This is a genomic window from Streptomyces sp. NPDC048507, from assembly GCF_043199995.1.
Classification (GTDB): Bacteria; Actinomycetota; Actinomycetes; order Streptomycetales; family Streptomycetaceae; genus Streptomyces.
The window spans coordinates 688,245-801,086 of sequence record NZ_JBICWZ010000001.1; the positions used below are offsets into that span (position 1 = coordinate 688,245).

Here is a 112,842-nt window from a genome sequence, read left to right on the forward strand (position 1 = left end):
CAACCACGCCCTGGTGAAGAACTACGCCATCCTCGGCCTGCACTGGGGCCTGTACGCCGCCAAGGACCCCGCCGCGATCCTCGCCTGCCACACCGAACTCACCCGTCTCGCCACCGAGGGCCTCATCACCCCGCTGGTCAGCGAACGCGTCCCGCTCGCCGGGGCCGCCGACGCCGTACAGCGCCTCGCCGACGGAGCGACCACCGGCCGGCTGGTCGTCGTACCCTCCCTGCCCGCCGCACCCGCCCCGGACGGAGCCGCCCGATGACGGCCACCGCCGAGGACCTCGCCGCCCGCGTCCGGGACCTGCTCGCCGCCCACCCGCCCGCCACCACCGACCCGGCGGACTTCCTGCGCGCCCGCTTCGACGCCGGACTCGCCTGGGTCCACTACCCCGACGGCCTCGGCGGCCTCGGCGCGCCGCGCTCCCTCCAGGTCGTCGTCGACGCCGCCCTGGAGGCCGCCGGCGCCCCGGACAACGACCCCCGCCGCATCGGCATCGGCCTCGGCATGGCGGCGCCCACGATCCTCGCCTACGGCACCGACGAGCAGAAACGCCGCTTCCTGCGTCCCCTGTGGGTGGGGGAGGAGGTCTGGTGCCAGCTCTTCAGCGAACCCGGCGCCGGCTCCGACCTCGCCGCCCTCGCCACCCGCGCCGTCCTCGACGAGGGCGCCGGCGAATGGGTCGTCGACGGGCAGAAGGTGTGGACCTCCAGCGCCCACACCGCCCGCTGGGGCATCCTGATCGCCCGCACCGACCCCGCCCTGCCCAAGCACCAGGGCATCACCTACTTCCTGTGCGACATGCACGCCCCCGGCGTCGAGGTCCGCCCCCTGCGCCAGATCACCGGCGAGGCCGAGTTCAACGAGGTCTTCCTCACCGGCGTGCGGATCCCCGACGCCCACCGCCTGGGAGCCGTCGGCCAGGGCTGGGCCGTCGCCCGCACCACCCTGATGAACGAACGCGTCTCCATCGGCGGCATGCGCGTCCCCCGCGAGGGCGGCATGATCGCCCCCGTCGCCGCGGCCTGGCGCGAACGGCCCGCCCTGCGCACCCACGCCCTGCACCAGCGGCTCCTCGGCCTGTGGGTCGAGGCCGAGGTCGCCCGCCTCACCGCGGAGCGGCTGCGCCAGCAGCTCGTCGCCGGCCAGCCCGGCCCCGAGGGCAGCGGCATGAAGCTCACCTTCGCCCGCCTCAACCAGGAGATCAGCGGACTGGAGGTGGAACTCCTCGGCGAGGAGGGCCTCCTGTACGAGGACTGGACCATGCGCCGCCCCGAGACCGTCGACTTCACCGGACGCGACGCCGGATACCGCTACCTGCGCGCCAAGGGCAACAGCATCGAGGGCGGCACCAGCGAGATCCTCCTCAACATCGTCGCCGAACGCGTCCTCGGCCTGCCCGCCGAACCGCGCGACGACAAGGACATCGCCTGGAAGGACCTCGCCCGATGACCGGCACGCGCGCCCCCCTCGACCTGCTCTACTCCGAGACCGAGGAGGAACTCCGCTCCGCCGTACGGTCCCTGCTCGCCGACCGCTGCACCCCCGAGCGGGTCCTCGCCCGGGCCGAGACCGGCCGGCCCCACGACCCGGACCTGTGGCGCACGCTCGCCGCCGGGATCGGCGCCGCGGGCCTCCTCGTCCCCGAGAAGCTCGGCGGGGCGGGCGCCGGCCACCGGGAGGCCGCCGTGGTCCTGGAGGAGCTCGGCCGGGCCGTCGCCCCCGTCCCGTACCTGACCAGCTCCGTCCTCGCCACGGAGATCCTCCTCGGCTGCGACACCGCCGAGGCCGCCGCGCTGCTGCGGGACCTGGCGGCCGGGCGGAGCGTCTGCGTCCCCGCCCTCCCACTCACCCAGGCCCCCGGGGCGCCGCTGCCGGGAGCGCCGCACGACACCGGCGGCGGGACCCTGACCGGCGCCGTCACCTCCGTCGCCGACGCGGTGGCCGCCGACGTCCTGCTGGTCCTGGCCGACACCGGACTGCACGCGGTCCGGGCCGCCGACGTCACCCTGACCGCGGCCGTGCCGCTCGACCTCACCCGACCGCTCGCCACCGTCACCCTGGACGCGGCCCCCGCCTCCCGCCTCGCGGACCCGGCGACCGCGCGGGCGGCCGTCGCCGGGGCGCTGCTCTCCGGCGCCGGACTGCTGGCCTCGGAGCAGCTCGGGATCGCCGAGTGGTGCCTCACCACGACCGTCGCGCACGTCCGCGACCGCCACCAGTTCAACCGGCCCGTCGGCTCCTTCCAGGCCCTCAAACACCGCCTCGCCCGGCTCTGGCTCGACGTGGCCTCCGCCCGCGCGGCGGCCCGGGCCGCCGCCGACGCCCTCGCCACCGCCTCTCCCGACGCCCCGCTCACGGTCGCCGTGGCCCAGGCCCACTGCTCCCGGGTCGCGGTCCTCGCCGCCGAGGAGTGCGTCCAGCTGCACGGCGGCATCGGCATGACCTGGGAACACCCCGCCCACCTCTACCTCAAGCGGGCCAAGGCCGACTCCCTCGCCCTGGGCACCACCGGCCACCACCAGGGCCTGGTGGCGGACTTCGCGGAGCTCCCCGCCCCCGCGGCGTAGCGGCTCCCGGGCCCGGGCCGTGCCCTCCCCGCCCCGGCCGTCCGGCCGAGGCGGGGAGGGCCGTCCGGCCGATGCCCGGGGGCGGTGGCGTGCGGCAGCCTGGGCGGGCCGTCCGTACGCCGTCCGCCCCTGAAGGAGGCGCCATGCTGCACGCCCTCTACCTCCTCGGCATCGCCGCCTTCGCCGCCTCCGGGGTGCTCGCCGCGCACCGCGCCGCCATGGACGCCTTCGGCGGGTTCGTCCTCGCCTTCGCGGCGAGCATCTCCGGCGGCACCCTGCGCGACCTCATCCTCGGCCGCCAGCCCCTCTACTGGACGCGGGACTGGCTGCTGCTCGTCCTCATCGCCACCGTCGCCGCCGCCACCATGCTCTACCTGCGCCGCCGCCGGCTCCCGCACCGCACGCTCATGGTCGTCGACGCCGTCGGGCTCGCCGTGGTCACCGTCATCGGCGCCCGGGCCGCGATCGACGCCCACGTCACCCCCGTCGCCGTCCTCATCCTCGCGGTGCTGACCGGAGTCACCGGCGAGGTGGTCAGGGACGTGCTGTGCGGGGAGTTCCCGCCCCTGCTGCTGCGCGAGGAGGTCTACGCGACCGCCGCCCTGGCCGGGGCGGCCTGCTACCTGGCCCTGCACCGGGCCGGAGCCCCGGCCACCGTCGCCGCCGCCGTCTCCGCGGGCCTGGTCTTCGTGCTCCGGCTGGCCGCGATCTTCCGGGGCCTGCACCTGCCGCGCCTGCGGCCCGCCCCCGCCCGATCCGCCCCGGCGGGGGCCGGCGCCCCGGCCGCGGGCGCGCCGGCCGAAGCCGGGCCGCCCCGGGAGGTGACCTCGTCCGCCACCCCGCGTTAGTCCCCGTAGCGCGCACCGCCGAGCGAGGGAGACCGCATGACCGCAAGCGCAGCCGCCACAGCCGCCGCACCACTCACCCGCCGCACGGTCCTGCGCACGGCCTTCACCGCGGCCGTCTGCGGCGCGACCGCCGCGGTCCTGGCCCCGGTGTTCAGGGCCCGCCGCCCGCGCCAGACCCTCACCCCGGCGCCGCTCACCGAGGAGACGTACCGGGGCCGGCACATCAGCGTCGACCTGGCCTCGGCGGCGGTGCGCATCGACGGCCGGCCGCTGCACGTCATGCGCCGGGCGGACGGCAGCTACCTCAGCGGGATCAACCACTTCCAGTCCTACGCGACCCCGCTGGAGCTGGCCCGCGCCGCCGTCGACGAACTCGGCACCACCGCGCTGGCCACCGGCGCCCCGCACCACGGCTGACGGACGTCTCGGGAGGAGCCCGCCGTGTACACCCGGCAGAACCAGAAGGACCTGACCAGCGCCCAGAAGAAGCGGTTCACGGCCGCCGTGCTGGAGCTCAAGCGCAACGGTACGTACGACGCGTTCGTGCGCACCCACGAGAAGTACTTCGTGCCCGACCGGGACCGGAAACTGCGCGTCGGGCACATGTCGCCGTCGTTCTTCCCCTGGCACCGGCGCTACCTGCTGGAGTTCGAGAAGGAGCTGCGCGCCGTCGATCCCGGGGTGACCATCCCGTACTGGGACTGGACGACCGACAGCAGCCCCGTGTCCTCCCTCTGGGCCGACGACTTCCTCGGCGGCACCGGCCGCGAGGGCGACCGGCAGGTGATGACCGGGCCGTTCGCCCACGAGCGCGGCAACTGGACCGTCACCGTCGGAGTCTCCGAGGCGCCCTTCCTCACCCGCAACCTCGGCCGCCCGGGGAACCCGATCGCCCTGCCGACCCCCGATGAACTCCAGTGGGCCGTCGACGACCCCGTCTACGACAGCGCGCCCTGGGACTCCACCTCCGCAGGGGGCGGGTTCCGCAACAAGCTGGAGGGCTGGGCGGCGCCCAAGAGCGAGCGCTGGCGCAACCACAACAAGGTCCACCAGTGGGTCGGCGGCCACATGACCGGCGGTACGGCCCCCAACGACCCGGCCTTCTGGCTCCACCACGCGTTCGTGGACCTGATCTGGGACCGCTGGCAGCAGCGCCACCCCGACTCCGGCTACCTGCCGGCCGCCCCCCTGGCGCTGGGCGACCTCCAGCGGGGCCGGGTGATCGCCCGGGACGAGCCGATGCCCCCCTGGAACGTGTCTCCCCGCGAGATGTCCGACCATCGGGGCCTCTACCGCTACGAGTGACCCGGGCACGCGAAGGGGCCCCCGCCGTCCGGCGGGGGCCCCTCCCGGTCCGTCAGCCGGGGCCGGTCAGCCGCCGTAGCCGCCCTCGGTGTGGTGGTCGCCGCCGCCACCCGACGCGTTCACGCAGGTGTTGCCGAAGGCCGGGTTCAGCAGGCCGATCACGTTGACGGTGTTGCCGCAGACGTTGACCGGGACGTGGACCGGAACCTGGAGGAGGTTGCCCGACAGGACACCGGGGGAACCGACCGCCGCACCTTCCGCTCCGGCATCGGCAGCCGCCAGACCCGCACCGGCGGCCAGGGCGCTACCGGCAGCAGCGGTGATGACGAACGCCTTCGCGATACGCGACATCAAGATCTCCTCGTGAGATGTGGGGCGCCACAGAATCTGTGGCATTTGACATGGCATACAACGCGGACGGGGGCCGAGTGGTCACGGCCCGGGTGCCCAACCGGTCACCCGAAGGGCGGCGGTCACCCGAAAGCCGCCGAGGCGAAGTACGGGCGCACCTGGGTGACCGTGCCGGGCGGCAGCACCGCCACGGCGGTCCCGGCGCAGTGCGGTTCGCGGTAGAGGGTCGCGGTGCCGTGGGTGCGGTTGGTGACGGCCCGGCCGCCGCCGCCCTCCGCCTCGACGCACCCCTTCGGGGAGGTCAGGCCGTGGACCTGGTCGTCCTGGCCCACGTACTGGAAGCCGGGACCGGCCGCCGTGGCCGGGGCCGCAGCCACCGACGCGCCGGCCGCGGCCAGCAGCAGGACGGACAGGACGCGTGGTGCGCGGGGAATCGCAAGGGCTCGCATGGCCGGTCCAACCCGCCCCGCCCCGCGGCGGGTCACGCCTTGTCACCCCCGGCACGCCTGTGCGAATGTGCCCCGGAGGGCAGCAGACGCGCGAGGGAGGCACGGATGGACGCAGCGGGCGGCGGGCGGCCCCGGGCCGGCACCGCGTACGGCACCGTGGAGGGCCGCTGGGAGGCCGGCGGCACCGCGGTCTTCCGGGGCGTCCCCTACGCCGCCCCGCCCGTCGGCGCCCTGGCCTTCGCGGCCCCCGCGCCCCCGGCCGCCTGGGACGGCGTACGCGACGCCGGCGCGTTCGGGCCCACGGCCCCCAAGGTGCCCTACCCCGAGCCCTTCGCCGGCCTGCTGCCCGATCCGCAGATCCCCGGCGAGGACTGCCTCACCGTCAACGTGTGGACCCCCGACCCGGCGCGCGCGGCCCGGCTGCCGGTGATGGTGTGGCTGCACGGCGGCGCCCACACCCGCGGCTCCTCCGCCGTTCCCGTCTACGACGGCTCCGCCTTCGCCCGCGACGGGGTCGTGCTCGTCTCGGTCAACTTCCGGCTCGGCGTCCTCGGCTACGGCCTCTTCCCCGACGCCCCCGCCAACCGCGGCCTGCTCGACCAGATCGCCGCCCTCGCATGGGTCCGGGACAACATCGCGGCCTTCGGCGGCGACCCCGCCCGCGTCACCGTCTTCGGCGAGTCCGCCGGAGCCATCAGCATCGGCGCCCTGCTGGCCGCCCCGCGCGCCGCGGGCCTCTTCGCCCGGGCCGTCCTGCAGAGCGGCGCCCCCGAGGCGCTGCCCCGCGAGAAGGTGCGGGCCATGGTCCGGCGGATGGCCTCGCTGCTCAAGGTGCCCGCCACCGCCGCCGCCTTCGGGGCGGCCGGGATGCCCGCGCTGCTCGCCGCGCAGGAGGCCGTGCTGCGCCGTTCCTCCCCGGTGCTCGGCGGCCCCGCCTTCGGGCTGGTCACCGACCCCGCCACCCTGCCCGGCGACCCGCTGGAGGCGGCGGCCGCTTCGCAGCTGCCGCTGCTGCTGGGCTGGACCGCCCAGGAACACCGGCTCTGGCTCGCGCCGACCGGAGCCGCGCGGCTGCTGGACCGGCTGGGTCCGCTGGCCGTGGCGCTGGGCCGCATCCGCAGCGGCAAGGACCGGGCCGCCGTACGGGCGCTGCGCGCCACCGTACCGGCGGCCGGACCGGCCGACCTCGCCGGAGCGCTGCTCACCGACCGGCTGCTGCGCGATCCGCTGCGCCGGCTCGCCGGACCCGGGCGGCCGGGCCCGAGCCACCTGTACGAGTTCGCCTGGCCCAGCGGCGTACCGGGCCTCGGCGCCTGCCACGCCCTGGAGCTGGGCTTCGTCTTCGACACGCTCGGCGTCCCGGAGTCCGCGTGGCTGGCCGGGCCCGACGCGCCGCAGGCACTGGCCGACGAGATGCACGCGGCCTGGGTGGGGTTCGCCGTGTCGGGGGACCCCGGCTGGGCGCCCTGGAACGGCAGCGGCCCGCCGAAGGTGTTCGGCGGGCCGGAGCGGGAAGCGGTGCGGGGCGTGGAACCCGACGGCGGGGCCGTGCTCACCCCGTAGCGGCGGGCGCGGGATCCCGGGAGCGGCGGGGACTACTCCACGGGGCCTTCCATGACCTTGCTGATGAACTCCATCGGTCCCAGGCCCATGTTCGGCACGTACGTCTTGGCGTTGTGCTGGCCGCCCGGGATCACCCTGAGGCTGGTGTGGATGGGGCCCTTGGTGTAGGTGGCGACGAACTTCTGCACGTCCGGCAGGGTCTTCTTGTTGCTCTCGTTGTCGCCGACCTGGAAGGCGAGGTAGACGTCGGGACCCTTCTTGTCGATGAGCTGCTTGGCGAGCAGCTCCGGGTTGTTCTCGGCCTTCTCCTTGTCGTGGCCCTTCCACAGCGAGGAGTCGGGCACGATGTCCGGGCCGGAGCAGATCGCGGCCTTGAACTTCTCCGGGTACTTCAGCACGGCCTTCAGGCTCGCGAAGCCGCCGGTGGAGGAGCCCATGTAGGCCCAGCCGTCGCGGGACTTGATGGTGCGGAAGTTCTCCCGCATCAGGTCCGGGACGTCGTCGGTCAGCCAGGTGCCCATCTTGGGCTGGCCCGGGATGTCGGAGCCGTCCCAGTAGACGCCCTTGTCGTCCGGACCCGGGTTCAGCACGGGCATGGCGAGGATGAACGGCTTGCCCTTGCCCTCCGCGTACCACTTGCTGACGCTGCTCTGCAGGCCGAGGTCGGTGCCCATCCAGTAGTTCATGGGGTAGCCGGCGCCGCCGGGCAGGGCGATCATGACCGGGAAGCCGCTCTTGGCGTACTTCGGGTCGTTGTACTCCTTGGGCGCCCAGACCCAGACCTTGCCCGTGAAGCCGGACTTCTTGCCGGTGATGGTGGCGACGCCGATCTGCGTGCCGTCGCTCAGCGTCGAGGCGTTCTTGAACTCGGTCTTCGGGCCGGTGGGCATCGACATCTTCGAGTTCGCGGCCGGCTTGGCCGCCGGGCCCTTGTCGCCGCCCGGGGTGTCGCCGAAGGAGACGGCCTTGCCCTTGTCGGTGAAGGGAGGTATTTCGAAGTAGCTCATCGCGCCCGCGGCGATGCCCGCGAGGGCCAGGACCGAGACGCCCGCGATGATCCACCGCTTGGCCTTGGACTTGCGGCGCGGCGGCTCCTCGCCGTACCCCTGGCCGGACCCGGAGCCGTCGTACGGGGGCGGCGGCTGCTGCTGGTGGTGCGGCTGCTCGTAAGGCTGCTGGTAGTCGGGGCGCTCGTAGTCGGGCTGGCGCCGGGTGGGCGAGTCGAAGGCGCCCTGCTGCCCGTACTGGTCCTGCCCGTACGGGGACTGGCCGTACGGGGACCCCTCGTACGGCGGCCGGCCCTGCGGCGGGCGGCCCTGCTGGGGCCCGCCCTGCTGCGGTTGCCCGTACCCGGGGCGGCCGTACTGCGGCTGACCCTGCGGCGGCCCTTGCGGGGGGCGGCCCTGCGGCGGCCGGCCCTGGGGCGAGTACTGCGGCTGCCCCTGCTGTCGGCCCTGCTGCTGACCGTTCGGGGGTTGCTGCGGGTACGGCCCTTCCGGCCGGTACGGCGGCTGGTACTGCCCGTCGGGTTCGTACGACATGTGAGCTGGCTCTCCGGCTGTTGCTGCCCCGTCGGGGGGTGGACTGCTTCCGTTCGAATGATGAACGATAGTGCGTCCGGGTTCCGTATTTTTCCGACTCTTGGCTTTTCTTGGGCCATGGCATTGCCCATCGCCTGAACGGTCAGCGGAGTTCCCGTGTTGTTGGCCGACTGTCCCTGGCCCATGCACATGCCCCTGGGTATGGTGCGTCCGCGCCGCCGCCCCCAAGAGATCCCCCATGCCCGGAGGTATGTCCCGTGTTTGGCATGACCGCTTCATGGTCCCGTCGTAAGACCGCCCTGGCCACGGCCTTCGCCGCCACCGCGACCGCGACCGCGGCCTGGGCGGGCATCGGCGCCGCCCAGCCCGCGCACGCGGCGGGCCTGCCCGCGCCCGACCACGTCGTGGTCGTGGTCTTCGAGAACCACGCCTACAACCAGGTCATCGGCAGCTCCAGCGCCCCCTACATCAACGCGCTCAAGACCGGTGGCGCCAGCCTCTCCAACTCCTACGGCATCACGCACCCCAGCCAGCCCAACTACCTCCAGCTCTTCTCGGGCTCCAACCAGGGGGTCACCGGAGACAGCTGCTACACCCCCGGCTTCAGCTCCGCGCCGAACCTGGCCTCCGAGCTGATCGCCGCCGGCAAGAGCTGGGGCAGCTACAACGAGACCCTCCCCAGCCAGGGCTCCACCACCTGCTCCAGCGGCAACTACGCCCGCAAGCACAACCCCTGGTTCGCCTTCTCCAACGTCCCCACCAGCACCGCCAAGACGATGACGCAGTTCCCGACCGACTACACCACCCTGCCCAAGGTGTCCTTCGTCGTCCCGAACCTCTGCAGCGACATGCACGACTGCTCGGTCGGTACCGGCGACACCTGGCTCAAGAACAACCTCAAGGCCTACGCGGACTGGGCCAAGACCCACAACAGCCTGCTCGTCGTCACCTTCGACGAGGACAACCGGCTCGCCGGGAACAAGATCCCGACCGTCCTCTACGGCCAGCCCGTGACCCCGGGCTCCACGTCGAGCACCACCTACAACCACTACGACGTGCTGCGGACGCTGGAGGGCCTGGCCGGGCTGAGCACCCACGCCGGCAACGCCGCCACCGCCAAGGACATCACGGGGATCTGGGCTTCCTGATCATGTACGTCGCGGACAGTCGCGGTACCCCCGCGCCCGCCGTGGCCCCCGAGACACCGGCCGTCGCCCCGGGCACCCGCCCGGGGCGGCGCGCCGCCCTCGCCCCCACGGTCCTCGCCCTCGGCACGGTCAGCCTGATCACCGACGTCTCCTCCGAGATGGTCACCGCCGTGCTCCCGCTCTACCTCGTCGCCGGACTGGGCCTCTCCCCGCTCGGATTCGGACTGCTCGACGGCCTCTACAACGGGGTCAGCGCCCTGGTCCGGCTCACCGGAGGCCACCTCGGCGACCGCTTCGGCCGCCACAAGGCCCTCGCCGGCCTCGGCTACGGCCTCTCCGCCGCGTGCAAGCCGCTCCTGCTGCTCGCGCACACCCTGCCCGCCATCGGCGCCGTCCTCGCCCTCGACCGCACCGGCAAGGGCCTGCGCACCGCCCCGCGCGACGCACTGATCTCGCTCGCCGCCGCCCCCGCGGAACGCGGCCGGGCCTTCGGCGTGCACCGGGCCATGGACACCGCCGGCGCGCTGATCGGGCCGCTCCTGGCCTTCCTCATCCTGCGCGGAGCCGCGGACGGCTACGACGCCGTCTTCACCGCCAGCGCCTGCGTCGCGGCCCTCGGCGTGCTGGTGCTGGTCCTCTTCGTACCGGGCCGCCGCGCCGTTCCCGCCCCCGCCGCCGGACCCGTTTCCCTGCGCGCCTCCCTCGGCCTGCTGCGCCGCCGAGACCTGCGCCGGATCAGCCTCGGCGCGCTGCTGCTCGGCCTGTGCACCGTCAGCGACGCCTTCGTCTTCCTGCTGCTCCAGCGGGCCACCGGCATCGCCGACCGCTGGTTCGCCCTGCTTCCGCTGGGCACCGCGGCCGCCTTCTTCCTGCTGGCGCTGCCCCTGGGCCGGCTCGCCGACCGCGTCGGCCGCCGCCGCGTCTTCCTCGGCGGACACCTCGCGCTGCTCCTCGTCTACGGACTCCTCCTGGTGGGCGGCACGCACCCCGCCCTGCCCTACGCGGTGCTCCTGCTGCACGGCGGCTTCTACGCCGCCACCGACGGCGTGCTCATGGCAGAGGCCGCCGGAGCCGTCCCCGAGGAACACCGGGGCGGCGGGCTCGCCCTCGTCCAGACCGGCCAGGCGCTCGCCCGGTTCGCGGCCTCCCTCGGCTTCGGCGCCGCCTGGACCGTGTGGGGGGCGCGCCCCGCCCTCGCCGTGGCCGCCGTCCTGCTCGCCGCAGCCGTCGCCTGCGTGGTCCGGCTCCGGCCCGACGACGCCTAGGCCGTCTCCTCCGGATCGGGCCCGCCCCGCCCCGCGCCGGCCGCCGCGGGCCCGACCTGGGGCCGTCGTCACTCCTTCGTCCCCTCCGCCGGCGCGACAGGACCGTGACGATCCGCCCCGGACGCCCCAACCGCTCCCCGAAAGGTCCCCATGTCCACGACACCCCCCGCGACACCCCCCGCGACACCCCCCGCGACACCCCCCACGGCGCCCTCCGGGCCGCCGCCGTCCGTGATGACCACGGGGCGGCGGATCCTGATCCTGGTCACGGCCGTCGTCCTGCTCGCGGCCGTCGGGGTGTTCGCCTTCGCCCGGGCCTCCTCGCGGGCCGAGGAGAAGAACCAGCCCCGCGCCGGCGGGCCGGCCGTCTCGCACGGGCCGGTCACCCTGGCCCCCTCCGACGGCGGGCGGCGCATCGTCTTCCGCAACATGGCCTGGGGCCCGTTCCGCGACGAGCTCGCCACCGTCCCGGCGGACGCGCCCGGGGGCCCCCGTACCGCCTCCGGGGTGAAGTGCCTGCGCTTCCACTCCGCCGCCGGCACCGGCATCTGCCTCCGCTCGGAGCAGGGCGCGGTGCAGGAGAGCTACCGGGCCGTCGTCCTCGACTCCCACCTCAAGGAGACCGCCAGCCGCCCCCTGGCCGGCATCCCCACCCGGGCCCGCGTCTCGCCCGGCGGCCACCTCGTCGCCTGGACGGTGTTCGTCGGCGGGGACTCGTACGCCGGGACGAACTTCTCCACCCGCACCTCGCTGCTCGACCTGCGCACCGGCCGCTACGACGCCTCGCTGGAGGACTTCACGATCCGCAAGGACGGTGCGGCGTACCGCAACGCCGACGTGAACTTCTGGGGGGTCACCTTCGCCGCCGACGAACAGACCTTCTACGCGACGCTCGCGACCGGCGGCAGCACCTACCTCGTCCGCGGCGACCTCGCCGCCCGTACGGTGACCACCCTGCGCGAGAACCTCGAATGCCCCTCGCTCTCCCCGGACGGGACCCGCCTGGTGTTCAAGAAGCGGGTGCCCGGGCTGCCGGCCGAGGCGCCGTGGCGGCTCTACGTCCTCGACCTGGCCACGATGGCGGAGACCCCGCTCGCCGAGGAGCGCAGCGTGGACGACCAGGTGGTGTGGACCGACGACCGGACGGTCGTCTACTCCCTGCCCGGCGACTTCGGCGCCGACCTCTACTCCCTGCCCGCCGACGGCGGCGGCGCCCCCGCCCGGCTGATGGACTCGGCCCTCGCCCCGGCCTTCCTCGGCTGAGCGCCGGGGAGGCCGGGGGAGGGCCGGGGCGGTAGCGGGCGAACGGCCCGCAGGACCGTTACGCCGGGATCAGCGTCTTGCGACGGCGCTTGCGGGGCTGGGCCCCCGACAGCCGCAGTTCGATCACGGAGCGCACACCGGGCCACTCCTCGTCCAGCACCGAATAGAAGGCCGTGCTGCGCACCGCGCCGTCCAGGCCCCGCGAATGCGCCCGGCGCACCCCTTCACAGGTGAAACCGAGCCGTTCCATCGCCGCCCGCGAGCGCCCGTTGCGGGCGTCCGCGCGCAGTGAGATGCGGCGCACGCCCCAGGTCTCGAAGGCATGGCGGAGCATGAGCAGTTTGGCCTCGGTGTTGATCCCGGTGCCCTGGGCGCCCGGCGACAGCCAGGTGTTCCCGATCTCGGCGGCATCGGGGACCGCGGTCGCCGGATCGCCGAAGGGGACCCCGGGCACCGCCGGCCAGACCAGCGGACCCTGCCAGTAGTCGAGTTCCAGGAACCGGGTCGAACCGACGACCCGCCCGTCAGTCGCTCTGACCACGGCGAACGCGAGCGATCGACCTGCTGCCTGTTCGGAAAGGGCGCGGTCGATGTACTCGTGGGACGCCTGCAACCCGTGCGGCACGGGAGTGAAGGCGTAAGTCGTACGATCCTCGGCCCCGGCCTTGGCCAGGGCCTCGGTGTGGTGGGGGGCGAGGGGCTCGAGCCGCACGGAGCGGCCGGCGAGGAGTACGGGTACGGGCACGGAGCCTTCGGTCCTTCTGGGCGGTGGGGTGGTTGCACAGTCTGCGCTCCTGACGTCACCCCCCGCGCAAAACGCGGGTGAAAGGCAACGGGCTGTCAGGTGAACGCGAGTGGCTCAATGTAGCCCCTTAAAGTCCTCTCATGAACCCCCAATTCGGCAATGGCGCGACATCGTTTTTCGATGACTTGGGTCCCCGCGACGGAGCGCCCGTAATCCTGATCCACGGACATCCGTTCAACCGTGCGATGTGGTCCCGCCAGACGGCTGCCCTGGCTTGCGCGGGCTACCGGGTCATAACCCCTGACCTGCGAGGATACGGAGAGAACCCGGCCTCGGCGGAGAAGACCCCGCTCGCGGACTTCGCCGACGACCTGGCCGCCCTGCTGGCCGGGCTGGGCATCGAACAGGCGGTCGTCGGCGGAGTGTCCATGGGCGGGCAGGTAGCGCTCGAGGTCAGGTTGCGCCACCCGGGTCTGGTACGGGCGCTCGTGCTCAGTGACACCTCCCCGGCGCCGGAGACCCCGCAGGGCGCGACGTTCCGCAGGGCGCTCGCCGAGCGGCTCCTCGCGGAGGGCATGGCGCCCTACGCCGAAGAGGTCATCGACAAGATGCTGGCGCCCTACAACGTCACCGGGCTGCCCGCGGCGGCCGCCGAGGTCGGCGCGATGATGCGGGCCACCGACCCGAAGGGGGCCGCCGCCGCCCTGCGCGGACGGGCCGAGCGGCCCGACTACCGGCCCGTGCTCGCCGCCCTGCCCGCGGCCGTGCCCTGCCTGGTGCTGGTCGGGGCCGACGACGTCTACACACCGGTGGCCGAGGCCGAGGCCATGTGCGCCCTCGTTCCGCACGCCCGGCTCGCCGTGATCGAGGGGGCCGGGCACCTGCCGGGCGTCGAGCGGCCCGAGGAGTTCAACCGGGCCCTGCTGGAGTTCCTCGCGGGCCTGTGAGGACGCTCCGCCGGACCGGCCGCGGACCGGCCGCGGACCGGCCGTCGGACCGGAGAGTGGCCCATCTGACACATCCCCGATTGGACCGCCCCGGCGGGCCGCCCGGCTGATCCAATGGGGCGGTGACGATACGGTTCCTGCCCGCGCCCGGCGCGCCGCGCCGCCTGGCCGCCGCCCAGTTGGCCAACTCCGTCGGCGACGGCGCCTACTACGTGTGCTCCGCGCTCTACTTCACCGGCGTCGTCGGCCTCTCGCCCGCCCGGATCGGCCTGGGCCTGACCCTCGCCTGGGCCGTCGGCTCGGTCGCCGGGGTTCCGCTGGGGGCCCTGGCCGACCGGCGGGGACCGCGCGGCACCTCCGTACTGCTGGCGCTGGCCACCGCCGGATCGGTGGCCTCCTTCCTGTTCGTCCGCTCCTTCGGGGCGTTCCTGTGCGCCGTGGTCCTCTACGCCGTTTCCCAGTGCGGGCTCGCGGCCGCCCGGCAGGCCCTGCTGGCGGGCCTCGTCCCCCCGGCGGAGCGGACCGGCCTGCTCGCCCACCTCCAGTCCACGCTCAACGCCGGACTGGCGCTCGGCGCGGCCCTCGGGGGACTGGCGCTCGGGGCCGGCACCGAGACGGCCTACCTCGTCGTCTTCGCCCTGGACGCGGTCGGCTTCCTGGTCTGCGCGGCCCTGCTGCTGGGCCTGCCCGCGGTGGCCCCCGTCCCCGGGCGGACGGCGGGGGAGCCCCGGCTGGCGGTGCTCCGCGACCGGCCGTACGCGCTGGTGACCCTGCTCAACGCCGTCCTGCTGCTGCGGATGCCGCTGCTGAGCCTGGCCATCCCGCTGTGGATCGTGGAGCGGACCGAGGCCCCGGGGTGGCTGGTGTCGGCGCTCTTCGTGCTCAACACCCTCGCCGTCATGCTGTTCCAGGTGCGGACGGCCCGGGGCGTGAGCGACCTCGACAGTGCCGGGCGGGCCCTGCGGACCTCCGGGCTGCTGATGGCCCTGTCCTGCGCCGTCTTCGCCGCCGCCGCGCTGCCGACGGCCGGGTGGGTGGCGGCGGCGCTGCTCGTGGCGGGCGCGGTGCTCCAGGCCGACGCCGAGATGCGGCAGTCGGCCGGGTCCTGGCAGATCGGCTTCTCGCTGGCCCCGGCCGAGCGGATGGGCCAGTACCAGGGCTTCTTCGGCACCGGGGTGCCCGTGGCCCGCACCCTGGGGCCGATGCTGCTGACCGCGCTGCTCCTGCTGTGGGGGATCCCCGGCTGGCTGCTGCTCGGCGCCGTGCTGCTGGCCGCCTCGTACGCGATGGGCCCGGCGGCCCGCCGGGCGAGCGCTGCCCGTGGTCCGGCCCCGGCCCCGGCCGCCGACGGGGCGCCCGCGTAGGGACGGGATGCGGGTCTTTCGCCGCCCGCCCGGAGTCCAATGGCGGTCCGGGCGGGGCGGCCGTCCGTGTCAGCCTGTCCGGAGGGTGGTGCGCAGCCGGTAGCGGTCCCCGCTGTACTCCACCGTCGACAGCAGCAGGGGCCGCTGATCGCGCGTGTACACGGTCTGCCCGAGGACGAGCACGGGCGCGCCCGGGGCGATCCCGAGGTGCCCGGCGAGCGTCTCGTCGGCGGTCCGCGCCTCGATGGTGGCCTCGGCGCGCTCCGGGGACACGCCCCAGCGGCGCAGCTCGTTGAAGAGGGACGCCTCGCGGAAGTCGCTGCGGTCCAGGCCGGGCGCGAGTTCCGCGACGAGCAGGGTGCGGTCCAGGGCGATCCGTACGTCGTTGAGCAGACGTACGCGCTCCAGGCGCATCAGCGGGGTCCCGGCCGGGACCCCGAGGCGTTCCGCGTCGTCGAGCGTGGCGGCCACCGTGTCGTGGCGCAGCACCAGCGAGCCGGGGCGCATGTGCTTGCGGCGGGCGGTGGCGGTGAAGGACTCCAGGTCCTCGGGCCAGTCCCGGGCAGGCGCGGGGGCGGTGGGCGCGCACACGAACCAGCCCCGGCCGTGCGAGGAGGTGACCAGCCCCTGGTCCACCAGGTGGGAGAGGGCCCGGCGCAGGGTGACGCGGGAGACGTCCAGCCGGGTGCAGAGCTCGCGCTCGGGCGGCAGCCTGCTGCCCTCGGACAGGCCCCGCCGGGCGATCTCCTCGCGGATCCGGTCGGCGGCGCGCGCCCAGAGCGGCTCGGCGCCGCCGTCCTGGAGGGCCGGGGGCGCGGTGCCGGGGGAGGCGTCGTCGGTCATGAGCAAGACCATACCACCTGCTACCAGTTGGTTCGGGACCGAAGGCCTGCATGGAGGGGGACCTTCGATACCCCTTCGCCCACACCGACAAGACCACACCAGACCACTATTGACCAGTAAGAAACCACTAAGTACGTTCGAGGCGTCCCCACCCCCTCGACGAGGAGTACGCGATGAGTACGGCCACCGCACCGGCCGCCGGCAAGAAGCCGGCCCGGATCATGCCGGTCATGCAGCGCATCGGCCGGAGCCTGATGCTGCCCGTGGCCACCCTGCCCGCAGCCGCGCTGCTGACCCGGCTCGGCGGGGCCGACCTGCTCGGCCGCGAGAACTTCCCGCTGCTGGTGCGCAAGCTCGCCATCGTCCTCGCGGCCGCCGGTGACACCGTCTTCACCAACCTGCCGCTGCTCTTCGCCGTCGGCGTGGCCATCGGCTTCGCCAAGAAGGCCGACGGGTCCACGGCCCTGGCCGCGGTGGTCGGCTACCTGGTCTTCAAGGCTGTCCTCGCGAGCCCCGCCTTCCCCAAGGGCGCCGACGGCGAGCCCCTGGACGCCAAGGTGCTCGGCGGCATCGTGATGGGACTGCTCGCCGCCCTCCTCTACCAGCGCTTCAGCCGCACCAAGCTGCCCGACTGGCTCGGCTTCTTCGGCGGGCGACGGCTCGTCCCGATCCTGAGCGCCTTCGCCGGCGTCGCCACCGGAGTGGTGTTCGGAGTGGTCTGGCCGACCGTCGGGAACTGGTTCTTCCAGTTCGGTGAGTGGCTGGTGGGCACCGGCGCCTGGGGCGCGGGCGTCTTCGGCCTCGTCGTACGGGCCCTCATCCCGATCGGGATGCACCACTTCTTCTCGTTCTTCCCCTGGTTCGAGGCGGGCAGCTTCGTGGATCCGGCCACCGGCGCCGAGGTCCACGGCGACATCCACCGCTTCCTCGCCGGCGACCCCGCCGCGGGCCAGTTCATGACCGGCGGCTTCCCGATCTACATGTTCGCGCTCCCGGCCGCCGCCATGGCCATCGCGCACACCGCCCGTCCCGAGAACCGCGCCATGGTCAAGGGCATGATGATCTCCGTCGCGCTGACCGCCTTCGTCACGGGCGTGACCGAGCCCATCGAGTTCGCGTTCATGTTCGTCGCGCCCGTCCTCTACGCCGTCCACGCCGTCCTGTTCGGCGTCTCCATGGCCCTGTGCTACGCCCTCGGCATCCGCGACGGCTTCGGTTTCTCCTCCGGCGCCATCGACTACGTCGTCAACTTCGGCATCGCCACCAAGCCGCTCCTGCTCATCCCGATCGGCCTGGCCTTCGCCGCCCTCTACTACGTGATCTTCCGCTTCGCCATCGTCAGGTTCGACCTGCCCACCCCGGGACGCGAACGCGATCCGGACGCCGAGGGCGCCAAGCCCGTCGGCCCCGACACGACCGGGACCCCGGGCGCCGACGGTCCGGGCTCCGGCGGGCCGGCCTCCGACGGGCCCCGGCCGCCGGCCGCCAAGGCCGACCCCGCCGTCCAGGCCGACGCCACCGCCTAGCCCGCCGCCGCACCCGCGTCCCGCCTTCCCCCCCACCGCCAGGAGCCACCCCATGTCCGCGTCCCGCATCACCTTCCTCCAGGGCCAGGCCGACCAGGGCGCCGCCCTCGCCCGGATCGCCGACCGCGTCCGCACGCAGCTCGCCTCCCCGGACCTGGCCGCGCTGCGCACGGCCCGCCGCCCCCTGTTCACCGGCATCGGAGCCTCGTACGCCGCCCTCGCGGTCCCCGTCCAGCAGCTGCGCGAGGCCGGAGTCGTCACCCAGCGCGTCCTGTCCAGCGAGATCGAGACCGGCACCGCGGGCTTCGACACCGACTGCCTGATCGCCGTCTCGCAGGGCGGCCGCAGTTCCGAGACCCTGGCCGCGTTCCACCAGGCCGCCCCCGGCGTCACCAGGGCCGCGCTGCTCAACGTCGTACCGTCCCCGCTCGGCGACCTCGCCGACCTCACCGTGGACCTCGGCAACGAACCCGACTCCTACGCCTCCACCATCGGCTACACCGGCACCCTCGTCGCCCTCGACCTGATCGCGGGGGTCCTGGCCGGCCGGGAGGGCGACCCCTGGGACTCCATCGCCGAGCGGACCACCGCGGTGCACCGGCAGGCCGCCGAGGTGGTGGCCGGGCTGCGCGGGCGCGGAGCGCGCTGCATCGCCTCCGACGGGGTCGCCGCGGGCGCCTCCCGGGCCTCCGCCGAGGAGGGCGCGCTGCTGCTGCGCGAGGTGGTGCGGATGACCGCCGCCCACTGTGCCACCCGCAACTACCTGCACGGCGAGATGGAGTCCGCGGGGAACACCCTGCACCTCGTCTACGGGGACGTCCGCGAGATCGAGCTGGCCCGCTCGCTCGCGGGGGCCGGCCACCTCACGCTGCTGATCACCACCGCCGACGTGGACGTCGCCGAGAACCTCTTCACCGTCCGGCTGCCGCGGACCGCCGACGCCGTCCGCGTCGTCCTGGAGACCGTGGTCCTCCAGGAACTGGTGGCCCAGCTCAGCGCCGAACGCGACGTGCCGATCGAATCGTTCGTCTTCGCCAACGACGACACGAAGGAGGGCGGCCTGGACATGTCCGACTTCGAGGTCGCGGCCTACACCCCGGCGACCTGACGCCACCGCCCCGCACCGCGCCCCCGTGGCCCCCACGGCCGACCCGGCCGCGGGGGCCACGGCCGTCTGCTGAGATCATCCGTCCCATGGACGACGTACTGCGGCGCCTGGCCGCCGTGGGCCCCTTCTTCACCGTCGCGTACGGCGAGGAACCGCCGGGGCCCGGGTTCCGGACGCTGGAGGCGCTGTACGGGGAGCACCTCGGCCCCTACGTCGCCGAGGTCGGGCGCCGGATCGGGAGCGGCCCGGGGCGGGTGGCGGCCTCGACCGCGCAGTTCGGGATCGCCTCCCGGCTGTGGTCGCTGGGGCTCGGCTGCGCCGCCCTCGCCGGACGGGTGCCCGACCTCGACCCGGCCCGGGTGGGGTGGCGGCTGCCCGGGGCCGGCTCGCTGGAACTGTGGCTGCCCGCCGCGGTGTCCCGGCCGGCCGGGGACCTCGGAGCGAGCGTGCTCGGGAACCTGGCCGTACTGGACCGCGCGCTGGGCGAACGGTACGGGGTCTCGGCGAAGGTGCTGCGCGGCAACGCCGCCTCCGGGCTGGTCGGGGCGCTGCGGGTGCTGCTCGACCGGGTGCCCGGCGGCCCGGCCGTGGACCTCGCGGGAGCGCTGCTCGCCGACGGGGGAGCACTGGCGGGCACCGGCACCTTCGTCCACGAGGAGGGGCTCGGGGTGGCCTTCGTGCGCCGCAGCTGCTGCCTCTACTACCGGGTGCCCGGCGGCGGGTACTGCGGGGACTGCGTACTGCGCACCCGGTAGCGCGGGGCCCGCGGCGGCCCGGACGCGCGAGGGGGCCGCCGGAGAACGGTTTCGCCGCTCTCCGACGGCCCCGACGTGCGGACCGGTGCCGGACCCTTCCTAGAAGGTGAGGCTCCAGGAGTCGATCTTGCCGGTGTCGCCGGCCGCGTTGTCGTTGACGCGCAGCTTCCAGGTGCCGGCGGCGACCTCGGAGGAGGCGTTGACGGTGTACGTCTGGTTGATGTTGTCGGTGCTGCCGCCGGCCCGGTTGTGGACCGTGTAGACGGTGCCGTCGGGGGCGACGAGGTCGACCTTCAGGTCACCGATGTAGGTGTGCGCGATGTTCACGCCCACCTTGAGGGCCGCCGGGGCGTTGCCGCTCACGCCGGAGACGGTGATCGGGCTCTCCACGGTGACGTTGTCGGCGATGGCGAAGTCCGCGGTGTTCTCGAAGTACTTGCCCGCCGGCGGGGTGGCGCCGACCGCCTTCAGGGCGTCGACCTGGCCCTCTCCGAAGAAGGAGTTGTTGGCGGTCGTACCGGTGCAGCGGCCGTCCGCCGGGCAGGCGATGTCGTTGGCCTGGGTGGCCAGCTTGTCGCGGATCTGCGCCGGGGTGATGCCCGGGTTGGCGCTGGCGATCAGCGCGGCGACGCCCACCACGTGCGGGGTGGCCATCGAGGTGCCGCTCTTGGTGCCGTACTTGCCGCCCGGCAGCGTCGAGTAGACGTCGCTGCCCGGCGCCGCGACGTCGATGACGCCCTGGCCGAAGTTGGAGAAGGAGGCCTTGGTGACGCCGGTGCCGTTCGCCGCGACCGTGACCACGCCCGGGAGTTCGGTCGGGATGTCCAGGCAGGCGTTGGTGATGGTGCGGGTGACCGGGGTCGAGTCGTTGGGGCTCGCGGTGTCGGTCGTCTTGTGGGCGAGGTCGTAGTTCTCGTTGCCCGCGGCCGCGATCTGGAGCGAGCCCTTGCTCTCCGCGTACTCCTGGGCGCGCTTGACGCCCTCGATGATGGCGGCCTGGTCGATGTTGTCCGGGCAGTTGAACTGCCACGGGTCGGTGTAGTAGCTGTTGTTGGTGACCTTGAAGCCGTGGTCACCGGCCCACACGAACCCGCAGATGGTGTTCTCGGCGAAGAAGAACGAGTTGCCCGGCTCGGCGACGCGGACCGCGGAGATCTTCACGCCCGGGGCCACGCCGACGACGCCCTTGCCGTTCTTGGCGGCCGCGATGGTGCCCGCGACGTGGGTGCCGTGGGTGTCCACGTCACGCCAGGCGCCGGCCCGGGTGTCGGGCTTGCCGTAGGCGCAGGACACCGAGTCGGCCGCGTTGAAGTTCGGGGCCAGGTCCTGGTGCTGGTCGTCGACACCGGTGTCCAGGACGCCGACCTTCACCGAGGCGGACCCGGTGGTGACGGCCCACGCCTGGTCGGCCTTGATCTGGCTCATGTCCGCGCGGACCGGCTCTCCGGCGGCCGTCGAGGACTGGGCCGGGTTGGCGGGCAGCGCCGGGTTGTAGGCGTCGGCCGGAACGTCCGAGGTCCGGGTGGCGCCGACCTTCTGTACGCCGCTGACCCCGCGCATGGTGGTCGCGAAGCTCGCGGAGGCCGAGTGGGCGACGGTCACGCCGATCGCGTCGAAGGACGAGAAGACCGTGCCGCCGTTGGCGGTGATGGCCGCGCGGATCGCGGAGCCGTCGCCGGGGGCGCTGATCACGAGGTAGGCGCGGGTGCCGGCGGCCCAGGTCGCACTCTGGGAAGCCGGGGCCGCAGCCTTGGGGGCGGCCGCCGGAGCGGAAGCCGGGGCGGAGCCGTTCGGAGAGACGGGAGCGGTGCCGGCGAGCGCGGCGGGGGCTCCGAAGGTGAGGGCGGCGCCGAGGGCGGCGGCCAGCACCAGACTGCGTCGGTGTCGGCCGGATATGTGGGGTATCAATGCGTCCTCCGATGGGCGCGGCGGTGCTGTTGGCACCTACCGGGCCGTACGAAACGAGTGGTGGACGCAAGATGTCAGACGGGCTGCCCGCTAGGGAAGTACCTTTTACCGCAGCAGAGTTGCGGATCGCATGGCTGAAAACAGTCGCCCGTCGGGGCCCGCCCCCGCCCGGTGCGGTACCGGGCGGGGGCGGGCGGGGTGGCCGGGGGCGGCCGGCCGGGCTGGGCACCGTGGGGGCGAGCCCTGCCCGGGCGGCTTCCGGCCGGGGTGCGGCGGCTAGGCCGGGACCCCGTCCTTGGCGCCGGCCGCGGAGCCGGCCGCGGGTACGCCCGTGGGTGCGGGCACCGTCGCGTCGGCCGTGTCGGCCGCGTCCGGCTCGGGCGCGTGGCCGTCGTCCACCAGCGTGGTCTCGTCGAACGGCAGCCGGCCCGCGAGGACCTCCGTGGCCCGCTCCCGGTCGAACTCCTTGGTCCACGTGCCGATCAGCACCGTGGCGACGGCGTTGCCCGCGAAGTTCGTCATCGCCCGGGCCTCGCTCATGAACCGGTCGATGCCCACGATCAGGCCCACGCCGTCCACGAGTTCGGGCCGGTGCGACTGGAGCCCGCCGGCCAGGGTGGCGAGGCCCGCGCCGGTGACCCCGGCCGCGCCCTTGGACGCCACGACCATGAACAGCAGCAGCGAGATCTGCTCGCCGAGTGCGAGCGGCTTGCCCATGGCCTCCGCGATGAACAGCGAGGACATCGTCAGGTAGATCGCGGTCCCGTCCAGGTTGAAGGAGTACCCGGTCGGCACGGTGATGCCGGTCACCGGGCGGGACACGCCGAGGTGTTCCATCTTCGCGATCAGCCGCGGCAGCGCCGATTCCGACGAAGAGGTCGACAGGATCAGCAGGAACTCCCGCCCCAGGTAGCGCACCAGCGAGAACACGCTGACGCCCGTACAGACCCGCAGCAGTGTGCCCAGGACCACGAAGACGAACAGCAGGCAGGTGGTGTAGAAGCCGATCATGATGACCGCCAGGGACTTCAGCGCGTCCGTGCCGGTCGCCCCGACCACCGCCGCGATGGCCCCGAAGGCGCCCACCGGAGCCGCCCACATGATCATCGCGAGGATCCGGAACACCAGCTTCTGGAGGTGTCCGATCCCGCGCAGCACCGGTTCCCCCGCCCGGCCCATCGCCTGGAGCGCGAACCCGCAGAGCAGTGCCACGAGCAGGGTCTGGAGCACCTCGCCGCCGGTGAAGGCCGACACCAGCGTCGTCGGGATGATGCCGAGCAGGAACTCCGGGGTGCTCTCGGCGCCGCCCGCCTCGGCCTGGGCCTCGCCGGCGTGCCGGACCGCCTCGGTCAGGTGCAGGCCGCTGCCGGGCTCCAGCAGGTTCCCGACGAGCAGGCCGATCGCCAGCGCGACCGTGGACATGACCATGAAGTAGCCGAGGGCGAGCCCGCCCACCGCGCCCACCTTCGCGGCCTTGCGGACGGAGCCGATGCCCAGCACGATCGTGCAGAAGATCACGGGCGAGATCATCATCTTGATCAGGTTCACGAAGCCGGTGCCCAGGGGCTTGAGCTCCACGGCGACGCCGGGCGCGGCGAAGCCGACGGCGATGCCGAGCAGCACCGCGGCGATCACCGCGATGTAGAGAAAGTGGGTCTTGTCGCGCCTGGCGGCCACGTCGCCTCCTGGGTGGTGAATGTGTTCCCGCAGACCATCGCCCGCCCTGTGACCCCGGTCACCCTTGCGTTCATTGAGTTCACGGCCGGGTGCACACTGAGCGCCATGTTCCGCTTCCCCCGACCGCCCCGCAGCCTCGCCGGCCAGCTGTTCGCCATGCAGGTGCTGCTGGTCGCCGTCGTCGTCGCCGGGTGCGCGGTCTTCGCGTACGCGACCGCCCGGGACCAGGCCGAGGACGCCGCGCGCCGCCAGGCCGGGGCGGTGGCGCGGGCCGTCGCCGACTCGCCGTCGGTGCGCGAGGCCGTACGGACGGAGGCGGACGGCGGCCCTTCGGCGGCCCTCCAGCCCTACGCGGAGCGGGTCCGCGCCGACGCGGGCGTGGACTTCGTGACGATCATGGCGCCCGACGGACGCCGCTGGACCCACCCCGACCCGCGCCGGATCGGCGAACGCTTCCTCGGCAACACGGCCCCCGCCCTGCGCGGGGAGACCTTCAGCGAGACCTACACCGGCACGCTGGGCCCCTCCATCCGCGTGGTGACCCCGCTCGCGGACGACCGGGGCCGGATCGTCGGCCTGGTCAGCGCGGGGATCACCGTCCGTGCCGTCAGCGACCGGCTCGCCGCCCGGCTCGCCGCCCTCGGCTGGGTGGCGGCCGGGGCGCTGGCACTGGGCGGGGCGGGCACGTACGTGGTCAACGCCCGGCTGCGCCGGCACACGCACGGCATGAACGCCGCCGAGCTGAGCCGGATGTACGACTACCACCAGGCGGCCCTGCACGGGGTCCGGGAGGGGCTGCTGATGCTCGACGGCCACCGCAGGATCACCCTCATCAACGACGCGGGACGCGAACTGCTCGGCCTGCGCGGTGACGTCGACGGCACCGGTGTCGCCGACCTCGGACTCCCCGCGCCGCTCACCGGGGCGCTGCTCGCCGACCGGCCCCGGGTCGACGAGGTGCACCTGACCACCGAGCGGGTGCTCGTCGTCAACAGCTCACCGGTGGCGGGCGGCGGCCGCCGGGGCACCGTGGTGACCCTGCGCGACCACACCGAGCTCCAGGCGCTCACCGGAGAGCTGGACCACGAGCGGGGCTTCACCCAGGCGCTGCGCTCGCAGGCCCACGAGGCCGCCAACCGGCTGCACACGGTGGTCTCCCTGATCGAACTGGGCCGCAGCGAGGAGGCGGTGGAGTTCGCCACCGCCGAACTGGAGCTGGCCCAGGCCCTGACGGACGAGGTCGTCACGGCCGTCGGCGAGCCGGTCCTGGTCGCCCTGCTGCTCGGCAAGGCGGCCCAGGCGCACGAGCGGGGCATCGAGCTCGCCGTCACCCCCGACAGCGGACCGGTCGACACCGGGCCGGGGGTCCCGCCCGCCCGGGACCTCGTCACGGTGCTCGGCAACCTCATCGACAACGCGGTCGACGCCCTGAGCGGCGTACCCGGCGGACGGATCGCGGTCACCGTGCGCGGCGACGCGGGCGGACTGCTGCTGCGGGTCGCGGACAACGGTCCCGGACTGCCCGAGGGCGTGGACGTCTTCCGGCGGGGCTGGTCGGGCAAGGGCGAGGGGCGCGGGCTGGGCCTGGCGCTGGTCCGTCAGGTGGCCCACCGGTACGGCGGCCTCGTCGAGGCGGCCCCCGGGCCGGACGGCGGCGCGGAGTTCACCGTCAGCCTGCCGCCGCGCGCTCCGGCGGGGACCGTACCGGATCCGGCCGCGGGGGCGCCCGGGCCCCGGCCCCGCATCCCCCGTCAGCGCGGCGCGGACGGCGCGGCGTGAGCGCGCCCGAGGTGCGGGTGCTGGTGGTCGAGGACGATCCGGTGGCCGCCGCCGCGCACGCCCTGTACGTGGGGCGGGTGCCCGGCTTCACCGCCGTGTCGGCCGTCCACTCCCTGGCCGAGGCGGCCCGCGTGCTGGAGCGGTCCCCCGTCGACCTGCTGCTGCTCGACCTCACCCTGCCCGACGGCCACGGGCTGCGCTTCGCGCGCGGCCTGCGGGCGGCCGGGCATCCCGTGGACGTGATCGCGGTGACCTCGGCCCGGGACCTGGCGGTGGTCCGCGAGAGCGTGTCGCTGGGCGTCGTGCAGTACGTACTGAAGCCGTTCGCGTTCCCGACCCTGCGCGAACGGTTGCTGCGCTACGCGGAGTTCCGTGCGACGGCGGGGGAGGCGGCCGGGCAGGACGACGTGGACCGGGCGCTGGCCGCCCTGCGCGCTCCGGCTCCGGCCGAGCTCCCGAAAGGGCTCAGCGCCGCGACCCTGGACCGGGTCGCGGCGCTGCTGCGGTCGGCGCCCGACGGGCTGACCGCGGCGGGGGCGGCCGGGGCGGCCGGAATGTCCCGGATCACGGCCCGCCGGTACCTGGAGCACCTGGTGGACACCGGCCGCGCGGACCGTGCCCCCCGGTACGGCCAGGTGGGCCGCCCCGAACTGCACTACCGCTGGCGGGCCGCGCCGGCCGGCTCGGTGTCGAAGGTGTAGAACTTGCGGTGGTCCAGCATGTCGGCCGGGGTCACGTCGTTCCACGGCCGCATCGTGTCGCGCAGGTCGACGACGTTGGCGGTGCCGGCGGCCGGCAGGTAGGTGGACTGCGGGTGCTTGGCCTGCCAGTCGGCCCAGAGCTTGTCGACGAACGCGTGGTGCATCCAGAACACCGGGTCGTTGGGCGAGACCCCGGTGCCCATCTGGCCGCCGACCCAGACGTGGACCCGGTTGTGCAGGTTGGCGCCGCGCCAGCCCTCCAGGTTGTTGCGGAAGCCGTTGGAGGCGCTGTTCCAGGGGGCCGTGTCGTAGACCGGCATCGCCAGGACGGCGTCCACCTCGGCCTTGGTCGGCAGCTGGGCGACGCCCTCGCCGAGCGCGCGCCGCAGGTAGGCGCGGCCGTCGACGCGTACGGCTATCTCCCACTTGCCCGTCGCGTACGCGAAGGCCCCGTCCATGACCTGCCCGTCGCGGGCACGGCCGGTGCCGCCGAGGAAATCGGCGGCCCAGAGGGAGGAGCGGGTGGTGCGGTCTGCCGTCCAGTCCCAGTACGGGATCGAAACGCTCGCGTCCACCGCCTGCAGCGCGGCCTCGAACTCCAGCAGAAACCGCCGGTGCCAGGGGAGGAAGGAGGGGGAGCGGTGGCCGACGCGGTCGCCCGAGTCGGTGTCGCTCATGATGAACCCGTTGTGGGTGGTCACGAACCGGTCGTAGCGGCCCGTGCGCTTGAGTTCGAGCAGCGCGTTGGTGAAGGCGCGCTTCTCCTCGGGGGTGAGGGCGGCCTGGTTCTTGCGGACGGTCATGCCGTGCCTCCCATCTGCATCGGGGCGAGCTGGGAGCCCTGGAGCTCGCGCACGGCGGCCCGGGCCAGGGGGAGGGGTTCGGCGAAGGTCTCGTAGTGGTTGACCACGCTGATCCAGGTGCCGTCGGCGTTCTGCATCACGTGCAGTTCGCGGCCGTCTATCTTCACGGTCGGCAGGCCGGGGGAGTGGTGGCCGCCGTGGTGGCCGCCCCCGGTGCCGGGAGTGATCTGGATGCGGCGGCCCTGGTACACCTCGTCGACGGTGCCGGCCGGGGTGGTGGCGGCGCGCGAGTCGGTGGCGGCGGCGTGCGCGGTGGCGCCCGCGATGCCGAGGACGGTGAGAGCGCCGGCGGTGGTGCCCAAGGCCTGCCGGCGGGTGATCTTGTTCATGGCCGAAGAACTATCAGGGCCAGGAGGGTAGTTGACCGCTATCCGGACATCCGCGGATAAGTTGTGTGCAAAACCAATGAAACGATCTTCCCGTCCGGATCGGCTCCGCCGGCCGTGACGGCAAGATCTGCGGAAGAAATGCTACCGGACAGTAATTCTTGTGGTGAGACGGTGAAGGTATGGAGGAGATCACACCTCGGAGTCGGCCGGAAGGCGCGGTATCCGCCCAAGGGGCGCCGGAGCCGAATTCATCATGATCTGCACCCTATAGTCCCGATATGGCTCTTCATGAGACGAAGGACGCACGTGCCCGGGACGCCGCGACGGACGTGTTCGCGTCCGCCCTCAGCGGCCAGATCCTCCCCAAGTACCGGATGCCCGACGACCCCGCGCCCTCCGACGTGGTCTACTCGCTCCTCCACAACGAGCTCCTCCTCGACGGCAACGCCGCCCAGAACCTGGCCACCTTCTGCACCACCTGGTCGGACGACGGCGTGCACCGCCTGATGAACGAGTGCCTCGACAAGAACATGATCGACAAGGACGAGTACCCGCAGACCGCCGAGATCGAGGCGCGCTGCGTCAACATCCTGGCCGACCTGTGGAACGCCCCGCCCGGCACCTCCGGCACCGGATGCTCCACCACCGGATCCAGCGAGGCCGCCATGCTCGGCGGCCTCGCCCTCAAATGGCGCTGGCGGGCCCGCCGTCGGGCCGAGGGCAAGCCGGCCGACCGCCCCAACCTGGTGTGCGGCCCGGTCCAGATCTGCTGGGAGAAGTTCGCCCGGTACTTCGACGTCGAACTGCGCCAGGTCCCCCTGGAGCCGGGCGCCACCGGACTGCTGCCCCACCAGCTCGCCGCCCACGTCGACGAGAACACCATCGGCGTCGTCGCCATCCTCGGCGTCACCTACACCTGCGACTACGAACCCGTCGCCGAGATCTCCGAGGCGCTCGACCGGATCCAGGCCGAACACGGCTGGGACGTCCCCGTCCACGTGGACGCCGCCAGCGGCGGCTTCGTCGCCCCCTTCCTCCACCCCGACGTCGTGTGGGACTTCCGGCTGCCGCGCGTGGCCTCCGTCAACACCTCCGGCCACAAGTACGGGCTCGCCCCGCTCGGCGTCGGCTGGATCGTCTGGCGCACCGCGGACCTGCTCCCCGCCGACCTCGTCTTCGACGTGGACTACCTCGGCGGCGACATGCCGACCTTCGCGCTCAACTTCTCCCGCCCCGGCGGCGAGGTCATCGCCCAGTACTACCTGTTCCTGCGCCTCGGCCGGAGCGGCTACCAGCGCGTCCAGCAGGCCTGCGCCGACACCGCCCAGTACCTCGCCCGGCAGATCGCCGACATGGGCGCCTTCACCCTGCTCTACGACGGCCGGGGCGCACTGCCCGCCGTCTCCTACACCCTCGCCGACCCGGCGGGGGCCGGGTTCACCCTCTACGACCTCTCCGACCGGCTGCGGATGCGCGGCTGGCAGGTGCCCTCGTACCCGCTGCCCGCCGACCGCCAGGACACCGTCATCCAACGCGTCCTGATCCGGCACGGGGTGACCCGCGACCAGATCGCCCTGCTCGTCACCGACCTGCGCCGGGCCGTCGAACACCTCACCGCCCACCCGCAGCCGGTCCCCGCCACCGAACCCCGCTCCGCCTTCCACCACTGACCGCCGCGGACCCGGCGCGGCACCATCCGAAAGGGACGACCTAGCCGGAGCCCGGCCAGCGCATCCCCAGGGCGGTCAGCGCGGCCGCCCGTTCCGGCGGCAGCCGCCCGGCCCGGGAACGCTGGTTGGCGATCCACGACCCGAGCCGCAGCTCCCGGTCCCCCACCCGCTCCACGTGCGGGCGGGGGACCCGCAGGTGCCCCTCGCGGGCCCGGAACAGCCGGGCCGCCTCCAGGTGGTCCGCCCAGGCATCGGCATGGCTGCGGCGCGACGGCGGCCGCTCCTCCTCGCGCGCCGGGTCCAGCCCCAGCGCGTGTTCCAGCAGCCAGCGCTGCGCCCACCGCAGCCGGTCCCACCCCAGCCGTTGCGCGCGCACCCAGCCCCCCAGGTCCTCGCCCTGCACCAGCAGCAGGCCCGGCCCCTCCGGGATCCGCCCGCCCGCGTCCAGGTGCGCCCGCGTCAGATGGAAGGCCCGCTGCCAGCCGATGTCCCACGCGGGGCACCAGGACGGGTCGATCGCGTCCAGGGCCTCCCGGCGGTCCTCGGGCAACGCCCCCGGCCCCTCCCGGCGGGCGGCGGCCCGGTTGTTCTTCATCCACACCCCGACGGGCGCCCCGTGCCAGGTGGCGTCCACCGGCGGCAGCAGGTGCCCGTGCCCCTCGGCCCAGGCCCGGGCCGCCGCCAGCCCCTCCTCGAAGGCCACGTCGAAGTGGCTCCACACCATGCCGATCTCGTCCAGCTCCCGGGTCCGCTCCCGGCCCAGCGCGCCCCGGCGGTACGTCCGCCGCGCGTCCGCGATCCACTGGCCGAGCGGGAACCCCGCCGGTGCCGCGGGGCCGTCCGCGCCGGAGGCCGCGACCCGGTAGGCGAACGGCACCCGCAGGTTCCCGGCCGCCGCGGCGTAGGCCCGGGCCGCCTCCGCGCCGCGCCGCCACCGCGCGTGCTCCGGGTTGAGCACCCGCAGCCGGATGAAGGCCGCCAGCAGCGCCGGGTCCCGGGGGGTGGAGAAGCTCAGCAGGGCCCGCGCCCCCGGCCCGGGGCCGGTGCCCGGTCCGCCCGCACCGGCGGCCGACGCCGGGCGGCCCGGCGCCTGCGGCTGGGCCAGGGCCTCCACCAGCCGCGAGTCGTGCGCCCTCAGCGCTTCCAGGAGCCGCGCGAGGTCCCCGTACGCCCGTGAGGTCAGCATCGTCTCCGGTGACTCGCCGGGCCCCAGCAACACCGGCACCACCAGCGAGGCGACCTTTCCCTCACCGGGCCGGATCCGCAGCGCCCGGCCCACGGCCTGCACCAGGTCCGGCATGGAACCGCGCACGTCCGCCCAGAAGACGGAGTCGCACTCCTTGGTGTCCACCCCCTCGCCCAGCACCCGGACACTGCCCAGGAAGGCCTTCTCCGCGACCCGGTCGGCGGCGAACGCCTCCAGCACCCGCCGCCGGTGGGCCGCCGTGTGCTGTCCGCACAGCCAGTCCGCCCACACCGTCCGGGGATAGGCCGGCAGGGGCGAGCGGCTCGCGGTGCGCAGCCGCGCCGCGACCGCCGGCAGTCCCGCCGCGAAGGCCTCGGCCTCCTTGGTCAGGTGGTGGAATACCAGCGTCCGCCGGAAGCCCTGGTCGGCCGCCGCCTTCACCAGCGCGGCCTGGAGCGCCGCCAGCCGCATCCCTCGCACCCGGTCCGAGCGGCCGTCGGCGCCCAGCAGCACCTCCGCCTGGAAGCCGGGGTCGCTGACGTCCACGCACACCACCCGGTACGGCGCGCAGATGCCCCGGTCGATGGCCTCGGACAGCGGCAGCGTGTAGCAGCGGGCGCCGAAGGGCCCCGCCGGATCGTCCTCCATGGACGCGACGAGCTCGCCGTGCCCGCGCGCGCCGCCGCCGGGCGCTGCGTACTCGGTGCCACCGGTCCCGGGCTCCGCGTCCGCCGCCTCCGCCTCGCTCTCCTCGCCGTCCCGCCACACGCGGGGCGTGGCGGTCATGTAGAGCCGCCGGGCGGAGGGGATGCGCGCGTTGTCGTGGACCACCGCCCAGGGCTTGCCGATCCGCCCCGACGTGCGGTGGGCCTCGTCGACCACCACCAGGTCCCAGGGCGGCAGCCCCGCCAGATGGGCCCGTTCGAGCGTGCCCAGACCGAGGGAGGCGTACGTGGCGAACACCGTCACCCGCTGGAGCGGCCGGGCGCCCCAGCGGGCCAGCTCGCCCGGATCGGTGGTGGCCGGCACCCCGGCGTCCTCGCCGCGCAGCGAGCACACCGCGACCGCCCGCCCGCTGCGGCCGCCCGCGCGCCAGGCGGCCACGGTCTGCACGAGCAGGTCGAGGGAGGGCACCAGGACGAGCACCCGGCCCGCCCGCAGCGCCTCCGCCGAGCGCACGGCGACCAGGGACTTCCCCGATCCGGTCGCCATGATCACCTGGGTCCGCAGGCCTTCGGCCGGGAACCGGCCGTTCGCCGGCGGCTCCAGCGCGCGCACGACGGCGTCGACGGCCTCCCGCTGATGCGGGCGCAGCTCCGTCCTCGCCGTCCGGACCACGACTTCGACCCCCTTGATCTGCTGGTTCGCCTCCAGTACCCATCTTGCCCGGAAAATGAGTCAACGGGGTGGCGGGGGCCGGACGCTCCCCGCCACGGTGTCGTCGCCGGGCGGCCCGTGACGGCGGGGGCGTCAGCGGGCCCCGAAGTTCTGCGTCCACCAGGGGCCGCCCGAACCGTTGTGGATGCCCACGCCGATGTCCTTGAAGGAACAGTTGAGGATGTTCGCCCGGTGCCCCGGGCTCTTCATCCACGAGTCCATCACGTCCGCCGCCGTCTGCTGGCCCCGCGCGATGTTCTCCCCGTACGTGGACCAGCGGTACCCGGCGGCCGTGGTCCGCGTCCCCGGGTCCGCCCCGTCGGGGTTGGTGTGCGCGAAGAAGTCCCGCCCCGCCATGTCGTCGGAGTGCCCCTGGGCCGCCGACCGCAGCTGCGCGTCCTCCTTCAGCGGGCCGCAGCCGGCCGCCGCCCGCTCGGAGTTGACGAGCGCGATGACCTGACCGGCCACCCCCGCCGGGGCGGGCGCCGGAGCCGGCGGGGCCGGACGCGGCGGCGCGCTCTTGGACCGCGCGGGCGCCGGGGACGTCGCCGGACTCGCGGACGGCGAGGGCGACGCCGAAGCGGAAGCCGACCCGGCGGGGGACGGCGAGGCGGACGCCGACGCGGAGGGCGGGGCGGAGGGCGGGACCGCGGCGTCGTCGGGCGCGGAGAGCGCGGCCAGCGGGGAGGCCGACGCACTGCCCGCCGCCTCGGCGCCCCGCTTGCCGGGGAGCGAGCCGAGGTAGACCAGACCGCCGCCCGCCACGCACGCCGCGACCACGGCGCCGCCGATCACCCGGCGGCGGTGCTGCCGCCGCCTGCGCTGCGCCCCGCGCCCGGCCCCGGAACCGGCCCCGGGATCGCGGGCGTCGCCCGCCTTGCGGCGCGCGGCCCGGCCCGGCCCGGACACCACCGGGGCGAGCTGGGTCTCGGCGCCGGCGAAAGCGGCTCCCGAGGCGTCCGCCGGAGCCTGCGCCCCGGCGCGGGCGGCGCCGGCGGGGGCGAAGCCCGCGGCCGTGGCCGCCCGTACGCCGGCCAGCAGTGCCGCCGTCACCGGGACCAGCGCCAGACCGGCCAGCAGCCCCTCCGCCGGGACCAGCCCGTTCCACAGCCCCGAGCAGCGCAGGCACTCCCGGGCGTGCCGGGCTATTCGCTTGCGCCACAGGGCGGACGGCAGCCCGTCCCAGGTGCCCGTCACGGCCCGCAGCCCCTCGCACGGGGGCTGGGCCTCCAGGGCCCGCTCCACCACCCGGGCCGACTCCAGCTGGGCCTTCATCCGCTGGACCCGCACCGCCGTGTGCTGCGGGGTCAGTTCCAGGGCCGCGGCCGTCTCGGCCCGCGTCACCTCACCGGCGCACTCCAGCCACCACAGCGACAGCAGCGCCCGGTCGTCGGGCTCCAGCCAGCGCGTGGCGCGGGCGGTCTCGCGCCGCTGCCCGGACAGGTGGAGGCGTACGACGGTCAGGTCGGCGAAGTCGGCGCCGGGATCGGCGACGTCCGCGGCCGCCTCCAGCCCGCTCTCGCCCGGAACCCCGCTGCGGGCCTGCCAGTGCGCCCGCACCCGGTTCATCGCGATGGCCACCAGCCAGGACCGGAAGCTCTCGTCCGACCGCAGGCCGCCCAACCCGTCGAGCGCCCGCAGCATCGTGTCCTGGACCACGTCGTCCACGTCGCACGACCCGTTCAGGGCCCGGCCGACGATGTTGTAGACGAGCGGCAGATGGGCGGCGACGAGCTCGTCCTGGGCGCGGGGATCGCCCGCGCGGGCCGCTGCCACCAGCGCTGCCGTGTGCTGTGTACTCATGTGAAAGTCCCTGTCCGTACCGGCGGTCGATGATGCCCAATAACTGGGAGACCGTCGAGTCGGGGCCCGATAACGGATATCCGGAGAAAATCTTTCGCGGCTGCTCCGAACGGGGTCGCGGGCGCGGTCGCGGGCGCGGTCGCGGGGGTGTTCACAGCAGCGGCGACAGCGCCCGCGCCGCCGCTCTCAGGGCGGGCGCGTAGGCCTCGACCTCCGCGCGGGAGACCAGGAAGGTGACGGTGGTGACGGAGACCCCGCCCACCGGGCGGCCGTCGGGGCCGGGGACCGCCGCCCCGGCGCAGCGGATGGTGGGCTCGTTCTCCTCGTCGTCCACGGCGAAGCCCCGTGCCCTGACCGCGGCCAGTTCCGCCTCCAGCTCCAGGGCGGTGGTCAGGGTCTTCGGGGTGCGGCGCGGCAGTCCCGCCGCGGCGGTCAGGGCGCGGACCTCCTCGGCGGGCAGGAGCGCGAGGACGCTCTTGCCGATCGCCGTCGTGTGCAGCGGCATCCGCATGCCGACGCGCGATGCCGTCCGGAAGGGCTGGTCGGCCTCCAGCTTGCGGACGTAGGTGATGGTCTCCCCGGTGAGCAGGGCCAGGTGGACCGTCTGGCCCGTCTCCCGCCGCAGCTCGTGCAGGACCTCGTCGACGCCCGCCGGTTCCGCCGCGCCGACCAGCGCGGACAGTCCGCGCAGCCGGGGCCCGACGCCGTAGCGGCCCTCGCCCTCCGCCCGTACGAAGCCCTGCTCGGCCAGCGCCGCCAGGATCCGGAAGGTGCTCGACTTGGGCACCGCGGCAGCCGTCGTCACGTCCGTCAGCCGGTGCGGTCCGCCGGGCGCGGCGACCGCCTCCAGGATGCGCAGGGACTTCTCCAGGGCCGATCCGGCGGCCGAGGTGCGGCCGCCCGCGCTCGCGCCCCCGGCGGCGCCGGCGGGCTGCGGAACTTCCTCTCCGGGGCCTTGCTCCGTTGACACGTCGTCTCCCTGGGTGGGTAAGGTCTGGACCACGAAGTTCCGGCACACGATACCCCGTTCCACTACGTGGAACATCATCGGAGGGTCCCTTGTCCTGCCATCCGTACGCGGTCATAGTCGCCCAGCGCCTGCTGCCGGTCCTGCGCACCACCGGCGCGGACGAGGCCGTCCGCGCCACCACTGCCCTGCTCGCCGCAGGCTGCCGGGCCGTCGAACTCACCACCACCATCCCCGGCTGGGCGGCGGCCGTCGCGCGCACCGCCCCGCTCGCCGACGCCCGCGGCCGCGCCGCCCTGATCGGCGTGGGCACCGTCACCACCGCCGCCCACGCCGAAGCCGCCCTCGACGCCGGCGCCGCCTTCCTCGTCTCCCCCTACCCCGCCCCCGAGGTCCGCGAGGTCGCCCGGCGGCGCGCGGCGGTGTTCGTCGAGGGCGGCTACACCCCCGGCGAGATCGCCGCCGCCGCCCGCGCGGGCGGCGCCGCGAAGGTCTTCCCGGCCCACGTGGGCGGCCCGGACTTCATCCGCTCCCTCAAGGCGGTCCTCCCCGACGCCCTCCTCGTGCCGACCGGCGGCATCCGGCCCGGCGAGGTCCGCGACTGGCTCGCCGCGGGCGCGAGCGCCGTGGGCATCGGCAGCGGACTGCCCGCCGACCCCGCCGAACTGGCCGCCGTCTTCGCCGGGCTGGCCGGACCGTGCTGTCCCGCGTGCGAGCGCGACCGGCCGGAGCCCACCCGCGGCTCCGGGGCGTGCTGACGGTGGCGGGCACCGCCGGGCCCACCGGCTCCCCGCGCGGCTACGACGTCCTCGTGCTCGGCGAGGTCCTGGTCGAGATCCACGCCGACACGGCCCTGCGCGCGGCGGCAGACGGCACCGGCGCGCGGATCTCCTACTCCGGCGACGCCCTGAACGCCGCGGCCGCCGCCGCGGCGGCCGGGGCCCGCACCGCCCTGCTGGCGGTCGTGGGCGACGACGAGCTGAGCGTCCCCCTGCTGCGCCGCGCCGCCGGACTGGGCGTGGACGTCTCCCACGTCCGCCGGGCGCCGCGCCCCAACGGCGCCTACCTGCTCTGCGCCGATGCGGAGGGCGGGCGGGAATTCGTCTACTGGCGCTCCCGCAGCGCCGGTTCCACCCTCTCCCCGGCCCACACCGAATCCTGGCGGGACCTGCTGACCGGCACGAAGGCCCTGATCACCAGCGGGATCACGGGCGCACTCTCCCCGAGTGCCCGGGAGGCCGTGCTGGACGCCGTGCGCACGGTGCACGCCGCCGGCGGGCACGTCACCTACGACCCCAACCACCGGCCCCGGCTGACCGGCCGGAGCGAGGCCCGGGAGCTGCTGGCCCGGATCGCCCCGCTGACCGGGCTGCTGAAGACCTCCTGCCCGGCCGACGCGCTCGCCCTGGTGGACACCGGCGACCCGTACGCGGCCGCGTCCCGCTACCGGGCGCTGGGGGCCCGCGCGGTGGCCGTCACCTGCGGGGCGGACCGGCTGCTGCTGGACGACGGCGGCCACGTGTCCCGCTTCCCGGTCCCGGCCGATCCGGCGCCCGTCGACGCGACGGGTGCCGGGGACTGCTTCACCGGCACCGCCACGGCCCGGCTGGCGCTGGGCGACCCCCTCGCGCGGGCGGTCGCCCACGGGGTGGCGGCCGCCTCCCTCTCGGTCTCCGGGCGCGGCGGCACCGGTCACGTACCGGCGTTCGCCGAGACGGCCGCGCTGGCCGCCACGGTCCGTCCGGACACGGAACGGGGTCCGTGACCCGGCCCACAGGCCGGTCGCCGTCCGCAGCCCGCGTACGGGGGCCGGCGCGGCGGGCGGTTCCCGGGCGGCGTCGGCCGCCTGCGCGGCGGGCAGGCGGAGCGCCCCGGCCGGCTCCGACCGCGCGGGTACGTGGAGGGCGCCGCCGGGCCGGAAGGGTCTTCCGCGGCCCGGCGGCGCCGGTCGGGCGGCCCCGGTCGAGGGGCGGGTGCTGCGGGGCCGGCGGCGGACCGGCCCCGCGCGGGGTCAGCGGCCGTGCAGGCCCCGGTCCACGGCGGCGGTCAGTTCACCCTCGGCGGTGTCGGCGTCCAGGGACCAGAACATCGCCCCGCCCAGGCCCTGTTCGCGCACGTACCGGGCCTTGGTGTTCAGCACCTGCGGGTCGTCGTAGGTCCACAGGGTGGTGCCGTCGAAGAGCCAGGCGTGGCCGCCGCGCCGGTCCCGGTGCACCTGGAAGGTGCCGGAGGCGGCCAGCTTCCTCAGCTCCTTGTAGTCCTCGTACCCGGCCGCCCAGGTGGCGGGCGCCGGACCCGTCGCCGGCTGTCCCATGCCGTCGCCGCCGCCGCTGACCCCGGTCCAGCCCTGGCCGTAGAACGGCATGCCGACCACCAGCTTGCGGGCCGGCGCCCCGCGCCGGCGCCAGGCCTCCACCGTGCCCTCCACGCTGAAGTCGTTCCGCGCCCGCAGGGCGGACTGCTGGGCCGTGGTCTTCTCCCCGGACACGTGGAAGTCGTAGCCCTGGAGGTTCACGAAGTCGAGGCCGCGCATGATCCGGCGGACGTCGAAGCCCGCGTCGATCTTCGCGGGCGCGGTCGGCACGAAGGCGGACAGCTCGTAGGTCCGCCGCTTCTCGCGGCCGTACGCGTCGAGCTGGCGGCGGAACTCCTCGACCAGCGCGGCGAAGTTGCGCTTGTCCTCCGGCCGGAACTTCGTGTCGGTGTCGCCTTCCGAGCCGGGCCACTCCCAGTCCAGGTCGATGCCGTCGAAGAGGCCCGCCGCCGCGCCCGCGCCGCCCCGGGCGCCGTCCTGCGGAAGGTTGCCCTTCATGTAGAGGTCGATGCAGGAGGAGACGAAGGCCTTGCGGGAGGCGGGGGTGAGGGCGGCGTCCGAGAAGTGGGTCGACCAGCTCCAGCCGCCCAGCGAGATCATCACCTTGAGCCCGGGGTGGCGGGCCTTGAGCTCCCGCAGCTGGTTGAAGTTGCCGGCCAGGGGCTGCTCCGCCGTGTCGGCCACCCCGTCGACGGAGTTCGCCGCGTCGAGCGGGCGGACGTAGTCGGCCCACGCGTCGGCCTCGCCGGGCACGTTCCCGGTGAAGCACTTGCCGTCGGCGCTGACGTTGCCGAAGGCGTAGTTGACGTGCGTGAGCCGGGCGGCGCTGCCGCTGGTCTCCAGGTCCTGGACCTGGAAGTCGCGCCCGTAGACGCCCCATTGGGTGAAGTACCCGACCTTGCGGAACGCGGTGTCGTGGCCGCCTCCCGCCGCTGCCGGCGCCTCCCGCGGACCCGCGGTGGCGGCGGGCGCGAAGGCGGTCAGCAGGGACAGGGAACAGGCGGCGACGGCGAGCCTGGCGAGCGTGCTGCGGCGCATGGGCTTCCTTTGCGGATGCGGGGGAGTGGTGCTCGTCAGCCGGAAACTATTGGTCTGGACCAGCTGGGTCAAGGGTGCGTTCACCTCGGGTTCCGCCCGGCGGCCCGGTCGTCCGAAATTCCTCCTTCACGGCCCTGGGCACCTCTGCGCCCCCTCGCTACCCTCCGCGCATGATTCCCACGGTGGTCTGGGGCACGGGCAACGTCGGCCGCGCGGCGATCCGCGCCGTCGACGCCCACCCGGCGCTCGAACTCGCGGCAGTGATCGTCCACAACCCCGGGAAGGTCGGCCGCGACGCGGGCGAACTCGCCGGGCTCGAGTACCCGTTGGGGGTGGCGGCGACCGACGACAGCGAGGCGGTGCTCGCCGCCCGCCCGGCCGCCGTCGTCTACGCGGCGTCCGGTGACGTCCGCCCCGACGACGCGCTCGCCGACATCACCCGGGCGGTGGCCGCCGGGGCGGCCGTGGTCAGCCCGGCCCTCTACCCCCTCTACGACCACCGCAACGCCCCGCCGGAGTTCCGGGACCCGGTGCTCGAGGCCGTCGCACGGGGCGGCGGCTCGCTGTTCGCCTCCGGCGTCGACCCCGGCTGGGGCAACGACGTGCTCCCGCTGCTGCTCAGCGGCCTCGGCACCCGGGTGGACGTGATCCGCTGTCAGGAGATCTTCGACTACTCCACGTACGAGCAGCCGGACTCCGTCCGCTACCTGGTCGGCATGGGCCAGCCCATGGACTACGAACCGATGATGCTCATGCCCTCCGTCCCCACCATGGTGTGGGGCGGGCAGGTCCGGATGATGGCCCGGGCGCTGGGCGTGGAACTCGACGAGATCCGCGAAACCTCGGACCGCCGCCCCCTCGAAACCACCGTCACCACCCGCACCATGGGCGAGTTCGAAGCCGGCACCCAGGGCGCCATCCGCTTCGAGGTGCAGGGCATCGTCGCGGGCGAACCCCGCATCGTCATCGAACACGTCACCCGCATCCACCCCTCCTGCGCCCCCGACTGGCCCACGCCGCCCGACGGAACCGGCGCCCACCGCGTCGTCATCGAGGGCCGTCCGCGCATCGAGGTCACCGTCGAGTGCACCGACGAGGACGACAACCGCTCGGCCGGCGGCAACGCCACCGCCGTCGGCCGCCTCGTCGGCGCCATCGACTGGCTGGTCGACGCGGAGCCCGGACTCTACGACGCGCTCGACATCCCGCTGCGACCCGCAGTCGGCAAACTCGGAAGGAAGCAGTCATGAGGATCGACGTTCCCGAAGGACAGCACCCCATCGAGTACGTATGGGGCGACATGGTCCCCGGCATCGGCATGGCCGCCGCCAACTTCTCCCTGTCGGTGTACGCCCACACCACCCTCGGCCTGCGCGAGTTCGAGGCCGCCCGGCTGCGCATCGCCCAGATCAACGGCTGCGTCTTCTGCCTGGACTGGCGCACCGACCGGGACGGGGAGAAGGTCGAGGACTCCTTCGCCGACGCGGTGACCGAGTGGCGCACCACCGCCGCCTTCGACGACCGCACCCGCCTGGCGGCGGAGTACGCGGAGCGCTACGCGCTGGACCACCACAGCCTGGACGAGGAGTTCTGGGCGCGGATGACCGCGCACTACAGCCAGTTGGAGATCGTGGAGCTGAGCATGAGCATCGGCTCCTGGCTCGCCTTCGGCCGGCTCAACCACGTCCTGGGCCTCGACAGCGTCTGTGTGCTGCCGAGCGGCTGACACGGCCCGGGGCCGGGCGGAGGCACACCCTCCGTCCGGCCCCGGGGTCCCTTCCCGCTCAGAGGTCCGTGGCGATGATCTTCTCGATGTTCCGCTCGGCGAGTGCCGTGATCGTCACGAACGGATTGACGCTGGTGTTGCCGGGGATCAGCGCTCCGTCGATCACGTAGAGGCCGGTGTAGCCGCGCAGCCGGCCGTAGTTGTCGGTCGCCTTGTTCAGCACCGCGCCGCCCAGCGGGTGGTAGGTGAGGTGGTCGCCCCAGACCTTGTTGAGGCCGAACAGGTCGGACCGGTAGATCGTCCCCTCCTTCGCGTTGATCTTGTCGAAGATGGTCTTCGCCATGTCGATCGAGGGCTGCTTCCAGGCCGTCTGCCAGTTCAGCTCGACCTGGCCGGCGGCGGCGTTCCAGGTGAACTGGGCCCGGTTGGGGTTCTTGGTGATCGAGAGGTAGAAGGACGCGTACGTCTCGATCCCGGTCGGCAGCGGGGCCACCTCGGCGAAGGCGCCGCCCGCGTCCCAGTTGTCGATCCCGCCGCAGGGGATGGAGGCCTGCACCTTGCCGGTGGGGTCCCACATGTGGTTCGCGCGGCCGCACATGACGTTGCCGTTGTCGCCCCAGCCCTTGCCGATCTCATCGTTCAGGTTGGCCAGCGCGCCCGTGGCCTTCAGCCTGACCAGGAGCTTGCTGGTGCCCACGCTGCCCGCCGCGAAGAACACCTTGTCGGCGGTGACGGTCTTGGTGGCGACCACCGCACCGGTGGTGTCGAGCTGCTCCATGGCGACCGTGTAGCCGCCACCGCCCGAGGGGGAGACGGTGGTGACCCGGTGCAGTGGGGAGATGCTGACCTTGCCGGTCGCCTTCGCGGCGGCGATGTAGGTCTTCTGGAGGGACTTCTTGCCGGCGTTGTTGCCGTAGAGGATCTCGCCGGCGACCGCGGACTTGGGGACGGTCCCGGCCACCTCCTGCTTCATGTAGTCCCAGTCGTACACGTCCGGGACGAAGACGAAGGGGAATCCCGAGCGCTGGGCGTGCTTGCGGCCGACCCGGGCGAACTGGTAGCAGTCCACCGTCTCGAACCAGTTGGGGTCGATCAGGCCCACGCCGAGACCGGCGTTGGCGCGGGGGTAGTAGGTGTTGTACATCTCGTCGGCGTCCACCGAGGGCAGGATGGCGGCGAAGTTCTGCCGCTTGGGCGTCACCGCCATGCCGCCGTTGACGAGCGAGCCGCCGCCGACCCCGCGGCCCTGGTAGACGATGATCCCGCCCATCTCCTCGGCGTCGAGGATGCCCGTGTACTTGGGGACGGCCGAGTCGATGGGGAAGCCGAGGAAATTGCTGAGCGGTGCCTTGGTCTTGGTGCGCAGCCAGTACGAACGGTAGTCGGGCTTGGTGGTGTTGGCGAAGATCTTGCCGTCACTGCCGGGGGTGTCCCAGGCCATGCCCATCTCGATCATGTGCACGTCGACCCCGGCCTGGGCGAGCCGGAGCGCGGCGACCGAGCCGCCGTAGCCGGTGCCGATCACGAGGGCCGGGACATGGGCCCCGGAGTCGATCGGGGGGTTCGCCGCGGCCGCTGCGACGGCGTTTTTCGCCTGGGCCGGTGTGGTGTTGACCGCGAGGGCCACGGCTCCAAGAATAGAACCAGTTCCAGCGATGAATCCACGACGTGAAACGCCCTTGGAAACCTTGCTGTTCAGGCTTTTGTCACTCATGTGACCTTCCTCACTCTCGACGGAGTGAGAACAAGTTCTACTGTCGAGTGCTTGGTAAGTCACTACATACGACGAGGTAACTTCCGGCTCGTTCCGCTTGCCGCGCCGCCCGGCTTTCTCCCGACTGGCCCCCGAATTCGGTGGATCTTCAGGCCGCGCCGTGCCATGGTTGGTCCCACCGAAGGGGTGTAGCTCAGCTGGCCAGAGCAACGGTCTCCAAAACCGTAGGTCGCAGGTTCGACTCCTGCCGCCCCTGCCACCGCAAGACCCTCAGAGGCCCGTACCGGCGCGCAACCAGCCGGTGCGGGCCTCCGGCGCGTCCGGGGCCGGCGCCCGCTCCCGGGACGGGCGGGCGGGCGGGCGCGGCGACCGGCGTACCGGGCGAAAGGCGGCATCTGGCAGACTTGGCCGGGTTGTCCGGGCGGCGCAGGACAGGAAACCGGTGCGAATCCGGTGCGGTCCCGCCACTGTGACCGGGATCCCGACACGGGATCCCGGGAGTCAGACACTGACGCGCCGCCTCTTCACTTCGACCGGGGACGCGGATCCCCCGGAGAGGCCTTCCCATGTCGCGTTCCCGCGCAGCCCTGCGCTCCCTCGCCGCCCTCGCCCTGCTGACACCGCTCGCCGCCTGCGGCGCACCGGCCGGCGCGGAGCGGCCCGCCGCGGACGCCCGGCCCGCGCCCGGATTCCCGTACACCGTCACCAACTGCGGTGTCACCAGCACCTTCCAGGCGCCGCCGGAGCGGGCCGTCACCATGAACCAGCACGCCACCGAGATCATGCTCGCCCTCGGACTCCAGGACCGGATCGCGGGCACGGCCTACCTCGACGACTCGGTACTGCCCGCCTACCGGCCCGCCTACGACAAGATCAAGGTGCTGGCCGGGGAGTACCCGTCCAAGGAGGTCCTCCTCGGCGCCGACCCCGACTTCGTGTACGGCGGCTACGCCAGCGCCTTCGACAAGGCGCAGGGCCGCGACCGCGAAACCCTGGCGAAGTCCGGCATCAACTCCCGGCTGAGCGTGGAGTACTGCACGCGCGGACCGGTCGGCCTCGCACAGCTGAAGACCGAGATCACCGAGGTGGCGCGGACCTTCGGCGTGCCCGAACGCGGCGCCGCGCTCATCGGGGACGAGCAGCGCCGGGTCGACGCCGTCACCGCACGCGTCAAGGACGCGCCGAAGCCGTCCGTCTTCGTCTACGACTCCGGTGAGGGCTCCGCCTTCACCTCGGGCGGCGAGGGCATAGGCAACGAGATCGTCGCCCTCGCCGGGGGGACGAACGTCTTCGCCGACCTCAAGGACACCTTCGGCGACGTGTCGTGGGAGAAGGTCATCGAGCGGCGGCCCGAAGTCGTCCTCATCTACGACTACGGCGGGACCACCGTCGAGTCCAAGAAGCGGCGCCTGTTGAACGACCCGGCGCTGGCGCAGGTTCCCGCCATCAAGAACCAGCGTTTCGTCGTGCTGCCGCTGTCCTCCGCCGTCCTCGGCGTCCGCGTCGCCGACGCGGTCGAGTCCCTCGGCCGCCAGCTGCACCCCGACGCCGCGTGAAGCGGCGCCGGAGCGCCACCGTCCTCGTCCTGCTCGCCGTTCTGCTCGCCGCGTCGGCGGTGGCGGGGCTCGCGCTGGGCCCCGTACGGATCGGCCCCGGGAAGGTCCTCGACCTCGTGCTCGCCGGGCCCGGGGCGCGCGGCGGGGCCTTCGCCTCCATCGTGTGGGACGTCCGCATGCCGCGGGTGCTCCTCGGGACCGTCGTCGGCGCGGGGCTCGCGGTCGCGGGCGCCGTGCTCCAGGCCCTGGTCCGCAACCAGCTCGCCGATCCCTTCCTGCTCGGCGCCTCCTCGGGCGCCTCGGCGGGCGCCGTCCTCGTCCTCGTCTTCGGTACCGCCGCGGGCGCGGGAGCCGCCGGGTTCGCGGGCGGGGCCGGGGCGCCGCTCGCCGCGTTCGCCGGCTCCCTGGCCGCGCTCGTCGCCGTCTACGCGCTGGCCCGGCGCGGCGGCACGATGACCACCGGCCGGCTGATCCTGGCCGGAGTCGCCGTGCAGTACGTCCTGTCCGCGCTGACCAGCCTGGTGCTCGTGCTGTCCGCGCGCCCCGACCAGATCCGCTCCGTGCTCTTCTGGACCCTGGGCGGCCTCGGCGGCGCCCGTTGGGACGAACTGGCCCTGCCCGCCGGCGCGCTGTGCGCCGGCACCGCGCTGCTCGTCGCCCTGGCCCGGCCGCTCGACCTGCTGCTCGCGGGCGAGGAGGGCGCGCACACCCTCGGGCTCGACACCGGCCGGTTCCGGGCCGCCGTTTTCGTCCTCACCTCCCTCGTCATCGGCGTGCTGGTGGCCTACAGCGGGGCGATCGGCTTCGTCGGGCTGATGGTTCCGCACGCCGCCCGGATGGTGGTCGGCGCCGGGCACCGGGCCCTGCTGCCCGTCGCCGCGCTCGGCGGGGCCGTGTTCCTGACCCTGGCCGACCTCGTCGCCCGTACGGCGGCGGCGCCCGAGGAGATACCCGTCGGCGTGGTCACCGCGCTGGTGGGCGGGCCGTTCTTCCTGTGGATGCTGCGCAGGTCCGGCCGGAGCGAGGGAGTGGCCGGATGACGGGGCGCGCGCCGGCGGCGGCGAAGCCGGTGGAACTCGCCGTGGAGGCCGTGCGTTACGAGGTCGACGGGCAGGCCCTGCTGCACGGCGTCGACCTCACCGCCCGGCCCGGCGAAACGGTGGGAGTGGTCGGCCCGAACGGCAGCGGCAAGACCACGCTGCTGCGCTGCGTCTACGGCACCCTGCGGCCCTCCGGCGGCCGGGTCCTGCTCGACGGGGCGGACGCGGCCTCGCTCGGCGTCAAGGAACGCGCCCGGCGGGTGGCGGCGGTCCCGCAGGAGGCCGGCGGCACACTCGGGCTGACGGTCCGTGAGGTCGTCGCGATGGGACGTAGCCCGCACAAGCGGTTCTGGGAGCAGGACGGCCCGCAGGACGCCCTGCGCGTCGGCGCGGCCCTGGCGACCGTCGGCGCGGCCGCCTTCGCCGACCGGCGGTTCGACGGGCTCTCCGGCGGCGAACGCCAACGTGCCCTCGTCGCCCGCGCCCTCGTCCAGGAACCGGGCCTGCTCGCCCTGGACGAGCCGACGAACCACCTCGACATCCGCTTCCAGCTGGAGGTCCTGGGACTGGTGCGCGGGCTCCCCGCGACCGGTCTGCTGGTCCTGCACGACCTCAACCTCGCCGCGTCGTTCTGCGACCGGCTGTACGTACTGGAGGCCGGCCGGGTCGCCGCGTCGGGGACGCCGCACGAGGTGCTCACGGAGGACCTGCTGGCCGCGGTCTACGGCGTGCGCACGCGCATCGGCGTCCACCCGACCACGGGCGCCCCCAGCATCGTCTACCTGCCCTGAGCCCGCGCCCCGGCGCTCCCGGCGCTCCGGTCACGGGGCGCGGTGCGCGGCGGTTCAGCGGTTCAGCGGTCCGGCCGGGCCAGGCGCCGGAGCAGGGGGAGGGCCTGGTCGAGGGGGACCGCGTCGAAGAACGCGGCGTCGGCCCGTTCCACGGCCGCGATCGCCCGGGGCGCGAGCTCGGCGCCCGCCCCGGTGACCCGCAGCCGCTTGGCCCGGGTGTCGGCCGGGTCGACCTCGCGCGCGACGAGCCCCTTCTGCTCCAGGGCGCGCAGTACCTGCGAGGTCATCTTCACGTCGGTGCCGGCCTGACGGGCGAGGGCCAGCTGATTGGGCTGCTCGTCCTGGGAGTTGAGCCACCAGGTGCAGGCGAGCAGCACGAACTGCACGTGGGTGAGGCCGAGCGGTGCCAGCGCCGCGGTCATGTCGCGCTGCCAGCGCAGCGTGGCGTGCCAGAGCAGGAACCCGGGGCTGTCGGCCGGGCGCAGCGCCATCAGCGGACCACCGGTCCACCCGGGGCCTGCGGCCCGGCGGGCTCCGCGAGGGCGACCAGCGCGGACATGGTCTGCGGCCAGTCGGAAGTGATGCCCGGGCCGATCTCGGGGCCCGCCTCGTCCGCGCCCGTTCCGGTGATCTCCATCCGGTAGGTCACGCGGATCCGGCCCGGTCCGGCCGGGTCGATCCGGTGCAGGGTGCGCAGCAGGAGGCCGCCGAAGCGGGCCTCGTCGACGAAGAGTTCGTTCTCCAGGGCCTCGGAGACGACAAGCGGGACGGGGTCTTCGCCGGGCGGGGTCATCGTGATGCGCGTGCCCGCCGCGAACGGTCCGTCGATCTCGATCTTCTCGACCCCGTCGTTCCAGTCGGCCCAGCGCTCGACGTCGGCCCAGAGCCGCCACACCGATGCGGGGGTGGCGGTGGTCTCGACGCTGTGCTCGTACGTCCACATGGTGCGTGCTCCCTCGGGCGGTGGTCAGATCTTCTCTCCACAGATTATCTGTGCGCAGACTATCTGTCCAGGGGTGCCCGGGCCCCCGGGGTGTCCCGCGGCCCCCGAGGCGCACGCGCCGAGGGGCCCGGGGCGCTGCACGCGCCACGGGCCCCTCGGTGTCGGGCTTCGCTAGCCGCCGTACGGGCGGGTGATGATCTCCATCCCGTGCCCGTCCGGGTCCGGGAAGTAGACCCCGCGGCCGCCGTCGTTGTGGTTGATCTCGCCCGGCCGCTTGCCGTGCGGGTCGGCGAAGTGCGTGATGCCCGCCGACCGGATCTTCTCGAAGGCGGTGTCGAACTCGGCCTCCGACACGAGGAACGCGTAGTGCTGCGCCGCGATGGGCCCGTCCGGGAGGACGGCGAAGTCCAGGGTGACCCCGTTGGTGGTGGACACCGGAACGAACGGACCCCATTCGGGGCCGACTTCGAGGCCGAGGATGTCCGCGAGGAAGGCCGCGGACTTCCGGTTGTCACGGCAGAAGACGATGGTGTGGTTCAGCTGGACCGACATGAGTGAATGCCTCCGCAAGGCACGTCACGGACACCTCCATGCCTCACCCGGCCGGTGACCGACACGCGATGCCGCGGTCGTGATCCTAAACAGACCCCGCGGGGGAAGTCCACCGATATCGCCGCTCCGGCCGTCACGCCCGGCCGTACACCTCGTCGACGTTGTCCCGTGCCGGATGCGTCCGCCCGGCCGGACCCGCCGCGAAGACCCGCAGCAGATTCTCCGTCACCCGCCTGGTCAGCGCCCCGGAACGCGCGTCCAGGCCGTGATTGGCGCCGCCGCGCCCGTCGCCGGACGCGTCGAGGGCCTCGACCCACCGCATCGTGCCGGTCGCGAAGACCCCCGCTCCGCTCGGCACGGTGTAGTACGCCGTGTCCTGGTGGCTGGGCCGCCCCTCGCAGACCACGGGGGAGTGGGCCAGGATCTCGATCGGGCGGGGCGTCGGGAAACCGGTGCTGACCTTGTCGTACTCCACCCCGACCAGGTGCGCGAAACCGTCGCCGGCCTTCGCGCCCGTCCCCTCGAAGAGCCAGTGCCCCGGGTTCGTCACCACGTACGGGGCGTCCACCGGGTACCCGTCGTAGATCACGCCGAGCAGCGAGCTCTCCGGGTCGGCGGCGGGCGCCGAGCGGAAGTCCACCGTGGCCGGGTGACCCCGCTTGAATCCGGGGTCCTGGTCGTACGAGGACTTGTAGCAGACCACCGTGCGGTCCGGCCCGAGATCCGAGTCCTCCAGCCGGATCCGGCGGAAGCAGCAGTTGGCACCCAGGACCGCGATGTTCGTGCCCGCGTCCCGGGCCGCCGTGAAGTGGGCGCGCTGCTCCGGCGACCAGTACTCGTCGTGGCCGAGCGAGAGCACCGCCGTCGCCCCCTCCAGCAGCCGTTTCTCCCGCGCCACGTCCGTGGTCGTCGCGTACGCCAGGGGGATCCCGAGCCGCTCGGCCAGTGCGATCAGCGGGGCCTCGTACACGAGGAAGAGGCCCGCCCCGTCGTCGTACTCGTACGGCCGGTCGAAGGTCACGGCGAGCGAACGCGAGGCGTAACCGCCGCTCGGGCCGTCGTAACTTCCGTAGCCGCCCCACCGGTTGTACGCCTGCCAGGTCGCCACCGCGTTGACCGCCACCGTCCGTCCCGTCGTCGCCGCCGAACGGACGGTGAGCGGGACGAACCGCTGGCCCTCGCCGCCCTGGGCGTCGAGGCGCAGCAGGTAGCAGCCCTCCGGCCAGCCCTTGGTGTCCACGGAGGCGGTACGCGGCCACCGCGTACGGACCATCCTGGTCCCGGAGTCCACGGTGTGCCCGGGCTGGCGCACGCCCGGCAACGCCTCCGACCGCCAGACCAGCCGGGCCCGCGCCCCGCCGTACCAGCCCATCCGGTAGGCGGAGACGGTGAAACGGGGTGCGGTGGTCGACACGTGGAGGCCGAAGGACTCGCCGGGCAGGACGCTCACCCGGTCCGCGAACCCCTCGACGGCGCGGGCCGGACCTGCTGTGGTCACCTGCCAGTCGGCGTTCCCGGGCCGGGCGTTCTCCGCCGCGACGTCGAAACCGGCCGTGACCGGCGCCGACGGTCCGCCGCCCGGCCCGCGTCCCTGCCCGGCCCCGGATCCCTGCGCCGCGCCGCCGCCCCCGCCCGAACCGCAGCCCGCGACGGCGCCGAGCCCCGCGACCGTGGCCGCGCCCGTCGCGACGGCGAGGAAACGCCGCCTGCCCGTGCCGACGTCGACGCCGTCGCCCGCGTCCTCGGCCGCGCCGGCTATGTGCTCCTGATCCATGCGCGCACGCTATGTCATGCTCACTCCCCACCTCGAACCACCCCGCAACCGCACCGCCCGCCGGATCACCCGAGCCGCACCACCACCTCCTGGCCCGCCCCGGCCGTACCCGTCAGGTCACCGAAGTCCAGCCGCAGCCGTGACCCGGTGGCCGCCGAGACCAGACTCGCGGGCCGCGACAGGACCCCCGCGACGGGCCGGTTCCACGTCACCGTCAGCGCCGTCGCGGCCCGGGGCGGATCCGCCACGGACACCGTCGCGGTACCGTCGGCGCCCTCCCGCACCGTGACCGAGCACGGGGCACTCGCCGCCAGCGGCCCCGCCGAGCCGGACTGCCAGAAGTTGACGCCGGTGAACCCGAGGGAGGCCACCGACACCCCCTGGACCGTCTCCCCGTTGGCCAGGACGGTCAGCCACCCCGGCGCGGCGGCCCGCGCCGCGGTCTGGGCCGCACTGGCCCCCGGCAGCATCTGGTACGCGTATCCGGCGCCCGACGGGTCCGTGCCGTGGTCGTACCAGAGCGTGACGTAGCGCCGCGTCAGGGCGGTCGTGGAACTGCCCCGGTTCACCTCGCTCCAACGGCCGGTGCGCGCCTGACGAAGCGCCCTGACCGTGCCCGGCCCGTGCAGGACGTACCCTCCGAACCCCGCGAGATGGGCCCATCCGGGCGCCTGGAACACCCCGGACCAGCCCGGCGCCGACGGCTGCACGGCAGCGTTCACGGTCAGGGCGTGGGTTCCGGACGCCCCCAGATTGCGGTTGTCGACGACCGTCTCGACCACCGCACCGTCCGAGGCGCGGATCCCGGCCCCCAGACAGACCACCGTGTCGGCGAGGAAGAACCAGGACTTCCGGGCCTGGAGGGTGCTGCCCAGACCCCTCAGGTGCTGGCCCACCGAAGCGAACTCCCCGTCCGTGCTCCCGCCCACCCAGGTGGCGTCGGGCCGGGCGGCACCCCAGTCTCCGCCCGCGCCGTCGGCCAGCGCCTTGCGCACCACGGTCGTGCCGGGCAGCCGGTACGGGTCGACCGTGGGCCAGAACGCGTCCGCGTACTGGCCGTTGCCGTACGAGGCCCCCCACCAGGAGAGCATTCCGCTGCCGGTGTGCCACCCGCGCAGGTGCTCCCCGTTTCCCGTCTCGTAGTGGGCGATGCGCCGCGACGCCAGCGACAGGGAGGCCGCCCACTCCGGTCTGCGGTGCACGGCCCGGTCCATCGAGGAGAACAGCCGGTGCCCGACGGGCTCGGGCAGCGCCGCGGCCGAGGCGTCGGCCTCCAGCGAGGCCAGCCGGGCCAGCGAGGCCAGACCGAGGCTCCGGTCGGCGAGGGGGCGGCCGTAGTAGTCCCGGGCCGACCACCCCTTCACCAGCCCGCGCCAGCGCACCCGCTGCGCCGGGCCGGCCCCTTCGGCGAGCAGCAGGACGGCCGCCAGTACGGCGTGCCCCCGGGTGTGGTCGTCCTGCTGCACCCCGAGCGGGTCCGAGACGGAGACGCCCCGGCTGACCGCCCGCCCGGACACGCAGTCCATCACCAGGCCGTTGAACAGGAAGGGCGCCCAGGCCCGCTCCACCGCGTCGAAGACGATCTGGGCCCCGGGATCCGTGACCCGCCACGCGGTTCCCCCGAGCAGGGCGAACAGCAGACCCAGACCGCCCAGCAGCACCGCGCCGTACGTCCCGGTGTACGGCACCCAGCTGTGCTGGACGAACGACCCGTCGCGGTAGAGCCCGTCCCCCGAGGTCACGTACGGGAAGACCGGCGACAGGGCGTCCCGGGCCAGGGCCAGCTTCGCGGGATCCTCCCCGACCACCCCGCGCAGCGCCAGTACCCGGCACAGGTCGACGCGGTTCGCCCCCGTGCTCGTCCCGCCGTACACCGCCACCGCGGAGTCCGGCACGAAGTGGTCCACGGCTGCGCAGTACGCGGCGAGCCGCGCCGCCGGCACCACCTCGTACAGCAGGACGCACACGTCCAGCAGGGCCTGCGGTGCGCCGATCTGCCAGCAGAACCAGTTTCCGTACCGGACCTGGCCCGCGTGGTAGGCCTGGCCGTGGAGATGGTCGAGACCGGTCAGCAGCGCGGACAGCAGGGCGGCGTCACCGGTGAGGCCGGTGCCCGGCCGGACGTAGGCCTCCGTCATGGTCCGCAGCCGGTAGTAGCTCTGCATGAGCATCTCGGGGTCCGTCGCGAAGCCCAGATCGGGCCAGAGCGTTCCGGGCGCCGGGGCCATCGCCGTGAGCCAGCCCCGGGTCCGCTCGCCGAGCTCGGCCAGCCGCGAACGGAACGGTTCGACGGCGGCGGAGAACCCGCTTCCGAGGACCAGGTCCCGCCACACGGCGCGCAGGGCCGCGTACTCCCCCTCCCCGGTCCCGGCCACCGCCCGGCCCGCGGGCGTGCCCAGCAGCAGGGCGCCCGTGCCCGCGGCGGAGAGGAAGGCGCGCCGACTCCACTCTTCTGTCATCGCATGCTCCTTGTCCGATTCCCTGCCGACCCGGTCGGCCCGGCCGTCCACTCGCTCATTCGACGTGCTCGCGGTAGCGGTCGATCACCTCCCGGAGGACCTCCCGGCCGTCCCGGGCCCACAGCGCCGGAGCGAAGATCTCCACCTCCACCGGCCCCCGGTAGCCCGCCGCGTCGGCCATCTCGCGAAAGGCCCGCAGGTCGACGCAGCCGTCACCCAGCTGTCCCCGCCCCAGCAGCACGCCCTCGGGCAGGGGCGTCACCCAGTCGGCGACCTGTACGGACACGATCCGGCCGGCCTCGCCCGCCCGCCGCAGCTCCGCCGCCAACCGCTCGTCCCACCACAGGTGGTAGGAGTCGGCCACCACGCCCACCTGGTGTGCGGGGAACTGTTCGGCGATCTCCAGGGCCTGTCCCAGGGTGGAGACCACGCAGCGGTCCGCCGCGAACATCGGATGCAGCGGTTCGATCCCCAGCCGTACCCCGTGCTCCGCCGCCCAGGGAACCAGCTCACCCAGCACGCCGACGATCCTGCGCCGGGCCTCGAAGAGGTCGCGCTCGCCCGGCGCCAGCCCGCCCGAGACCAGGACCAGGGTGTCCGACCCGAGTGCGGCCGCCTCCTCGACGGCCCGCCGGTTGTCCTCCACGGCGGCCGCCCGCCCGGCAGGGTCGGCGGCCGTGAAGAACCCGCCGCGGCACAGGGAGCTGACGCGCAGCCCGGCGTCCGCGACCAGCTTCGCCGTCTCCCGCACCCCGAACCGGCGGACGGGATCCCGCCACAGGCCCACCGTGCCCACCCCGGCGTCCGCGCACCCGGCCACCAGCTCGGGCACGGACCACTGCCGGACCGTCTCCTGGTTGAGGCTCAGCCGCGCGGGCGCCGCCGCCCCGGTCACGAGGCCGCTCCGTGCTCCGCGAGGAGCCGGCGCATCCGGTCGGCCGCGAGCTCCGGATCGGGGAACAGGCCCAAGAGGTCGGCCCGCTCGTACGCCGTCGCCAGGTGGGGCAGCGAGCGGGCCGACTCCAGGCCGCCCAGCAGGGTGAAGTGCTCCTGGTACCCCGCCAGCCAGGCCAGCAGGACGATCCCCGTCTTGTAGTTCCGCGTCGGCGGGGCGAACAGGTGCCGGGCCAATGCCACGGTGGGATCGAGCAGTTCCCGGAACCCGGCGCCGTCCCCCCGGTCGAGGGCCAGCGCCGCCCGCGCGGCGAGCGGCGCGATCGGATCGAAGACGCCCAGCAGGGCGTCGCTGGCGAGCTCCCCGTCCCCGGCGATCAGCTGCGGATAGTGGTGGTCGTCCCCCGTGTAGCAGCGCACGCCCGCCGGCAGTCGGCGTCTGAGCCCGGTCTCCCGGTCCGCGTCCAACAGCGAGATCTTGATGCCGTCCACCTTCGCCGGATGCTCGGCGATGAGCTTGAGCACGAGGTCGGTGGCGTCGTCGAGGTCGTCGTGGCCCCAGTAGCCGGCCAGCCCGGGGTCGAACACCGGCCCCAGCCAGTGCAGTACGACCGGCCGCGCGCTCTGCCGCAGGAGCCCGCCGTACACCTCCAGGTAGTCCTCGGGGGCGCGGGCCGCCGAGACCAGGGCGCGGGAGGCCATCAGGACGGCTCCCGCACCGCAGGACTCGACGAACGCGAGCTGTTCCTCGTACGCGGCGGTGACCTCCGCGAGGGAGTGCACGCGGCCCGCGGACAGCTGGTCGGTGCCCGCACCACAGACGATCCGGCCTCCCACCGCCCGGGCCTCGGCTGCCGAGCGCCTGATCAGTTCCGCCGCCCCGGGCCAGTCCAGGCCCATGCCCCGCTGGGCGGTGTCCATGGCCTCCGCGACCCCGAGCCCCAGTCCCCACAGGCGGTGCCGGAAGGCCAGCGTCGCCTCCCAGTCGACCACCGGACCGCCCGCCCCGGAAGCGGAGGACGGCACGGCGGCCACATGGGCGGCCGCATGGAAGGTACGGCTGTGGGCCGGGGCGCAGGTGAACGGGCCCAGTGGATCGGTCGACGGGTGGTGCAGGCGGAATCCGCCGTCCTGGGCGGGGAGCCGGATGGCGTTCACAGCGCCACCTCGGGCACCGGCATCCTGCGTCCCTCGGCCGCGGATCGCAGCCCGAGCTCCGCCAGCTGTACTCCCCGCGCCCCCGCCAGCAGATCCCAGTGCCAGGGCTCGTCCCGCACGACGTGGCGCAGGAAGAGCTCCCACTGGGCCTTGAAGCCGTTGTCGGCGGGGTCGTTGTCCGGTACCTCCTGCCACTGGGCCCGGAACGGCTCGGTCTGCGCCAGATCCGGATTCCACACCGGCTTCGGAGTCGTCGCGCGGTGCTGGATCCGGCAGCCGCGCAGGCCCGCCACCGCCGAACCGTGCGTTCCGTCCACCTGGAACTCCACCAGCTCGTCGCGGTGCACCCGCACGGTCCAGGAGGAGTTGATCTGGGCGACCGTCCCGCCCTCCAGCTCGAAGATCCCGTAGGCGGCGTCGTCGGCGGTGGCCTCGTAGGGTTTGCCCTCCTCGTCCCAGCGCCGGCCGATGTGCGTCCGGGTGAGTGCCTGCACGGTGCTGACCCGGCCGAACAGTTCGTGCAGCAGGTACTCCCAGTGCGGGAACATGTCGGCGACGATGCCCCCGCCGTCCTGCCGGCGGTAGTTCCAGGAAGGGCGCTGGGCCCGCTGCCCGTCGCCCTCGAAGACCCAGTAGCCGAACTCCCCCCGAACGGAGAGGACCTCTCCGAAGAACCCGCTCTCGACCAGCCTTCGCAGCTTGAGCAGGCCGGGCAGGAACAGCTTGTCCTGCACCACTCCGTGCTTGACCCCGGTGGCGGCCGCCAGCCGGGCCAGCTCCCGCGCGGACTCGAAGGTCAGGGCCGTGGGCTTCTCGCAGTACACGTGTTTGCCGGCCGCCAGGGCCTCGCGGACCGCGGCCTCCCTGGCGGAGGTCACCTGGGCGTCGAAATAGACCTCCACCCCGGGATCGGCCAGTACGGCGGTGAGGTCGGTGCTGAAGTGGTCCAGGCCGTGCCGCTCGGCGATGGCGCGCAGCGCGCCCTCCCTGCGCCCGACGAGCACCGGCTCCGGCCACAGCACCGTCCCGTCGCCGAGGTCCAGGCCGCCCTGTTCGCGCAGCGCCAGCAGGGAGCGGACCAGATGCTGGCGGTAGCCCATCCGCCCGGTCACGCCGTTCATCGCGATCTTGATCGTCCTGCGTTCCATGCTGTCCACGTCCTTCGTCCGGCTCGTTTTCCTCACGATAGAAAGCGCTTTCTGTCCGTCAGATTAGGGCCGCAAGTCTCGCCCGCACAACACCCGTTCGAGCGATAGAAAGCGCTTTCTTAATCAGGCACACTGGAGATCCACACACGGATGACACGACGGCGGGACCGACAGCGGGGCCCGGCAGGAGGGGGTTCGAGATGGCAGTCACCCTGACCGAGGTCGCGGCACGGGCGGGCGTATCGCCCGCCACGGTCTCGCGCGTACTCAACGGCGGATACCCGGTCGCGGGCGGCACCCGCACCCGCGTGGAACGGGCCGTCGAGGAACTCGGCTACATCGCCAACGGCCCCGCGCGCGCACTGGCCGCCGCCACCTCCGACCTCGTCGGAGTCCTCGTCCATGACATCGCCGACAGCTTCTTCGGCATCCTCGCCGGCTCCCTGCAGAGCGCGCTGGACCCCACCGGCCCCGCCGAGGCGCGCAGGCTGGCCGTGGTGTGCAACACCGGAGGAGATCCCGCGGCCGAGCTGGCCTACCTCGGGCTGCTGGAGGGCCAACGGGCCGGCGGCGTCGTCCTGACGGGCGGCGCCGTGGAGGAACCGGAGCACACCCTCGCGCTCGCCGCCCGGATCTCCCGGATAGCGGCCACCGGAGCACCGGTGGTCCTGTGCGGGCGCCCACCGCTGCCCCTGCGTCCCGGACCACCGGTCGCCACCGTCGTGTTCGACGACCACGGAGGCGCCTTCCACCTCGCCGAGCATCTCCTGACACTCGGTCACCGCGACATCGCCTACCTGGCCGGACCGCCCGGACTGAGCACGACCCGGGAGCGGCTCGCGGGCCACCGGACGGCCCTGAACCGCCATGAGCCGGCGGTCCTCGACGCCTGCGCCGCGCTCACCGTCCATGCCGGATTCGAGCGCGCCGCCGGTTATGACGCCACCCGCGAACTGCTGCGCCGGGGGCGACCCTTCACCGCTGTGGCGGCGGCCAACGACACGGTGGCGGCCGGCGCCGCCGCCGCCTTGCGCGAGGCGGGTCTGCGCATTCCGGAGGACGTGTCCGTCGCCGGGTTCGACGACCTGCCGTTCGCCGTGGACACCGCTCCCGCGCTGACCACCGTACGGGTGCTGCTGCGCGAGGCGGGAGTGCTCGCGGCGCAGCTGGTGACCGGCAGGCGGACGCTGCCGCCCGGCGGCATCACGACCCTGCCCACCGAACTCATGGTGCGCGGCTCCACCGCCCCGCCCCCGGCCGGCCGGAGGACACCGTGAGGTACGCCTTCTCCACCCTCGGCCTGCCGGGTGCGACCCTCGCCACCAGCGCGGGCCTGGCCGCCGAGCACGGGTACGACGGCCTCGAACTGCGGGCGCACCCCGAGGAGGCGCTGCACCCGGGGAGTCCGCGCGGGGACCGGGTGGCAGCGCTGCGGGAGGTCACCGACGCCGGGGGGAGCGTGCTCGCGGTGGCGGGCTACGCGCGGGTGGCGGCGTCCGGCGAGGACGGGCCGGTCCTGGCGGAGCTGCGGGCCCTGGTCCGGCTCGCCGCCGACCTCGAAGCCCCCTACGTACGGGTCTTCCCCGGGGGCGGTGAGCTGCCCGGGCCCGCGGCCGACGTCCACGCCGTCCGGCGGCTGCGCGAGGCGGCGCCGTTCGCCGCCCGGCACGGGGTGCGGATCCTGCTCGAAACCCATGACTCCCACCGGACCGGGAGGGCCGCCGGCCGGGTGCTGGACGCGGTCGGGCACCCGGGGGCGGGTGCGCTGTGGGACGTGCTGCACACCTGGCTGGGGGGCGAACCGGCCGATGAGTCCAGACGGTTGCTGGGGGAGCACCTCGGATACCTCCAGGTGAAGGACGTGGCGTCCGCGCGTGACCTGACGCCGCTCGGGCTGGGCGCCGGGGTACTGCCGCTCGCCGAGGCGGTGGCCCAGGCTCCGACGGGGGGATGGCTGTGCTGGGAGTACGAGAAGCGCTGGTATCCGGATGCCGCCGAGCTGGCGGGACAGCTCGCGCGGGGCCGGGAGCACCTGGAGTCGCTGGAGCGGTCGGCGGGGGGTGGCCGTCAGGCGGAGTAGGCGAGGCGGCCCGGGTCCACGGCGTGCCGGAAGCGCAGGCCCCGCGCGTACCGTTCCAGTTCCTCCACGGCGGTCGCCGCCAGACGGTCCAGCTCACCGCCCAGGGAGCCCGCCACGTGGGGGGTGAGCAGGACGTTCGGCAGGTTGAACAGCGGTGAGGTGGCGGGCAGTACCTCGGGCTCGGTGTGATCGAGCACGGCGTGCAGCCGTCCGGAGACCAGTTCCTCGGTCAGGGCTGCCGTGTCGACGAGCGAGCCGCGTGCCGTGTTGATCAGTGTGGCTCCGTCGGGCATCAGGCCCAGCCGGGAGGAGTCGAGCAGGTGACGGGTCTGAGGGAGGGAGGGGGCGTGCAGGCTCACCACATGACTGCGGCGCAGCAGTTCGTCGAGGGAGCACAACTCCCCGTCGAGGGCCGCGACCTCGGCGGGGTCGGCGTACGGATCGTTGACGAGGACGCGCAGGTCGAAGGGGCGCAGCAGCTCCAGTACCCGCCGACCGATCAGGGAGGCGCCGATCAGGCCGACGGTCTTGCGGTAGTTGCCTGCCCGCGGATAGCGGTGCAGCGGGTCGACCGGCCCGCGTGCGGCGCGGTAGGCGTGCGCGGACTCCAGCACCCGCTTGTTGGCGAACAGGATCGCGGCGAGCGTGTACTCGGCGACCGGCAGCGCATTGGCGGCGGCCGCGCTGGAGACCAGCAGGCCCCGCTTCCAGCAGGCGTCCGTCACATGGTGCTTGACGCTCCCGGCGGCGTGGACGACGGCCCGCAGCCGGGGCATGCGGCGCAGCGCTTCCTCGTCCAGCGGCGGGCACCCCCAGCCGGTGAACAGCACTTCGGCGCGGGCCAGTACGCCATCGAGCCGGGCGCCGTCCGGTACGTCGAAGGTGGTGAGCAGCAGACCGGGGTCCACGTCGGCGACCCGCAGGAGTCCGGGCAGGATCCGGGGGCTGAGGACGGCGTCCCGGGTGCCGGGGCTCATGGCGAGCACCGTTGCGGGCCGGGAGGCGCGTGCCGGGGCGGCGGTGGGGTGGTGGGTCACTTGACGGCTCCTGCGGTGAGACCCGAGCGCCAGAAGCGCTGGAGGCCGAGGAAGGCGAGCACCAGCGGGACGACGGAGACGAGCGAACCGGTGATCACCAGCGGGTAGAGCTCGGGCTGCTGGTAGACGCTGCGGTTCCACATGAACAGGCCGAGACTCACGGGGTAGAGCCGCTCGTCGCTCAGCATGGTCAGCGCGCCGTAGAAGTTGTTCCAGATGCCCGTGAAGGTGAACAGGAAGATCGTCACAAAGCCCGGCCACAGCATGGGGAACGACACGTGCGTGAAGACGCGGAGTTCACCCGCACCGTCGACCCGGGCGGCGGCGAGGACCTCGTCGGGGACGTACCCCTCGGCGAAGACCCGGGCCAGGTAGACGCCGAAGGGGCTGACGAGCGCGGGCACCAGGTAGGCGGCGTAGGTGTTCACGGCGCCGGCGGCGGAGGCCATCAGATAGAGGGGGAGCTGTAGGACGGTCGCGGGGACGAGGACCCCGGCGAGGACGACGGCGAAGAGCGCCTCCTTGTGCCGGAACTCGTACGCGTGGAAGGCGTATCCGCAGGCCACGCTGATGAGGGCGGACGCGGTCGAACCGAGGACGGTGTAGAGGAGGCTGTTGCCGAGCCAGCGTCCGAAGATGCCGTCGCCGTAGGTGAAGAGCTCGGCGAGGTTGTCGAAGAGGTGGAACTCGCCGGGGGAGTAGGGGGCGGTGGCGAAGAGGTCCCGGCGGCTCTTGGTGGCGGCGAGCACCAGCCAGGCCAGGGGCAGCAGGGTGTACGCGGCCACGAGGGCGAGTGCGGCGTTGACGGCGGTGCGGGAGAGCGCGGCGCGGGTGCGGGCGGCCGCTTTCGTGGGAGCGGGTCCGTGGCCCGGGCCGGGCACGGGCCGGGGGGCGGGGCCGGCCGGGCCCGAAGGGGTACGGGTGGCGGTGGTGGTCATGCGGACCTCCAGCGGTTGCCGAGGGCGGTCACGACGTAGGACGCGGCGCCCGCGACCAGGGCGAGGAGCAGGGCGCTCGCGGCGGCGAGCCCGTAGTCGTGTCCCTTGAACGCGGCGCTGAAGACGTACATGGTCGGGGACCAGGACTCGCCCATCTCGGTCGCCCGGAGTTGCAGCAACTGCGGTGCGTCGAAGAGCTGTACGGCGCCGACGCAGGTGAACAGGACGGTCAGGACGAGGGTGGGCCGGATGGCGGGCACCTTGACCTGGAAGGCGGTGCGCAGGGCTCCGGCGCCGTCGAGGGCGGCCGCCTCCAGGGTTTCGCGGGGTACGGCCTGGAGGCCCGCGAAGAAGATGATCATGTTGTATCCCATCCACTGCCAGGCCGAGATGTTGACCACCGAGAGCAGGGCCTCGTCGCGCCCGAAGAAGTTCCAGGACAGGCCCGCGGTGTCGAGGACGGACAGGACCGGGCTGAGGCCCGGTGTGTAGAGGTAGAGCCACAGCATGGCGGCGATCAGACCGGGGACGGCGTGCGGCAGGTAGAAGGCGATCTGGAAGAAGCGGCGGGCGCGGGCGAGGGCGGAATCGAGGAGCAGAGCGAGGAGCAGGGCGCCGCCGACCATGAGGGGGACGTAGAGGACGCAATAGAGGGCGATGTGGCGGAAGGAGGCGAGGAAGACGGGATCGCTGAGGGCGGCGGCGTAGTTCCCGAGTCCGCTGAAGACCCTGCGGGTGCCGCCGAAACCGAGCCCGGACTGCTCGTCGTGGAAGAGGCTGAGGTAGCCGGCGTAGCCGATGGGGGCGACGGTGACGAGGGCGAAGAGCAGGAAGAAGGGGGCCATGAACCAGCCGGCGGCCCGGGCCGGGCGGGGCCCGGCCGACGGCCGCCCGCCGGGACCGGAACTCCGGAGGACCCCGCTGCGGGGCGCGGGCGACGGCGCCGCGCCGGGCCCGGGGGGCGTACCGGCCGCGGAGGCGGGGCCGGGCCCGTGCGCGGCGTCCGGTGCGGGGCCTTGGCCGGGCCCGTGCGCGGCGCCCGGTGCGGTGCGTTCGGCCGGCCCGGGGAGGGCTCTGGTGGGCGGGCCCGGGTCCGGGGCGGGGCGGGGGCGCATCAGCGGGCCAGAGTCAGGCCGCGGGACCGGACGGCCTTCTCGGCGGCCGACTGGCCCTCCGACAGGGACTTCACCAGGTCCGCCCCGGCCGCCCCCTGCGCCGCGGTGACCTGGAGCTGCACCGGCCCCCACGTCCAGCCGGGCAGGACCGTCCCCGCCGCCTCGCCCGCGAGGGCGTACGGGTCCTGCCCCTCGAAGTACGAGGCGTCGAACAGCTTCGCCGCCTCCGCCCGCATCGCCGGGTTGGCCGGCAGTGCGCTGCTCGGCGCCTTCAGGGAGCTCAGCCGGGCCCGGATCGCCTCGGGCTCGGTGGTGACCCACCGGATGAACTCCGCCGCCGCCTTCGTCTGCTTGCTGCCCTTCGGCACGATGTAGGAGGTGCCGCCGTACATCCCCGTGGCGGGCTTGCCGTCCCAGGTCGGCAGCGGGGCGATGCCCCACTTGCCCTTGAGGTCCGGGTAGTTCGCCAGGAAGGTCCCCGCCGTCCACGCGGCGCCGATCACCGTCGCGACCTGCCCCGAGCTGCGCTCCTTGGCCTCGCCCTCGCCCCACAGCGGGGTCTTCGAGGCGACGCCCGAATCCATCAGCCCGTTCCAGTACCCGGCGACCTTCTTCGACGCGGGATCGTCGATGGCGACCTTCCACCGGTCGCCCTCGGTGCCGTACCAGCGGGCGCCGGCCTGCCAGGCCAGCCCGGCCAGCAGCGCCGGGTCGCCACCGCCGAAGTTGGTGATCCGCACCGAGGGGTCCGCCCGGTTGATCTTCTCGCCCGCGGCCTTGTACTCCTCCCACGTCCGGGGCACGGCCACCCCGTGCTTCTCGAAGATGTCCTTGCGGTAGAAGAGTTCGATCGGAGTGACGTCGAAGGGCACCGCCCAGGTCCGGCCGCCCAGCTTCACCAGGGACTGGACCGCCTCCGGGAACTTCTCGGAGACGAGCGCGCCGGACGTCGCGCTCAGGTCCTCGAGGTTGCCGCCGCTCGCGAACTCGGGGAGCGCGGAGTAGTCCATCGTGGCGATGTCGGGCGCGTTGCCGCCCTTGACCGCGTTCGCCAGCTTGGCCGCCCCGTCGGGGCCGCCGGGCACGGCGGAGAACCGCACCTGGACGCCGGGATGCGTCTTGTTGAACGCGTCCGCCGTCTGCTGCGCTCCGGCCGAGGAGGACCAGTACGTGAGCGTGACGGGCCGGGCGGCCGCTTCCGCCCCGGCCGCCTCCGTGCCCGCTCCCCGGCCGCACGCGGTGGCGAGGAGGGCGAGCGAAACGAGCGAAGCGGAGGCGGTGAGGGCGATGCGGGGCGTGCGGAAGGTGCGCGGCATGGTTCGGCTCCTACGGACGACGACCGGTGCGGTGGCGGATGGAGGCCCATCTTTTGTGCCGACCCGCAGACCGTCAAGAGCGAACGCGCAATTCGATCGAAACAATCAGTACGGAGTGACCGTCATGACCGGACGCTCAGCCGGGGGAGCAGTTCCAGGTGCTGCCGCGGGCTCTCGTCGCCCGCCAGCCGGTCCAGCAGCAGGCCCGCCGCCCGCGCTCCCACCTCGCGCTTGGCCGGCGCCACCGCCGACAGCGGTACGTCGGCCAGCCCGGCCACCTCGTCGTCATAGGTGATCACGGCCAGGTCCTCCGGCACCCGGACCCCCCGGGCCTGGAGCCGGGGGATCAGCATGATGGCGTCCGTGTCGCTGTGGATCAGGGCCGCGGTCACCCCGCCCTCCGTCACGGCCCGGTACAGGTACTCCAGGGTCCGCGCGAACCGGTCCGCCACCGACAACGCGCCCGCTCCCGGCGCCGGCGACCACGGCGGCGCCGGCTCCAGCCCGAGGGCGGCCACGGCCGCCTCGTACCCGGCCCGCAGCCGCGCCGACGTCGGCGTCTCCTGGCTGGCCAGCGCGATCCGCCGGTGCCCCCGCTCCGCCAGGTGCTGTACCGCCCCCGCCGCTCCGTGCGCGTGGTCCGACACCACCCGGTCCAGCGCCGCACCGGGGTGCCCCGGCGGGGCCCAGCGTTCCACGAGCACCACCGGCACCGGCAGTCCCGCCGTCCAGGCGCCCTCCCCGGGGCCCGCCGCGCCGGAGTCCCAGTTCGGGGTGAGCAGCAGACCGCCGGCGCCGGTCGACAGCAGCCGGTCGGCCTGGGTCCGGTCCTCGCCCGGCAGGTACCGGGTCAGCCCCACGGTCAGCCGGGCGCCCCGCGCCTCGACGACCTCCCGGGCGCCCCGCACCACGTCGGCGTAGTAGTACTCGGTGGTCGGCACGACCATCCCCACCACCAGTCCGGCGGCGTCGCCGCCCGCCCGCGGGCCGGGGGCCGCCGCCCGCCCCGGAACCGGCTCGGCCACCCGGCTGATCACCCCGTGCATCCGGTGGATCTCCCCCCGGGCCGCCATCGCCTCGACGTCACGCCGCAGCGTCACGGGCGAGATCCCCAGCTCCACGGCGAGCTCCGCCACCCGCACGCTGCCCCGCGCCCGTACGAGCGCGAGCACCTGAGCCTGCCGCTGGTCCACATGTGGTCGCACGCTGTCCCCCTGGGGTCGGGCCCGCCCGGCACCGGTCTGCCGGGTCGCGGGTCGCCCGCCATCATAGGCAATCGAAACGATCGATTCGATCGATCCTGCTCAACCGCTCATTGACGGGGCGGACGCCCCGTTCATATATTCGGCGGCGCCCCACGGCATCCCAGCCGGTGGCCCTCTCTCCGGGAGTCAGCGCATGCTCACGTACGACCAGGACGGATTCCGCCGCGCAGGCCGCCCCCACCGCATCGTCTCGGGCGCACTGCACTACTTCCGGGTCCACCCCGATCTGTGGGAGGACCGGCTCCGGCGGCTGCGCGCGCTCGGCGTGAACACCGTGGACACCTACGTGCCCTGGAACTTCCACGAGACCGCCCCCGGCGAGGCCGACTTCACGGACTGGCGCGACGTCGGCCGCTTCCTGCGCACCGCGCAGGCCCTCGGCCTCGACGCCGTCGTCCGCCCGGGCCCCTACATCTGCGCCGAATGGGACTTCGGCGGCCTGCCCGCCCGCCTCCTGGCCGTCGACGGCCTGCACCTGCGCTGCTCCGACCCCCGCTTCCAGGCCGAAGTCGACGGCTGGTTCGACCTCGTCGTCCCCGAGCTGCTGCCCCATCTCGCGGGCCGGGGCGGTCCGGTGGTCGCCGTCCAGATCGAGAACGAGTACGGCTCCTACGGCAACGACGCCCCCTACCGCGCCCACGTCGAACGGGCCCTGACCGAACGCGGCGTCGACTGCCTGCTGTTCACCGCCGACGGGCCCGAGGACGCGATGCTCCAGGGCGGCACGGTGCCCGGCCGCCTCGCGACCGCCACCTTCGGCGCGCGGCCCGCCGAACGGCTCGCCGCCCTGCGCCGCTACCAGCGGACCGGCCCGCTCACCGCGATGGAATTCTGGATCGGCTGGTTCGACCACTGGGGCGAGGACCACCACGTGCGCGCCGTCGAGGACGCCGCCGGAGCGCTGGACGAACTCCTCGCCACCGGAGCCTCCGTCAACCTCTACATGGCCCACGGCGGCACCAACTTCGGCTACTGGGCCGGAGCCAACCACACCGGCTCTCGCCCCTGCGATCCCGGCTACCAGCCCACCGTCACCAGTTACGACTACGACGCGCCGATCGGCGAAGCGGGCGAACTCACCCCCAAGTTCCACGCGTTCCGCGAGGTCATCGGCAAGTACGTGCCCCTGCCGCCGGATCCGCTGCCCGCGCCCCGCCCCCGGATGTCCCCCGCCGAGGCCCTCCCGGCGGGCACCGCGCCCCTGCTCCCCGCGCTCGGCCCGCTCGCCGGGCCGCCCCACCTGCGTCCCGCGCCCGAGTCCATGGAGAAGTTCGGCCAGGCCCACGGGCTGATCCACTACCGCACCACCGTCACCGGCCCCCGCCCGGCGATGCCCGTCAGGATCGACGGGCTCGGCGACCGCGCGTACGTCTTCGCCGACGGACGCCCCCTCGGCGTCCTCGACCGCAACGCCCCCGACGAAGGCCTCGACCTCGCCGTCGGCGAGGACGGCGTGGTGCTCGACCTCCTGGTGCGGGCCCAGGGGCGGGTGAACTACGGGCCGTTGCTCGACGACCGCAAGGGCATCTGGCGCGCCGTCCGCCACGGGCACCAGCACCTCTTCGGGTGGGAGATCCGCCCCCTGCCGCTCACCGACCTCACCGTCCTCACCGCCCTCGACTGGACCGCGGGTCACCCCCGCGACGCCACCCCCGCCTTCCACCGCTTCACCCACGTCTCCACCGCCACCCCCGCCGACGGCTTCGTCGACGTCTCCGGCTGGGGGACCGGCCTGGTCTGGCTGAACGGCTTCCTCCTGGGCCACTACGACACTCCGCGCGGGCCCCAGCGCACCCTCTACGCCCCCGCTCCGCTCTGGCGCGCCGGCCGCAACGAGATCGTCCTGCTCGAACTGGAGCGCCCCGGCGCCGGCCTCCCGCTGCGCGACCGGCCCGACCTCGGACGCCCCACGGTCGTCACCCTGGAATCGTGAGGCAGGTCATACCGGCCGCACCGGAGCGCCAGCCGATAGGTTGGAAATGCGACGAAAGCCCCCATGGCTTCCCAATCGCATGTCGCACCTTTCCGCCCAGGAGGCAGCACGTGGACCCCCGAGTGCAGGACCTGTCGGACCAGCTGGCAGCCAAGTGGAGTTCCCCCAAGGGCGTGGAGCTGATGGCCGCCGGCGCGACGCTCGTAGGCGGGCTGCTGGAGCACGGGCCGCTCTCCCCGGACCGGGCCGGCGAGCTGCTCGGCTGGCCGGGCGGGGAGGTACTCGACCGCTTCCGCGCCATGGACTTCGAGCTCGAGACGGACGGCGGCGACGCCGCTCGGGGCGGCGCCATCATCGGGGCCGGGGTCTCGCTCGACCCCGGCCGCCCCTACGCGATGGAGCTGCGGGGCCGGCGCGTCACCGGCTGGTGCGTGATGGACGTCCTGATGTTCCCGGTCGTCTACGCGGAGCCCGCCAGCCGCGTCACCGGGCGCTGCGCCGCCACCGGGGCGCCGGTGTCCCTCACGGTCACGCCCGGGGGCGTCCGCGACCTCACCCCCGCCTCGGCCTCGGTCACCCTGGCCCCCGCCACCGGAGCCGACATCCGCGAGGTGTTCTGCAACCGCGTCAACTTCTACGCCACCCCCGCACTCGCCGGGGCGGCCGTCGCGGCCGATCCCGACCTGGCGGCCTGTTCGGTGGCCGAAGCCTGGTCGGTGGGCAAGCGCCTCGCCGACCTGTTCTGACCCGTCGCCCGTCACCCGTCACCCGTCACCCGTCACACGGTGTTCACGAGGGGCGGCGCCGAACCCCGTGCCCGGTGGCGGACCTTGTGCCTAGACTCGGGACCGTTGTATTGATCATGTATCGGACGAGTGTGGAGGAAGAGCCCGCATGCGCTATCACCCGCTGGGCAGTTCAGGTCTGCAGGTCTCCGCGGTCGGTCTCGGCTGCAACAACTTCGGCGGCCGCCTCGACGCCGCGGGCACCCGCGCCGTCGTCGACGCCGCCCTCGACGCGGGCATCACCCTCCTGGACACCGCCGACATCTACGGCGGCTCCGGCGGCTCCGAGAGCCACCTCGGCCAGGCCCTGAAGGGCCGCCGGGACCAGGTCGTGCTGGCCACCAAGTTCGGCTACGACGGCGTCGACATGGGCTACGGGCCCGCCGCCGGCTCCCGGGGCGGCCGTGGCTACATCCGGCGGGCCGTCGAGGAGTCGCTGCGCCGCCTGGACACCGACCACATCGACCTCTACCAGCTGCACAGCCCCGACCCCGCGACGCCCATCGCGGAGACCCTCGCCGCGCTCACCGAGCTCGTCACCGAGGGGAAGATCCGCTACCTCGGGCACTCCAATTTCAGCGGCTGGCAGCTCGCCGAAGCCGCCCACGTGGCCCGCGACACCGGCGCGGTGCCCTTCGTCTCGGCGCAGAACGAGTGGTCGCTGCTCCAGCGCTCCGCCGAGCGGGAGCTCGTCCCGGCCGCCGTGCACTACGGCGTCGGCGTGCTGCCGTACTTCCCGCTGGCCAACGGCCTGCTCACCGGCAAGATCCGCCGGGGCGCCCCCGTACCGGCGGGCTCGCGCCTCGAAGGGCGCGACGCCTACCTCACCGAGGAGCGCCTGGACACGGTCGAGGCCCTCGCGGTGATCGCCGAGAAGCACGGGCGCACCCTGCTGGAACTCGCCATCGGCTGGCTCTCCGCCCAGCCCGGCTGCGCCTCCGTGATCGCCGGTGCCACCTCGGCCGAGCAGGTACGTGCCAACGCGGCGGTGGCCGACCGTCCGCTGGAGCCGGAGCTGCTGGCCGAGATCGACGCCGCGGCGGCCGTACCGGCGTAACCGCCCCCACCGGCCGGGTGCCCGGCCGGAGGATCACCCGGGCCCGTTCCCTCCCGCACGGTGCCGGACGGCACGGGCCCGTGGCCGGCGGCCCCTGCCGGAGCGAGCGGACCCCCCGTGCCGGATGCCGCACGCCGCGCCGCGCCGGCGGCCCCGGCCGCGACGGGGGCGGCGACGGCGCTCGCGGCCGTGGGCCGCGCCGCCCCCACCGCCGAGGCGGCGGGCCGCTCCCGGCCCGGCCGGGCAGGCGCTCCCCGCCCGCTCCTCCTGGACGGGCGCCGAAATCCGACGGCTGCCCACCACCCGCGAGGTCGTGGCGCTCACCTTCAACGCCGCCTGGGACGAGGCCGGAGTGGAGGACGTCCTCGCCGAACTGCGGCGGCCGAAGCCGGCCGTCACCTTCTTCCCCACCGGGTCCTTCGCGCAGGAGCACCCCGCCGCCGTCCGCGCCATGGCCGCCGCCCACGGCCTGGGCAACCACGCGCACACCCACCCCTCCTTCGACGGCCTCGACACCGAGGAGCCGCCGAGGAGGTGCGCCGCGCCGACGCCGCGATCGCGCCGCCTCCGGGGCCGAGCCGCTGCCGCTCTTCCGCTTCCCGTACAGCGCGACCACCGACGCGTCGGTCGCCGACGTGAACGCGCTCGGCCACGCGGTCATCGAGTTCACCGCCGACACCAACGGCCACCTGGGCCCCCGAGGGCGGCATGACCGTCGACCGGGCGGTCCGCCGGGCCGTCGAGGCCTTCGCCCCCGGATGCGTCGACCCGCGGTCCTGCCTCACCGTGGCGCGCGCCTGACCCTCACGACACGATGTCCTTGCGGGCGAACCCGCGGAAGGCCAGCGCGAACAGCACCACCGCGTACGACACGGACAGCACCGCCCCCTTGGTCATCCCGCCCCATTCCAGCTGGGGCTGCAGGGCGTCCGCCCACGCGAACTGCCAGTGCGCGGGCAGGAACTCCCGCCACGAACCCAGGGCCGTCACCGCGTCGAGCACGTTCCCCACGATGGTCAGCCCGACGGCCCCGCCCACCGCGCCCAGGGGCGCGTCCGTCCGCGTCGACAGCCAGAACGCCAGCCCCGCCGTGACCAGCTGCGACACGAAGACGAAGACGACGGCCAGCGCGAGGCGCGGCAGGGCGTCCCCGGCCGGCAGCACCCCGCCGGTGGGCAGCTTCAGCGGCCCCCACCCGTACGCGGCCGTTCCCGCCGCCAGCGCGACCGCCGGGAGCAGCACGATCGCGGCGAGGCTGAAGCCCAGCGCCACCACCAGCTTGCTCCACAGCAGCCGGGCCCTGGGCACCGGCGAGGCGAGCAGGTAGCGCAGGGAGGACCAGCCGGCCTCCGAGGCGACGGTGTCCCCGCAGAACAGCGCCACCGGCACCACCAGCAGGAAGCCGGCCGACACGAACAGACAGGTCACGGCGAAGTTCGCGCCCGAGGCCGTCGCCGAGTCGATCAGGCTGATCCGGCCGTTGCCGCCGGCCGGTCCGTCGTTCGGGCCGCCGCCCACCGCGAAGGCGATGATCATGACGAAGGGCAGTGCGGCCAGCACCCCGCCCATCATCAGCGTCCGCCGCCTGCGCCACTGCCGCAGCGCCTCCACGCGCAGCGGCAGCGTCCGGCCCGCCCGGTAACCGGGCGCGGTCTCGGCCGAGGCCCCGCCCGAGCCCCGGCCGGCGCCCGAATCCCCGCCCGCGCCCCGGGCCGAAGCCGCTGTCCCGGCCGCCGCGGGCCCGGTTCCGTTCTCCTGGACGGCGCTCATGCCGTACCTCCGATCAGGGTGAGGAAGGCGTCCTCCAGCCGGCGGTGGGGTCCCACCGCCGACACCGGCACGTCCAGCCGTACGAGTTCGGCGATCAGCGCGGCGGGCGTCGCCCCGTCGAGGCGCACGAGGATCCCGCCGTCGCCGGCCACCGCCGAGGCCACGCCCTCCAGGGCCGCGACCTTCTCGACGGTGACCGCGTCCACCGGGCGCTCCACCGCGACCAGCAGCGTGTTCCCGCCGCCGGTGATCTCGGCGACCTCGCCCGCCCGCACCAGCCGCCCGCGGTCCATGACCACCAGGTGCGTGCAGGACTGCTCCACCTCGGACAGCAGGTGGCTGGAGACGATGACGGTCCGCCCGCCGGCCGCGTACCGGATCATCACGTCGCGCATTTCGCGGATCTGCGGAGGGTCCAGGCCGTTGGTCGGCTCGTCGAGGATCAGCAGGTCGGGCATGCCCAGCATGGCCTGCGCGATGGCGAGCCGCTGCCGCATGCCCTGCGAGTAGGTGCGCACCGCCCGCTCCAGGGCGTCGCCCAGCCCGGCGATCTCCAGGGCCTCGGCCAGGTGCGCGTCCTCGGCGGGCCGGCCGGTGGCCTGCCAGTACAGCTCCAGGTTGGCGCGGCCCGTCAGGTGCGGCAGGAACCCGGCACCCTCCACGAACGCCCCCACCCGCGACAGCACGGGAGCGCCCGGCCGGATGGGATGCCCGAACACCCGTACCTCGCCCGCGTCCGGCGCGATCAGCCCCATCAGCATGCGCAGGGTGGTGGTCTTCCCGGCGCCGTTGGGTCCGAGCAGGCCGAGCACCTGGCCCTTCTCCACCCGGAAGGAGAGGTCCCGCACGGCGTAGCGGTCGCGTGCCTTGGCGTACCGCTTCGTCAGCCCGGTGATGTCCAGCGGTACGTCGGCCAGCGCGGGTTCGGGCTGCGCCGCGCCCGGCCGCACCGCCCCGCGGCCCCCGCCGGTGCGCCGGATCCCGAGCAGCCCCGCGGCCAGCGCCAGCGCGCCGAGCGGCAGCCACCACACCCAGGAGGGCAGGCCGGCCGCGGCCGTGCGCACCCCGTCCGCGACGGGCACGGCCAGCGGGCCCCGCGCCGAGACGGTGTAGGCGGCGGGCGCGGCGGGCGAGGCGTAGCCGAGGTCCGTGGCGGCGACCACCACCCGCAGCCGGTGCCCGGCCTGGACGGAGTGGTCGATCGCCGGGAGCCGCAGCCGCACGTCGCGGCCCTGCCCGGCGTCCTCCACCCGGACCGGCGCGACCAGCTGGGCGGGCAGCACCTGCTGGCGGCCGTCGGGGCCCACGTCGTACATCTTGGCGAACAGGACGGCCGCGCCGTCCCCAGCCGTCGACCTCACGTTCAGGGTGAGGGTCGGGGCTCCGGTGACCCGCAGCTCCTCGCTCAGCGGCGCCGATTCGAAGCGGGCGTTCTGGCCCGGGAAGTCAAGCGAGAGTCCCGCTCCCAGCGAGGCGAGCTGTCCGCCGATGCCGGGCAGTGAGGACAGCGCGGGCGGGGCGCCGCCCGCCGGATTGGCGAAGGTCTGCTCCCGTCCCGTCAGCGCGAACGCGCGCGGGGAGGAGGACAGGCCGGGGTAGCGGTCACCGCTCGCTCCGCGCAGTCTGATCCGCCCGTCGGTGGAGTCGATGCCGCCGGAGCGCGACACCCGGAAGGCCGGGCCGGTGTCCGCGCCCTCGTTCCCCTTCAGGTAGCGGTCGAACCAGTCCGCCACCCGGGCCTCGACGCGGCCGGACTCGCGCATGCCGCCGTCGTGCCCGCCCGCCGCCCAGTCCACGGAGACGGGGGCGCCGTTCGCCGCGATGGTCCGGGCCATGGAGTCGGCCTGGTCCAGCGGGAAGAGGGAGTCGTCCTGGCCCTGCACGATCAGGGTGGGCACCTTGATGCGGTCGCCCACGGCCGAGGGGCTGCGCCGCTCCAGGAGCGCGCGCGCCTCGGCGTCGGGCTTCCCGGCGACCGCGACCCGCTCGTACATGGCGCACAGCCGGTCCTCGAACCGTCCGCAGCCGGGGGCCCCCGGACCGGCGTTCCCCGCCGCCGCCGCCGCCGTCGGCGCCGTCGGCGCCGTCATCGGCTGGAGGCCGCCCGTGGCGCCCGTGGTGAAGAAGATCCCGGCCCACAGCTTCTTGAAGACGCCCTCCGGAAAGAGGGAGTCGGCGAGGTTCCAGTAGGTGATCTGCGGAGCGATGGCGTCCACCCGCCGGTCGTACCCGGCGGCCAGCAGCGAGATGGCGCCCCCGTACGAGGCCCCGGCGACGCCCACGCGCGGATCGCCGGCCCCGTCGAGGCGGACCTCGGGCCTGCGGGCCAGCCAGTCGATCAGCGCGGAGACGTCCTTGACCTCGTGGTCGGGGTCGTTCAGGCCGATCTTCCCGCCGGAACGGCCGAACCCGCGCGCCGACCAGGTCATGACGGCGTACCCGTCGCGGGCGAGCCGCTCGGCCTGGGCCCTGACGTCGTCCTTGCTGCCGCCGAAGCCGTGCCCGAGGAGCACCGCGGGGCGGCGCCGGCCGGCGTCCCCGGCGCTGAAGAAGGAGGTGTCGATGCGGACCCCGGCCGCGTCCGGGCCCGGCAGGTCCAGCATCCGGTCCTCGCGGTGCACGGCCGGGGCGTCCCCGGAGGCGGCGGCCGCCGTCCAGGTACCGGCACCGGCCAGGACCGCGAGGGCGGCGGCGCCGGCGAGCAGGCGGTCGCGGCGCCGCCGGGGCAGTCGTGGCTTCATAGGGGAACCCTACGACCAGTGATCGCCGTGTGCGGGCTCCCTCAGGGGGACCCCGGCCCCTTCTCCAGGTGTACGGGGGCCCCTCCGGCGTACCGCGCCCGTGGTACGGGCGGCCGCCGCCGACCTGCGCGCGGGCCCGGGCGGCGGGAGGATGGGCGGCATGCTGCTGGCCGAGGTCGCGCGCGTGTCCCGGGAAGTCGCCGGGACGTCCGCCCGCTCACGCAAGACCGCCCTGCTCGCGGAGCTGTTCGCGGCCGCCCCCGCCGAGGAGGCCGCTCTGGTCATCTCCTACCTGTCCGGACGGCTCCCGCAGGGCCGTCCGGGCGTCGGCTGGCGCACCCTGGGCCGGGAGGCGCCGCCGTCGCCCCGGCCCGTCCTCACCGTCGGGGCCGTCGACGCGGCGGTGACGGAACTGGCCGCCGTCGCGGGCCCGGGGGCGCGGGCGGAGCGGGACCGGATCGTCGACGCCCTGCTGGGCGCCGCCACCTCCGACGAACAGCGCTTCCTGCGGAGCCTGCTGTCCGGGGAGGTGCGCCAGGGGGCGCTGGACGCGTTGGCCCTGGACGGGGTGGCCAAGGCCGCCGGGGTCCCGGCCGCGGACCTGCGCCGGGCCGTGATGCTGGACGGCTCCCTGCCCCGCGTGGCGGCGGCCGTGCTCGCGCGGGGGAGCGCCGCCCTGCGCGGGGTGACCCTGCGCGTCGGGCAGCCCGTCCAGCCGATGCTCGCCGGGACCGCCCGGTCCGTGGCGGACGCCCTGACCGCGCTGGGGCCGTGCGCCGTGGAGGAGAAGCTCGACGGGATCCGCGTCCAGGTCCACCGCTCGGGGGACGAGGTGCGGATCCACACGCGGTCCCTGGACGAGATCACCGACCGGCTGCCGGAGGTCGTGGAGCTGGCCCGCGGCCTGCCGGGGGACCGGTTCATCCTCGACGGGGAGGTGATCGGCCGCGGCGCCGACGGGCGTCCGGTTCCCTTCCAGGAGATCGCCTCCCGGGTCGGCTCCCGGGTGGACGTGGCGGCCGCCCGGCGCGCGCTGCCGGTGACCCCGTACTTCTTCGATCTGCTGGCCGTCGGTGACCGGGTGCTGCTCGACCTGCCGGTCCGCGAGCGGTACGAGGCCCTGGCGGCCCTCGTCCCCGGGAGCGCCCGGGTGCGCCGGCTGGTGGTGGAGGACCCGTCGGCGGGGGCGGCCGGCGCCGAGGCGTTCCTGGCCGAGGCGCTGGAGCGGGGCCAGGAGGGGGTCGTCGTCAAGGCCCTCGACTCGCCCTACGCGGCGGGCCGGCGCGGCAAGCGCTGGCTCAAGGTCAAGCCGGTGCACACCCTCGACCTGGTCGTGCTGGCCGCGGAACGGGGCCACGGCCGCCGCACCGGCCTCCTGTCGAACCTGCACCTCGGGGCGCGGGCCGCCGACGGCTCGTTCGCCATGCTCGGCAAGACCTTCAAGGGGCTCACCGACGAGATGCTGCGCTGGCAGACGGAGCGGCTGACCGAACTGGCCGAGAGCGACGACGGCTTCACGGTCAGGGTCCGGCCCGAACTGGTCGTCGAGATCGCCTACGACGGCCTGCAGCGCTCCCCGCGCTACCCGGCCGGGGTCGCCCTGCGCTTCGCCCGGGTGCTGCGCCACCGGCCGGACAAGACCGCCGGGCAGGCGGACACGGTCGAGACCGTGCTGGAACAGGGTGGCCCCGGCGCTGCCGGCGCCGCCGGTGACGGCGGCGGAGCACGGGGCGGCGATGCGGACGAGGGGTGATTTTGCCTCTGAGGCAAGAAAATTGCCCGGGGGGCAACTTTCTGGCTCAATCGGAGCATGAACCCCAGTGCCGAGGGGCCCGGCCGCTCCTCCGAGGGCCGCCCCCACGAGGGTGGCCCCGACGCGGGCGCCGCCGACGGGCTGCCCGCCGTCGCCCCGCAGCTGCGCGAACTGCGCCGCCGCGCCGGCCTCACCCTGGAGGCGGCCGCCGCGCGGGCCCGGCTCTCGCCCGCGCACCTGTCCAGGCTGGAGACGGGCCGCCGCCAGCCCTCGCTGCCGCTGCTGCTGGGACTGGCCCGCACCTACGGGACCACCGTATCGGAGCTGCTCGGCGAGACCCAGGCCGTCGCCGACCCCATCGTACGGGCCGGCGGTCCCGGCGCCCGCGAGGCCGACGGGTGGACGTACTGGCAGGCCGGGAGCCCGGGGCGGGGGATGCAGGCGCTGCGGGTGCACGTCCCCCGGGGGAGCGGCCAGGGCGACCTCGTACGCGTACATCCCGGGGAGGAGTGGCTGTACGTGCTCACCGGGCAGTTGCGGCTGCACCTGGGGGAGACCGAGCACCTGCTGGAGCCGGGGGACAGCGCGCACTTCGACTCGCTCACCCCGCACCGGATCGGAGCGCCGGGGCACGGCGGAGCCGAGCTCCTGTTCGTCCACACCCTGCTGCAGAGCAGCCTCGCCGGGCTGTGTCTCGGCGGCGCCGCCGCGCAGCACCGATAGCCGAGGAGCCGTACCCATGACCCAGGGGGAGAACATGCCCAGCACCACCGAGAAGCCCGCCGCCGCCGAGCCCGGGGCGAGCGCGGAGACCGGCACCGGAGCCGGGGGCCAGCCGGCCGGGCTGCTGGGCCGCATCGAATCGCGCTTCCCGCGCGGTCTCGTCATCCGGCTGGTCGCCTACCTGTTCGTCGGCCACCTCTTCGCCTTCTTCGTGTACCTCCTCTTCGTACTGGGCGGCCAGAACCAGTAGCCGCCGCCCGGCGGCACCGGCCGCCGCACCCAGCCGAGCACCAGCAGCGAGGCCACCGCGGCGAAGGCGCACCACGTCGAGGCGAACGCGAGGCGCCACAGCGCCGCGCAGACGAGCGCCCCGGCGGCCAGGACGGCGCCGAGCCGCCGCAGCCGTGGGTCCCGGCCGAGCAGCAGGGCGCCGAGGGTGGCGTACAGGTAGCCCGCCACGACCAGGGGCGCGTACGGCACGTCCACCCCGTAGCCGACGAGCCCCCCGCGCAACTCGGCCGTCACCGGACGGGTCGCGAGGCAGTACGCGAGCACCGCGCCGGTGGCGAGGCCGACGGCCGCCGCCGACCACAGCCGGCGTCCGGCCCCGGGCCCGGCGGCGAGCAGCACGCCGAGCGACACCCAGACGGGCAGCAGCGGCAGGGCGATCACCGCCCAGGCCGTGGTCGCCGGGCCGCAGCCCCCGCCCGCCTCCCGGACGGCGGCCTCGATCAGCTGGTGCGCGCCCAGCAGCAGCGGCAGCGCGGCGACGGGCAGGTCGCGGGCCCGTCGCACGCGCGCCACGCACACCACGCCGACGGCGGTCACCACCGTGCCCGCCGTCAGGTCGGCGGCCGTGCTCCAGCACATGCGGGGGCCTCCCGGACCGTCCGTGCCTCACCCGCCGGCCGCGGCCGGGGGCTCCAGGGGCGGCGCGGTGACCCCGCACTGGGTGCGGCACTGCTGATGCGGGTGGGGCTGCCCGGGCGGAGGGGTGCGTACGGTCGCCCACGCCAGTACCGATCCGAGCACCAGGACCCCCGCGCACCAGGGCATGGCCCGCCCGAAGGCGGCGTCGAAGGCCCCGGCAGACAGGTAGGCGTCCGGGCCCATGCCGGCCAGCAGCGGCAGGGCCGCCACGGCGAGGAGTCCGGCGGCGCGGGCCGCCGCGTTGTTGATGCCGCTGGCCAGGCCCGCCCGGCCGGGGTCCACCGAGGACAGGACGGTCGCGGTGAGCGGGGCCACCAGGGTGACCATGCCGGCGCCCATCACGACCAGGGCCGGCAGCACGTCCCGTACGTAGGAGGCCGACGGACCCACGCGCAGCATCAGCAGCATTCCGGCCGCGCACAGCAGGGGACCGACGGTGAGCGGGATACGAGGTCCGATGCGCTCGCCGAGCGCCGCCGAGCGGGCCGACAGCAGCAGCATCAGCACGGTGGTCGGCAGCAGCGCGGCCCCGGCCGCCAGCGCCGAGTACCCGGCCACCACCTGGAGCTGGAGCACGACGAGGAAGAAGAATCCGCCGAAGGCCGCGTACACGCACAGGGTGACCAGGTTGACGGCGGTGAACAGCCGGGAGGAGAAGATGCTTGGCGGCACCATCGGATCGGGCCGCCGCCGCTCGACGTACACGAACGCGACGCCCAGCAGGACGCCGCCGGCCGCCGCGGCCACGACCAGCGCCGTGCCGGTCCTCGCCTCGATGAGGGCGTAGGTGACCAGGGCCAGGGAGGCGGCGCCGAGCACCGCCCCGAGCACGTCGAACCGCCCGTGGGCCTGCGGGTCACGTGATTCCGGTACATGTCTGAGCGCGACCGGCACGCACAGCGCGGCCACCGGCACGTTGATCAGGAAGACCCACCGCCAGCCCGGTCCGTCCACCAGCCAGCCCCCCAGGAACGGCCCCACGGCCGCGCCGACCCCGCCGAACCCCGACCACAGGCCCACCGCCCGGGCCCGGTCCCCCGCGCGGATCGACCCCTGGATCAGCGCCAGCGAGCCCGGCGTCAGCAGGGCTCCGCCAATGCCCTGGAGGGCGCGGGCGGCGATCAGCACTCCCGCGTTCGGCGCGAGGCCGCACAGCAGCGAGCCGGCCGCGAACCACACGACGCCGAGCACGAAGACCTTGCGGCGCCCGAACCGGTCGCCGAGGGCCCCGCCGACGAGGATCAGGCCGGCCAGGGTCAGCAGGTAGGCGTTGACGGTCCACTGGAGCACCGCGAGGTCGGCGCCGAGGTCCCGCCCGATGCGCGGCAGCGCCACGTTGACGACGGTCGAGTCCAGCAGGGCCATGGTCGACCCGAGCACGGTGGCGAGCAGGATCCACCGGCCCCGGGCGGACCGCAGCGCAACCCCCGGCGCGGAGTCGCCGCCGGGGTCGCCGCCGGGGCCGGGGCCGGCGGCGGGCGGTGCGGGATCGGTCATGTCCCAAGGCTTGCGCGCTCCGCCCGGAAGGGCCAGCCGGAGCCCGGCCCCGGTGCGGGGCGCGGTGGCGCGAACGCGGCTCAATAGGCCCTCTTGTAATGGACATGGTACCCAACTCACCATGACCCGCGCACGTCACGCACACCCTTCCCGCACATCCCGCCCCGGCGTACGAGGAGACCACACGTGGCCCCACGCAACCGACGACGACCCCTGCGCGCGACGATCGCCGCACTCACCACCGCCCTGCTGCTGCCGCTCGGCGCGGGGGTCGCCGCCGCCGCCCCGGAGCCCGGCTCCGTGCCGGGCGCCGCCGGGCGGAAGATCGAGCCCGCCCTGCGCGCCCAGCTCGACGGCTCCGACAAGGCCGTCTTCTGGGTCTACCTCGACAGTGCCGCCGACCTCGGCGCCGCCCGGCGGGCCACGACCCGGGCCGCCAAGGCGGAAACGGTTCTGCGGACCAAGCGGGACCACGCCGCGCGCACCCAGGCCGGGCTGCTGGGGGCCCTGGACGGCGCGAAGGCCGAGTACACCTCGTACTGGATCGTCAACGCGGTCCGCGTCGTCGGGGGCCGGAAGCTCGCCGGGGTCCTCGCCGAGCGCCCCGAGGTCTCCCGCATCGACGCCGACGACAAGGTCACCCTGCCGGCGCTCGCTGCGGGCGCCCGCGAGAAGACCGCCGCCGACGCCGTGGAATGGAACATCGACCGCGTCAAGGCCCCGGAGGTCTGGGACCGGCTCGGGGTGCGCGGCGAGGGCATCGTCGTCGCCAACATCGACAGCGGCGTCGACTACACCCACCCCGCCGTCGCCGGCCAGTACCGCGGCCGCAAGGCGGACGGCAGCTACGACCACGACTACAACTGGTTCGACCCGGCGGGCATCTGCGCCGGCGCCGCGCCCTGCGACAACAACGACCACGGCACCCACACCATGGGCACGATGGTCGGCGACGACGGCGGCGCCAACAAGATCGGCGTCGCCCCCGGAGCCAAGTGGATCGCCGCCAAGGGCTGCGAGACCAACTCCTGCTCCGAGGCCTCCCTGCTCGCCTCCGGCCAGTGGATCGTCGCCCCGACCGACCTGGCCGGGCACAACCCCCGTCCGGACCTCGCCCCGCACGTCGTCAACAACTCCTGGGGCAGCTCGGCGCACGACGACTGGTACCAGCAGATCGTCGACACCTGGCGCGCCGCGGGCATCTTCCCCGCCTTCTCCAACGGCAACGCCGGCCCCGGCTGCGCCACCAGCGGATCGCCCGGCGACTACGCGAACTCCTACAGCTCCGGCGCCTTCGACGTGAACAACGCCATCGCCTCCTTCTCCTCGCGCGGCGCGGGCCCCGGCGGCATCATCAAGCCCAACATCGCCGCCCCCGGGGTCAACGTCCGCTCCTCCGTGCCCGGCGGCGGCTACGAGTCCTTCTCCGGCACCTCCATGGCCTCCCCGCACACCGCGGCCGCCGTGGCGCTGCTCTGGTCCGCCGCCCCCGCACTCGAAGGCGACGTCGCGCAGACCGAGGCCCTGCTCAACGGCACCGCCCATGACACCGAAGCGGCCCAGTGCGGCGGCGCCGCCGCCGACAACAACGTCTTCGGCGAGGGCCGGCTCGACGCCCTGGCCGCGGTGAACGCCGCCCCGCGCGGGGCGATCGGGGCCCTCGGCGGCACGGTCACGGCCGGCGGCGAGCCCGTCTCCGGCGTGAAGGTCACCGCCCACGGCCCGATCGACCGGACGGCCACCACGGCCGCCGACGGCACCTACCGCTTCGCTTCCCTGTCGGCCGGCACGTACGAGGTCACCGCCTCGAAGTTCGGCTACGGACAGCGGACGGCCACCGCGAACGTCACCGAGAACGCCACCGCGACCGGTGACTTCAGCCTCGACCGGGCCCCCAGCGGCACGCTCTCCGGAACGGTGTCCTCGGCCGCCGGGCCCGCCGCGGGCGCCGCCGTCACCATCGCGGACACCCCGGTGACCGCGACCACCGACGCGCAGGGCCGCTTCGAGGTCACCCTGCCCCACGGCTCCTACGAGGTCGCCGCCACGCACCCCTCCCGCTGCCTGACCGGCGGCGCGGCCAAGGTCACCGTCGCCGGGGACGCCACCGTCGCCGTCTCCCTCCCCGAACGCACCGACGGCTACGGTTACGCCTGCGCCGCCGACGGGGCCCGCCCGTACCCGGCGGGTGACCGGCAGCTCGCGCTGACCGGCGACAACACCACCGAGCGCGTCGACCTGCCCTTCCCGCTCCCGCTGTACGGCAAGACGTACGCGCAGGCCTGGATCGGCACCAACGGCACCGTCAGCTTCGGCGGCAACCACACCGGCGACGTCAACGGGGACATCCCGAGCACCGCCACGCCCAACGCGGCCCTCTACCCCTTCTGGGACGACCTCGTCGTCGGCCCGGCCGGCAGCGGCTCGGGCGTCTTCACCGCCGTCACCGGCAGCGCCCCGCACCGCACCTACGTCATCGAATGGCGTCAGGTCTCCCACTGGTCGGCGCAGGCCGACACCTTCTCCTTCTCGGCCGCGGTCGGTGAGGACGGCTCTGTCACCTACTCCTACAAGGGCACCGGGGGGACCGGCATCAAGGGCGGCTCCACCGCCACCGTCGGCGTGGAGAACGCCGCGGGCACCGACGCCTTCAGGTACTCCTTCAACACGGCCGTCCTCACCGACGGCCTGTCCATCGGCTTCCGGACCACCCGCAGCGGTGTGGTCACCGGCCGGGTGCTCGACGCCAACGACGGGGGCGGCGTCGGCGGTGCCACCGTCACCGTCGGCAGCGGCGACACGGCCGTGTCCGCCACCACCGCCGCGGACGGCGGCTACGCCCTCCAGAGCCCCTCGGGCTCCCGCGAGCTTTCCGTGGCCGCCCCGGCCTACGCCTCCGACCGGGCCGCCGTCGAGGTCAGGCCGGCCGACGTCACGATGGTGACCCGGTCCCTCGGCACCGGCAGGGTCACCGCCGACCGGCCGGCCGTCGAGGTGGTCCTGCCCGCCGGGCAGAGCCGGACCCGCATCCTCGACCTCACCAACCCCGGCCTCGGCACCGCCTTCACGGTCTCCGAGGACGCTCCCTGGCTGACCGCCACCCCGGCCACCGGGAACCTCCCCACCGGCGGCAGGGCCCCCGTCGCGCTCGGCGTGGACACCGGCGGCCTCGCCCCGGGCACGGTCCTGACCGCCGACCTGTCGATCACCTCGGCCAGCGGCCGGGCCCCGGTCCTCACCGTCCCGGTCAAGGTCGTCGTCCCGCGCTACCAGGCGGCCCTCGACGCGGGCTCCGACCGCGCCGCCACCGATGTCGCGGGCGACACCTGGTCCCCGGACCGCAAGTACGCCCCCGGCTCCTACGGCTACCAGGGCGCCTCCACCGTCCAGTCGACCGGGCGCACCATCGCGGCAACCCAGGACCAGAAGCTGTTCCGCAACGCCCGCGAGGGCATGTACGAGTACCGGTTCGACAACGTGCCGAACGGCACCTACACCGTGGAGCTCGGCTTCGCCGAGCTGTCTTCCGCCCGGCCCGACAAGCGCGTCTTCGACGTCCTGGCCGAGGGCGCGCAGGTCCTGCCCTCCCTGGACATCTCCCTGGAGGCGGGTACCTACACGGCCCTGACCAGGACCTACACGGTCAAGGTCACCGACGGCGTGCTCGACGTCCGCTTCGTCACGCACAGCGGCTTCGGAAAGCCCCTGGTCAACACGCTCCGGGTGACCGACCGCCCCGACAAGGGCTGAGCGGCCGCCGGTGCGCGCCGCCCGCCCCCCGGCATTCGGGTGGCGGGCGGCGACAGGGCCGCGACGCGCCCGGGAGCCCGCGCGGGGCGACGTAGCGTGCCGGACATGACCCCGCACCCCTTGCAGGAGGGCGCAGTCGAGGCCCTCGTCCGTTCCGCCGACCCGGACGCCGTCTGGGCGGCGGGCTCGGCGGACGCCGTCCACGCCGCCTCGCCCGGCGACCGCGACGCCCCCCTGGACGTCGGCGGCCTCACGGCGGTGCTGGCCCTGTGGCCCGTCCTCGGCAGCCTGGTCGCCGCCGGGGAACTCGCCCTCCACACCCCGCTCACCGCCTACGGGGAAGCCGCCGCGGCGGGACTGCCCGGCGGCGCCACCGCGCACCACCTCCTCACGCGCGGCGACGGCCCACCCGCCCTCGCCGCCCTCACCCGCCTCGCCGAACACCTGACCGGCACCCCACTGGCGGAGTGCGCCCCGGCCAGGATCTGGCGGCCGCTCGGCATGACCCGCACCCGCTTCGCCGACGGCACCCTCTACGCGCCCCTGGTCGATCTGGTGCGCTTCCCGAGCCACCTGCTCTCCACCGCCGACCACCCCATCAGCCGGGCCTGGACGGCGGAGTCCCTGCGCATCCGCACCGGCGAGCTCACCCCCGCGCGGGGCCTGCTCTGGCACCCGGCCCCCGCCGGGGTCTGGGCCCACCACCCGCCGGCCGGCTCCGGCCCGGCCCTGTGGATCTCCCCCCGGCACGACCGCTGGGCCGCCCTCGTGCCCGGCGCCGCGCCCGCCCCCGCGCCCGCTCACGACGCGCCCGCCCCCGCGCCCGCTCACGACGCGCCCGCTCACGACGCCGCCCCCGCTCACGGCGCCGCGCACCCCACTCCGCTGCGCACCGCCTTCCGTGAAGCCGTCTTCGTATCAACTCCCGCCGAATGAAGCCCTGTTGTACGATCCCGGCACGATGACGAAGTCCCGCTGGAAGAACCCCGACGCCCCCGTCCCCACCAGCCCCTGGGACGAGATCACCCCCGGCCTCTGGATGGGCGGACACGTCTGGGCCGACGGCGCCGGCGAGCTCCGCCCCGCCGTCGTCACCGACGAGTTCGACCTCGTGATCAGCCTGTACTCCCGGCCCGGCCACGGCCCCGGCCCGGACGCCGAACACCTCGTCGGCGAGATGCCCGACGGGCCGCTCACGGCCGCCCAGCTCGCCACCGTCCGCCGTCTCGCCGACAGCGCCGGGCTCGCCCTGCACGCCGGGCGCCGGACGCTGGTGCGCTGCTTCCACGGCTACAACCGCTCCGGCCTCGTCGTCGCCCAGTGCCTCGTCGGCCGCGGCTCCACCCCCGCGCAGGCGGTCGGCCTCATCCGGAGCAGGCGCTCCCGCTGGGCCCTGCACAACCGGCTCTTCACCGACTACCTGGACACCGGGCTGGATACCGCGGCCCTGCTCACCGGCCTCGACCCACTCCCGTAGCGCTGTCGGAGCGCGCGCCCGCAGGGGCCGAAGTACGGTGATGCCGAAGTCGCCGTACGAGGACGCCCGGCCTGCCGTGGCCCGCGCACGGCCCCACCGGCCGCACCCCCGCCGCACCCCCGCGAGGAGCCCATGTCCGACGCCGTGACCGTGCAGGCCACCGACCCGGACGCCGACGCGCTCGACGCCCTGTGCCGGGAACTGGCCGAGGCCGCCGACGCCGTGGGCGAAGCCGCCCGCTACGCCTCCGGGCTCGCCCTCGGCGCCCGGCTGCCCGTCGCCGCCCTCGTCGGGCGGGGCAGCCGCCGGCGCCGGGCCTGGCGGACCCTGCTGCGCACCCTCACCGACCCGGCGGGCCTCGGCTGGGCCCCGCGCGGGCGGGGCGTGGCCCGGGCCGGGTGGCTGGCCGGCATCCTGGCGCGCCGGGAGAGCCTCGCGGTGACCACCGCCGTCTGCGGGCTGAAGGCGCGGATCCGCGTGGCGGGCGCGGGCCGGCCCGACCTGCTCGCGGACCCCGACTGCGCGGCCGTCCTTGCGGCGGTGGCGCAGGACCGGCAGGACGAGGCGGCCCGCGCCTTCCGCAGCATCCTGCGCGAGCGGGGACCGGCGGAGGCCTTCACCCTGCTGGCGCCCGCCTTCGCCGACATCCTGGCGTGGCAGGCCCTGACCGACGAGAACCCCTTCAACGACCATGCGGGCTGGCAGGTCGCCACCGGCCGCGCGCAGAGTGCCGATCCGCTGTTCGGCCTCGGCGCCGCCCTGTGCGCCTTCTTCTCCCGCGAGCCCCGCTCGCACCCCGGACCGGCTCCCGCGGCGGATCCCGGGCCCCGGCGGCCGGGGGCGCCCGACACCACCGGCACCCTCGCCGGGTACGTACGCAACACGGGCCGCCCCGGAGCGGCGGACACCCTGCTGCTCCAGCGGGTGGCGGTCCCCGGGGGCGGCTGCCGGTACGTGCTCCAGCTGGCCGACCGGCAGCTTCCGGCGGCCCGGGAGGTGGCCCGGGTCCTGCGCGCGCTGGTCCCCTCGGGCTGCGAACTCGTCCTGGTCGGCCGCGGGGCAGGCGCCGTCACCGCCATGGACCTGGCCGCCGACCGGGACTTCACCGCCGTCTACGCGGTCAGCCACCTGTTCGCCGTCGGCGCCCCGGCCGACGCCCGCACTCCCGCCGACCCCCGCACCCGGGTCCACGCCCTGTCCCCGTCGGCCCGCGCCTGCGGGCCCGGCGACGGCGCCGGGGCGGGCGCGGCCGTCGCCGGGCGGGTCACCGCCGGCCTGCTGCTCCCGCTCGGCGAGGACGGCCGCCCGCAGACCACGAACCCCTGGAGCCACCCGTGAGCGACACCCCGCGGCTGTCCCCGCCCGGCCCGTCCGGCCCGTCGGACGGGCTGCGCAGCCACTGCGCCGCCCTGCGCTCGCACGCCCGCCGGCTCCGGGCCGAAGCCGCCGCACTGGACTGGCGCGGACCCCAGGCCGACGCCTTCCGCGCCGAGGTCACCGTCCTCGCGGACCGCTGCTCCCGGGCCGCGGACGGGTTCGCGCTCGCCGCCGCCCAGCTCGACGGGGTGCACGGCGGTGTCACAGCACGAGTGACAGCAGCAGGACGAAGCCGAGGCCCGTCACCGAGATGATGGTCTCCATCACCGACCAGGTCTTGACGGTCTGGCCGACGCTCATCCCGAAGTACTCCTTCACCAGCCAGAACCCGGCGTCGTTGACGTGGCTGAAGAACAGCGAGCCGCAGCCGATCGCCAGCACCAGCAGGGCGGTCTCCGTCGTGGACATGCCCGCCGCGAGCGGGGTCACCAGCCCGGCCGCCGAAATGGTGGCGACCGTCGCCGAGCCCGTGGCCAGCCGGATCGCCACCGCGATCAGCCAGGCCAGCAGCAGGGCGGGGATGGCCCAGCTCTCGGACAGGTCCAGGATCATCTGGCCGACGCCCGCGTCGATCAGGGTCTGCTTGAAGCCGCCGCCGGCCCCCACGATCAGCAGGATCCCGGCGATCGGCGCGAGGGACTTCTCCACCGTCGACGACAGCCGGGCCCGGGTGAACCCGGCCGCCCGGCCGAGGGTGAACATGCCCACCAGCACGGCGGCCAGCAGGGCGATCAGCGGGGAGCCGGCGACGTCGGTGACCTTCTGCACCCCGTTGGCGGGGTCGTTGACGACGATGTCGACCAGGGCCTTGACCAGCATCAGGGCCACCGGCAGCAGCACGGTGAAGACGGTGGCGCCGAACCGGGGCCGGTGCTCCACCCCGGCCGAAGGGCGCTGCGGGACCATGTGCTCGGGCGCCGGTATGTCCACCCAGCGGGCCGCGTAACGGGCGAACAGCGGCCCGGCGATGATCACGGTCGGGATCGCGACGAGCACGCCGAGCGCCAGCGTGACCCCGAGGTTGGCGTGCAGGGCGTCGATGGCGACCAGCGGGCCGGGGTGCGGCGGGATCAGTCCGTGCATCACCGACAGACCGGCCAGCGCCGGGATCCCGATGCGCATCAGCGAGTACCCGCCCCGCTGGGCGACGAGCAGCACCACCGGGATCAGCAGCACGATGCCGACCTCGAAGAACAGCGGCAGCCCGATCACGGAGGCGATCAGCACCATGGCCCACGGCATGGCCCGGCCCTTGGCGCGGGCCAGGATCGTGTCCACGATCTCGTCGGCGCCGCCGGAGTCCGCCAGCAGCTTGCCGAGGATCGCGCCGAGCGCGATCAGGACGCCCACGCCCGCGACCGTGGCTCCGAGGCCGGTGGTGAAGCTGGCGATCGTCTTGTTCAGCGGGGCGCCCGCGAAGGACCCGAGGGCCAGCGAACCGACCGTCAGGGCCAGGAAGGCGTGCATCTTGAGGCGGGTGATGAGCAGGACGATGACGGCGATGCCCAGCAGGACCGCGAGGCCCAACTGGACGTTTCCGGCCGAGGTGATGGGTGCGGGTGCGGCCGCCGCCGCCAGTGTCTCGACGCTGAGACCGGTCACGGTGGGTTCCTGACTGTTGGGGAGGGGTGGGGGAGGGGGCCCGTCAGAGGCGGCGCAGGGCGGCCAGCGCCCGCCCGGTGATCTCCTCGGGGGATCCGGCGACGTCGACGGCGACACCGCGCTCGTCCGCCCGCAGCGGTTCGAGGGTCGCGAACTGGGAGTCCAGCAGGGTGGCGGGCATGAAATGGCCGGTGCGTCCGGCCATCCGTTCCCCGATCAGGGCCCGGTCGCCGGTGAGGTGGACGAACACCGCCCCCGGGGCGGCGGCGCGCAACCGGTCGCGGTAGGCGTGCTTGAGGCAGGACGCGGCGACCACGCCGCCGCCCCGGCCGGCCCGCTCGCCGATCCACTCGCCGATGGCGTCCAGCCAGGGCCCGCGGTCCGCGTCGTCCAGCGGGGTGCCGGCCGACATCTTCGCGACGTTGGCCGCCGGGTGGAAGGCGTCGCCCTCCGCGTAGGGGAGGCCGAGGGCCTCCGCGAGCAGCCGCCCCACGGTCGTCTTGCCCGTGCCGGCCACGCCCATCACCACGATGACGCGCTGGGAGCTCACGTCGTACCTCGCTGTCCTCGTTGACATCGGCCCGGGACGGAGGGCCCGGGTGGCCCCCACTGAACCCCATTAAGTAGTACTTATTCAAGGGTCTCTCGGTAAAACATCACACCATTGGTTCGCCCGGCCGTCACCGTACGCTTACGCCATGACCACCGAAGGCAGTCCGGGCCCAGGACTCCACAGCCAGGTACTGGACACCCTCGGACTCGCCATCACGGCGGGCGAGGACCCGCCCGGCAGCGTGCTGCGCACCGACGAGATCGCCGCGCGCTTCGACGCCTCCCGCACCGTGGTCCGCGAGGTGGTCCGCGTCCTGGAGTCGATGCAGCTCGTCGAGTCCCGCCGCCGGGTCGGCGTCACCGTCCGCCCCGCCGAGGAATGGAACGTCTACGACCCGCGCGTCATCCGCTGGCGCCTCGCCGGCCCCGACCGGCCCCGCCAGCTGCGCTCCCTGACCGTCCTGCGCTCGGCGGTCGAGCCCGTCGCGGCCGGACTCGCGGCAGCCCGGGCCACCGCCGAGCAGTGCGCCGAGCTCACCGAGGCGGCCCTCGGCATGGTCCGCACCTCGCGGGGCCACCAGCTGGAGGGCTACCTCCACCACGACGTCGCCTTCCACCGCACCGTGCTGAACGCCTCCGGCAACGAGATGTTCGCCCGCCTGGGGGACGTCGTCGCCGAAGTCCTCACCGGCCGCACCCAGCACTCCGTGATGTTCCCCGACCCCGACCCGGCCGCCGTCACCCTCCACGTCCGGGTCGCCGAGGCGGTCCGCGAAGGCGACGCCGCCGCGGCCGAGGCCCTGACCCGGCAGATCGCCCTGGGCGCCCTGGAAGAGCTCGACGTCCTCGCCCCCTGACCCGGCGGAACCCCGCCGCGGCCCGGGCCGTCCGGTGCGCGGACCCCGGGCCGTGCGCCACACTGGGCGCGTGCGGGGACATGCCGAGGGCAACGAGGACGCGGCCGCCTCCTTCGTGGGACGGAACGCCGAACTGGCCGCGCTGCGGGCGGCCCTGACCCGGCGGCGGCTGGTCACCGTGACCGGACCGGGCGGCGTCGGCAAGACCCGGCTGGCCCGGCGGGCCCTGGCGGCGGACGCCGGACCGGCGACGGCCTTCCCCGACGGGATCCACTGGGCCGACCTCTCCCCGCTGCCCGGCGACCGGCTGCTGGTGGACACCGTCGCGGACGCGCTCGACCTCGACGACCACACCCCCCGCACCCTCGCCGAAGCCGTGCGCGCCTGGATCGGGCCGCGCCGGCTGCTCCTCGTACTGGACTCCTGCGAACACCTCGTGGCGCCCGTACGGGTCCTCGTACGGGACCTGCTGGACGCCGCCCCGCACCTCGTCGTGCTCCTGACCAGCCGCGAGCCCCTCGCGCTGGAGGCCGAGCACGTCCTGGAGCTCGGACCGGCGGGGGCCGACGACGCCCTCGCCCTCTTCACCGCGCGGGCCGACGCCGCCCGCCCCGGACCGGCGCCGGCCTGGACGCCCGGACGGCTGGCCGCCGCCCGGGCGGTCTGCGCCCGGCTGGAAGGCATCCCCCTCGCGCTGGAACTCGCCGCCGCGCAGTTGACGGACCACACCGTCGAGGAGCTCGCCGACCGGCTCGCCCGCCGGATCGGCCCGCTGTCCGGCGGGCCGCCCGCCGCCGCGGGGCCGTGGTACGGAGCCCCGGGCCACCGGCCGCCCCGCCACCGGGCCCTGCGCACCGCCATCGGCTGGAGCCACGAATGGTGCACCCCCCGGGAGCGCCTCCTGTGGTTGCGGCTCTCGGTCTTCGGCGGCACCTTCGACGCGGAGGCCGCCCGGGCCGTCTGCTGCGCGCCCCCGCTCGACGGAGCCGAGGTGGCACCGCTGCTCGCCTCGCTCGTCGCCAAGTCCGTCGTCCGCCGCACCCCCGACGGCGCCGGCCACCGGATGCTCGACACCATCCGCGAGTACGGGGCCATGTGGTGCGACGGCGTCGGCGAGGGCGACGCCCTGCGCACCCGGCACGCCGCCCACTTCCTGGAACTGGTGCGCGCCGCCGAGGCGGACTGGCCCGGCCCCGGCCAGCGCGCCGCCTACCGCAAGGTCGCCGCCGCATACGGGGACATCTGCGCGGCCCTCGACCACCTCCTGGCCACCGACCCCGACGCGGCCCTCGAACTCGCCGGCCGCGTCGGCTTCTTCTGGGCCTGCTGCGGCTGCCTGCACGTCGCCCGCTCCTACCTGGAACGGGCCCTGTCCGCGGCCCGTCCCGCCGAGGCGGACGCCCCCGGCCGGATGCGCGCCCTGTGGGCCCTCGGCGTGACCCTGCTCCTCCAGGGCGAGCACGAGGAGGCCCACCGGATCGCCGTGGCCTGCGAAGCCCTGGCCGCACGGCCCGGCGCCGGCCCGGAACCCGCCCTCGACGCCGCCTACCTGCTCGGCGTCAGCCACCTGCTGGCGGGCCGCCCGCTGGCCGCCCGGATGGTGGCGGACACCGCCCTGGAAGCCCTGACCGGCACGCCCTTCGACTCGGGACCCCGGCTGCGCTGCCACCTCGTACGGGTCTTCGCGCTGACCGGCAGCGGCCTGTTCGCCGACGCGCGCGAGGAGGCCGAGCGGCTGCGGGCCGGATGCGCGGCCCGGCAGGAGTACTGGACGCGGGCCTACGCCGACTACCAGCTGGCCCTGATCCGCCTGTTCGAGGGCCGCCCGGCCGACTCCGCCGAGCACGCCCGCGCGATGCTGGAGAGCAAACGGGAACTCGGCGACAGCTTCGGCACCGCCCTCGGCTTCGACCTGCTGGCCGCCGCCCGGGCCGCGAACGGCGACGGGGCGGGCGGCGCGCACGCGTACGGGGCGGGGCACGCCTTCTGGCAGGCGGTCGGCCACCCGCAGCGCGGTACGCCCGAACTGCGCTGCGTACGCGAGGAGTTCGAGCGCACGGCCCGCGCGGCCCTGGGGGCGCAGGCCTACGAGGCCGCCTTCGCCGAGGGCGTCCGGTACGGCCGGGAACTGCGCGGCCGCCCCCACCCCCGCTGACGGCGGCCCCGCCCGCCGGGCGGCGGCCCTGCCTAGCCCCGCGCGCCGATCACCCCGGCCAGGACCGCCTGGTCGGCGTCCGGCAGCCGGCGCTCGGCGTGCAGCATGCGCAGGGCGCCGGTGAGCCGCTCCCGGTCCTCGGGGCGCCCGAGGTCGGTGAGGTACGGGGGCAGCAGCAGGGCAAGGGAGGCCAGGTCCGCGCGGGCGGCGAGCCGTTCCAGCAGCGGGGCCAGCGGGTCCGGGGCGCCCGGCCCGGGGGCGGTGGCGCGCAGCCCCTCCGCGATGCGCAGCCGCAGCCAGTCCGCGTACCCGCCCGGGGCCAGCCCGTCCAGGTGCCCGGCGGCCGCCTCGAAGTGGGCCCGCGCCTCGGCCGGGTCGCCGAGTTCCAGGTGGGCGCGGCCCAGGGCGCCGTGCAGGGAGGGGTAGAAGGGACGCACCCGCTCGTCGCCCACCCGGTCCGCGAGGTCGAGACAGGTGCGGTTCCAGCGCAGGGTCTCCTCGGGGGTGGGCTGGTGGCGGGCCAGGTAGTGCGCGGCCACGCAGGCCTCGTAGTCGTCGCGGGCGGCGTCCCAGGCCCGCCCGAAGAGGGTGCGGGCCTCGGCGGCGCGCCCTCCGGCCTCGGCGGCCATGCCTTCCGCGCAGAGGCGTACGACGGTGTTGCGGGGGTCCATCGGGGTTCCTGTCGTCGGGGTTCAGGGGGTGGGGAGGGCGACCTGCATGACGAGGGTGGTGAAGCTGCCCTGGTCGGCGGAGCGGACGAGCGCGGGGCGGGGCGCGGCCGGGATCTCCAGCAGGACGTCCGGTCCCACGCTCGCCTCCAGCGCGCCCGCCAGCACCGCGGGGTCGAAGGCGGCCCGCACCGGCGCGGACAGCGCGCACACGGCCTGCAGTTCGCTCCCGGCCACCCGCAGCCGGTCGGGCCCCAGCTCCAGGGCCACGGAGTCCTCCTCACCGCACGCGGTCAGTACGGCGAGCAGCGCGGCCCGGTCCACCACGACCCGGTGCACGGGCACGGGCGCGGCCTCCAGGGCGGCGAGCATCTCCCGGTAGGCGGGGTAGGTGCCGCCGGCCACCGGCAGCTCGCGCGACCCGCCCGGGTGGCGGACGGTCAGGGGCTCGCCGGGCGCCCCCGCCGTCAGGGTGACCTCGGCCGCCCGGGCCGCCCACGCCCCCAGCTCGACCAGGGCCCCGGCCTCGACCGGCAGCCGCCCGGGCGGACCGCTCACGGCGGTGGGGCGCAGGGTGCGCAGCGAGAGCCGGTAGCGGTCGGTGGCGACGAAGCGGACCTCGTCCTCGTCGAACTCCACCAGCACGCAGCCCAGTACGGGGTACTGCGGATCGCGCCCGGCCGCCGGCGCCACCTGCCGGACGGCGCTCGCCAGCTCCGGCCCCCCGAGGGTGAGCGTGCTGCGGCGGGGCTCCGCCGGGAGGGTGTCCAGGACGGCCCGGACCGCCGCGTCGGCGGCCCGCCCGGACTCCCGGACCGTCCGGCGGTGGCGCTCCAGCACCTGCCGGGCCCGCTCGGGCGGCCCGTCCAGGACGCTGACCACGTCGGGCAGGGCCAGGCCCGCCTCGCGCAGTCCGCGCAGCAGCGCGGCCCGGTCCCGCTGGGACTCGGCGTAGTACCGGTAACCGGTGGCCGGATCGACGTGGGCGGGGAGCAGCACGCGGCAGTCGTCGTAGAAGCGCAGGGCACTGGGAGCGAGCCCGACGAGGCGGCCGAAGGCACTGATGCCCATCAGTTCAGGGGTGGCGTCCATGGCCCCGATGATCGGCCCTCATCCCACTCGAAGGTCAAACGCGCGGGCGGCCGGAGCGGAGCCGGGGCGTCCGCCCGGCCGGGGCACGCGCGCACGCCCCGAACCCGACCGGAAGGCGCCCGGCCGCGCCCGACGGACGACCCGGCTCCGCCCCGGCCGCCCGCCACCATGGGAGAAGAGGGCCGGAAGCGGCTTGTTCGGGGTGTGCGGGCGGTGCGATCCTTCCGCCATGTCGCTCACGCAACGGCCGGACTACGGGGCGGTCCTCTCGGAGGTGAGGGAAGTGCGGCGGGCCGGGATCGTCCGACTGCGTGAGCTCAGCCTGCCTGTGCTCGCCGGCCTGTCGGGCGGTCCGGGGGAGGGGGGCCCCGGAGAGCCGCACTTCCCCGCCATCGAGGGCCTGCTGCGCAGCGCCGTCTCCGCGATGGGAGCCGGGACGCTCCAGGAGGCCGCCGAATACAGCCTCGGTCTCGCGCGCGGAACCCGCGACTGGCCCCCGGCCGACCGGCGCAGGCGGGCCGCCCAGGTGTACGGGGTGAGCGTCGAGCGGTTCCGCAAGCACCAGGAGCTGATGGTCCTCGGTCAGGTCGCCGAACAGCTCGTCCGGCAGGCCGTCGCGGCGGCCACGGCCGGGACGCCGGCCGCGCGGGACGGGGCGGAGGCCGGCCCGGCGTCCGGACCGGGGCGCCCGGCGGTCCGGCTGGCGCCCAGCCACCGGCGGATCCCCGTCCGGGCGGGCGGCCGCGAGCACGTCCTGACCCTCCACGTGCACGCCGTCGACCTGCTGCGCGACATCGACGTGGTGGTCTCCCCGTCGAACACGTACTTCACCCTCCCCGCCCCCTACAAGTCCTCGGTGGCCGCCTCCCTGCGCCGGGCCGGAGCGGTACGGGATCCGGCCGGGCGGGTCGTCGAGGACCGGATCGGCGACGGACTGCGCGCCTGGACCGACCGGTTCGCCCCGCGGGGCCTGCCCGTCGCCCCCGGCACCGTGGCCGTGACCGGGGCGGGCGCACTGGAGGGGCAGGGGATCCGCCGCATCCACCACGCCGCGGTGGCCGTCCCCCGCCCCGGCACCAACGACTACGACGTCCAGCCCGCGGACATCACCCGTGCCGTAACCCGCGTCTTCGCCCTGCTGGCGGACGCCGTCGCGGGGCCACCGGCGTCCGTCTGCCTGCCGCTCCTGGGCGCCGGACGCGGCGGCATCGACCCCGCCGAAAGCCTCGCCGCACTCTGGGCGGCCGTCGAGGCCGAGCTGGCCCGCGGCGGCCGCTGGAACATCCACCTCCTGGTTCGCAGGCCCGAACGCGCCTTGTTGGTCGAGGAGTTACTCGGCCCGGGCGCGCCCGGAGCCGGCCCGGACCGGCCCGCCCGGAACGGACCCCCGACATGAGCGACCCCCGCACCCGACTGGCCGCCGCGGCCGCCGCGTGGCAAGAACTGCGGCCCCTCCTGGACCCCGGAGCCCTGGACCGGCTCGCCCTGCTGCTCGCCGAGGCACGCCGCTCCACCGGCGGGGCCGCCGAGCGGGCCGTGCTCCTCGCGGCCCGGCTGCTGGGCGAGGAGCTCCCCGGCCGGTTCCCCGGCGACAGCCGCCTCACCGCCGCACCGCAGGCCCCCGCCGAAGGGCACCTCGGCTTCTTCGCGGACGACCTGGCCGTCCTCGTCCTCGACGGTCACCACATGGTCGGCCCCGTCCTCGGCGAAGTCCGCGACCGGCTGCTCGCCGCCCCCTCGCTCGGCGACGCGCAGGTCCTGGAGGGCGGTTGCGACCCGTACGCCCCGGGCCTGATCCGGCTCCGCGCGGCGGGCGGCCTGATCCGCCTGCCCGCCTTCCAGTTCACCGCCGACGGCGCCGTCCGCGAACGGGTCCGCGCCGTCAACCTGGTGCTGGGCGCGGACGCCGACCCCTGGGGAGCCGCCGACTGGTGGCTGTCCCCGAACGCCTGGCTGGCCGCGGTGCCCGCCGCCCTGCTCGCCACCGAGGGCGAACGGGGCCTCCTCGCCGCCGCCCGGTACCTGACCGAAGGAGAGTAGCCCGTGCCCAACTACCGGCCCCCCGCCGCACCGGAGGGCACCCCCGCCAAGGCGTCCCTGCCGGCCGGGACCGCGCTGTACCGGGTGCACTCCGCGCGCCGCGCCGCGGGCTCTTTCAATCCCGTCCCCTCCCACTGCCTCTACGGCGGCGGCCGTTTCGACGCCACCTCCTGCGACCCGTACGGCTACCTGTACGCCGGGCTCACCCCCGCCGCGGCCGTCAGCGAGACCGTGCTGCACTCCCTGCCCTTCGACCCGGCCGGCGGCGCCCGCCTCGTCCCCCGGGCCGCGGTCACCGGCCGCCGCCTCTCGGCGCTGCGCCTGACGGAGTCCGTGGACGTGGTCGCCCTGGTCACCGGCCCGGACCTGGCCGCCGTCCACCAGGACGGCTGGCTCGTACAGGCGGAGGCCCGCGACTACCCGTACACCAGGGACTGGGCGCACTGGATACGCGGCCACACCGACCCCTGGGCACAGGGCTTCCTGTGGTCCTCCAAGCGGGAGCCGGGCGAACGCGCCCTGATCCTGTTCGCCGACCGCTGCCCGGCCGGCCTGCTGGCCGCCACCGGGGAGGCCCCCGTCGACTTCGCCACCCCCGAAGGGCGCGGGGTCCTCGACGAGATCCTCCTGCCCTACCGCGCGCGCCTCGCACCCTGAGCCCCGGGAGTCCCCGTGACCTCTTCCGCCGACCAGCTGCGCGCCGAACGCGAAGCGGCCATGGACGCCCTGGCCGCGCTCCCGGCCGCGGACCCCGGCGCCGCGGAACTGTGCGGGCGGGCCGGGGAGCTGAGCTACCGGCTGTACACCGAACGGGGAGATCCGGAGGACGGCGAACTCGCCGCCGAGGCCTTCGCCCACGCCTTCCGCCGCCCTGGCGAGGGACCGCCCTGGCCGCTGTGGCGGATCATGTACGGGCACCTGCTGGCCCTGCGCCACGACGAACAGCCCGGCCCCGAACTGGCGGAGCGGGCCCGCACCCTGATCGCCGCGGGCCTGGCCGGACTCCCCGGAGCGCGGCAGGGTTCGCCGCCCGCGGTGCTCGCCCGGTGGCTGCTCGCCTTCTTCACCAAACTCCGGGCCGAAGCCGCCCCCGAGGACCCAGCCCTCCTCGACGAGGCCCTGAGCGCCGGACGCGCCGCACTCGACGACACCGACGGCCAGGACGCCGACCTGCTGGAGGCGCTCGGCTTCCTGTGGCAGCGGCACGGCGACCTGACCTGCGAGGCCGCCTCCTACGAGCGGTCCGCCCGCGCCTACGCCACGGTGCTGGACGGCGCCGCTCCCGGCCGGGACCTGCCGCTGGTACGCCAGTCCCGCGGGGCGTCCCTGATCTTCCAGGGCTACCAGGCGGGGGACCGGGCCCTCCTGGAGGAGGGGCGGCGCGAGACCCTACGCGCCCTCGCCGAGGCGGGGGACGGCACGCGGTGGGCACAGGAAGCCCGGCTGCGCGTGGCCCTGGCCCGCGCCATGATCGCCGGTACCTGGGCGGACGAGGCGCAGGGCGAGCGGGCCGAGGCGGAACTGGCCGCACTGCTCACCACCGACGCCGCGAGGGACGCACTGCCCTGGCCCTGGCTCGACGTGTTCGGCCGGTTCCTGGCCGTCAGGTTCCACCAGAACAGGGACCTGGAGGTGAACGACCTGGCCATCGCCCTGCTCACCCGGGCCCTGGACCGGCGGCAGGAGGCCCGGACCTCGCTCACCCCCGCGGCGCTGGCCCTCGCGACCGCCCAGCACCTGCGCTACGAGAGGGACCAGGACCCGGGGCGGCTGACCGCCCTGGAGGGGGCCGCGCAGCTGGCGCTGGAAGGGGACGAGCTGCCCGCCGAGGTCCGCGACCTCCTCCTCCTGATGCTCTCCGAGGCGCAGGACCGGCTGGGCCCGTCCCACCCGCGGACGGTTCCGGCGGGGGAGATCACGCGCGTCTACCGCGACTTCCAGCAGCGCGTCGTCGACGGCGCCGCGATGGACTTCGGCTTCGTCGACCCCTACGCCGAGGACTCCGGCGCCCCGGGGTCCTGGGAACGACGCTTCTCCGAGGTGTTCGACAGGTGGCGGGGTTCGGAGCCCGGGCCCGGACGGGCCGAGACGGCGGCGCACCTGCTCGTGCTCCTGCCCGTCGTGGATCCGAACGGCGAACGGGCCGGAGAGGAACGCGAGGCGGAGCTGACCGCAGCCGTCCGCGCGCACGCGGACCTGACCCCCGCATGGCGCGGCGTCGGCTACGCGGTCCTCGGCAACTTCCGCTTTTCCCAGGGCGTCCTGCGCAATCTCCCCGACCGCTACGCCGAGGCGGTGGAGTTCTTCGCGGAGGCCGTCGCGGCGGGCAACGACAACCCCTGGGTGCCCTACGCCGCCACCGTGGCGGCCGGCATGCTCGCGCAACTGCGCGGGATCACCGGTGATTCGGCGCTCGGGTCCGAGGAGTGGGAACGGCTGCGCGCCGCCCTGGTCACCTCCCCCCAGGTGGACCGCATGCTGCGCCTCCACCAGGCCATGGGGCGGACCATCCTGGCCGCCAAGCGCGGCGACCTCGCCGACGCGGACCGGCAACTGGCCGAAGTGACCGCCGCCGTGGCCGAGTGGCCGGCCGGGGAGCCCTCCTGGGCCGAGGCCTGGGGCTCGCTGGAGACGGCCCGGATGGCCCGGCAGGACGTCGCGGCCCGCGCCGGAGCCCGGCAGCTGCCGCCGCCCGCCGGGCGCCCCTCCGGCCGGGACCTGCGCCGCATCGCCGCGGGACTGCCCGCCCGGCACCGGGCCGCCGTGCTCGGCTCCATCGCGCTCGCCTGGTCCCGTGACGCCCTGCTCGACTCCGACGTGCCGCGCATCCGGGAGTGCCTCGCCCTGGCCGAGGAGGCGATCTCCCTGACGGAGCCGGGCGGCGAATCCTGGATCAGGCTCACCTCCTACGCCGGCACCACGTACGCCGCCCTGGCCGCGGCGAACGACTTCCCGCACTCGGCGGAGCGGGCCCGCGACCTGGAGCGGGCCATCACCCTGACCGCAGGCGCGACCGACGCCATGGGCGGCCCCGCGCACCGGCTGTGGGCCCTCTCGGCACAGCCCCTCGGCCGCGCCCTGCGAGACCGGGGCGGCATCGCCCGCCGCGACCGCGAGCGGGGACGCCGGCTCGGGCTGGAGGCCATGCGGGGCTTCGTGTGGTCCGCGCTCCTGCAGTCCGGGACCCAGGACGTCGCCGAGTCCGCCCGGCTGGCCACCGAGGTCTCCGAGGAGGTCATCGCCTGGTGCCTGGCCGACCGGGTGCCCCGCGAAGCCGTCCAGGCCCTCGACGCCTGCCGCGGGCTGGTCCTGCACACGGCCACCACCACCCGCTCGGTCCCCGAACTCCTCACCGCGGCGGGGCACGAGCGGCTGGCCGACGAGTGGCGGGCGGCGGGCGCCGACCCCGACGAGGTGCCCGGCGAGCTGCGCCGCCGCGTCGTGCTCGCCCTCGACGAGGGCGGCGCCCTGCTCCTCGACCCGCCCGCGCCCGAGGAGATCGGGGCGGCCCTGCGCGCCCAGCACAAGGACGCCCTCGTCTACCTGGTGCCCGCCACCGCCCACTGCCCGGGCGCCGCCGTCGTGGTCACCGCCACCGGCGAGGTGCACGACGTACCGCTGCCCGACCTGCGCGCGGACGCGCCCGCGCTGCGCGCCTACCACCCGCAGGAGGGGCGGGCGCCCAGGGACCTCGTGCCCGCCCTCGGCCCCCGCCCCGCCCGGCCGGCCGGGGCGCCGCCGCTGCGCGAACAGCTCGACCGGCTCTGCTCCTGGGCCTGGCGGGCCGCGCTGCGCCCGCTCCTGGGGACCTTCCAGGTCCCCGACCGGCCGGGCCGGGTGCCGCGGCTGGTCCTCGTACCCATGGGCGTGCTGGGCCTCGTCCCCTGGCACGCGGCCTTCACCGAGGGCGCGTCGGGCCGTCGTTACGCGCTCCAGGAGGCGGAGATCTCCTACGCCGCCTCCGCCCGGCTGCTCTGCGAGGTCGCGGCCCGCCCGGCCGTCCCGCACACCGGCACCGCGCTGATCGTCGGCAATCCCACCGGCGACCTGCCGTACGCCGGAGAGGAGGCGGACGCCGTCCGGAGCGCGTTCTACCCCGACGCCGCCTACCTGGGCGTGCGCACCGGGGACGGCACGCCCGGCCAGGTCGCCGACTGGCTGCGCGAGCACGCCGACGGGGGCGCGGTCCTGCACCTGGCCTGCCACGGCACGGTGGAGGAGAACCGCCCGCGCAGCGCCTACCTCTCCCTGCGGGACGGAGTGCTGACCGCCGAGGAACTCTCCGGGGCCACCCACGGGCCGCTGGGTCTCGTCGTGCTCGCCGCCTGCCGCAGCCAGGTCTCCGGGCGCGGGCACAACGAGGCCTACAGCCTCTCCTCGGCCTTCCTCGTGGCCGGCACCCGCTCGGTGATCGGCTCGCTGTGGCCGGTGCCGGACGACGCGACCTCCCTGCTGATGTTCCTCACCCACCACTACCTTCGCCGCGAACAGGAGCCGCCCGCACGGGCCCTGCGCCGGGCCCAGCTGTGGATGCTGGACCCGGCGCGGACCGCCCCCGCCGCGATGCCGCCCGCGCTCGCCGCCCGGCTCGCCGTCCTCGACCCGCACGACCTCAGCGCCTGGGCCGGGTTCACGCACCTGGGGCAGTGAGGTGCGCGGGCGCGCCCGGCCCGGGCACCACCGTCCGCAGGGCCACGGTGCTCGCCGTCCACCGCCCCGGACCGGCGGGCAGCGCGCGCACCAGGTCCCGGTCCCCGGAAGCCCCCGGCGGGCCGGTCAGCCGCAGCAGGCCGTCACCGGGCGGGCGCCGGACCGTGCCCGGGCGCCCCTGCCAGGGGTCCCAGGCGCTCAGGTGGAACGGCACGGTGTTCAGCTCCCCCTCCGCCACCACCAGCGTCAGCCAGTCCCGTACCGAGGCACCCGGGCGCACCGGCCGCACGGCGGGCAGTTCCATGCGCAGCGGCTCCCCGTCCAGGGCGTGGCCGGTCATCCCCGGACCGATGAACTCGCCGGGGAAGAGGGCCGAGCCCGCGCCGAAACGGTCGTCGAGGTTCAGCAGCACGCACCACAGCGGCCTGGGGCCGGTGTTGCGCAGCCGTACGGTGATCCACGGCGCGCGCGGGCCGTCGTAGGCGAGGACGATCTCCCCCTGCGCGTCGGGCCGCAGCGGCTCGCCGTCCCGGCCGTCACCGGGCAGCACCTCGATCCGTACGCGCCCGCTCAGCGGGGACAGGCCCGCGCTGAGGCCGCGGATCCGGTGCCAGTGCGTCAGCCGGGTCAGGCAGTCGCCGAGCCGCTGCGCGTCGGCCCGGCCGGCCAGCGGCAGCGGATCCACGTACGGGGACCCGTCGCGCCGCAGTACGCGGGCCCGCCCGCCCCGGACCACGACGCGGAACAGCAGCTCCGCCCCGGCCTCCTGCGCCGAACCGGCCTCGACCTCCCGCAGCAGGGGCGAGGCGGGCAGCGCGACCGGGGCCCCGTCGAGGACCACCGCCGCCGGGGCCAGGGCCAGCGCCGACAGGGCGACGGCGTGCACGGAACCCGGCTCCGGACTCCACCCCACCGGCTCGGCCAGCGAGCGGTCCGCCCGGACCGCCGTGACCCGCACGGGTCCCCCGGCCGCCGTGAACTCCGTCCCCGCCTCACCGGTCAAGCCGTGCACCCGGCCGCAGTCCACCTCCCAGCCGTCCTGGCCCTGCCGCAGCAGGTACGCGCTCGGCGCCCGCGCCGCCCCGCCCAGCGGCGGCCGGTCCGCGAGGTCGCCCGGCCCGGCCGGGAACAGCACCGGCTGCTGATGCGGCGCCAGCCGCCGCACCCCGGCGTCCGCCTCGGCGAGCAGCTCCCGGGCGGTGGCCGCCGGCCCGGCCCGGCGCAGCGCACGGGTCAGCGCGTACGAGAACACGCCGTAGGTGCGCGAACCGCCCGGCCCCTCGACGGGCCGCTCGAAGGCGGCCTGGTCGAGTCGGCTCGCCGCCAGCAGCAGGTGCCGGGGCCGGGTGTCCGGCCCCACCGCGTCCCGGGTCACGGCGACCGGCGGCGGCCCGGTCAGGGGCGGCGCCCCGCGGGGGACCAGCCCGTCCCGGCTGGCGCCGCCCGAGAAGCAGCAGTCGAGCACGGCCACCACCGCGCCGCCGCCCGTCGCGGCCCCGTCGAGCAGCGCCCCCAGCCGCTTGTCGGGCAGTGGCCCGTCCGCGCAGACCAGTGCCTGGCAGCGGCCCGTGGGCTCGGTGAGCCGATCCAGCTCGGTGCGCGCCGCGTACTGCGTGCCGTGTCCCGAGAACCACAACAGCGCGGTGTCCTCGGGGCCGGCCTGGGCCAAGTGACCGCGGATCCCGGCCTCCACGGCGCCGGCCGTGGCCTCCCCGTCGGTCAGCGTCAGCGCGTCGACCCGCCCGGGTGCGGCCGCCTCCAGCGCGGCGCGGGCTTCCGCGACGTCGTTCAGACACCCGCGCAGATCGGCCAGGACCAGGCCGCGGTACTCGTTGATGCCCACGAGCAGGGCGTACACCTTCCCCATGGCCCCAGTGTGCTCCCCGGCGCCGGGCGGCCACTGGCCGGAATCCGGTCGCATCACGGTCGCTTGCGGGGCGCGTGTGGCTCGATTCCCTTTTGTGGTCGCATGATTGACGGAACGTCATTAATCTGCGTGCTCCACTCGTGATTCCGGGGGAGACCATGGGGGACACCGAGCATCCGCGCCGGCTCGTACGACCGGCGCCGGACGGCCCGCAGCACACCACCGCGCCGTCCGCGGCCGGCGCGGGCGCCCGCGGTCCACTCGCCGACCGGCTGCGGGAGCGGCCGCACGACCTGCTCGAAGCGGTCGCCCGGCTGGACGCGGGCCTGGACCCGGTGGCCGGACGCCGGCTCGCCGACCGGATCCGCGAGCAGTACACGGCCGAGTACGGCGGCGCGCCCGTCGGCTTCCTCGCCGTCTGCCACCTCGGCCCGCCGTACGTGGACCACGTCCTCGACCTCGACGGGGCCATCGTGCGCCACTACGCGCCGGGCGAGACGCTGCCCCCGCCCTACGGGGCCGCCCGGATGCTGGTGCGCCATCCGCACTACGCCTGCGTGGAGGTGTACTCGGACGGACTCCTGCTGCCCGTCCTCGTCACCGGAGCGGTGGTGCGCCCCGCCCCGCCGCGCCGGGGAGGTGCGGCATGAGCGCCCTGGACGCCGCGCTGTCGGCGCAGGTCGCCTCCGTCAACCGGCTCGTCGGCCAGGTGGCGGGACAGGTGGACCGGCTCTCCGGCCAGGTCGCCTCGGTCCACGCGAACCAGCACCAGACCCGCACCGAACTCCAGCAGCTGCGCGACGAGTTCCGCGCCTTCGCCATGCAGGCCCGGCTCGCCGCCGCGCTCCAGCGCGCGGAGACCCGCGTCGGGGTCATCCAGGACCGGCTGGACCACGAGTTCGGCCACCACAAGGTCGTCCGGCGCACCGCCGTCGGCATGCTCCAGGCCTTCGACACCGGCCTCGTCTCCGAGGAAGCCGTCCGCGCGGTCGGCGACCAGCTGATGCTCCAGACCCCCCGGTACTGGCTCGCGCCCGCACTGGTCGCCCTGGCCGCCTGGTCGGCCGACGACCAGGCCCTGTGCGCCCGCGCCGTGCAGGAGGCCTTCCGCCGCGCCCCGGACCGGACCTCGCTGCTCTTCGCCCTCGTCCTGCGCCGCCAGGGCCGGCACGCCGAGTCCGCGCGCTGGCTGCGCCACTACCTGCTGGCCCAGGATCCGGCCGCGCTCGGGCGCGAGTTCGCCGTCATCCTGGAGTCCGTCGCCCAGGGCGCCTTCGGCGCGGCCGGCCGCGCCATGCTGCGCGAGGCCCTCGAACGCTGGCACGGCCTGCTCGGCGCGGACACCGGCGCCCAGAACACCCAGATCGAACGCTGGGGGGCCGAACTGCGCTCCCTGTGCCCGGTCGTGGACGGCGCCGAGTTCCCGTACCTGCGCGCCGTCTCCCCCCAGTGGCCGCAGCTCGCCGGGGTGCTGTCCGGTGCCCGCGGCCAGCAGGCGGTGCTCGACAAGTACACGGCCATCACGAACCTGGAGCCCGCCCCCACCCAGCGGCTGGAGGACGCCGTCGACGACATCCTCGACCGGCTCGTCAGCGAGTACGACGACGAGGAACTGCCCCTGCGCCGCGACCTGGCCTACCAGGAGGCGGTCATCACCCACGACGGGGACACCGCCCGGGCGCGGACCGACACCGAGGCCGACGCCTCCTCCTACGACGAGTCCCTCGACTACCTCACCGTCCAGAGCACCGCCGCCCTCAACCCGGCCGCGATCGGCACCTCCGAAGCCACCCGCCGGCTCGCCGTCGCCGCCTGCCGGGACTGGTTCCACCACGCCCACCAGGGGTTCGGCCGCGACTACCGGGCCGTCGTCCCCCAGGACGTGCGGGCCCGCTTCGGGGCCGCCTACCCGGTCGGCGCGCAGCGCTTCACCCTGCCCGCCTGGGAGGGCTCCTACCAGAAGCCGCTGCCCGAGCTGGAGCGGGAGCTCGGGGAGCACTGGGACCGGCACACCGCCCCGTTCGTCGCCTCCCTCGGCTACAAGTACACCCCGGCCGTGGCGCTGGCCGTCCTCGTCTGCCTGGTCGCCCTGTTCCTCGGCGGCGGCGGCGGAGGCCCGGCCGGAGCCGTCATGGCCGTCCTGATCGTCGGCGGCATCGCCTGGCTGATCATCCGCGGCCTGGCCGGCCAGTGCCGCCGCGCCCAGGACTCCGCCCGGCAGATCCTCGACCGGGCCAAACGCGCCGCCCTGGAGCAACTGGTGGGCGCCCGGGCGGACCTGACCGCCTGGCAGCACGCCTACGAGGACGCCGACGCCGTCGAGGCCCGGGTGGCGGACCTCATCGCCTCGCTGGACACCGGGACCGAGGGGAACTCCCCGTTCTCCGGCCGCACCGTCACCCCGGAAGGGCCGCGCACATGAGCACACCCGCACCCGACGGGGACGCCCCCGCACGCCGCCGGCTGTGGGCCGCGGGCAACGGCCCGGCCGAGGAGCGCAGCACCGCCCGGCTGCGCCGGCTCGTCGAGGGGCTGCCCGACTGGTCCCCGCTGCCCCCCGGCGAACAGCTCGTGCGCCGGCCCGGCGCCCGGACCGAAGAGCCGTGACCGTGCACGGCATGTGGGGACACGGCGGCGCTTACCAGACCTGGACCCAGTTCCTGCGGGACTGGGCCGGGAACGGCGCCGGCGCCACGACCGAAGCCGCCGCCCGGCTCCCGGCGCTGCGGCCCGAGGACTACCCGCCGCACACCTGGGCCCGTTTCGCGGAGCAGCTCACCACCGCCCTCGACCTGCGGCTGCGGGCCTGGGGCCGGTCGCTGAACGCGGCCCTGGCCGCGGCCCGCGACGAGTTCGACGTGGGCCGGGCCCTGGTCCAGGCCCGCACCGGCCTGGACGCGGTGCGGGCCCTCGCCGCCCACCCGGGACTGCCGGACGCCCTGCGCGAGCAGGTGTCGGAGCTCGTCGAAAAACACGTCCGCACCTTCCGGAACCAGTTGGAGGACCAACTGGACCGCGAGGCGCGCGCCGGCGCCGACCCGGGCGTGATCGAGGCGCGCCGCCGCACCGTGCGCGAGAACCCGCTGACCACCCCCGGCCGGGGAGGGGACGAACCCGCGGGGCAGCCGCGGTCCGGCCGCCGCCGCCCGGGCGCCCGGCGCCGCGACGACCCGGACGGTCCGGGCCCCGACGGTACGGGCCCGGACCGGCCGGCACGGGCCGAGGGCTGGGCGTACGACCCGGCGGCCCCCGCCCGCCGCCGCATCATCACCGACTGACGGAGATCACCACCCCATGCCCAACTACGCGGAATGCCAGCGCGATCTCGACAGTTACATCTCCGCCCGGGTGCCGGTCATCTGCGTGCGCACCATCGAGCAGCAGCGCGCGCTGCGCCTGGTGCGCAACGCCGGCACGCAGCCCCGCCGCGCCACCATGCCGTTCTGGATCTACACCCGGGCCACGGGGCTGCGCGACCTGCGCACCAACTCCGCGGTCCTGGAGGACCGGTCACTGACCGGGGCCATGGAGTTCGCGGCCGCCCAGTTCACCTCCCGCCCCAACGCCACCCTGGTCCTGGTCGAACCCGACGGACTGGACGCCGACACGCCCCTGAGCCGCCACGTGGCCGAACTCGCCCGGCTCGCCGACTCGAACATGGGCGGCCTCGTCCTGATCACCGACAGCCCGGTGTGGAGCGGCCTCCAGCGCCTCGGCATGAGCCTCCAGCTGGACCCGCCCGACGCGGACGAGATGCAGGCCACCCTGGCCGCCTTCCTCGACGACCACCGGGGCCACATCCCCATCGCCTGGGACGCCCAGGACACCCGTCGGGCCGCCGAGTTCCTCGTCGGGGTCACCGAGGGGGAGGCCATCAACCTGATGGCGACGATCGCGACCAAGGGCGCGGTGGAGGCGGGCGACGTGGTGGCCCTGGCCCAGGCCAAGGACCGGATCTTCAACGACCTCGCCGGACTGGAGAAGATGCCCGTCAGGTCCGGCGAGCACACGGTCGGCGGTCTGAGCAACCTCCGCTCGTGGCTGGAACGCCGGGGCCGGCTCCTCCAGGCCGATCTGCGCGACACCGCCCTGCGGCCCCCGCGCGGGGTGCTGCTGGCCGGCGTCCCGGGCTGCGGCAAGTCGCTCTCGGCGAAGGCCGTCGCCGCGCAGTGGCAACTGCCCCTGTACCGCCTGGACATGGCCTCCATCCACGGGAAGTACCTCGGGGAGTCGGAGGGGCGACTGCGCGAGGCGCTGGAGTCCGCCGACCGGCTGGCCCCCTGCGTCCTGTGGATCGACGAGATCGAGAAGGGGCTGGCGGGGGCGGACGACGGCACCGGGGTTCCGCAGCGCGTCATCGGACACTTCCTCTTCTGGCTCCAGGAGTCGCGCTCCCGCGCCTTCGTCGTCGCCACCGCCAACAACGTCCGCTCACTGCCGCCGGAGCTGCTGCGCAAGGGCCGCTTCGACGAGCTGTTCTTCGTCGACCTGCCCGACGCGGGGGACCGCGAGGAGATCATCGGGATCTACTATCGCCGCTATCTGAAGACCGATCCCGGTCCCGAGCTGCTCGCCCGGCTGGTCGACCTGTCGGAGGGGTTCGCGGGCTCCGACATCGAAGCGGCGCTGAACGACGTCGGAGCCGAGGTGTTCCTCGGCGGCGGCACGGAACAGGTCCGGCCCGACTTCGTCCTGGACACCTTCGCCAACACGGTCCCGCTCAGCCGCAGCAATCCGGAGCAGATCGAGGAGATCCGGGCCTGGGGCCGCGAACGGGCCGTACCCGCCGGACGGTTCGCGGCTACCACGACCCAGGGTCCCTCCGGACAGACCCGCCGGATCGTCTTCCTGGACGACTGAGGAATCAGCCGGTGCCCGCCGGCGGGCGGGGGGTGGTCTGCTGGACGGCCCAGCCGTTGCCGTCGGGGTCGCAGAAGTACACGAACGACCCCCACGGCATGTCCTGCACCTCCGTCACCTCCACGCCCCGCCCGCGCAGGTCCGCGTACGCCTCCTCGATGTCGGTGACGACCACCTGGAGGTTGTCCAGCGATCCCGGGATCATCCGGGTCAGGCCCTTGCCGATGGCGATCGAGCAGGCCGATCCGGGCGGGGTCAGCTGGACGAAGCGGATCTCCTCGCTGACGGTGACGTCGTGGTCGGCGTGGAAGCCGAGCCGTTCGTAGAAGGCCTTCGCGCGGTCGACGTCGGTGACCGGGACGGCGACCAGTTCGAGCTTGACGTCCATGACGGGCTCCCCTCGCTGGCGGGACGGCCCGGCGCCGGGACGGCGCGCGGGTCCTCGGGCATCATGCGCCCGACGCGGCCGCCGCGCCGTCCCGGGCGGGTCCGGGGCCGTGCGTGTCGCGGGCGGCGAACTGGGTCCGGTACAGCTCCTCGTACCGGCCGCCCGCCGCGAGCAGCTCGGGGTGGGTGCCGCGTTCCACGATCCGGCCCTCCTCCAGGACCAGGATCTGATCGGCGGCCTGCACCGTCGACAGCCGGTGCGCGATCACCACGGCGGTCCGGCCCGCCAGGGCCTCGGCCAGGGCCTCCTGGACGGCGGCCTCGGAGGTGGAGTCCAGGTGGGCGGTGGCCTCGTCGAGGATCACCACGCGCTGGCGGGCGAGCAGCAGCCGGGCGATGGTCAGCCGCTGGCGTTCGCCGCCCGAGAGCCGGTAGCCGCGCTCGCCGACCACCGTGTCCAGCCCGTCGGGCAGCGAGGCGACGAGCCCGTCCAGGCGGGAGCGGCGCAGGGCCTCCCAGATCTCCTCCTCGCCCGCGCCGGGGCGGGCCAGCAGCAGGTTGGCCCGGACCGACTCGTGGAAGAGGTGCCCGTCCTGGGTGACCATGCCGAGGGTCTCGCGGATCGAGTCCGCGGTGAGGTCGCGCACGTCGGTCCCGCCCAGGCGCACGGTCCCCGCGTCCGCGTCGTACAGCCGGGGCAGCAGTTGGGCGATGGTCGACTTCCCGGCGCCGGAGGAACCGACCAGGGCGACCATCTGGCCCGGTTCGGCCCGGAAGGACACCTCGTGCAGGACCTGCGCGCCACCCCGGACGTCGAGGGTGGCGACCTCCTCCAGCGACGCCAGCGAGACCTTGTCGGCGGCGGGGTAGCCGAAGGAGACCCGGTCGAACTCCACCGCCACCGGCCCCTCGGGCACCCGGCGGGCGTCCGGCTTCTCGGCGATCAGCGGCCGGAGGTCCAGGATCTCGAAGACCCGCTCGAAGCTGACCATGGCGCTCATCACCTCGACCCGGGCCCCCGCCAGTGCGGTCAGCGGGGCGTACAGCCGGGTCAGCAGCAGGGCGAGCGCCACGACGGAACCCGCCTCCAGCGTCCCGCGCAGGGCGAAGTGGCCGCCCAGCCCGTAGACCAGGGCCAGGGCCAGCGCGGAGACCAGGGTGAGGGCCGTGATGAAGGCCGACTGGGCCATCGCCGTACGGATCCCGATGTCGCGCACCCGGGCCGCGCGGGCGGCGAACTCGGCCGACTCGTCGGCGGGCCGCCCGAACAGCTTGACCAGCGTGGCGCCGGGGGCGGAGAAACGTTCGGTCATCTGGGTGCCCATCGCGGCGTTCAGCGCCGACGCCTCCCGCTGCATCCCCGCCATCCTGGCGCCCATCCGGCGGGCCGGCAGCACGAACACCGGCAGCAGCACCAGGGCCAGCAGGGTGATCTGCCAGGAGATGGTGAGCATCACCCCGAGCGTCAGCAGCAGCGTCACGGTGTTGGACACCACCCCCGACAGGGTGTTGCTGAAGGCCCGCTGCGCCCCGATCACGTCGTTGTTGAGGCGGCTGACGAGCGCTCCCGTCCGGGTCCGGGTGAAGAAGGCCACCGGCATCCGCTGGACGTGGTCGAAGACCGCCGTCCGCAGGTCCAGGATCAGCCCCTCACCGAGGGTGGAGGACAGCTTGCGGGTCAGCAGGCCGAGGCCCGCGTCGGCGACCGCGATCACGGCGATGAGCAGCGCGAGCCGGGTGACGGTCCCGTCGTCGCCGCCCCGGACGATCGCGTCCACGATCCGGCTGGCCAGCAACGGCGTGGCCACCGCGAGGAGCGCGCCCACCACGCTGAGGACCAGGAAGAGGGTGAGGCCGCGGCGGTGCGGCCGGGCGAAGGCGGCGATCCGGCGCAGGCTCGCTCGCGAGAGGGGGCGCCGGTCCTGCTGGGCGTTGATCGCACTGTGCAGCGAGTGCCAGGCGGTGACTTCCATGTCCATGCGGCCCACGCTAGGACCTCAACCGGACTCCAGGTCAAGCAACCCCCGGCCGATCGCCCGCACGGGAAGCCAACTCCACCGTAGGTCAAGGTTGTTCCCAGTCCGCCTGCCCGGCCGCCGTCCGCTGGCATCATCGGGGAATGACGCAGGCACCGCCCTCCGCCCGCCCGGAACGACCCGACGTCGACACCGTCCTGGAACGCTTCGAGCGGCTGGCCCGCGACGCTCCCGGAGCCCCCGCCGTCCTCCACGGCTCCGCGGAACCGTCCGGCGGGAGTCCCGGCGGGAGTCCCGGCGCGACTCCCGGCGGGACTCGCGGCCGTGATCCCGAGGGCGGCCCCGGCCGAGACGGCCCGGCGTACGGGCTCCGCTCCCACGGCGCCCTGACCCACGGCCCGCTCTCCTACGGCGAACTCGACGCCCGGGCCAACCGGCTGGCCCATCACCTGCTCGACGGGGCCATGCCACCCGGCGGCCTCGTGGCCATCGGCCTCCCCGCCGCCCGGCCCGAACTCCTCGTCTGCGTCCTCGCCGCCCTCAAGGCCGGCGGGACGTACGCCCTCGTCGACGCCACCGCCCCGCGCACCGGACGCCGCCAGCTCGCCGCCCTGCCCCCGTACGTCCTGCTCACCGACGCCGCCCACCAGGTCGGCCTCGACGTGCCCGAGCGGCAGGCCGTCGTCCGCCTCGGCGCCGAGGCCGCCCGGATCGCCGGCCGGCCCGCCACCGCCCCCGCCCGCCCGCCCGGAGCCCGCGACGCCGCCGTGCTGTTCACCGGCGCAGCCGACCCGCGCCCCGTCCGCGTCGGCCACGCGCTGCTCCTCGCCGCGTACACCGCCTGGGCCGAGCTGGCCCGGCTGACACCGGCCGACCGCCACCTGTTCACCTGCGGCCCCGACGTCACCGCCTTCGCCGCGGGCTGGACCCGGGCCCTGTGCTCCGGCGGCGCCCTCGTCCTGCCGCCCGGCCGGCCCGACGACGGCCCCCGGCACCTCCTCGACGCCGCCCGCGAGGCACGGGTCACCGTCCTGCACACCGACCCGGCGACCGCCGCCGCCCTGCTGCTCCCCGGGGCGAGCGCCGCACCCCCGGTCCCCGCCCCGCGCCGGACCCCCGCACCGGACCTCGCCACCCTGAGGCTGCTCACCGTCACCGGCGACCGGCTCTACCTCGACGAACACAGCGCCCTCCAGGACCGGTTGCGCCCCGGCGCCCGGGTCCTGAACGTCTGGGCCCCCACCGAAACCGCGGGCGCCGGCACCTCCTTCGAACTCCCTCAGCTCCAGGGCCCGCTGGACGACCCCGAACGGATCTCCCTGCTCGGCGCCCCCTTCCCCGGCTTCCGCGCGGACCCGCGCGACGGGGAACTCCACCTCACCCCGCCCGGCGGCGCCGCCGTCCCCACCGGCGACCAGGCCGTCCTGCGCCCCGACGGGCTGCTGGAGTTCGGCGGGCGGCTGCGCGACCGGATCACCCTCGACGACGGCACCGGCCTGGACCCGTACACCCTCGAATCCGAGATCCGCACCCACCCGGCCTTCGGCGCGGCCGTCGTCGCCCGGGTCACATCCGGCTCCCGCTCCCGGCTCGTCGCCTACGTCTGCCCGCCCACCGCCGACCCGCTGTGGCGGGCAGCCGGACCGGGCGCCCCGCCGGAGGTGCTGCGCGCGCACCTGGCGGGGAAGGCGGCCCCCGACGCGGCCCCGCGCCACGTCGTCCGGCTGCGCGCCCTGCCGCGCACCCGGGCCGGCCAGGAGGACCGGGCGGCGCTCCCGCGGCCCCCGGAGCAGGAACCGCCCGCCCCGGCCGCGGCCCGGCGCGTCGGCAAGGGCGCCCCCGCCCCGGCGGAGCCGATGCCGCGCGGCTGCGCCGCGGGGTGCGCCGCCGTGCCGCTGTTCGCGGCCGCCATGGTGCTCACCCCGGTGTTGTGGCCCGGCTCCACCGACCTCACCGGGGTGCCCGGCCCGTGGGCGTTCCTCTTCTTCGTCCTCTACGTGTGCGAGAGCGCCGCCTTCGCCGCCGGCGTGCTGTTCCTGTTCGGCGGCCGGGCGCGGATGGCCGGCCAGGGGCGCGGCCGGGCCCTGACCACGGCCGCCCACCTGTCGGTGGCGTACCTGCTGATCGCCTGGTGGCCGCAGGACAACCTCTACCGACTGGCGGCCCGGCACGACTGGCCCCGCCAGGCCGCCCTCGTCTACGCCTTCAACGTCCCCCTGATGTGCGCGGGCCTGATCGTGGCCTGCTACCTGCTCCGCACGCCCCGCTCACCCTTCGACTTCGACGACTGAGGCCCGCCCGCACCGGTGAGGTCCACGGGGTCTGCGGGGTCCGCGAGGTCTCCGAAGTCCGTGCCGGCCGCCCGCGCCCCCGCCCGGACCAGCGCCTCGGCCGCGTCCAGCTCCCGCGCCCCGCGCGCGGCCACCAGCACCCCGAGCCAGGGCGCCGGGTCGAAGGCCCCGGTGACGATGGCCGGGACGAACACCGCCCCCGCCGCGGCGCACGCCGCCGCCAGATCCGCGCACAGCTGGTCCAGCGGAGCCTCCGGCAGCCGGGCGCCGAGCTCCACCCGGTCCACGATCCGTACGAGGTGCCCCGCGCCCCGCAGCTCGTCCAGCCGGGCCGCCACCATGAACGCCGCGGACGGCCCGGTGAGCCGCAGGTTGACCTCGGTCGGCGCGAGCCGCCCCGCGCCGTCCGCGACGAAGTCCACGTCGAACCAGCCCCGGTGGCCCGCCGCCGCCAGCTCCCGCCCCACCGCCGCCCCGAAGGCCCGCAGCGGCCCGGCCAGCGCGGCGGGCACCACCCCCGGACCCACCGTCGCGCCCCGGTAGGCGCCGTCCGCCACCTCCATCACGGCCGCCCCGACCTCGTGGGGGCGGCCGTCCCCGGTCACGAACCCGTCGTAGGTCAGGTCGCGCGGGCCGTGCGCCGGATCCGGTACGTACTCCTCGACGAGCAGCGGCCCGCGCGGCAGCCCGCGCAGTACGGCCCGCGCCCCGCCCGCCGCCCGGACCCGCCCCGGCGGCAGCACGGTGGTGCCCGAACCCCCCACTCCGTACTCCGACTTGAGGACGGTCGCCAGCCCGGCCCGGGACCGTCGCGCCAGCAGCCGCCCGGCCGCCCGCCGGGTCGCCGCCCGCCACTGCCCGGGGAGCGTGATCCCCGGGTGCCCGCCCCGCGCGAGGATCCCGGCGAACAGCGCGTGCGCCGCCGACTTCGACTCGTAGCGCAGCTCGCGCGGCCGCCACGGCAGCCCGGCGAGGCGCCCGTACGGCCGCGTCCGCCCCCACGGGACGAGGGGCAGCCCGTACCCGGCGAGCCGCGCGGCCAGTTCCGGCCGGGCCAGCACCGCCTCGGACAGGCCCGGCGCCTGCTCGGCGAGCCCGTCGTGGACCTCCACCCCGGGCCCCCACTCCAATTGGCGCCCCACCAGCCGGATCCAGCCCGGCGGCACCGGCCGCGGCAGCACCAGCGCCGCCGGGCGGGGGCTGTAGAAGGCGGCGAGGCAGGCGTAGTCGTGGGCGGGCCGGTACGCGCGGTCCAGCGAGGCATCGGCGAACTGGGCGTTGAACTCGGCGACGTTGCCCACGTGCACCGCCGGGACCCCGCCCGTCCAGGCGTGCGCCCAGCCGGCCAGCGGGACCGGCGCCACCTCGAAGCGCACCAGCCCCGCCGGGCCCCCGGCCGCGGCGACCGCGCCCATCGCCCGGTAGAACCCCGCCGCGTACGGATCGGAGTCGATCAGCAGCCGCCGCACCCCGAGCGCGACGGCCCGGCGCAGGGCGTCCCGGTACAGCAGCCGCCCGATGCCCCGGCCGATGAGGGACGGCTCCACGAACAGCAGCCCGAGCCGGGCGACCGCGCCGCCCCCGTCGTCGGCGCCCGCGTCCGCAGCCGTGTCCGCCGGCTCCAGGGAGGCCAGACCGAGGACGCGGCCCTCGCCGTTTTCGGCCACCACGACCCGCCGGGACGCGAGTTCCCCGTCGCGCAGGGCCAGCTCCGGCGCGCATCCGGCCAGGAACTCCGCGTCGTACCCCCAGTACGCCTTGGACCGCATGACCAGCGCGGTCAGCGCCCGGGCCTCGCCGGGCCGCGCGGCCCTGATCTTTGCCATGTCCTGACCTCCCCATGGTCCGGCGCCGGGCCGTGCGATAGATTCGGCCTCCCCGACCCACGTGCTCGGCACATCCCCATCACATCCCCATCCCACCCACGCCCAGACAGGCTTCTCCATGAGCGACATCGTCAACGGACTTGGCCGTACGAGCGCGTACGGCGCCCTCGGCCTCGTACTGCTGATCCTCGGCATCGTCCTGGTGGACGTGCTGACGCCCGGGAAGCTTCCCCGGCAGATCTGGGAGGAGCGCAACCGCAACGCGGCGCTGCTGCTCAGCTCCGCGCTCCTCGGCATCGGCGGCATCGTCTTCACCTCGATCTGGACGACGTACGACGACTTCGGCAAGGGCCTGCTGTCCACCGCGGCGTTCGGGCTGCTGGGCCTGGTCCTGATGGCCGTCGCGTTCCTGGTGCTGGACCTGGTGACCCCGGGCAAGCTCGGCGCCATAGTGGTCGACCCCGAGCCGCACCCGGCCGTCTGGGTCACGGCCTCCTGCAACCTGGCGGTCGCCGCGATCGTGGCGGCTTCCATCGCCTGATCCCGGCCCGCACGCCCCGGCACGACGAGAGCGCCGCTCCCCCTCGGGAGCGGCGCTCTCGTCGTCGCCGGCGCCCCGGCCGCCCGCTACGCCAGCCCCAGGGCGAACACCGCGAACCCCGCCGCCAGCAGCCCCGCCACGGCCTTGCGCACCGCCGGAGTCGCACGGCCCTCCCGCGCGGGTGCCTCGAACCGGCGGGCGTAGCGAGCGATGCCGACCAGCAGCACGGCGAACACCGGCATCCACGCCATCCGCCCCAGGAGCCACACCAGGGTGTCGGGCGCCGTCGTCAGCCCGGTCACCGGGCCCGCGAACGAGGCGGGCACGGCCGCCGCCAGCATGGCGCTCTGGTGCCAGCACAGGATCGTCATCGCGCTCAGGTTGACCACCACCACCGGTGCCCACAGCGCCGGCCGCTCCAGCAGCCGGGCCAGCCGGTCCCGCAGCAGCACCGCCGCCCCCGACTGGGCCGCCGCCAGCGCCAGCACGAGCAGCGACGGCGGATGCGAGTTCGTCCGGGCCTCGCCCGGCACCCCGACCATGGACGCCGGGTAGTGGAACACCAGCAGCAGGGCCGCGAACAGCACGCCCCCGCCCACCAGCAGCAGCCAGGCCCCGCGCCGGCCGAGGCGCCGCTCGCCCCAGCTCACCCCGAGCTGGTACGCGAACATCCAGCCCGGCAGCACGTTCAGCACGGACAGCCAGGACGGCACCGCGTCCGCGAGCGGCCCGTAGCGAAGGAAGTCCACCACGGCGACGGAGACCAGCAGCGGCGCCGCAGCCCACCCGCCGAGCCGCCGGGCCGCCCGCACGCAGTACGGGGTCAGCGCCGTCACCACCGCGTACACCCCGACGAACCAGAGCGGCTGGATCACCAGCGTCGCCCCGGTCCGCAGCGTGGCCTCCGGCACCCCGGCCGCGTACAGCACCGGCACCGCCAGCGCCCACACCGCCGTCACCCCGAGCACCGGCCGCCCCAGCCGGACCATCCGGGCCGTGAGCCAGGCCGCGGTCGTGCCGGTGCGGCGGTGGAAGGAGAGCACCGAGGCGTAGCCGCCGACGAGGAAGAAGATGCCGAGCATCTGGAGCACCCAGCTGGCCGGAGCCAGGGCGCCGAACGCGGACAGCGGACTGGCGTTGTGCAGGGCGCCCTCCGGGTCGAGGGTGAACCCGCCGAGCAGCCAGTGCCCGGTCGGCACCGCCAGCAGCGCGAGCGCGCGCAGCCCGTCGACGGCCCGGTCGCGATGGGCGGGGGTCTTGCGGTCGACCGCCTCGACGGCCCTGCCGATCCGGCTGGTCGGGCTCATCGGACCGCGCCCTTCGCGATGGCGGTGAAGGCCGCCAGTGACCGGGTGCCGGGGGCGAAGTACCCGGTGTGGCCCCGCACGTCGTCGGCGGGGATCCGGCGGGCGCCGAAGGCCGGGGAGGTGGGGTCGGCGCCGTGCCCGATGCCGGCGAACTCGACGTTCGGTACGCGGGAGATCCAGTCCGAGGGCCCGCGGCCCGCCCAGACGCGGGCGCCCGTACGCAGGCCCGCCGCGCTGTCCGCGCGCATTCCGGGGGAGCCGAAGACCACGACGTCGGTGGCGTCGGTGTGCCGGGCCGCGAGCCCGCACACCACCGAGCCGTAGCTGTGGCAGAACAGCACCGGGTCGGGCGCCCCGACCGCGTCGAGTCCGGCCGTCAGGCGGGCCAGCCGCACGGCCCCCGCCTCCGCGAGCCGGCCGTCCGCGGCGTCCAGGCCGACCCCGACCGGCGTCGTGTACCCCGTCCACGCGATGACCGCCGTACCGGCGCCGGCCGCCGCCTCCAGCGCCCGGGCCATTCCGGCCGGGCCGGTGCCGGGCTTGCGGGGGGCGTCGTGGGAGCCGGCGTCGTTGTCGGACCCCGGGACGATCACCGACACGTGCGCCGCGTGCTCCAGGTCCCCGAACACCTCGGCGACCTGACCCCGCCCGCGCGGGTCGAAGGCCAGGATCTGCCGGCCCGGGGAAGCGAGGGAGGCGTACCGGGCCTCACCGGTGGCGAGCACCGCCAGCCGGTTGGCCTCGTAACGCAGCGCGGGCGGGGCCCCGTCGAGGTTGCCGGTCACCAGGGGGTGCCTGCGTACGAGTTCCCGCCGGGCGGTCTCGTCCAGCCCGGCGAAGAACCGCGCGACCTCGCCCGGCGCCGCGTCGGCGGGATCGGGCAGCGCCCGGCCCCCCACCGAGTCGGCCCGCCAGGCGGCGGCCCCCGGCGGCGGCCCGGTCACGGCCTGCTGGGCATCGCCGGAAGCCCATCCGGCGGTTCCCGCGACGACGCCCCCCGCGAGCACGACCGCGGCCATCGTCCTTCCGAAGCGGCGCATGCCCCTTCTCCTCTCCTCGTGACGAGGAGGAAGGTAGGAACACGGCACCCGCGACCACGTCCCACCGGGGAGCCAACCCGGAGGTCATACCCCAGTAGGGGGTGGAGGAGGCGCCGCGGCGTTCGGTGCCCCTAGCGCGGCGTCCCCGTGCTGCCGGATGCGGCGGCTTCAGCTCGGGGCGGGACAGCCGCTCGCAGGTGAGCGGGGCGCAGACCTCGAACGGACGGTCGCCGATCTCGCCCGTCAGGAGGACCTGGAGGTACTCCGGGCGGCCCGCTTCCTCGCGGCCCAGCAGGATCTCGACCGTGAGCCGCGTACCGTCCACGAGCCGGCGCGAGCCGCTCAGCACCGCGCCGTCGACGAGGAGGAACTCCTTCTCGTACCGGCCCTCGGGCGGGGGGTCCAGCAGCCGGCGCACGAGCGCGGCGGCGCGTGCCGCACCGCCGGGCAGGGGTGCGGGCCCGAGGAAGTACGCGTCGAAGCGCCAGGCGCCGTCCGGCTGCGGCCCCACCGCGAACCACAGCTCGTCGACGGGCTCGCCCGCGTAGTGGCTGCCGCGCCAGCCGAACCGGAATCCCGTCGCCTCGTTCCCGCCGGTCATCGTGGAGTGCTCCCTTCCCTCCGGGCCGGAGCGGGTGCCCCGGCCCCGCCCATGGTGCCCGTGCCGTCAGAGGGTGTGGACGCGCTGGGTGGTGAGTTCGTATCGGGCCGCCACCAGGGACAGGCGGCCCGCGGTGATGCGGGGGGTCAGGGCGGGGTCCGCCGCGAGGCGGGTGCGGACGCGGCGGGCGTGGGTGGTGATGGCCGCGTCCACCCGGGCGGGGCCCGACAGGCCGTGGTCGATGGCCGGGTGGATCTGCTCCGCCAGGTACTGCATGTGCCCCGGCAGTTCCTCGCCCTCCTCGTCGGCGGCGACGGCGGCCGTGACGGCCCCGCACGACTGGTGCGCCAGGACCACCACCAGCGGGATGCCCAGTTCGAGCACCCCGAAGGTGACGCCCGCCAGGACCGCCTCGTCCAGCACGGAGCCCGCCGACCGTACGGTCAGCAGGTCGCCCAGCCCCTGGTCGAAGACCAGCTCGGGCGGAACCCGGGAGTCGATGCACCCCAGGACCACCGCGAACGGGTGCTGCCCCGCCACGAGCCGGCGCCGCACCGCGCGGGTGCGGTCGGGGTGGCTCTCGTGCAGGGTGCGCCAGCGGGCGTTGCCCCGTACGAGCTCGCGCAGCGCCGAGGCGGGGGAGGCGGGCCGCAGCGCCGCGGCACCGGGCCGGGCGGCCGGCGGCGCCGGGCGGGTGCCGGACACCAGCCCGGCCGCCACCGCCGCCGTGCCCGTCAGCGCGGCCCGTACGAGACGGCGCCGGCAGGGGAGGCCGGGGAGCTCGGAGGGCTCGGAGAGACCGCGATCATCAGTGGCCATATCGGGGCAAAATAGGGCAGTCCAATGGGGATGGCTGGTCGCCACCGCGCGCTTGGGCGGACCTTGACGAACTCTTGGACGGAGCTCAGCCCGTGTCGCCCGGCCGCACCAGCCCCGCCTCGTACGCGAAGATGACCGCCTGCGCCCGGTCGCGCAGGTCCAGCTTCCCCAGGACCCGCCCGATGTGGGTCTTCACCGTCTGCTCCGCCAGCACCAGGTGCGCGGCGATCTCCTGGTTCGACAGCCCCCGCGCGATCAGCTCCAGGACCTCCGTCTCCCGTGGCGTCAGCCCGTTCAGCCGCAACGCCGGATCCTTGCGCGGAGCGGGCCGCTGCCGCACGAAGTCCGCGATCAGCCGCCGCGTCACCGAAGGCGCCAGCAGCGCCTCGCCCGAGGCGACCACCCGGACCGCCGCGATCAGATCGGCCGGCGGGGCGTCCTTCAGCAGGAACCCGGACGCGCCCGCGCGCAGCGCCTCGTACACGTAGTCGTCGATGTCGAAGGTCGTCAGCATCAGCACCTTCGGCCGGTGCACCACCCCCGGCGGCGGATCGAGCAGCTCGCGCGCCGCCGAGAGCCCGTCCAGCTCGGGCATCCGTACGTCCATCAGCACCACGTCGGGGTGCACGGTGCGCGACACCCGCACCCCCTCCCGGCCGTCGGGAGCCTCGCCCACCACGTCGATGTCGGCCTGCGCCGACAGCAGGGCGGCGAACCCCGCCCGCACCATGGCCTGGTCGTCGACGATGATCACACGGATGGTCAACTCGGATCCTTGTCGGCGTCGCGGTCGGCGTCGGTCAGGGGCAGCCGCGCGGCGACCCGGAACCCGCCGTCGGGCAGCGGGCCGGTGTCCAGGCTCCCCCCGGTCAACCGTACGCGTTCGCGCATGCCCACCAGTCCGTGACCCGTGCCCGAGACCTCCAGCGGCACCACGGCGTCCCGCGCCGGGCCGTTGACCACCAGCACGAGCACGTCGCCGGTCCCCTCCGACCGGGTCACCGACACTCGGGTCCGCGCCCCCGGCGCGTGCCGCACCACGTTCGCCAGGGCCTCCTGGACGATCCGGTACGCCGACAGGTCCACCGCCGACGGCACGTCCTCGGACGCGCCCGACGCGAGGGACAGTTCCACCGGCTGCCCGGCCCGCACGGTGGCCTCCACCAGCTGCTGGATCCGGCCGATCCCCGGCTGCGGGGCCCGCTC

The 112,842-nt window shown here is 75.0% G+C and carries 96 protein-coding genes, 1 tRNA gene and 1 riboswitch (2 of these 98 running past the window's edge); of the genes, 53 read left to right on the forward strand and 44 right to left on the reverse strand.

Annotated elements, in window-relative coordinates:
- The 6 genes from ACGFXC_RS03195 to ACGFXC_RS03220 form a co-directional block, all read left to right on the forward strand.
- Positions 1-268: the 3' portion of an NADPH:quinone oxidoreductase family protein gene (locus ACGFXC_RS03195; protein WP_393708921.1), read on the forward strand. 725 nt of this gene lie to the left of the window's left edge; 268 of the gene's 993 nt are visible here — the last part of the coding sequence; its start codon lies off the left edge, out of view; the stop codon is at positions 266-268.
- Positions 265-1,455, forward strand: a complete 1,191-nt coding sequence (locus ACGFXC_RS03200; protein WP_393708923.1) for an acyl-CoA dehydrogenase family protein — start codon at positions 265-267, stop codon at positions 1,453-1,455. The genes ACGFXC_RS03195 and ACGFXC_RS03200 overlap by 4 nt, the downstream gene beginning before the upstream one ends.
- A complete protein-coding gene (locus ACGFXC_RS03205; protein ID WP_393708925.1) occupies positions 1,452-2,573 on the forward strand; it encodes an acyl-CoA dehydrogenase family protein in 1,122 nt (373 codons plus the stop codon). The genes ACGFXC_RS03200 and ACGFXC_RS03205 overlap by 4 nt, the downstream gene beginning before the upstream one ends.
- A 143-nt stretch (positions 2,574-2,716) precedes the next feature.
- The gene (locus ACGFXC_RS03210; protein WP_393708927.1) at positions 2,717-3,421 is read left to right on the forward strand and encodes a trimeric intracellular cation channel family protein; all 705 of its coding nucleotides are present in this window, start codon (positions 2,717-2,719) and stop codon (positions 3,419-3,421) included.
- 36 nt (positions 3,422-3,457) lie between these two features.
- Positions 3,458-3,838: a tyrosinase family oxidase copper chaperone gene (locus ACGFXC_RS03215; RefSeq protein WP_393708929.1), complete on the forward strand. Its 381-nt coding sequence runs from the start codon at positions 3,458-3,460 to the stop codon at positions 3,836-3,838.
- A gap of 24 nt (positions 3,839-3,862) precedes the next feature.
- Entirely contained in the window at positions 3,863-4,726 is an 864-nt protein-coding gene (locus ACGFXC_RS03220; RefSeq protein ID WP_393708931.1) for a tyrosinase family protein, read from the forward strand.
- Positions 4,727-4,792: 66 nt separating this feature from the next.
- On the opposite strand, the gene ACGFXC_RS03225 is transcribed toward ACGFXC_RS03220, so the two are convergent.
- The gene (locus ACGFXC_RS03225; RefSeq protein WP_393708932.1) at positions 4,793-5,077 is read right to left on the reverse strand and encodes a chaplin; all 285 of its coding nucleotides are present in this window, start codon (positions 5,075-5,077) and stop codon (positions 4,793-4,795) included.
- 122 nt (positions 5,078-5,199) lie between these two features.
- Positions 5,200-5,526, reverse strand: a complete 327-nt coding sequence (locus ACGFXC_RS03230) for a hypothetical protein (RefSeq protein ID WP_393708934.1) — start codon at positions 5,524-5,526, stop codon at positions 5,200-5,202.
- 105 nt (positions 5,527-5,631) lie between these two features.
- Here ACGFXC_RS03230 and ACGFXC_RS03235 point away from each other — a divergent pair, with 105 nt between their 5' ends.
- The gene (locus ACGFXC_RS03235) at positions 5,632-7,089 is read left to right on the forward strand and encodes a carboxylesterase/lipase family protein (RefSeq protein ID WP_393708936.1); all 1,458 of its coding nucleotides are present in this window, start codon (positions 5,632-5,634) and stop codon (positions 7,087-7,089) included.
- Between the two features lie 32 nt (positions 7,090-7,121).
- Here ACGFXC_RS03235 and ACGFXC_RS03240 read toward each other — a convergent pair whose 3' ends face one another.
- Positions 7,122-8,630 (reverse strand): alpha/beta hydrolase, encoded by a 1,509-nt coding sequence (locus ACGFXC_RS03240; protein ID WP_393708938.1) that lies wholly within the window; start codon positions 8,628-8,630, stop codon positions 7,122-7,124.
- Positions 8,631-8,896: 266 nt separating this feature from the next.
- Between ACGFXC_RS03240 and ACGFXC_RS03245 the strand changes: the two genes are divergently transcribed.
- The 3 genes from ACGFXC_RS03245 to ACGFXC_RS03255 all read left to right on the forward strand — a co-directional run bounded on the left by ACGFXC_RS03245 (position 8,897) and on the right by ACGFXC_RS03255 (position 12,306).
- Positions 8,897-9,778: an alkaline phosphatase family protein gene (locus tag ACGFXC_RS03245; RefSeq protein ID WP_393708940.1), complete on the forward strand. Its 882-nt coding sequence runs from the start codon at positions 8,897-8,899 to the stop codon at positions 9,776-9,778.
- 2 nt (positions 9,779-9,780) lie between these two features.
- Positions 9,781-11,043 carry an MFS transporter gene (locus ACGFXC_RS03250; RefSeq protein WP_393708942.1) on the forward strand — a complete coding sequence of 421 codons (1,263 nt, stop codon included), beginning with the start codon at positions 9,781-9,783 and terminating at the stop codon, positions 11,041-11,043.
- Between the two features lie 234 nt (positions 11,044-11,277).
- Entirely contained in the window at positions 11,278-12,306 is a 1,029-nt protein-coding gene (locus ACGFXC_RS03255) for a TolB family protein (protein WP_393708944.1), read from the forward strand.
- Positions 12,307-12,364: 58 nt separating this feature from the next.
- Here ACGFXC_RS03255 and ACGFXC_RS03260 read toward each other — a convergent pair whose 3' ends face one another.
- Complete coding sequence (locus ACGFXC_RS03260) at positions 12,365-13,051, reverse strand: GNAT family N-acetyltransferase (RefSeq protein ID WP_393708946.1); 687 nt, start codon at positions 13,049-13,051, stop codon at positions 12,365-12,367.
- 140 nt (positions 13,052-13,191) lie between these two features.
- Between ACGFXC_RS03260 and ACGFXC_RS03265 the strand changes: the two genes are divergently transcribed.
- Complete coding sequence (locus tag ACGFXC_RS03265) at positions 13,192-13,998, forward strand: alpha/beta fold hydrolase (RefSeq protein WP_393708948.1); 807 nt, start codon at positions 13,192-13,194, stop codon at positions 13,996-13,998.
- 122 nt (positions 13,999-14,120) lie between these two features.
- Positions 14,121-15,362 carry an MFS transporter gene (locus ACGFXC_RS03270; RefSeq protein WP_393708950.1) on the forward strand — a complete coding sequence of 414 codons (1,242 nt, stop codon included), beginning with the start codon at positions 14,121-14,123 and terminating at the stop codon, positions 15,360-15,362.
- A gap of 69 nt (positions 15,363-15,431) precedes the next feature.
- Here ACGFXC_RS03270 and ACGFXC_RS03275 read toward each other — a convergent pair whose 3' ends face one another.
- The gene (locus ACGFXC_RS03275; protein WP_393708952.1) at positions 15,432-16,205 is read right to left on the reverse strand and encodes a GntR family transcriptional regulator; all 774 of its coding nucleotides are present in this window, start codon (positions 16,203-16,205) and stop codon (positions 15,432-15,434) included.
- Between the two features lie 173 nt (positions 16,206-16,378).
- Between ACGFXC_RS03275 and ACGFXC_RS03280 the strand changes: the two genes are divergently transcribed.
- The 3 genes from ACGFXC_RS03280 to ACGFXC_RS03290 all read left to right on the forward strand — a co-directional run bounded on the left by ACGFXC_RS03280 (position 16,379) and on the right by ACGFXC_RS03290 (position 19,594).
- Complete coding sequence (locus tag ACGFXC_RS03280; protein ID WP_393708954.1) at positions 16,379-17,731, forward strand: PTS transporter subunit EIIC; 1,353 nt, start codon at positions 16,379-16,381, stop codon at positions 17,729-17,731.
- Between the two features lie 52 nt (positions 17,732-17,783).
- Complete coding sequence (locus tag ACGFXC_RS03285; RefSeq protein ID WP_393708956.1) at positions 17,784-18,839, forward strand: SIS domain-containing protein; 1,056 nt, start codon at positions 17,784-17,786, stop codon at positions 18,837-18,839.
- Between the two features lie 86 nt (positions 18,840-18,925).
- Positions 18,926-19,594, forward strand: a complete 669-nt coding sequence (locus ACGFXC_RS03290; protein WP_393708958.1) for a (2Fe-2S)-binding protein — start codon at positions 18,926-18,928, stop codon at positions 19,592-19,594.
- Positions 19,595-19,693: 99 nt separating this feature from the next.
- On the opposite strand, the gene ACGFXC_RS03295 is transcribed toward ACGFXC_RS03290, so the two are convergent.
- Complete coding sequence (locus tag ACGFXC_RS03295) at positions 19,694-21,463, reverse strand: S8 family serine peptidase (RefSeq protein ID WP_393708959.1); 1,770 nt, start codon at positions 21,461-21,463, stop codon at positions 19,694-19,696.
- 315 nt (positions 21,464-21,778) lie between these two features.
- A complete protein-coding gene (locus ACGFXC_RS03300; RefSeq protein WP_393708960.1) occupies positions 21,779-23,179 on the reverse strand; it encodes a cation:dicarboxylate symporter family transporter in 1,401 nt (466 codons plus the stop codon).
- Positions 23,180-23,284: 105 nt separating this feature from the next.
- Here ACGFXC_RS03300 and ACGFXC_RS03305 point away from each other — a divergent pair, with 105 nt between their 5' ends.
- On the forward strand, positions 23,285-24,958 hold the full coding sequence (locus tag ACGFXC_RS03305; protein ID WP_393708961.1) for an ATP-binding protein: 1,674 nt from the start codon (positions 23,285-23,287) through the stop codon (positions 24,956-24,958).
- The gene (locus tag ACGFXC_RS03310) at positions 24,955-25,659 is read left to right on the forward strand and encodes a response regulator (RefSeq protein ID WP_393708962.1); all 705 of its coding nucleotides are present in this window, start codon (positions 24,955-24,957) and stop codon (positions 25,657-25,659) included. The genes ACGFXC_RS03305 and ACGFXC_RS03310 overlap by 4 nt, the downstream gene beginning before the upstream one ends.
- Here ACGFXC_RS03310 and ACGFXC_RS03315 read toward each other — a convergent pair.
- Positions 25,614-26,462, reverse strand: coding sequence for a tyrosinase family protein (locus tag ACGFXC_RS03315; protein ID WP_393708963.1), 849 nt, complete (start codon positions 26,460-26,462; stop codon positions 25,614-25,616). The two genes, ACGFXC_RS03310 and ACGFXC_RS03315, sit on opposite strands and share 46 nt — an antisense overlap.
- On the reverse strand, positions 26,459-26,851 hold the full coding sequence (locus ACGFXC_RS03320) for a tyrosinase family oxidase copper chaperone (protein ID WP_393708964.1): 393 nt from the start codon (positions 26,849-26,851) through the stop codon (positions 26,459-26,461). The genes ACGFXC_RS03315 and ACGFXC_RS03320 overlap by 4 nt, the downstream gene beginning before the upstream one ends.
- A 278-nt stretch (positions 26,852-27,129) precedes the next feature.
- Here ACGFXC_RS03320 and ACGFXC_RS03325 point away from each other — a divergent pair, with 278 nt between their 5' ends.
- A complete protein-coding gene (locus ACGFXC_RS03325; protein WP_393708966.1) occupies positions 27,130-28,521 on the forward strand; it encodes a glutamate decarboxylase in 1,392 nt (463 codons plus the stop codon).
- A 40-nt stretch (positions 28,522-28,561) separates the two neighbouring features.
- On the opposite strand, the gene ACGFXC_RS03330 is transcribed toward ACGFXC_RS03325, so the two are convergent.
- The 3 genes from ACGFXC_RS03330 to ACGFXC_RS03340 all read right to left on the reverse strand — a co-directional run bounded on the left by ACGFXC_RS03330 (position 28,562) and on the right by ACGFXC_RS03340 (position 33,857).
- Positions 28,562-31,045: a Helicase associated domain protein gene (locus tag ACGFXC_RS03330; RefSeq protein WP_393708968.1), complete on the reverse strand. Its 2,484-nt coding sequence runs from the start codon at positions 31,043-31,045 to the stop codon at positions 28,562-28,564.
- A 132-nt stretch (positions 31,046-31,177) separates the two neighbouring features.
- Complete coding sequence (locus ACGFXC_RS03335) at positions 31,178-32,887, reverse strand: sigma-70 family RNA polymerase sigma factor (RefSeq protein ID WP_393708969.1); 1,710 nt, start codon at positions 32,885-32,887, stop codon at positions 31,178-31,180.
- Between the two features lie 151 nt (positions 32,888-33,038).
- Positions 33,039-33,857, reverse strand: coding sequence for an IclR family transcriptional regulator (locus ACGFXC_RS03340; RefSeq protein ID WP_393708971.1), 819 nt, complete (start codon positions 33,855-33,857; stop codon positions 33,039-33,041).
- 89 nt (positions 33,858-33,946) lie between these two features.
- On the opposite strand from ACGFXC_RS03340, the gene ACGFXC_RS03345 reads away from it, so the two are divergent.
- Together ACGFXC_RS03345 and ACGFXC_RS03350 are read left to right on the forward strand one after the other, a co-directional pair.
- A complete protein-coding gene (locus ACGFXC_RS03345) occupies positions 33,947-34,612 on the forward strand; it encodes a bifunctional 4-hydroxy-2-oxoglutarate aldolase/2-dehydro-3-deoxy-phosphogluconate aldolase (protein ID WP_393708973.1) in 666 nt (221 codons plus the stop codon).
- Positions 34,564-35,619 (forward strand): sugar kinase, encoded by a 1,056-nt coding sequence (locus ACGFXC_RS03350; protein WP_393708975.1) that lies wholly within the window; start codon positions 34,564-34,566, stop codon positions 35,617-35,619. Before ACGFXC_RS03345 ends, ACGFXC_RS03350 begins: the two co-directional genes overlap by 49 nt.
- A 246-nt stretch (positions 35,620-35,865) precedes the next feature.
- On the opposite strand, the gene ACGFXC_RS03355 is transcribed toward ACGFXC_RS03350, so the two are convergent.
- A complete protein-coding gene (locus ACGFXC_RS03355) occupies positions 35,866-37,206 on the reverse strand; it encodes a glycoside hydrolase family 18 protein (protein ID WP_393708977.1) in 1,341 nt (446 codons plus the stop codon).
- Between the two features lie 170 nt (positions 37,207-37,376).
- Between ACGFXC_RS03355 and ACGFXC_RS03360 the strand changes: the two genes are divergently transcribed.
- Both ACGFXC_RS03360 and ACGFXC_RS03365 read left to right on the forward strand, forming a co-directional pair.
- Positions 37,377-38,456: a dihydrodipicolinate reductase gene (locus ACGFXC_RS03360; RefSeq protein ID WP_393708979.1), complete on the forward strand. Its 1,080-nt coding sequence runs from the start codon at positions 37,377-37,379 to the stop codon at positions 38,454-38,456.
- Entirely contained in the window at positions 38,453-38,932 is a 480-nt protein-coding gene (locus tag ACGFXC_RS03365) for a carboxymuconolactone decarboxylase family protein (protein WP_393708980.1), read from the forward strand. The genes ACGFXC_RS03360 and ACGFXC_RS03365 overlap by 4 nt, the downstream gene beginning before the upstream one ends.
- Before the next feature lie 58 nt (positions 38,933-38,990).
- Here the strand turns inward: ACGFXC_RS03365 and ACGFXC_RS03370 are convergent, their stop codons facing one another.
- On the reverse strand, positions 38,991-40,559 hold the full coding sequence (locus ACGFXC_RS03370) for a GMC oxidoreductase (protein ID WP_393708982.1): 1,569 nt from the start codon (positions 40,557-40,559) through the stop codon (positions 38,991-38,993).
- A 269-nt stretch (positions 40,560-40,828) separates the two neighbouring features.
- Between ACGFXC_RS03370 and ACGFXC_RS03375 the strand changes: the two genes are divergently transcribed.
- The 4 genes from ACGFXC_RS03375 (at position 40,829) to ACGFXC_RS03390 (ending at position 44,033) form a co-directional block, all read left to right on the forward strand.
- Positions 40,829-40,905: transfer RNA gene (locus ACGFXC_RS03375), tRNA-Trp, on the forward strand.
- A 135-nt stretch (positions 40,906-41,040) separates the two neighbouring features.
- Positions 41,041-41,177, forward strand: a riboswitch (cobalamin riboswitch).
- Between the two features lie 35 nt (positions 41,178-41,212).
- On the forward strand, positions 41,213-42,202 hold the full coding sequence (locus ACGFXC_RS03380; RefSeq protein WP_393708984.1) for an ABC transporter substrate-binding protein: 990 nt from the start codon (positions 41,213-41,215) through the stop codon (positions 42,200-42,202).
- Entirely contained in the window at positions 42,199-43,242 is a 1,044-nt protein-coding gene (locus tag ACGFXC_RS03385) for a FecCD family ABC transporter permease (protein ID WP_393708985.1), read from the forward strand. The genes ACGFXC_RS03380 and ACGFXC_RS03385 overlap by 4 nt, the downstream gene beginning before the upstream one ends.
- Entirely contained in the window at positions 43,239-44,033 is a 795-nt protein-coding gene (locus ACGFXC_RS03390; RefSeq protein ID WP_393708987.1) for an ABC transporter ATP-binding protein, read from the forward strand. Before ACGFXC_RS03385 ends, ACGFXC_RS03390 begins: the two co-directional genes overlap by 4 nt.
- Before the next feature lie 62 nt (positions 44,034-44,095).
- On the opposite strand, the gene ACGFXC_RS03395 is transcribed toward ACGFXC_RS03390, so the two are convergent.
- From ACGFXC_RS03395 to ACGFXC_RS03430, 8 genes are all read right to left on the reverse strand, one after another.
- The gene (locus ACGFXC_RS03395) at positions 44,096-44,524 is read right to left on the reverse strand and encodes a MarR family winged helix-turn-helix transcriptional regulator (protein WP_393708989.1); all 429 of its coding nucleotides are present in this window, start codon (positions 44,522-44,524) and stop codon (positions 44,096-44,098) included.
- Entirely contained in the window at positions 44,524-44,976 is a 453-nt protein-coding gene (locus ACGFXC_RS03400) for an SRPBCC family protein (protein WP_393708991.1), read from the reverse strand. The genes ACGFXC_RS03395 and ACGFXC_RS03400 overlap by 1 nt, the downstream gene beginning before the upstream one ends.
- A 171-nt stretch (positions 44,977-45,147) precedes the next feature.
- Positions 45,148-45,528, reverse strand: coding sequence for a VOC family protein (locus ACGFXC_RS03405; RefSeq protein WP_393708993.1), 381 nt, complete (start codon positions 45,526-45,528; stop codon positions 45,148-45,150).
- Positions 45,529-45,661: 133 nt separating this feature from the next.
- Complete coding sequence (locus tag ACGFXC_RS03410) at positions 45,662-47,302, reverse strand: N,N-dimethylformamidase beta subunit family domain-containing protein (RefSeq protein WP_393708995.1); 1,641 nt, start codon at positions 47,300-47,302, stop codon at positions 45,662-45,664.
- Between the two features lie 65 nt (positions 47,303-47,367).
- Positions 47,368-49,761, reverse strand: a complete 2,394-nt coding sequence (locus ACGFXC_RS03415; protein ID WP_393708997.1) for a polysaccharide lyase 8 family protein — start codon at positions 49,759-49,761, stop codon at positions 47,368-47,370.
- Between the two features lie 55 nt (positions 49,762-49,816).
- Positions 49,817-50,656: a sugar phosphate isomerase/epimerase family protein gene (locus ACGFXC_RS03420; RefSeq protein ID WP_393708999.1), complete on the reverse strand. Its 840-nt coding sequence runs from the start codon at positions 50,654-50,656 to the stop codon at positions 49,817-49,819.
- A complete protein-coding gene (locus ACGFXC_RS03425) occupies positions 50,653-51,813 on the reverse strand; it encodes a dihydrodipicolinate synthase family protein (RefSeq protein ID WP_393709001.1) in 1,161 nt (386 codons plus the stop codon). Before ACGFXC_RS03425 ends, ACGFXC_RS03420 begins: the two co-directional genes overlap by 4 nt.
- Positions 51,810-52,961, reverse strand: coding sequence for a Gfo/Idh/MocA family protein (locus ACGFXC_RS03430; protein WP_393709003.1), 1,152 nt, complete (start codon positions 52,959-52,961; stop codon positions 51,810-51,812). The genes ACGFXC_RS03425 and ACGFXC_RS03430 overlap by 4 nt, the downstream gene beginning before the upstream one ends.
- Before the next feature lie 200 nt (positions 52,962-53,161).
- Between ACGFXC_RS03430 and ACGFXC_RS03435 the strand changes: the two genes are divergently transcribed.
- The gene (locus ACGFXC_RS03435) at positions 53,162-54,238 is read left to right on the forward strand and encodes a LacI family DNA-binding transcriptional regulator (RefSeq protein WP_393709004.1); all 1,077 of its coding nucleotides are present in this window, start codon (positions 53,162-53,164) and stop codon (positions 54,236-54,238) included.
- Positions 54,235-55,041, forward strand: a complete 807-nt coding sequence (locus ACGFXC_RS03440) for a sugar phosphate isomerase/epimerase family protein (RefSeq protein WP_393709005.1) — start codon at positions 54,235-54,237, stop codon at positions 55,039-55,041. Before ACGFXC_RS03435 ends, ACGFXC_RS03440 begins: the two co-directional genes overlap by 4 nt.
- Here the strand turns inward: ACGFXC_RS03440 and ACGFXC_RS03445 are convergent.
- From ACGFXC_RS03445 to ACGFXC_RS03465, 5 genes are all read right to left on the reverse strand, one after another.
- A complete protein-coding gene (locus ACGFXC_RS03445; RefSeq protein WP_393709006.1) occupies positions 55,029-56,078 on the reverse strand; it encodes a hydroxyacid dehydrogenase in 1,050 nt (349 codons plus the stop codon). The genes ACGFXC_RS03440 and ACGFXC_RS03445 overlap by 13 nt on opposite strands.
- On the reverse strand, positions 56,075-57,016 hold the full coding sequence (locus tag ACGFXC_RS03450) for a carbohydrate ABC transporter permease (RefSeq protein WP_393709008.1): 942 nt from the start codon (positions 57,014-57,016) through the stop codon (positions 56,075-56,077). The genes ACGFXC_RS03445 and ACGFXC_RS03450 overlap by 4 nt, the downstream gene beginning before the upstream one ends.
- Complete coding sequence (locus tag ACGFXC_RS03455) at positions 57,013-57,861, reverse strand: carbohydrate ABC transporter permease (protein ID WP_393709010.1); 849 nt, start codon at positions 57,859-57,861, stop codon at positions 57,013-57,015. The genes ACGFXC_RS03450 and ACGFXC_RS03455 overlap by 4 nt, the downstream gene beginning before the upstream one ends.
- Positions 57,862-58,130: 269 nt before the next feature.
- Positions 58,131-59,447: an ABC transporter substrate-binding protein gene (locus ACGFXC_RS03460; protein WP_393709012.1), complete on the reverse strand. Its 1,317-nt coding sequence runs from the start codon at positions 59,445-59,447 to the stop codon at positions 58,131-58,133.
- A gap of 122 nt (positions 59,448-59,569) precedes the next feature.
- On the reverse strand, positions 59,570-60,652 hold the full coding sequence (locus ACGFXC_RS03465) for a substrate-binding domain-containing protein (RefSeq protein WP_393709013.1): 1,083 nt from the start codon (positions 60,650-60,652) through the stop codon (positions 59,570-59,572).
- 193 nt (positions 60,653-60,845) lie between these two features.
- Between ACGFXC_RS03465 and ACGFXC_RS03470 the strand changes: the two genes are divergently transcribed.
- The 4 genes from ACGFXC_RS03470 (at position 60,846) to ACGFXC_RS03485 (ending at position 65,199) form a co-directional block, all read left to right on the forward strand.
- Positions 60,846-62,645, forward strand: a complete 1,800-nt coding sequence (locus ACGFXC_RS03470; RefSeq protein ID WP_393709014.1) for a beta-galactosidase family protein — start codon at positions 60,846-60,848, stop codon at positions 62,643-62,645.
- Between the two features lie 110 nt (positions 62,646-62,755).
- Positions 62,756-63,391 carry an organomercurial lyase gene (merB, locus tag ACGFXC_RS03475; protein WP_393709016.1) on the forward strand — a complete coding sequence of 212 codons (636 nt, stop codon included), beginning with the start codon at positions 62,756-62,758 and terminating at the stop codon, positions 63,389-63,391.
- 148 nt (positions 63,392-63,539) lie between these two features.
- The gene (locus ACGFXC_RS03480; RefSeq protein WP_393709018.1) at positions 63,540-64,487 is read left to right on the forward strand and encodes an aldo/keto reductase; all 948 of its coding nucleotides are present in this window, start codon (positions 63,540-63,542) and stop codon (positions 64,485-64,487) included.
- 124 nt (positions 64,488-64,611) lie between these two features.
- Positions 64,612-65,199 (forward strand): polysaccharide deacetylase family protein, encoded by a 588-nt coding sequence (locus ACGFXC_RS03485; RefSeq protein ID WP_393709019.1) that lies wholly within the window; start codon positions 64,612-64,614, stop codon positions 65,197-65,199.
- Positions 65,200-65,291: 92 nt separating this feature from the next.
- Here the strand turns inward: ACGFXC_RS03485 and ACGFXC_RS03490 are convergent, their stop codons facing one another.
- Together ACGFXC_RS03490 and ACGFXC_RS03495 are read right to left on the reverse strand one after the other, a co-directional pair.
- Positions 65,292-66,257: an ABC transporter permease gene (locus ACGFXC_RS03490; protein ID WP_393709020.1), complete on the reverse strand. Its 966-nt coding sequence runs from the start codon at positions 66,255-66,257 to the stop codon at positions 65,292-65,294.
- Complete coding sequence (locus tag ACGFXC_RS03495) at positions 66,254-68,998, reverse strand: alpha/beta fold hydrolase (protein ID WP_393709022.1); 2,745 nt, start codon at positions 68,996-68,998, stop codon at positions 66,254-66,256. Before ACGFXC_RS03495 ends, ACGFXC_RS03490 begins: the two co-directional genes overlap by 4 nt.
- 160 nt (positions 68,999-69,158) lie before the next feature.
- Here ACGFXC_RS03495 and ACGFXC_RS03500 point away from each other — a divergent pair, with 160 nt between their 5' ends.
- From ACGFXC_RS03500 to ACGFXC_RS03510, 3 genes are read left to right on the forward strand one after another with little or no spacing between them, the layout of a single operon-like run.
- Positions 69,159-70,751: an ATP-dependent DNA ligase gene (locus ACGFXC_RS03500; protein WP_393709024.1), complete on the forward strand. Its 1,593-nt coding sequence runs from the start codon at positions 69,159-69,161 to the stop codon at positions 70,749-70,751.
- A 57-nt stretch (positions 70,752-70,808) separates the two neighbouring features.
- Positions 70,809-71,474: a helix-turn-helix domain-containing protein gene (locus ACGFXC_RS03505; RefSeq protein ID WP_393709025.1), complete on the forward strand. Its 666-nt coding sequence runs from the start codon at positions 70,809-70,811 to the stop codon at positions 71,472-71,474.
- A gap of 16 nt (positions 71,475-71,490) precedes the next feature.
- Complete coding sequence (locus ACGFXC_RS03510; RefSeq protein WP_393709027.1) at positions 71,491-71,724, forward strand: DUF6126 family protein; 234 nt, start codon at positions 71,491-71,493, stop codon at positions 71,722-71,724.
- Here the strand turns inward: ACGFXC_RS03510 and ACGFXC_RS03515 are convergent.
- Complete coding sequence (locus ACGFXC_RS03515) at positions 71,652-72,344, reverse strand: DUF6629 family protein (RefSeq protein ID WP_393709029.1); 693 nt, start codon at positions 72,342-72,344, stop codon at positions 71,652-71,654. The genes ACGFXC_RS03510 and ACGFXC_RS03515 overlap by 73 nt on opposite strands.
- A gap of 27 nt (positions 72,345-72,371) precedes the next feature.
- Positions 72,372-73,901 carry an MFS transporter gene (locus ACGFXC_RS03520; protein WP_393709030.1) on the reverse strand — a complete coding sequence of 510 codons (1,530 nt, stop codon included), beginning with the start codon at positions 73,899-73,901 and terminating at the stop codon, positions 72,372-72,374.
- 186 nt (positions 73,902-74,087) lie between these two features.
- Here ACGFXC_RS03520 and ACGFXC_RS03525 point away from each other — a divergent pair, with 186 nt between their 5' ends.
- The 5 genes from ACGFXC_RS03525 to ACGFXC_RS03545 all read left to right on the forward strand — a co-directional run bounded on the left by ACGFXC_RS03525 (position 74,088) and on the right by ACGFXC_RS03545 (position 80,759).
- The gene (locus ACGFXC_RS03525; protein ID WP_393709032.1) at positions 74,088-77,651 is read left to right on the forward strand and encodes a S8 family serine peptidase; all 3,564 of its coding nucleotides are present in this window, start codon (positions 74,088-74,090) and stop codon (positions 77,649-77,651) included.
- Positions 77,652-77,756: 105 nt separating this feature from the next.
- Complete coding sequence (locus ACGFXC_RS03530; protein ID WP_393709033.1) at positions 77,757-78,587, forward strand: hypothetical protein; 831 nt, start codon at positions 77,757-77,759, stop codon at positions 78,585-78,587.
- Positions 78,588-78,612: 25 nt separating this feature from the next.
- Positions 78,613-79,128, forward strand: a complete 516-nt coding sequence (locus ACGFXC_RS03535; RefSeq protein WP_393709034.1) for a protein phosphatase — start codon at positions 78,613-78,615, stop codon at positions 79,126-79,128.
- 132 nt (positions 79,129-79,260) lie between these two features.
- Positions 79,261-80,466 carry a hypothetical protein gene (locus tag ACGFXC_RS03540; protein ID WP_393709036.1) on the forward strand — a complete coding sequence of 402 codons (1,206 nt, stop codon included), beginning with the start codon at positions 79,261-79,263 and terminating at the stop codon, positions 80,464-80,466.
- Complete coding sequence (locus ACGFXC_RS03545) at positions 80,463-80,759, forward strand: hypothetical protein (protein ID WP_393709037.1); 297 nt, start codon at positions 80,463-80,465, stop codon at positions 80,757-80,759. The genes ACGFXC_RS03540 and ACGFXC_RS03545 overlap by 4 nt, the downstream gene beginning before the upstream one ends.
- Here ACGFXC_RS03545 and ACGFXC_RS03550 read toward each other — a convergent pair.
- Both ACGFXC_RS03550 and ACGFXC_RS03555 read right to left on the reverse strand, forming a co-directional pair.
- On the reverse strand, positions 80,707-82,107 hold the full coding sequence (locus ACGFXC_RS03550) for a gluconate:H+ symporter (protein WP_393709039.1): 1,401 nt from the start codon (positions 82,105-82,107) through the stop codon (positions 80,707-80,709). The two genes, ACGFXC_RS03545 and ACGFXC_RS03550, sit on opposite strands and share 53 nt — an antisense overlap.
- Before the next feature lie 43 nt (positions 82,108-82,150).
- Positions 82,151-82,684 (reverse strand): gluconokinase, encoded by a 534-nt coding sequence (locus ACGFXC_RS03555; RefSeq protein WP_393709041.1) that lies wholly within the window; start codon positions 82,682-82,684, stop codon positions 82,151-82,153.
- A gap of 121 nt (positions 82,685-82,805) precedes the next feature.
- On the opposite strand from ACGFXC_RS03555, the gene ACGFXC_RS03560 reads away from it, so the two are divergent.
- Complete coding sequence (locus ACGFXC_RS03560; RefSeq protein ID WP_393709043.1) at positions 82,806-83,516, forward strand: FadR/GntR family transcriptional regulator; 711 nt, start codon at positions 82,806-82,808, stop codon at positions 83,514-83,516.
- A 70-nt stretch (positions 83,517-83,586) separates the two neighbouring features.
- Positions 83,587-85,671, forward strand: coding sequence for an ATP-binding protein (locus ACGFXC_RS03565; protein ID WP_393709045.1), 2,085 nt, complete (start codon positions 83,587-83,589; stop codon positions 85,669-85,671).
- Between the two features lie 32 nt (positions 85,672-85,703).
- On the opposite strand, the gene ACGFXC_RS03570 is transcribed toward ACGFXC_RS03565, so the two are convergent.
- The gene (locus tag ACGFXC_RS03570) at positions 85,704-86,342 is read right to left on the reverse strand and encodes a hypothetical protein (protein WP_393709047.1); all 639 of its coding nucleotides are present in this window, start codon (positions 86,340-86,342) and stop codon (positions 85,704-85,706) included.
- A 21-nt stretch (positions 86,343-86,363) separates the two neighbouring features.
- Positions 86,364-87,431: a MerR family transcriptional regulator gene (locus ACGFXC_RS03575; protein ID WP_393709049.1), complete on the reverse strand. Its 1,068-nt coding sequence runs from the start codon at positions 87,429-87,431 to the stop codon at positions 86,364-86,366.
- Positions 87,432-87,660: 229 nt separating this feature from the next.
- Here ACGFXC_RS03575 and ACGFXC_RS03580 point away from each other — a divergent pair, with 229 nt between their 5' ends.
- Genes ACGFXC_RS03580 through ACGFXC_RS03595 form a run of 4 tightly spaced genes read left to right on the forward strand, consistent with a single transcriptional unit; the run spans position 87,661 to position 94,121 of the window.
- On the forward strand, positions 87,661-88,827 hold the full coding sequence (locus tag ACGFXC_RS03580; protein ID WP_393709051.1) for a hypothetical protein: 1,167 nt from the start codon (positions 87,661-87,663) through the stop codon (positions 88,825-88,827).
- Positions 88,824-89,471: a hypothetical protein gene (locus tag ACGFXC_RS03585; protein ID WP_393709053.1), complete on the forward strand. Its 648-nt coding sequence runs from the start codon at positions 88,824-88,826 to the stop codon at positions 89,469-89,471. The genes ACGFXC_RS03580 and ACGFXC_RS03585 overlap by 4 nt, the downstream gene beginning before the upstream one ends.
- 3 nt (positions 89,472-89,474) lie before the next feature.
- The gene (locus tag ACGFXC_RS03590; RefSeq protein ID WP_393709054.1) at positions 89,475-90,128 is read left to right on the forward strand and encodes an RES family NAD+ phosphorylase; all 654 of its coding nucleotides are present in this window, start codon (positions 89,475-89,477) and stop codon (positions 90,126-90,128) included.
- 15 nt (positions 90,129-90,143) lie between these two features.
- Complete coding sequence (locus tag ACGFXC_RS03595; RefSeq protein WP_393709056.1) at positions 90,144-94,121, forward strand: CHAT domain-containing protein; 3,978 nt, start codon at positions 90,144-90,146, stop codon at positions 94,119-94,121.
- On the opposite strand, the gene ACGFXC_RS03600 is transcribed toward ACGFXC_RS03595, so the two are convergent.
- Complete coding sequence (locus tag ACGFXC_RS03600) at positions 94,102-95,988, reverse strand: caspase domain-containing protein (RefSeq protein ID WP_393709058.1); 1,887 nt, start codon at positions 95,986-95,988, stop codon at positions 94,102-94,104. The two genes, ACGFXC_RS03595 and ACGFXC_RS03600, sit on opposite strands and share 20 nt — an antisense overlap.
- Positions 95,989-96,146: 158 nt before the next feature.
- Between ACGFXC_RS03600 and ACGFXC_RS03605 the strand changes: the two genes are divergently transcribed.
- Genes ACGFXC_RS03605 through ACGFXC_RS03625 form a run of 5 tightly spaced genes read left to right on the forward strand, consistent with a single transcriptional unit; the run spans position 96,147 to position 100,848 of the window.
- Entirely contained in the window at positions 96,147-96,638 is a 492-nt protein-coding gene (locus tag ACGFXC_RS03605) for a hypothetical protein (protein WP_393709059.1), read from the forward strand.
- On the forward strand, positions 96,635-98,410 hold the full coding sequence (locus ACGFXC_RS03610; RefSeq protein ID WP_393709061.1) for a hypothetical protein: 1,776 nt from the start codon (positions 96,635-96,637) through the stop codon (positions 98,408-98,410). The genes ACGFXC_RS03605 and ACGFXC_RS03610 overlap by 4 nt, the downstream gene beginning before the upstream one ends.
- The gene (locus ACGFXC_RS03615) at positions 98,407-98,595 is read left to right on the forward strand and encodes a hypothetical protein (protein ID WP_393709063.1); all 189 of its coding nucleotides are present in this window, start codon (positions 98,407-98,409) and stop codon (positions 98,593-98,595) included. The genes ACGFXC_RS03610 and ACGFXC_RS03615 overlap by 4 nt, the downstream gene beginning before the upstream one ends.
- A gap of 11 nt (positions 98,596-98,606) precedes the next feature.
- Entirely contained in the window at positions 98,607-99,266 is a 660-nt protein-coding gene (locus tag ACGFXC_RS03620; protein WP_393709064.1) for a hypothetical protein, read from the forward strand.
- Positions 99,267-99,282: 16 nt separating this feature from the next.
- Positions 99,283-100,848, forward strand: coding sequence for an ATP-binding protein (locus ACGFXC_RS03625; protein WP_393709066.1), 1,566 nt, complete (start codon positions 99,283-99,285; stop codon positions 100,846-100,848).
- Positions 100,849-100,852: 4 nt separating this feature from the next.
- Here the strand turns inward: ACGFXC_RS03625 and ACGFXC_RS03630 are convergent, their stop codons facing one another.
- Both ACGFXC_RS03630 and ACGFXC_RS03635 read right to left on the reverse strand, forming a co-directional pair.
- Positions 100,853-101,236, reverse strand: a complete 384-nt coding sequence (locus tag ACGFXC_RS03630; RefSeq protein WP_393709067.1) for a VOC family protein — start codon at positions 101,234-101,236, stop codon at positions 100,853-100,855.
- A 61-nt stretch (positions 101,237-101,297) separates the two neighbouring features.
- On the reverse strand, positions 101,298-103,214 hold the full coding sequence (locus ACGFXC_RS03635; protein ID WP_393709069.1) for an ABC transporter ATP-binding protein: 1,917 nt from the start codon (positions 103,212-103,214) through the stop codon (positions 101,298-101,300).
- 140 nt (positions 103,215-103,354) lie between these two features.
- Between ACGFXC_RS03635 and ACGFXC_RS03640 the strand changes: the two genes are divergently transcribed.
- A complete protein-coding gene (locus ACGFXC_RS03640; protein WP_393709070.1) occupies positions 103,355-105,502 on the forward strand; it encodes an AMP-binding protein in 2,148 nt (715 codons plus the stop codon).
- Here the strand turns inward: ACGFXC_RS03640 and ACGFXC_RS03645 are convergent.
- Positions 105,457-107,328 (reverse strand): GNAT family N-acetyltransferase, encoded by a 1,872-nt coding sequence (locus tag ACGFXC_RS03645; RefSeq protein WP_393709072.1) that lies wholly within the window; start codon positions 107,326-107,328, stop codon positions 105,457-105,459. The genes ACGFXC_RS03640 and ACGFXC_RS03645 overlap by 46 nt on opposite strands.
- A 118-nt stretch (positions 107,329-107,446) precedes the next feature.
- Between ACGFXC_RS03645 and ACGFXC_RS03650 the strand changes: the two genes are divergently transcribed.
- Positions 107,447-107,869, forward strand: a complete 423-nt coding sequence (locus ACGFXC_RS03650) for a DUF350 domain-containing protein (RefSeq protein ID WP_393709074.1) — start codon at positions 107,447-107,449, stop codon at positions 107,867-107,869.
- 86 nt (positions 107,870-107,955) lie between these two features.
- On the opposite strand, the gene ACGFXC_RS03655 is transcribed toward ACGFXC_RS03650, so the two are convergent.
- From ACGFXC_RS03655 to ACGFXC_RS03675, 5 genes are all read right to left on the reverse strand, one after another.
- Complete coding sequence (locus ACGFXC_RS03655) at positions 107,956-109,176, reverse strand: acyltransferase (protein WP_393709076.1); 1,221 nt, start codon at positions 109,174-109,176, stop codon at positions 107,956-107,958.
- The gene (locus tag ACGFXC_RS03660; RefSeq protein ID WP_393709078.1) at positions 109,173-110,216 is read right to left on the reverse strand and encodes an alpha/beta hydrolase; all 1,044 of its coding nucleotides are present in this window, start codon (positions 110,214-110,216) and stop codon (positions 109,173-109,175) included. Before ACGFXC_RS03660 ends, ACGFXC_RS03655 begins: the two co-directional genes overlap by 4 nt.
- A 667-nt stretch (positions 110,217-110,883) precedes the next feature.
- Complete coding sequence (locus ACGFXC_RS03665) at positions 110,884-111,636, reverse strand: carbonic anhydrase (protein WP_393709080.1); 753 nt, start codon at positions 111,634-111,636, stop codon at positions 110,884-110,886.
- Positions 111,637-111,721: 85 nt separating this feature from the next.
- On the reverse strand, positions 111,722-112,402 hold the full coding sequence (locus tag ACGFXC_RS03670) for a response regulator (protein ID WP_393709082.1): 681 nt from the start codon (positions 112,400-112,402) through the stop codon (positions 111,722-111,724).
- On the reverse strand, positions 112,399-112,842 hold the end of the coding sequence (locus ACGFXC_RS03675; RefSeq protein WP_393709601.1) for a sensor histidine kinase. 861 nt of this gene lie beyond the right edge of the window; the window shows 444 of its 1,305 coding nt (coding positions 862-1,305); its start codon lies beyond the right edge, outside the window; the stop codon is at positions 112,399-112,401. The genes ACGFXC_RS03670 and ACGFXC_RS03675 overlap by 4 nt, the downstream gene beginning before the upstream one ends.

What these genes read in the sequence shown, in the direction of transcription:
- ACGFXC_RS03390 (WP_393708987.1), top strand. Translation starts at nt 43,239, where the DNA reads ATGACGGGGCGCGCGCCGGCGGCGGCGAAGCCGGTGGAACTCGCCGTG.
- ACGFXC_RS03265 (WP_393708948.1), top strand. Translation starts at nt 13,192, where the DNA reads ATGAACCCCCAATTCGGCAATGGCGCGACATCGTTTTTCGATGACTTG.
- ACGFXC_RS03540 (WP_393709036.1), top strand. Translation starts at nt 79,261, where the DNA reads ATGTCCGACGCCGTGACCGTGCAGGCCACCGACCCGGACGCCGACGCG.
- ACGFXC_RS03495 (WP_393709022.1), bottom strand. Translation starts at nt 68,998, where the DNA reads ATGAAGCCACGACTGCCCCGGCGGCGCCGCGACCGCCTGCTCGCCGGC.
- ACGFXC_RS03205 (WP_393708925.1), top strand. Translation starts at nt 1,452, where the DNA reads ATGACCGGCACGCGCGCCCCCCTCGACCTGCTCTACTCCGAGACCGAG.
- ACGFXC_RS03240 (WP_393708938.1), bottom strand. Translation starts at nt 8,630, where the DNA reads ATGTCGTACGAACCCGACGGGCAGTACCAGCCGCCGTACCGGCCGGAA.
- ACGFXC_RS03490 (WP_393709020.1), bottom strand. Translation starts at nt 66,257, where the DNA reads ATGAGCGCCGTCCAGGAGAACGGAACCGGGCCCGCGGCGGCCGGGACA.
- ACGFXC_RS03570 (WP_393709047.1), bottom strand. Translation starts at nt 86,342, where the DNA reads ATGGACCCCCGCAACACCGTCGTACGCCTCTGCGCGGAAGGCATGGCC.
- ACGFXC_RS03415 (WP_393708997.1), bottom strand. Translation starts at nt 49,761, where the DNA reads ATGACAGAAGAGTGGAGTCGGCGCGCCTTCCTCTCCGCCGCGGGCACG.
- ACGFXC_RS03335 (WP_393708969.1), bottom strand. Translation starts at nt 32,887, where the DNA reads ATGAGTACACAGCACACGGCAGCGCTGGTGGCAGCGGCCCGCGCGGGC.
- ACGFXC_RS03470 (WP_393709014.1), top strand. Translation starts at nt 60,846, where the DNA reads ATGCTCACGTACGACCAGGACGGATTCCGCCGCGCAGGCCGCCCCCAC.
- ACGFXC_RS03200 (WP_393708923.1), top strand. Translation starts at nt 265, where the DNA reads ATGACGGCCACCGCCGAGGACCTCGCCGCCCGCGTCCGGGACCTGCTC.
- ACGFXC_RS03235 (WP_393708936.1), top strand. Translation starts at nt 5,632, where the DNA reads ATGGACGCAGCGGGCGGCGGGCGGCCCCGGGCCGGCACCGCGTACGGC.
- ACGFXC_RS03535 (WP_393709034.1), top strand. Translation starts at nt 78,613, where the DNA reads ATGACGAAGTCCCGCTGGAAGAACCCCGACGCCCCCGTCCCCACCAGC.
- ACGFXC_RS03245 (WP_393708940.1), top strand. Translation starts at nt 8,897, where the DNA reads ATGACCGCTTCATGGTCCCGTCGTAAGACCGCCCTGGCCACGGCCTTC.
- ACGFXC_RS03320 (WP_393708964.1), bottom strand. Translation starts at nt 26,851, where the DNA reads ATGAACAAGATCACCCGCCGGCAGGCCTTGGGCACCACCGCCGGCGCT.
- ACGFXC_RS03405 (WP_393708993.1), bottom strand. Translation starts at nt 45,528, where the DNA reads ATGTCGGTCCAGCTGAACCACACCATCGTCTTCTGCCGTGACAACCGG.
- ACGFXC_RS03520 (WP_393709030.1), bottom strand. Translation starts at nt 73,901, where the DNA reads ATGACCGATCCCGCACCGCCCGCCGCCGGCCCCGGCCCCGGCGGCGAC.
- ACGFXC_RS03305 (WP_393708961.1), top strand. Translation starts at nt 23,285, where the DNA reads ATGTTCCGCTTCCCCCGACCGCCCCGCAGCCTCGCCGGCCAGCTGTTC.
- ACGFXC_RS03365 (WP_393708980.1), top strand. Translation starts at nt 38,453, where the DNA reads ATGAGGATCGACGTTCCCGAAGGACAGCACCCCATCGAGTACGTATGG.
- ACGFXC_RS03555 (WP_393709041.1), bottom strand. Translation starts at nt 82,684, where the DNA reads ATGTCAACGAGGACAGCGAGGTACGACGTGAGCTCCCAGCGCGTCATC.
- ACGFXC_RS03660 (WP_393709078.1), bottom strand. Translation starts at nt 110,216, where the DNA reads ATGCGCCGCTTCGGAAGGACGATGGCCGCGGTCGTGCTCGCGGGGGGC.
- ACGFXC_RS03655 (WP_393709076.1), bottom strand. Translation starts at nt 109,176, where the DNA reads ATGAGCCCGACCAGCCGGATCGGCAGGGCCGTCGAGGCGGTCGACCGC.
- ACGFXC_RS03575 (WP_393709049.1), bottom strand. Translation starts at nt 87,431, where the DNA reads ATGGACGCCACCCCTGAACTGATGGGCATCAGTGCCTTCGGCCGCCTC.
- ACGFXC_RS03255 (WP_393708944.1), top strand. Translation starts at nt 11,278, where the DNA reads ATGACCACGGGGCGGCGGATCCTGATCCTGGTCACGGCCGTCGTCCTG.
- ACGFXC_RS03610 (WP_393709061.1), top strand. Translation starts at nt 96,635, where the DNA reads ATGAGCGCCCTGGACGCCGCGCTGTCGGCGCAGGTCGCCTCCGTCAAC.
- ACGFXC_RS03395 (WP_393708989.1), bottom strand. Translation starts at nt 44,524, where the DNA reads ATGGCGCTGCGCCCGGCCGACAGCCCCGGGTTCCTGCTCTGGCACGCC.
- ACGFXC_RS03410 (WP_393708995.1), bottom strand. Translation starts at nt 47,302, where the DNA reads ATGGATCAGGAGCACATAGCCGGCGCGGCCGAGGACGCGGGCGACGGC.
- ACGFXC_RS03635 (WP_393709069.1), bottom strand. Translation starts at nt 103,214, where the DNA reads ATGGACATGGAAGTCACCGCCTGGCACTCGCTGCACAGTGCGATCAAC.
- ACGFXC_RS03215 (WP_393708929.1), top strand. Translation starts at nt 3,458, where the DNA reads ATGACCGCAAGCGCAGCCGCCACAGCCGCCGCACCACTCACCCGCCGC.
- ACGFXC_RS03485 (WP_393709019.1), top strand. Translation starts at nt 64,612, where the DNA reads ATGCCGCACGCCGCGCCGCGCCGGCGGCCCCGGCCGCGACGGGGGCGG.
- ACGFXC_RS03645 (WP_393709072.1), bottom strand. Translation starts at nt 107,328, where the DNA reads ATGGCAAAGATCAGGGCCGCGCGGCCCGGCGAGGCCCGGGCGCTGACC.
- ACGFXC_RS03355 (WP_393708977.1), bottom strand. Translation starts at nt 37,206, where the DNA reads ATGCGCCGCAGCACGCTCGCCAGGCTCGCCGTCGCCGCCTGTTCCCTG.
- ACGFXC_RS03460 (WP_393709012.1), bottom strand. Translation starts at nt 59,447, where the DNA reads ATGCCGCGCACCTTCCGCACGCCCCGCATCGCCCTCACCGCCTCCGCT.
- ACGFXC_RS03230 (WP_393708934.1), bottom strand. Translation starts at nt 5,526, where the DNA reads ATGCGAGCCCTTGCGATTCCCCGCGCACCACGCGTCCTGTCCGTCCTG.
- ACGFXC_RS03630 (WP_393709067.1), bottom strand. Translation starts at nt 101,236, where the DNA reads ATGGACGTCAAGCTCGAACTGGTCGCCGTCCCGGTCACCGACGTCGAC.
- ACGFXC_RS03430 (WP_393709003.1), bottom strand. Translation starts at nt 52,961, where the DNA reads ATGGAACGCAGGACGATCAAGATCGCGATGAACGGCGTGACCGGGCGG.
- ACGFXC_RS03280 (WP_393708954.1), top strand. Translation starts at nt 16,379, where the DNA reads ATGAGTACGGCCACCGCACCGGCCGCCGGCAAGAAGCCGGCCCGGATC.
- ACGFXC_RS03585 (WP_393709053.1), top strand. Translation starts at nt 88,824, where the DNA reads ATGAGCGACCCCCGCACCCGACTGGCCGCCGCGGCCGCCGCGTGGCAA.
- ACGFXC_RS03480 (WP_393709018.1), top strand. Translation starts at nt 63,540, where the DNA reads ATGCGCTATCACCCGCTGGGCAGTTCAGGTCTGCAGGTCTCCGCGGTC.
- ACGFXC_RS03515 (WP_393709029.1), bottom strand. Translation starts at nt 72,344, where the DNA reads ATGTGCTGGAGCACGGCCGCCGACCTGACGGCGGGCACGGTGGTGACC.
- ACGFXC_RS03380 (WP_393708984.1), top strand. Translation starts at nt 41,213, where the DNA reads ATGTCGCGTTCCCGCGCAGCCCTGCGCTCCCTCGCCGCCCTCGCCCTG.
- ACGFXC_RS03625 (WP_393709066.1), top strand. Translation starts at nt 99,283, where the DNA reads ATGCCCAACTACGCGGAATGCCAGCGCGATCTCGACAGTTACATCTCC.
- ACGFXC_RS03210 (WP_393708927.1), top strand. Translation starts at nt 2,717, where the DNA reads ATGCTGCACGCCCTCTACCTCCTCGGCATCGCCGCCTTCGCCGCCTCC.
- ACGFXC_RS03360 (WP_393708979.1), top strand. Translation starts at nt 37,377, where the DNA reads ATGATTCCCACGGTGGTCTGGGGCACGGGCAACGTCGGCCGCGCGGCG.
- ACGFXC_RS03600 (WP_393709058.1), bottom strand. Translation starts at nt 95,988, where the DNA reads ATGGGGAAGGTGTACGCCCTGCTCGTGGGCATCAACGAGTACCGCGGC.
- ACGFXC_RS03615 (WP_393709063.1), top strand. Translation starts at nt 98,407, where the DNA reads ATGAGCACACCCGCACCCGACGGGGACGCCCCCGCACGCCGCCGGCTG.
- ACGFXC_RS03325 (WP_393708966.1), top strand. Translation starts at nt 27,130, where the DNA reads ATGGCTCTTCATGAGACGAAGGACGCACGTGCCCGGGACGCCGCGACG.
- ACGFXC_RS03560 (WP_393709043.1), top strand. Translation starts at nt 82,806, where the DNA reads ATGACCACCGAAGGCAGTCCGGGCCCAGGACTCCACAGCCAGGTACTG.
- ACGFXC_RS03315 (WP_393708963.1), bottom strand. Translation starts at nt 26,462, where the DNA reads ATGACCGTCCGCAAGAACCAGGCCGCCCTCACCCCCGAGGAGAAGCGC.
- ACGFXC_RS03510 (WP_393709027.1), top strand. Translation starts at nt 71,491, where the DNA reads ATGACCCAGGGGGAGAACATGCCCAGCACCACCGAGAAGCCCGCCGCC.
- ACGFXC_RS03435 (WP_393709004.1), top strand. Translation starts at nt 53,162, where the DNA reads ATGGCAGTCACCCTGACCGAGGTCGCGGCACGGGCGGGCGTATCGCCC.
- ACGFXC_RS03290 (WP_393708958.1), top strand. Translation starts at nt 18,926, where the DNA reads ATGGACGACGTACTGCGGCGCCTGGCCGCCGTGGGCCCCTTCTTCACC.
- ACGFXC_RS03580 (WP_393709051.1), top strand. Translation starts at nt 87,661, where the DNA reads ATGTCGCTCACGCAACGGCCGGACTACGGGGCGGTCCTCTCGGAGGTG.
- ACGFXC_RS03665 (WP_393709080.1), bottom strand. Translation starts at nt 111,636, where the DNA reads ATGGCCACTGATGATCGCGGTCTCTCCGAGCCCTCCGAGCTCCCCGGC.
- ACGFXC_RS03640 (WP_393709070.1), top strand. Translation starts at nt 103,355, where the DNA reads ATGACGCAGGCACCGCCCTCCGCCCGCCCGGAACGACCCGACGTCGAC.
- ACGFXC_RS03285 (WP_393708956.1), top strand. Translation starts at nt 17,784, where the DNA reads ATGTCCGCGTCCCGCATCACCTTCCTCCAGGGCCAGGCCGACCAGGGC.
- ACGFXC_RS03505 (WP_393709025.1), top strand. Translation starts at nt 70,809, where the DNA reads ATGAACCCCAGTGCCGAGGGGCCCGGCCGCTCCTCCGAGGGCCGCCCC.
- ACGFXC_RS03275 (WP_393708952.1), bottom strand. Translation starts at nt 16,205, where the DNA reads ATGACCGACGACGCCTCCCCCGGCACCGCGCCCCCGGCCCTCCAGGAC.
- ACGFXC_RS03400 (WP_393708991.1), bottom strand. Translation starts at nt 44,976, where the DNA reads ATGTGGACGTACGAGCACAGCGTCGAGACCACCGCCACCCCCGCATCG.
- ACGFXC_RS03650 (WP_393709074.1), top strand. Translation starts at nt 107,447, where the DNA reads ATGAGCGACATCGTCAACGGACTTGGCCGTACGAGCGCGTACGGCGCC.
- ACGFXC_RS03530 (WP_393709033.1), top strand. Translation starts at nt 77,757, where the DNA reads ATGACCCCGCACCCCTTGCAGGAGGGCGCAGTCGAGGCCCTCGTCCGT.
- ACGFXC_RS03225 (WP_393708932.1), bottom strand. Translation starts at nt 5,077, where the DNA reads ATGTCGCGTATCGCGAAGGCGTTCGTCATCACCGCTGCTGCCGGTAGC.
- ACGFXC_RS03450 (WP_393709008.1), bottom strand. Translation starts at nt 57,016, where the DNA reads ATGACCACCACCGCCACCCGTACCCCTTCGGGCCCGGCCGGCCCCGCC.
- ACGFXC_RS03250 (WP_393708942.1), top strand. Translation starts at nt 9,781, where the DNA reads ATGTACGTCGCGGACAGTCGCGGTACCCCCGCGCCCGCCGTGGCCCCC.
- ACGFXC_RS03455 (WP_393709010.1), bottom strand. Translation starts at nt 57,861, where the DNA reads ATGGCCCCCTTCTTCCTGCTCTTCGCCCTCGTCACCGTCGCCCCCATC.
- ACGFXC_RS03605 (WP_393709059.1), top strand. Translation starts at nt 96,147, where the DNA reads ATGGGGGACACCGAGCATCCGCGCCGGCTCGTACGACCGGCGCCGGAC.
- ACGFXC_RS03620 (WP_393709064.1), top strand. Translation starts at nt 98,607, where the DNA reads ATGTGGGGACACGGCGGCGCTTACCAGACCTGGACCCAGTTCCTGCGG.
- ACGFXC_RS03500 (WP_393709024.1), top strand. Translation starts at nt 69,159, where the DNA reads ATGCTGCTGGCCGAGGTCGCGCGCGTGTCCCGGGAAGTCGCCGGGACG.